The organism is Corynebacterium sp. HMSC076G08, from assembly GCF_001811515.1.
Classification (GTDB): domain Bacteria; phylum Actinomycetota; class Actinomycetes; order Mycobacteriales; family Mycobacteriaceae; genus Corynebacterium; species Corynebacterium hiratae.
The window spans coordinates 1-94,367 of the sequence record NZ_KV805016.1; the positions used below are offsets into that span (position 1 = coordinate 1).

The 94,367-nt window shown below is 61.2% G+C and carries 88 protein-coding genes, 6 tRNA genes and 1 pseudogene; 32 read left to right on the forward strand and 63 right to left on the reverse strand.

The window, feature by feature from the left end:
• Nucleotides 1–47 precede the first annotated feature (47 nt).
• Entirely contained in the window at nt 48–350 is a 303-nt protein-coding gene (locus HMPREF2806_RS02690; RefSeq protein WP_083306492.1) for a chromate transporter, read from the forward strand.
• On the opposite strand, the gene HMPREF2806_RS02695 is transcribed toward HMPREF2806_RS02690, so the two are convergent.
• From HMPREF2806_RS02695 to HMPREF2806_RS02715, 5 genes are all read right to left on the reverse strand, one after another.
• Nucleotides 347–1,003 carry a DUF8185 domain-containing protein gene (locus HMPREF2806_RS02695; protein WP_070516050.1) on the reverse strand — a complete coding sequence of 219 codons (657 nt, stop codon included), beginning with the start codon at nt 1,001–1,003 and terminating at the stop codon, nt 347–349. The genes HMPREF2806_RS02690 and HMPREF2806_RS02695 overlap by 4 nt on opposite strands.
• On the reverse strand, nt 993–1,466 hold the full coding sequence (locus HMPREF2806_RS02700; RefSeq protein WP_070516052.1) for an acyl-CoA thioesterase: 474 nt from the start codon (nt 1,464–1,466) through the stop codon (nt 993–995). The genes HMPREF2806_RS02695 and HMPREF2806_RS02700 overlap by 11 nt, the downstream gene beginning before the upstream one ends.
• Nucleotides 1,467–1,515: 49 nt before the next feature.
• The gene (ettA, locus tag HMPREF2806_RS02705; protein WP_070516054.1) at nt 1,516–3,186 is read right to left on the reverse strand and encodes an energy-dependent translational throttle protein EttA; all 1,671 of its coding nucleotides are present in this window, start codon (nt 3,184–3,186) and stop codon (nt 1,516–1,518) included.
• Between the two features lie 80 nt (nt 3,187–3,266).
• Nucleotides 3,267–3,857, reverse strand: coding sequence for a single-stranded DNA-binding protein (locus HMPREF2806_RS02710; RefSeq protein WP_049155822.1), 591 nt, complete (start codon nt 3,855–3,857; stop codon nt 3,267–3,269).
• 221 nt (nt 3,858–4,078) lie between these two features.
• On the reverse strand, nt 4,079–6,151 hold the full coding sequence (locus HMPREF2806_RS02715) for a bifunctional copper resistance protein CopD/cytochrome c oxidase assembly protein (protein ID WP_070516057.1): 2,073 nt from the start codon (nt 6,149–6,151) through the stop codon (nt 4,079–4,081).
• A gap of 76 nt (nt 6,152–6,227) precedes the next feature.
• Between HMPREF2806_RS02715 and HMPREF2806_RS02720 the strand changes: the two genes are divergently transcribed.
• The 3 genes from HMPREF2806_RS02720 to HMPREF2806_RS02730 all read left to right on the forward strand — a co-directional run bounded on the left by HMPREF2806_RS02720 (nt 6,228) and on the right by HMPREF2806_RS02730 (nt 7,982).
• On the forward strand, nt 6,228–7,160 hold the full coding sequence (locus HMPREF2806_RS02720) for a LysR family transcriptional regulator (protein WP_070516060.1): 933 nt from the start codon (nt 6,228–6,230) through the stop codon (nt 7,158–7,160).
• Between the two features lie 39 nt (nt 7,161–7,199).
• Nucleotides 7,200–7,273 (forward strand) — tRNA-Arg (locus HMPREF2806_RS02725).
• A 76-nt stretch (nt 7,274–7,349) separates the two neighbouring features.
• Nucleotides 7,350–7,982: a hypothetical protein gene (locus HMPREF2806_RS02730; RefSeq protein WP_046647332.1), complete on the forward strand. Its 633-nt coding sequence runs from the start codon at nt 7,350–7,352 to the stop codon at nt 7,980–7,982.
• On the opposite strand, the gene HMPREF2806_RS02735 is transcribed toward HMPREF2806_RS02730, so the two are convergent.
• On the reverse strand, nt 7,983–8,168 hold the full coding sequence (locus HMPREF2806_RS02735; protein WP_046647333.1) for a PspC domain-containing protein: 186 nt from the start codon (nt 8,166–8,168) through the stop codon (nt 7,983–7,985).
• A gap of 129 nt (nt 8,169–8,297) precedes the next feature.
• On the opposite strand from HMPREF2806_RS02735, the gene cmrA reads away from it, so the two are divergent.
• A complete protein-coding gene (cmrA, locus tag HMPREF2806_RS02740; protein WP_070516063.1) occupies nt 8,298–9,110 on the forward strand; it encodes a mycolate reductase in 813 nt (270 codons plus the stop codon).
• A gap of 46 nt (nt 9,111–9,156) precedes the next feature.
• Here the strand turns inward: cmrA and HMPREF2806_RS02745 are convergent, their stop codons facing one another.
• Nucleotides 9,157–10,701, reverse strand: a complete 1,545-nt coding sequence (locus HMPREF2806_RS02745; protein WP_070516066.1) for an alanine/glycine:cation symporter family protein — start codon at nt 10,699–10,701, stop codon at nt 9,157–9,159.
• Nucleotides 10,702–10,961: 260 nt separating this feature from the next.
• Here HMPREF2806_RS02745 and orn point away from each other — a divergent pair, with 260 nt between their 5' ends.
• The 4 genes from orn to HMPREF2806_RS02765 all read left to right on the forward strand — a co-directional run bounded on the left by orn (nt 10,962) and on the right by HMPREF2806_RS02765 (nt 13,365).
• Nucleotides 10,962–11,594 carry an oligoribonuclease gene (gene orn, locus HMPREF2806_RS02750; RefSeq protein ID WP_070516132.1) on the forward strand — a complete coding sequence of 211 codons (633 nt, stop codon included), beginning with the start codon at nt 10,962–10,964 and terminating at the stop codon, nt 11,592–11,594.
• Nucleotides 11,595–11,643: 49 nt separating this feature from the next.
• Nucleotides 11,644–11,716, forward strand: a tRNA-His gene (locus HMPREF2806_RS02755).
• A gap of 215 nt (nt 11,717–11,931) precedes the next feature.
• Nucleotides 11,932–12,792 (forward strand): siderophore-interacting protein, encoded by an 861-nt coding sequence (locus tag HMPREF2806_RS02760; RefSeq protein ID WP_070509715.1) that lies wholly within the window; start codon nt 11,932–11,934, stop codon nt 12,790–12,792.
• A 27-nt stretch (nt 12,793–12,819) separates the two neighbouring features.
• Nucleotides 12,820–13,365 (forward strand): DNA-3-methyladenine glycosylase, encoded by a 546-nt coding sequence (locus tag HMPREF2806_RS02765; RefSeq protein ID WP_070509717.1) that lies wholly within the window; start codon nt 12,820–12,822, stop codon nt 13,363–13,365.
• 46 nt (nt 13,366–13,411) lie between these two features.
• Here HMPREF2806_RS02765 and sucD read toward each other — a convergent pair whose 3' ends face one another.
• The 4 genes from sucD to HMPREF2806_RS02785 all read right to left on the reverse strand — a co-directional run bounded on the left by sucD (nt 13,412) and on the right by HMPREF2806_RS02785 (nt 17,604).
• Entirely contained in the window at nt 13,412–14,290 is an 879-nt protein-coding gene (gene sucD, locus HMPREF2806_RS02770) for a succinate--CoA ligase subunit alpha (protein ID WP_070516068.1), read from the reverse strand.
• 8 nt (nt 14,291–14,298) lie between these two features.
• On the reverse strand, nt 14,299–15,471 hold the full coding sequence (gene sucC / locus HMPREF2806_RS02775; protein ID WP_198525904.1) for an ADP-forming succinate--CoA ligase subunit beta: 1,173 nt from the start codon (nt 15,469–15,471) through the stop codon (nt 14,299–14,301).
• 203 nt (nt 15,472–15,674) lie between these two features.
• Nucleotides 15,675–16,319: a hypothetical protein gene (locus HMPREF2806_RS02780; protein WP_046647341.1), complete on the reverse strand. Its 645-nt coding sequence runs from the start codon at nt 16,317–16,319 to the stop codon at nt 15,675–15,677.
• A gap of 55 nt (nt 16,320–16,374) precedes the next feature.
• Complete coding sequence (locus tag HMPREF2806_RS02785) at nt 16,375–17,604, reverse strand: L,D-transpeptidase (RefSeq protein ID WP_049155797.1); 1,230 nt, start codon at nt 17,602–17,604, stop codon at nt 16,375–16,377.
• A gap of 286 nt (nt 17,605–17,890) precedes the next feature.
• Between HMPREF2806_RS02785 and HMPREF2806_RS02790 the strand changes: the two genes are divergently transcribed.
• Nucleotides 17,891–17,963, forward strand: a tRNA-Lys gene (locus HMPREF2806_RS02790).
• 51 nt (nt 17,964–18,014) lie between these two features.
• Here the strand turns inward: HMPREF2806_RS02790 and HMPREF2806_RS02795 are convergent.
• The 5 genes from HMPREF2806_RS02795 to HMPREF2806_RS02815 form a co-directional block, all read right to left on the reverse strand.
• Nucleotides 18,015–18,557 carry a 2'-5' RNA ligase gene (locus HMPREF2806_RS02795; protein ID WP_070509727.1) on the reverse strand — a complete coding sequence of 181 codons (543 nt, stop codon included), beginning with the start codon at nt 18,555–18,557 and terminating at the stop codon, nt 18,015–18,017.
• Nucleotides 18,558–18,568: 11 nt separating this feature from the next.
• The gene (locus tag HMPREF2806_RS02800; RefSeq protein ID WP_070516070.1) at nt 18,569–19,330 is read right to left on the reverse strand and encodes an ABC transporter ATP-binding protein; all 762 of its coding nucleotides are present in this window, start codon (nt 19,328–19,330) and stop codon (nt 18,569–18,571) included.
• A complete protein-coding gene (locus HMPREF2806_RS02805; RefSeq protein ID WP_232745235.1) occupies nt 19,321–20,436 on the reverse strand; it encodes a FecCD family ABC transporter permease in 1,116 nt (371 codons plus the stop codon). The genes HMPREF2806_RS02800 and HMPREF2806_RS02805 overlap by 10 nt, the downstream gene beginning before the upstream one ends.
• A gap of 2 nt (nt 20,437–20,438) precedes the next feature.
• A complete protein-coding gene (locus HMPREF2806_RS02810; protein WP_070509730.1) occupies nt 20,439–21,587 on the reverse strand; it encodes an ABC transporter substrate-binding protein in 1,149 nt (382 codons plus the stop codon).
• A gap of 268 nt (nt 21,588–21,855) precedes the next feature.
• Nucleotides 21,856–22,134, reverse strand: a complete 279-nt coding sequence (locus tag HMPREF2806_RS02815) for a DUF3618 domain-containing protein (protein WP_010191207.1) — start codon at nt 22,132–22,134, stop codon at nt 21,856–21,858.
• A gap of 197 nt (nt 22,135–22,331) precedes the next feature.
• Between HMPREF2806_RS02815 and bcp the strand changes: the two genes are divergently transcribed.
• Nucleotides 22,332–22,802: a thioredoxin-dependent thiol peroxidase gene (gene bcp, locus HMPREF2806_RS02820; RefSeq protein ID WP_046647348.1), complete on the forward strand. Its 471-nt coding sequence runs from the start codon at nt 22,332–22,334 to the stop codon at nt 22,800–22,802.
• 3 nt (nt 22,803–22,805) lie between these two features.
• On the forward strand, nt 22,806–23,444 hold the full coding sequence (locus HMPREF2806_RS02825; RefSeq protein WP_046647350.1) for a TetR family transcriptional regulator: 639 nt from the start codon (nt 22,806–22,808) through the stop codon (nt 23,442–23,444).
• Nucleotides 23,445–23,457: 13 nt separating this feature from the next.
• Here the strand turns inward: HMPREF2806_RS02825 and HMPREF2806_RS02830 are convergent, their stop codons facing one another.
• From HMPREF2806_RS02830 to HMPREF2806_RS13415, 6 genes are all read right to left on the reverse strand, one after another.
• Nucleotides 23,458–23,889, reverse strand: coding sequence for a holo-ACP synthase AcpS (locus HMPREF2806_RS02830; RefSeq protein WP_070516073.1), 432 nt, complete (start codon nt 23,887–23,889; stop codon nt 23,458–23,460).
• A gap of 31 nt (nt 23,890–23,920) precedes the next feature.
• A complete protein-coding gene (locus tag HMPREF2806_RS02835; RefSeq protein ID WP_070516075.1) occupies nt 23,921–24,673 on the reverse strand; it encodes an ATP-binding cassette domain-containing protein in 753 nt (250 codons plus the stop codon).
• 2 nt (nt 24,674–24,675) lie between these two features.
• The gene (locus HMPREF2806_RS02840; RefSeq protein WP_070516077.1) at nt 24,676–25,734 is read right to left on the reverse strand and encodes an ABC transporter permease; all 1,059 of its coding nucleotides are present in this window, start codon (nt 25,732–25,734) and stop codon (nt 24,676–24,678) included.
• Nucleotides 25,731–26,726: a substrate-binding domain-containing protein gene (locus HMPREF2806_RS02845; protein WP_070516080.1), complete on the reverse strand. Its 996-nt coding sequence runs from the start codon at nt 26,724–26,726 to the stop codon at nt 25,731–25,733. The genes HMPREF2806_RS02840 and HMPREF2806_RS02845 overlap by 4 nt, the downstream gene beginning before the upstream one ends.
• Before the next feature lie 97 nt (nt 26,727–26,823).
• Nucleotides 26,824–35,742, reverse strand: coding sequence for a type I polyketide synthase (locus HMPREF2806_RS02850; RefSeq protein ID WP_070516082.1), 8,919 nt, complete (start codon nt 35,740–35,742; stop codon nt 26,824–26,826).
• A 5-nt stretch (nt 35,743–35,747) separates the two neighbouring features.
• A complete protein-coding gene (locus HMPREF2806_RS13415) occupies nt 35,748–35,918 on the reverse strand; it encodes a hypothetical protein (protein WP_158013196.1) in 171 nt (56 codons plus the stop codon).
• Between the two features lie 37 nt (nt 35,919–35,955).
• Between HMPREF2806_RS13415 and HMPREF2806_RS02855 the strand changes: the two genes are divergently transcribed.
• From HMPREF2806_RS02855 to HMPREF2806_RS02875, 5 genes are all read left to right on the forward strand, one after another.
• On the forward strand, nt 35,956–36,738 hold the full coding sequence (locus HMPREF2806_RS02855; protein WP_070516084.1) for an HNH endonuclease family protein: 783 nt from the start codon (nt 35,956–35,958) through the stop codon (nt 36,736–36,738).
• A 371-nt stretch (nt 36,739–37,109) separates the two neighbouring features.
• Nucleotides 37,110–38,093, forward strand: coding sequence for an ABC transporter permease (locus HMPREF2806_RS02860; RefSeq protein ID WP_070516086.1), 984 nt, complete (start codon nt 37,110–37,112; stop codon nt 38,091–38,093).
• Nucleotides 38,094–39,179, forward strand: a complete 1,086-nt coding sequence (locus HMPREF2806_RS02865) for an ABC transporter permease (protein ID WP_070509741.1) — start codon at nt 38,094–38,096, stop codon at nt 39,177–39,179.
• Nucleotides 39,176–41,146: an ABC transporter ATP-binding protein gene (locus HMPREF2806_RS02870; RefSeq protein WP_070516088.1), complete on the forward strand. Its 1,971-nt coding sequence runs from the start codon at nt 39,176–39,178 to the stop codon at nt 41,144–41,146. Before HMPREF2806_RS02865 ends, HMPREF2806_RS02870 begins: the two co-directional genes overlap by 4 nt.
• Before the next feature lie 62 nt (nt 41,147–41,208).
• The gene (locus tag HMPREF2806_RS02875) at nt 41,209–42,918 is read left to right on the forward strand and encodes an ABC transporter family substrate-binding protein (RefSeq protein WP_070516090.1); all 1,710 of its coding nucleotides are present in this window, start codon (nt 41,209–41,211) and stop codon (nt 42,916–42,918) included.
• A 119-nt stretch (nt 42,919–43,037) separates the two neighbouring features.
• On the opposite strand, the gene HMPREF2806_RS02880 is transcribed toward HMPREF2806_RS02875, so the two are convergent.
• The 5 genes from HMPREF2806_RS02880 to pflB all read right to left on the reverse strand — a co-directional run bounded on the left by HMPREF2806_RS02880 (nt 43,038) and on the right by pflB (nt 48,862).
• Nucleotides 43,038–44,234 carry an SPFH domain-containing protein gene (locus HMPREF2806_RS02880; protein WP_070516092.1) on the reverse strand — a complete coding sequence of 399 codons (1,197 nt, stop codon included), beginning with the start codon at nt 44,232–44,234 and terminating at the stop codon, nt 43,038–43,040.
• A 104-nt stretch (nt 44,235–44,338) separates the two neighbouring features.
• Nucleotides 44,339–45,589: an alpha/beta fold hydrolase gene (locus HMPREF2806_RS02885; protein ID WP_070516094.1), complete on the reverse strand. Its 1,251-nt coding sequence runs from the start codon at nt 45,587–45,589 to the stop codon at nt 44,339–44,341.
• Between the two features lie 4 nt (nt 45,590–45,593).
• A complete protein-coding gene (pflA, locus tag HMPREF2806_RS02890) occupies nt 45,594–46,463 on the reverse strand; it encodes a pyruvate formate-lyase-activating protein (protein ID WP_070516097.1) in 870 nt (289 codons plus the stop codon).
• Nucleotides 46,464–46,715 carry an autonomous glycyl radical cofactor GrcA2 gene (grcA2, locus tag HMPREF2806_RS02895; RefSeq protein WP_070509749.1) on the reverse strand — a complete coding sequence of 84 codons (252 nt, stop codon included), beginning with the start codon at nt 46,713–46,715 and terminating at the stop codon, nt 46,464–46,466.
• A gap of 35 nt (nt 46,716–46,750) precedes the next feature.
• Nucleotides 46,751–48,862, reverse strand: coding sequence for a formate C-acetyltransferase (gene pflB, locus HMPREF2806_RS02900; protein ID WP_232745238.1), 2,112 nt, complete (start codon nt 48,860–48,862; stop codon nt 46,751–46,753).
• 354 nt (nt 48,863–49,216) lie between these two features.
• Between pflB and HMPREF2806_RS02905 the strand changes: the two genes are divergently transcribed.
• On the forward strand, nt 49,217–51,139 hold the full coding sequence (locus HMPREF2806_RS02905; protein WP_070509752.1) for a solute carrier family 23 protein: 1,923 nt from the start codon (nt 49,217–49,219) through the stop codon (nt 51,137–51,139).
• Nucleotides 51,140–51,218: 79 nt separating this feature from the next.
• On the opposite strand, the gene HMPREF2806_RS02910 is transcribed toward HMPREF2806_RS02905, so the two are convergent.
• Together HMPREF2806_RS02910 and HMPREF2806_RS02915 are read right to left on the reverse strand one after the other, a co-directional pair.
• Nucleotides 51,219–51,824, reverse strand: coding sequence for a hypothetical protein (locus HMPREF2806_RS02910; protein WP_046647363.1), 606 nt, complete (start codon nt 51,822–51,824; stop codon nt 51,219–51,221).
• An 83-nt stretch (nt 51,825–51,907) separates the two neighbouring features.
• The gene (locus HMPREF2806_RS02915; RefSeq protein ID WP_230308861.1) at nt 51,908–52,210 is read right to left on the reverse strand and encodes a hypothetical protein; all 303 of its coding nucleotides are present in this window, start codon (nt 52,208–52,210) and stop codon (nt 51,908–51,910) included.
• A gap of 143 nt (nt 52,211–52,353) precedes the next feature.
• On the opposite strand from HMPREF2806_RS02915, the gene HMPREF2806_RS02920 reads away from it, so the two are divergent.
• Nucleotides 52,354–53,124 carry a DeoR/GlpR family DNA-binding transcription regulator gene (locus HMPREF2806_RS02920; RefSeq protein WP_046647415.1) on the forward strand — a complete coding sequence of 257 codons (771 nt, stop codon included), beginning with the start codon at nt 52,354–52,356 and terminating at the stop codon, nt 53,122–53,124.
• Here HMPREF2806_RS02920 and HMPREF2806_RS02925 read toward each other — a convergent pair.
• A complete protein-coding gene (locus HMPREF2806_RS02925) occupies nt 53,121–53,477 on the reverse strand; it encodes a DUF3817 domain-containing protein (RefSeq protein ID WP_046647365.1) in 357 nt (118 codons plus the stop codon). The genes HMPREF2806_RS02920 and HMPREF2806_RS02925 overlap by 4 nt on opposite strands.
• Nucleotides 53,474–53,872 (reverse strand): SURF1 family protein, encoded by a 399-nt coding sequence (locus HMPREF2806_RS02930; protein WP_070509754.1) that lies wholly within the window; start codon nt 53,870–53,872, stop codon nt 53,474–53,476. The genes HMPREF2806_RS02925 and HMPREF2806_RS02930 overlap by 4 nt, the downstream gene beginning before the upstream one ends.
• 143 nt (nt 53,873–54,015) lie before the next feature.
• On the opposite strand from HMPREF2806_RS02930, the gene HMPREF2806_RS02935 reads away from it, so the two are divergent.
• A tRNA-Leu gene (locus tag HMPREF2806_RS02935) sits at nt 54,016–54,097 on the forward strand.
• Between the two features lie 366 nt (nt 54,098–54,463).
• Here the strand turns inward: HMPREF2806_RS02935 and rdgB are convergent.
• The 8 genes from rdgB to clpS all read right to left on the reverse strand — a co-directional run bounded on the left by rdgB (nt 54,464) and on the right by clpS (nt 60,010).
• Complete coding sequence (gene rdgB, locus HMPREF2806_RS02940) at nt 54,464–55,075, reverse strand: RdgB/HAM1 family non-canonical purine NTP pyrophosphatase (protein ID WP_070516103.1); 612 nt, start codon at nt 55,073–55,075, stop codon at nt 54,464–54,466.
• On the reverse strand, nt 55,069–55,797 hold the full coding sequence (rph, locus tag HMPREF2806_RS02945; protein ID WP_070516105.1) for a ribonuclease PH: 729 nt from the start codon (nt 55,795–55,797) through the stop codon (nt 55,069–55,071). Before rph ends, rdgB begins: the two co-directional genes overlap by 7 nt.
• Nucleotides 55,798–55,819: 22 nt before the next feature.
• Nucleotides 55,820–56,587, reverse strand: coding sequence for an MBL fold metallo-hydrolase (locus HMPREF2806_RS02950; RefSeq protein ID WP_070516107.1), 768 nt, complete (start codon nt 56,585–56,587; stop codon nt 55,820–55,822).
• A 67-nt stretch (nt 56,588–56,654) separates the two neighbouring features.
• Entirely contained in the window at nt 56,655–57,431 is a 777-nt protein-coding gene (murI, locus tag HMPREF2806_RS02955) for a glutamate racemase (RefSeq protein WP_070516109.1), read from the reverse strand.
• Nucleotides 57,431–58,153 carry a rhomboid family intramembrane serine protease gene (locus HMPREF2806_RS02960; RefSeq protein WP_198531311.1) on the reverse strand — a complete coding sequence of 241 codons (723 nt, stop codon included), beginning with the start codon at nt 58,151–58,153 and terminating at the stop codon, nt 57,431–57,433. Before HMPREF2806_RS02960 ends, murI begins: the two co-directional genes overlap by 1 nt.
• Nucleotides 58,154–58,166: 13 nt before the next feature.
• The gene (locus HMPREF2806_RS02965) at nt 58,167–59,111 is read right to left on the reverse strand and encodes a P1 family peptidase (RefSeq protein ID WP_070516112.1); all 945 of its coding nucleotides are present in this window, start codon (nt 59,109–59,111) and stop codon (nt 58,167–58,169) included.
• A gap of 22 nt (nt 59,112–59,133) precedes the next feature.
• Nucleotides 59,134–59,670, reverse strand: a complete 537-nt coding sequence (locus tag HMPREF2806_RS02970) for a DUF2017 domain-containing protein (RefSeq protein ID WP_070516114.1) — start codon at nt 59,668–59,670, stop codon at nt 59,134–59,136.
• Between the two features lie 4 nt (nt 59,671–59,674).
• The gene (clpS, locus tag HMPREF2806_RS02975; RefSeq protein WP_049155733.1) at nt 59,675–60,010 is read right to left on the reverse strand and encodes an ATP-dependent Clp protease adapter ClpS; all 336 of its coding nucleotides are present in this window, start codon (nt 60,008–60,010) and stop codon (nt 59,675–59,677) included.
• Between the two features lie 88 nt (nt 60,011–60,098).
• Between clpS and HMPREF2806_RS02980 the strand changes: the two genes are divergently transcribed.
• From HMPREF2806_RS02980 to HMPREF2806_RS02990, 3 genes are read left to right on the forward strand one after another with little or no spacing between them, the layout of a single operon-like run.
• Nucleotides 60,099–60,677 carry a spore germination YkwD domain-containing protein gene (locus HMPREF2806_RS02980; RefSeq protein ID WP_049155731.1) on the forward strand — a complete coding sequence of 193 codons (579 nt, stop codon included), beginning with the start codon at nt 60,099–60,101 and terminating at the stop codon, nt 60,675–60,677.
• A gap of 41 nt (nt 60,678–60,718) precedes the next feature.
• A complete protein-coding gene (locus HMPREF2806_RS02985; RefSeq protein ID WP_080975094.1) occupies nt 60,719–62,071 on the forward strand; it encodes a nicotinate phosphoribosyltransferase in 1,353 nt (450 codons plus the stop codon).
• A gap of 36 nt (nt 62,072–62,107) precedes the next feature.
• Entirely contained in the window at nt 62,108–64,069 is a 1,962-nt protein-coding gene (locus tag HMPREF2806_RS02990) for an ATP-dependent DNA helicase (RefSeq protein WP_070509767.1), read from the forward strand.
• On the opposite strand, the gene HMPREF2806_RS02995 is transcribed toward HMPREF2806_RS02990, so the two are convergent.
• The 4 genes from HMPREF2806_RS02995 to nrdF form a co-directional block, all read right to left on the reverse strand.
• Nucleotides 64,066–64,791 carry a peptidyl-tRNA hydrolase gene (locus HMPREF2806_RS02995; protein ID WP_070509768.1) on the reverse strand — a complete coding sequence of 242 codons (726 nt, stop codon included), beginning with the start codon at nt 64,789–64,791 and terminating at the stop codon, nt 64,066–64,068. The two genes, HMPREF2806_RS02990 and HMPREF2806_RS02995, sit on opposite strands and share 4 nt — an antisense overlap.
• Nucleotides 64,784–65,977, reverse strand: coding sequence for a phosphoserine phosphatase SerB (gene serB, locus HMPREF2806_RS03000; protein ID WP_070516116.1), 1,194 nt, complete (start codon nt 65,975–65,977; stop codon nt 64,784–64,786). Before serB ends, HMPREF2806_RS02995 begins: the two co-directional genes overlap by 8 nt.
• A gap of 103 nt (nt 65,978–66,080) precedes the next feature.
• Nucleotides 66,081–67,772: an aa3-type cytochrome oxidase subunit I gene (gene ctaD, locus HMPREF2806_RS03005; RefSeq protein ID WP_070509772.1), complete on the reverse strand. Its 1,692-nt coding sequence runs from the start codon at nt 67,770–67,772 to the stop codon at nt 66,081–66,083.
• A gap of 351 nt (nt 67,773–68,123) precedes the next feature.
• Nucleotides 68,124–69,113 (reverse strand): class 1b ribonucleoside-diphosphate reductase subunit beta, encoded by a 990-nt coding sequence (gene nrdF, locus HMPREF2806_RS03010; RefSeq protein ID WP_046647383.1) that lies wholly within the window; start codon nt 69,111–69,113, stop codon nt 68,124–68,126.
• Nucleotides 69,114–69,238: 125 nt separating this feature from the next.
• On the opposite strand from nrdF, the gene HMPREF2806_RS03015 reads away from it, so the two are divergent.
• On the forward strand, nt 69,239–69,928 hold the full coding sequence (locus tag HMPREF2806_RS03015) for a FadR/GntR family transcriptional regulator (RefSeq protein ID WP_070516118.1): 690 nt from the start codon (nt 69,239–69,241) through the stop codon (nt 69,926–69,928).
• Here the strand turns inward: HMPREF2806_RS03015 and nrdE are convergent.
• The 4 genes from nrdE to ykgO all read right to left on the reverse strand — a co-directional run bounded on the left by nrdE (nt 69,925) and on the right by ykgO (nt 73,381).
• Complete coding sequence (nrdE, locus tag HMPREF2806_RS03020) at nt 69,925–72,087, reverse strand: class 1b ribonucleoside-diphosphate reductase subunit alpha (RefSeq protein WP_070516134.1); 2,163 nt, start codon at nt 72,085–72,087, stop codon at nt 69,925–69,927. The two genes, HMPREF2806_RS03015 and nrdE, sit on opposite strands and share 4 nt — an antisense overlap.
• 63 nt (nt 72,088–72,150) lie before the next feature.
• On the reverse strand, nt 72,151–72,576 hold the full coding sequence (gene nrdI / locus HMPREF2806_RS03025; protein WP_070516120.1) for a class Ib ribonucleoside-diphosphate reductase assembly flavoprotein NrdI: 426 nt from the start codon (nt 72,574–72,576) through the stop codon (nt 72,151–72,153).
• 9 nt (nt 72,577–72,585) lie between these two features.
• Entirely contained in the window at nt 72,586–72,825 is a 240-nt protein-coding gene (gene nrdH / locus HMPREF2806_RS03030) for a glutaredoxin-like protein NrdH (RefSeq protein WP_046647387.1), read from the reverse strand.
• Between the two features lie 433 nt (nt 72,826–73,258).
• On the reverse strand, nt 73,259–73,381 hold the full coding sequence (gene ykgO / locus HMPREF2806_RS03035) for a type B 50S ribosomal protein L36 (RefSeq protein ID WP_003847162.1): 123 nt from the start codon (nt 73,379–73,381) through the stop codon (nt 73,259–73,261).
• 217 nt (nt 73,382–73,598) lie between these two features.
• Here ykgO and nadE point away from each other — a divergent pair, with 217 nt between their 5' ends.
• A complete protein-coding gene (nadE, locus tag HMPREF2806_RS03040) occupies nt 73,599–74,414 on the forward strand; it encodes an ammonia-dependent NAD(+) synthetase (protein ID WP_369799707.1) in 816 nt (271 codons plus the stop codon).
• Nucleotides 74,415–74,430: 16 nt separating this feature from the next.
• Here nadE and HMPREF2806_RS03045 read toward each other — a convergent pair whose 3' ends face one another.
• Nucleotides 74,431–75,156 (reverse strand): fructosamine kinase family protein, encoded by a 726-nt coding sequence (locus HMPREF2806_RS03045; protein WP_175973587.1) that lies wholly within the window; start codon nt 75,154–75,156, stop codon nt 74,431–74,433.
• 732 nt (nt 75,157–75,888) lie between these two features.
• Between HMPREF2806_RS03045 and HMPREF2806_RS14000 the strand changes: the two genes are divergently transcribed.
• Nucleotides 75,889–76,263 carry an Lrp/AsnC ligand binding domain-containing protein gene (locus tag HMPREF2806_RS14000; protein WP_198525906.1) on the forward strand — a complete coding sequence of 125 codons (375 nt, stop codon included), beginning with the start codon at nt 75,889–75,891 and terminating at the stop codon, nt 76,261–76,263.
• Here HMPREF2806_RS14000 and HMPREF2806_RS03060 read toward each other — a convergent pair.
• The 4 genes from HMPREF2806_RS03060 to HMPREF2806_RS03075 are packed head-to-tail and all read right to left on the reverse strand — an operon-like array spanning nt 76,252 to nt 80,158.
• Complete coding sequence (locus tag HMPREF2806_RS03060) at nt 76,252–77,055, reverse strand: ABC transporter ATP-binding protein (protein ID WP_046647391.1); 804 nt, start codon at nt 77,053–77,055, stop codon at nt 76,252–76,254. The two genes, HMPREF2806_RS14000 and HMPREF2806_RS03060, sit on opposite strands and share 12 nt — an antisense overlap.
• On the reverse strand, nt 77,052–78,131 hold the full coding sequence (locus HMPREF2806_RS03065) for a FecCD family ABC transporter permease (RefSeq protein WP_046647392.1): 1,080 nt from the start codon (nt 78,129–78,131) through the stop codon (nt 77,052–77,054). The genes HMPREF2806_RS03060 and HMPREF2806_RS03065 overlap by 4 nt, the downstream gene beginning before the upstream one ends.
• 5 nt (nt 78,132–78,136) lie before the next feature.
• The gene (locus HMPREF2806_RS03070) at nt 78,137–79,186 is read right to left on the reverse strand and encodes a FecCD family ABC transporter permease (RefSeq protein WP_083306493.1); all 1,050 of its coding nucleotides are present in this window, start codon (nt 79,184–79,186) and stop codon (nt 78,137–78,139) included.
• Nucleotides 79,187–79,192: 6 nt separating this feature from the next.
• A complete protein-coding gene (locus tag HMPREF2806_RS03075) occupies nt 79,193–80,158 on the reverse strand; it encodes an ABC transporter substrate-binding protein (RefSeq protein WP_049155214.1) in 966 nt (321 codons plus the stop codon).
• A 211-nt stretch (nt 80,159–80,369) separates the two neighbouring features.
• On the opposite strand from HMPREF2806_RS03075, the gene HMPREF2806_RS03080 reads away from it, so the two are divergent.
• A complete protein-coding gene (locus HMPREF2806_RS03080) occupies nt 80,370–80,654 on the forward strand; it encodes a cupin domain-containing protein (protein WP_046647394.1) in 285 nt (94 codons plus the stop codon).
• A gap of 82 nt (nt 80,655–80,736) precedes the next feature.
• Here the strand turns inward: HMPREF2806_RS03080 and HMPREF2806_RS03085 are convergent.
• The 7 genes and pseudogenes from HMPREF2806_RS03085 to pgm all read right to left on the reverse strand — a co-directional run bounded on the left by HMPREF2806_RS03085 (nt 80,737) and on the right by pgm (nt 85,358).
• Nucleotides 80,737–81,532, reverse strand: a pseudogene (locus tag HMPREF2806_RS03085) (methyltransferase domain-containing protein).
• A gap of 175 nt (nt 81,533–81,707) precedes the next feature.
• Nucleotides 81,708–81,780 (reverse strand) — tRNA-Ala (locus HMPREF2806_RS03090).
• A 22-nt stretch (nt 81,781–81,802) separates the two neighbouring features.
• Nucleotides 81,803–81,875: transfer RNA gene (locus tag HMPREF2806_RS03095), tRNA-Ala, on the reverse strand.
• A gap of 85 nt (nt 81,876–81,960) precedes the next feature.
• Nucleotides 81,961–82,713 (reverse strand): DsbA family protein, encoded by a 753-nt coding sequence (locus HMPREF2806_RS03100; protein ID WP_049157657.1) that lies wholly within the window; start codon nt 82,711–82,713, stop codon nt 81,961–81,963.
• A gap of 58 nt (nt 82,714–82,771) precedes the next feature.
• Nucleotides 82,772–83,239 carry a MauE/DoxX family redox-associated membrane protein gene (locus HMPREF2806_RS03105; protein ID WP_070516121.1) on the reverse strand — a complete coding sequence of 156 codons (468 nt, stop codon included), beginning with the start codon at nt 83,237–83,239 and terminating at the stop codon, nt 82,772–82,774.
• Nucleotides 83,240–83,256: 17 nt separating this feature from the next.
• Nucleotides 83,257–83,718 carry a MauE/DoxX family redox-associated membrane protein gene (locus HMPREF2806_RS03110; RefSeq protein WP_049157654.1) on the reverse strand — a complete coding sequence of 154 codons (462 nt, stop codon included), beginning with the start codon at nt 83,716–83,718 and terminating at the stop codon, nt 83,257–83,259.
• 23 nt (nt 83,719–83,741) lie between these two features.
• Nucleotides 83,742–85,358 carry a phosphoglucomutase (alpha-D-glucose-1,6-bisphosphate-dependent) gene (gene pgm / locus HMPREF2806_RS03115; protein ID WP_070516123.1) on the reverse strand — a complete coding sequence of 539 codons (1,617 nt, stop codon included), beginning with the start codon at nt 85,356–85,358 and terminating at the stop codon, nt 83,742–83,744.
• 83 nt (nt 85,359–85,441) lie between these two features.
• Here pgm and HMPREF2806_RS03120 point away from each other — a divergent pair, with 83 nt between their 5' ends.
• Together HMPREF2806_RS03120 and HMPREF2806_RS03125 are read left to right on the forward strand one after the other, a co-directional pair.
• The gene (locus HMPREF2806_RS03120; RefSeq protein WP_070516125.1) at nt 85,442–85,759 is read left to right on the forward strand and encodes a fluoride efflux transporter family protein; all 318 of its coding nucleotides are present in this window, start codon (nt 85,442–85,444) and stop codon (nt 85,757–85,759) included.
• Nucleotides 85,756–86,115, forward strand: coding sequence for a fluoride efflux transporter FluC (locus HMPREF2806_RS03125; protein ID WP_070510605.1), 360 nt, complete (start codon nt 85,756–85,758; stop codon nt 86,113–86,115). Before HMPREF2806_RS03120 ends, HMPREF2806_RS03125 begins: the two co-directional genes overlap by 4 nt.
• 37 nt (nt 86,116–86,152) lie before the next feature.
• On the opposite strand, the gene HMPREF2806_RS03130 is transcribed toward HMPREF2806_RS03125, so the two are convergent.
• Both HMPREF2806_RS03130 and HMPREF2806_RS03135 read right to left on the reverse strand, forming a co-directional pair.
• Entirely contained in the window at nt 86,153–88,699 is a 2,547-nt protein-coding gene (locus HMPREF2806_RS03130) for an ABC transporter permease (protein WP_070516127.1), read from the reverse strand.
• Between the two features lie 3 nt (nt 88,700–88,702).
• Nucleotides 88,703–89,443, reverse strand: a complete 741-nt coding sequence (locus HMPREF2806_RS03135) for an ABC transporter ATP-binding protein (protein ID WP_070510608.1) — start codon at nt 89,441–89,443, stop codon at nt 88,703–88,705.
• A gap of 93 nt (nt 89,444–89,536) precedes the next feature.
• Here HMPREF2806_RS03135 and HMPREF2806_RS03140 point away from each other — a divergent pair, with 93 nt between their 5' ends.
• The 3 genes from HMPREF2806_RS03140 to mgtE all read left to right on the forward strand — a co-directional run bounded on the left by HMPREF2806_RS03140 (nt 89,537) and on the right by mgtE (nt 93,436).
• Entirely contained in the window at nt 89,537–90,385 is an 849-nt protein-coding gene (locus HMPREF2806_RS03140; protein ID WP_070510610.1) for a phytoene/squalene synthase family protein, read from the forward strand.
• A 2-nt stretch (nt 90,386–90,387) separates the two neighbouring features.
• Entirely contained in the window at nt 90,388–91,902 is a 1,515-nt protein-coding gene (crtI, locus tag HMPREF2806_RS03145) for a phytoene desaturase family protein (protein ID WP_070510611.1), read from the forward strand.
• A 169-nt stretch (nt 91,903–92,071) separates the two neighbouring features.
• Complete coding sequence (gene mgtE, locus HMPREF2806_RS03150; RefSeq protein ID WP_046647407.1) at nt 92,072–93,436, forward strand: magnesium transporter; 1,365 nt, start codon at nt 92,072–92,074, stop codon at nt 93,434–93,436.
• Between the two features lie 56 nt (nt 93,437–93,492).
• Here mgtE and HMPREF2806_RS03155 read toward each other — a convergent pair whose 3' ends face one another.
• Nucleotides 93,493–93,822, reverse strand: a complete 330-nt coding sequence (locus tag HMPREF2806_RS03155; protein WP_049157640.1) for a hypothetical protein — start codon at nt 93,820–93,822, stop codon at nt 93,493–93,495.
• Nucleotides 93,823–93,836: 14 nt separating this feature from the next.
• Nucleotides 93,837–94,160 (reverse strand): CPBP family intramembrane glutamic endopeptidase, encoded by a 324-nt coding sequence (locus tag HMPREF2806_RS14005; RefSeq protein WP_070516130.1) that lies wholly within the window; start codon nt 94,158–94,160, stop codon nt 93,837–93,839.
• Between the last annotated feature and the right edge of the window lie 207 nt (nt 94,161–94,367).

Here is a 94,367-nt window from a genome sequence, read left to right on the forward strand (position 1 = left end):
ATAGGGTGTCCACTAAACGAGGGTAACCTCAGGTCTTTGACGGCGGGATCGGCCGAGCGCTCCTGGGGACCGTTCTTATTTTCGTGCCGGGTGCCTTGCTCACGCTCGCCGCTTTGCATCTGTGGACGCGCTGGAATCATCTTGGTTGGCTGCGCGGCGCGTTCACCGCCATCAATGCAGCCGTGGTCGGCCTGCTCATCGCGGCGCTGTGGGACCCCATTATCACCCACGGGGTTACGGGGTGGGCTTCGGTGCTTATCGCTGTCAGCGCAGGTGTAGCACTACTGTGCAAAGCCCCGCCGTGGACGGTCGCCGTGGGCGCCGCACTGGCGGGATTCGTGCTGCTTTAGAACAGGGACAAACGCGTCGAGTGGTAGACGCTGCCATAGGGCGCATCGAGACGCACCCAGCGCCCCTTGCCCGCCACGCGCAAGTGACGGGGGATCTTGAGTGATGCGGCAAACCCCGGAATGAGGCCGAGGCTGGTGCAGGCGAAGATCATCCGCATGGGAATCTCCACCTGTGCCTCCGAGTTCTCTACGGTGAGCACGGTCTGATTCAACAAGCTCTGTGGTGGGCCCATCGGTCCAGAGAACTGGCGGGCCAGCTGGCGGCCCTTATCGGCGAGCTCGCGAACGACGTCTACCGGCAAGGAATCGATTTCACGAAACCCCTGCGCCGGCGGTAACGCGCCTGGCCACGATGGATCGCGCGCAGGCCCCAGCGAAAGCTCCACACCGTCCTCCGCAAGGACAGGGTCGGGGGCGGTGTGGAGGGCGTCGGCAAGCGCTTGCGCGGACACCACTGCCCCGTCGCGGCCCACGGTGCCTCCGCACCGCCGTGCCACAACGACCTCGAAGGGCGTCGTGACAAAGACCTCGACCTGGTTGGCGTCATGCTGGCGCAGACGCACCGAGGCTGAGGCATCGAGCCCCGTCGCGCGGGCGAGGAGGGCACGCAGCCCTCCCCCACCGCTGCGCACTCGGAGAGTTTCACTCTCCATGATCGCGCTGCTCATCCAGCTCGACGACGGCGTGTTCCAGGATGATGTTGCGCTCCTCCTCAGTAACCTCGCGCGGCATCTGTGTACCCGGGTCGATGGCGACCTGCACGCAGTCGATGACACAGGCCACCTGGCCCTGGGCGTCCTTAATCTTTTGGCGGGTGGTGAAGGACGTGGTGCCAAGACGCACCACCGTGGTTTCCACCGTGACCGTGCCGTGCTGCCCATCCCACTTGATGGGGCGGACATAGTCCGCGTCGATATGGCGGACGAATGCCACCATGTTGACACCGCGGGCGTAGAAGTTGTGCATGGCAAAAGCCAAGCGCGCCTCCTGCGCCAGCTCGATGAAATTGGAGTTCATCATGTGGCCGTACATGTCGAAGTCCGACCAGCGCACACCTACGGTGAGCGCATGGACATTGTCCGTGGTCTTTTCCGACACAACCTTTTGAGCGGACATTCCAGGTTCCTTTCGGAGTTCTTCCTTTGGACGCTTGGGCTAGATGGCCCTAGCGGCTGAGTTTGCGGTGGGTAACGCGAGACGGGCGGGCAGCTTCCTCACCGAGGCGCTCAACCTTGTTCTTCTCGTAGTCACCGAAGTTGCCCTCGAACCAGAACCACTGACCTTCTGCCACGTTGCCCTCCCAGGCCAGGATGTGGGTACAGGTGCGATCGAGGAACCAGCGGTCGTGAGAAATAACCACGGCGCAGCCGGGGAACTTCTCCAGGGCGTTTTCCAGCGAGCCCAGGGTTTCCACGTCCAAGTCGTTGGTCGGCTCATCGAGGAGGATCAGGTTGCCGCCCTCTTTAAGGGTCAGGGCCAGGTTCAAGCGGTTGCGCTCACCGCCGGAGAGAACCTTGGAAGGCTTCTGCTGATCGGCACCCTTGAAACCGAAAGCGGAGAGGTAGGCGCGGGACGGCATTTCGTTCTGGCCGACGTGAATGTAATCCAGCCCGTCGGAGACTACCTCCCACACGGTGGCCTCGGGGTCGATGTTCTCGCGGCCCTGGTCAACATAGGACAGCTTGACGGTCTCGCCGACGTCCACGCTGCCGGAATCCGGCTGCTCCAGACCCACGATGGTCTTGAACAGCGTGGACTTACCCACACCGTTCGGGCCGATCACGCCGACAATGCCGTTGCGCGGCAGGGTGAAGGACAAGTCCTTGATGAGCACACGATCATCGAAGCCCTTGGTCAGGTTCTTGACCTCTACCACCTTGTTGCCCAGGCGCGGCGGGGTCGGAATCTGGATCTCCTCAAAGTCCAGCTTCTTGTACTTCTCGGCTTCCGCAGCCATCTCCTCGTAGCGCTGGAGACGGGCCTTGTTCTTGGCCTGGCGGGCCTTGGCACCGGAGCGAACCCATGCGAGCTCGTCCTTGAGGCGCTTCTGCAGCTTCTTGTCCTTGGCGCCGGCAATTTCCAGACGCTCAGCCTTCTTCTCCAGGTAGGTGGAGTAGTTGCCCTCGTAGGGGTAGAGCTTGCCGCGGTCAACCTCACAGATCCAGCCCGCGACGTGGTCGAGGAAGTAACGGTCGTGGGTCACGGCCAGGACCGCACCCGGGTAAGACTCGAGGTGCTTCTCCAGCCACTGGACAGACTCGGCGTCCAGGTGGTTCGTGGGCTCGTCGAGCAGCAGCAGGTCGGGCTCACTCAGCAGCAGCTTGGCCAGTGCGACGCGGCGGCGCTCACCACCGGAGAGGTTGGTTACCGGGGCATCGGACGGCGGGCAGCGCAGTGCTTCCATAGCCTGCTCGATCTTGGAATCGACCTCCCAGGCATCGGCAGCGTCGAGCTCCTCCTGCAGCTTGCCCATTTCCTCCATGAGCTCGTCGGAGTAATTGGTAGCCATCTCCTCCGCGATCTCCTCGAAGCGCTGCTTCTTCTGGAAGATTTCACCGAGGCCTTCTTCGACGTTTTCGCGGACCGTCTTCTCCTCATTGAGCGGCGGCTCCTGGAGGAGGATGCCGACCGTCTTGCCCGGATCCAGGAAAGCCTCACCGTTGGAAGGCTGATCAAGGCCGGCCATGATCTTCAGGATCGAGGACTTACCTGCACCGTTGGGGCCCACGACGCCAATCTTGGCGCCCGGGTAGAAAGCCATGGTGACGTTATCCAAAATAACCTTGTCACCGATGGCCTTACGCACGTTTTTCATCGTGTAGATGAATTCGCCCATGTTTCACCCTTTGCTTCTGTCAGGATTGGTAAATAACAGTACAAAGACTACATCACATGGGCGGCGGTGGTCCTCTGTCCTTAGACCATCGCGTCCTCAGGTTCCGGTTCGACGTGTGACTCGGCCGCAGACTGCGCTTGCTGACGGTCCGCCGCGGTGTCCTGCGGAGTATCTCCCGATTGCAGGGCAGCTGGCATTGCTTCATTCTCCGTGGCACTGGGTGGCGCCGTGTAATCTACGTCCGGCACCGGCGGATTCTCCCCCAGCCAGAGAGCTTCACTGCCCTCCTCGCCGTAGGAGGTACCAATTTTGGTGGAGGTAATGCAGAAGCGGTTGAGGTCGAGCCCCACGTGGGCAATCTTGATATAGGTCCTAGAACGCGTCGCTCCGCGCTGATCCTCCCACCGGTCCGTGACGATGGATCCCATAACAAAGACCGGCATGCCCTTAAACAGGGACTTCTTGACGTTGATGGCGCACTGGCCCCACACCTCGCCGTCGATATAGTTGAGGTCCAGCTCTCGCCACACCGTCTTGCCTTCTTCATCCTTTTCCGGAACGCTGCGGGAGGAGGCAAAGCGCAGGCGGGCTTTGTACATGGTGTCGCTAATCTTGGTCAGGTGCGGGTCGTGGGTCAAACGCCCAGTAAGTGAGATTGGGTATTGAGACATTGCGTGATTCCTTTGCCATGTGTGGTTGGTGATCTTCTTGAGTGTGAGGAAGCAATACGCCTCCCTTACCACGCATCATCGCCACTGATCACCGCACCCGCAATGGCGTCACCGCGAACCTGTGGATAACTTGTTGAGAGAATCAACAAAATATCCATTCACACAGTTCAAAGACCCTTTTCCATCACCCTGGACGCGCCAGCTCTCTAGTGCTGGCGCCCCTAGTGCTGGCGGAAGCTGGAATCGTCGCCTTCGTTCATCTGCTTGAGCATGGCGTTGTAGCTTGCCAAGTCGGCATCACCGTCAACGTCCGCCTTGGCATCGTGGCGGCGAGCAGTGGCGCGATCCTCTCGCAGCCAATCCAGGAATAGTGAACCAAACACGATCACCAGCGGGAACTGGCCAAAGCCCCACGAAATACCGCCGCCGGTGCGCTGATCCGTGACAAAGTCCGGGTTCCACGGCAGGTTCAAGGATTCATAGAAATCCAAGCCCAGAATAACCTGCATCTGCATGAGGTAGACACCGGCGAACAGGTGCAGAGGCATCGACACAAACAGGATCAGTAGGCGAACGCCAGTGGGCGCGCGCCATGGCAACGGATCCGGGCCAATAACCTCCCAGTAGTAGATGTAGCCGGAAATCAGGAAGACCCAGTTCATGATGACGTGCCCGGCATGTTCCGAAATGGCAACCTCGTAGAAGCTCGGAAAGAGGTAGAGCACGTAGAGAATGGCCAGAAACTGCAGGACATTGACCGCCGGATGCGTCAGGACGCGCAGCGTGGTGGATTTGGTGAGGGCGACAGCGGCGTCGTGAAGCGTGGGCTTGCCCGGCTCACCCGGTTCAAACGCCTCCATAACCAAGGTCACTGGGGCACCCAACACGAGGCAGAGCGGAATCGCCATGGACAAAATCATGTGCACGAGCATGTGCATGGAGTACAGCGCCGGCATGTACAGGCCAATACCGTTGCTCATGATGATGGTCATGCCCAAGGAGCCCACCAGGAACCAGGCCGTACGCCCCGCCGACCACGTCAGCCCACGCCGCTTCAGACGCCAGAGCGCGTACAGGTAGAAGCCGGCTAGCACGAGTCCGAGCGAGCCAAACATGAGGTCGAAGCGGAACATGGTCCACACGTTGGTGGCTGTCGGGGCGTCGAAAAGCTCGTAGCCCACCAGAATCTGCATGGCGTTGAGATTCGGATCCCGCGGCGGCGGGGGCGGTGTGCGACCCATCGAGATGGCCACGCCGACTGTGGCCGCCATGATGAGAACCTCCACCACAGACACTCGAACAAACAGGCGCGGTGCGCGTTTCAGCTGGGGAATGGTGACTCGGCGATGCACAAATCCTATGGCCGCGAGCACCACCGTGAGCACTGTCTTGCTCAACACCAGCAAGCCATAGCGAGTGGTGAATAAATCCCCTAACTCAACGCGGATGAGCGCATTGACCACACCGGTCGCCGCCAACCCCAAGATGGACAGCAGCGCAACCGTAGAATAACGGCGAACCGCCACGCCCATGTCAGGCCCTAGGCGGCGGCCATGCGCAATGAGGCCCATGAGCCCACCGACCCACAGCATGATGAAGAACAGGTGCAAAAGCAGTGAGTTCGTGCCGTAGTCATGGTCGCCGCCGGAGGCCGAGTGCCCCTCCATCCCGAGGGGCACCGTGAGCAACAGGGACAGGAAGAACGTAGCGACCTGTCCCGCCCACGTGCGCGCAACAAACCCCGCTACGGCGACGAGCGCTGCGATCCCCGCGGTAAGGAGCCAGACCTGCGACGCCGCAATCTGGCCCACCGCCATGCCCATCAGCTCCGGGTTAAGAACCTGGCGCAACGGAGTACCAGTGAGATCCGACATGACGAGGGGAACCTCGAGCAAGGACACCACCGCGGCCCCCACAGCGGCCCAGGCACCAGTCCGCGCAGCGATGTGCCCGTCGACGGTGAGGCGCGCCTTGATCAAACGCTCGTTGTCCTTATCTGGCACGGCCGGGTAAATCAAGAATGCGCTGGACATGAATGAGCCGATGGACAGGGCCATCAGCATCCAGGCGACGGCACGGAAGAAGGGCAAACCAAAGGTCGTGACGCGCCCCGGGTCCGGGATACCGAGGGCAGCGAGCGAATCTGCAAGGAAGAACAGGGAAATGATCCCGCCCACGAGACCAGCGAAGACGACGAAAGAAAGATTCAACAAACGGGAGGGCCGCGCTCCCGACGCCGAGTGCGCCAGCCCCGGCGAGTACTGTGAGCTGGTGTTTTCCTTCTCAGTGTGCATGGTGGGCAGTCTACCGCCACACATGTTCTCTTACCTAAAAGGTAGACAACTCTTAGCTTTCGGGTAGTCTGCACTTATGGACTCACGCCAGCTTCACCACTTTCGAACCGTCGTGGACCACGGTTCGTTTACGCAGGCCGCGGAATCGCTGCAGCTCACGCAACCTTCCCTGAGCCTTACCGTGCGCAAACTCGAAAAAGATCTCAACGTGAAGCTGCTCTCCCGCGGGCGCGGCGGAGTCCAAACCACGGAGGCCGGAGATTACCTCTATGGTGTCGCGACCTCGATCGATTCCCTCCTCAACACCGCTGCCGTGCGCCTAGCCGAGATTGCGTCGGGCAGCGCCGGGTCAGTCACGCTGTGTTCCGCGCCCGAGTTCAATTGGCTGTATATGCCGGCGGTTCTGCGCCGCATGCGGCAACGCGCGCCAGAGGTAAGTGTTTCCTTAAAGGACTTAGAACCTACCACCACGCTCAAGCAGGTCCTGGATGGCTCCGTGGAGATCGGCATCATCCTCACCACCAACCCACAGCGCTTCCGCCAGGACTACGGCACACAGCTCACCATTGACTGCGCCGCCGAGATGGACCTGCGCGTCGCACTCCCCCAGCGTCTGGCGGACCTACCCGACCCAGTCCAGCTCTCCGATCTTGCCGCCGAAACGTGGCTCCTGCCGCCGCGCTGTCCGGAGCTCAGCAGCCTGCCCGAAGTGTTGGACCAGGTATGGGCCGCGGCCCCGCTCAGCAAACCTATGGGCGTCCAGGAAATTTCCACGCTGCAAACAGGCTTGCCGCTCGTTGCCGGCGACTATGGCATCAGCCTCATGCCGCACACCGCGCAGGCCTTGGGCCAGAGCGGCGTTCATTTCCGTCGCGTTGCGGAAACGCTGCCTACTATGCAGGCGCTTCTCATCCACCGTACGGACCGCGCCTTGAGTCCGGCAGCGCGCACGTTGGTCTCCGCCCTCCTCAGCACCAGCACCGAATCAACGCCAGCAGTAGCCCGATAGTCTGACTTCGCTCTCCGGTGCGTTATGATGGCTCGGTACGCCTCCATAGCTCAGTGGATTAGAGCAGTGGGTTTCTACCCCATGTGTCGCGGGTTCGAATCCTGCTGGGGGCACGCAGTTTAGAGCCACTTTTTGAGGTTTTCCATAACGTCAAAAAGTGGCCTTTAGGAACTTTTTGGGCACACTCCTATGGACATTACTCTCGCCACTTTTGACTACGCCCCAGAATCCGCGCTGCGCGGATTGCGCTTCAGTAACGCTTGGGTGCCGTCGCCAAGCTATGCGGAATCGCGCCGCGGGGTGCTCACGGGACAGTACCCGCAGCGCGGCGCCACCACCCGCATCACGGAGATTTTCGCGGCCTCCGGCTTCGAGGTCCGAGAAGACGCCCTCCCCGCGTCCGCACCTGTCTTTCGCCTCCTCGAGCAGCCGGATCCCCAGCTGCTGGGTGACCTAGAGGGCGTCGTGGCGGTCTGCTCCCTACAGGGCGAGAAGTCCGCGATGTCCCTCCTATGGCCCGGCGTAGCAGAGTCCGGGGAGTGCGCAGAGCTCGTCTCCCCTCTCGACCTGGCGCCCACGCTCGCGGCAATCGCGGGGCTGGATGTGCGGCCCAACGCCCCGCTGTCCTTCGACGGGCTCAATTTGGTTCCGGTGCTCCGCTACGGCGCCTCCGGGCACGCAGCGCTCTTCTTCGACAACGGCGTGCGTATGCAGGACGCCGTGCTTGTCGACGCCTCCGCCACCCCGCCCAGCGCCTTGCCGCGTCTGCAGGAGGAGTGGGAAACGTGGAAGAGGTTTATGGCTTTCGGCCCGCTGCAGTAGCTACTCCACTGGAATAACAACCCAGAGGATGAGGTAGAGCAGAATTCCCGAGAAGCCCAGCAGAGTCGCAACAACGAAGAGAATGCGCACCAGGGTCGGATCGAGGTTGTAGGTCTGCGCGATGCCGCCGCAGACGCCGCCGAGCATCGTGTCAGTAGTGGAACGAGTTAAACGTTGGTTGGTCATGATGTCTCCTTTCGCTTTCTATTATCCAGAGTTGGGGCCGAGGAGACATCAGTATTTACCCTGATTTAAACCCTGAGTGCTCTACGCTGGGTGGAGACTTCCCACCCCTGAGAGAAAGGACGCTGTTTCATGGCTCACTCCCCTGGGCTGCCCGCCCCTACCCGCTCGTCGTATGCGCTGCTAACTGGTGCCAGCCAGGGCATTGGCGCTGCGATGGCCAAAGATTTGGCCGCTCGCGGCTACAACGTCATTCTCGTTGCCCGCCGCGAAGAAGTCCTCGAATCCATCGCTGTAGACCTACGCTCCCGTCACGAGGTTGATGCCATTGCGCTGGCTGCGGATCTCTCCGAGGCGGCGGACGTTGACCGCGTTATCGAGTTCATGGCGGGCAAGGAAATCTCCATCATCGTCAACTCGGCGGGCATCGCCAGCTTTGGCAAGTTCATGGATCAGGACTGGGATTATGAGACCAGGCAGTTTGATCTCAACGGCAAGGCCGTTCACCGTCTGACCCGTGCCGCGCTGGAGCAGATGCTGCCGCGGCGCAGCGGCGCTATCTGCAATGTGGGCTCGGCTGCGGGTAACGTCTCCATTCCGAACAACGCCACCTATGTTTTCACTAAGGCAGGTGTCAATGCCTTTACTGAGGCCCTGCACTATGAGCTCAAGGGCTCGGGCGTAACCTGCACCCTGCTGGCCCCTGGCCCAGTGCGCGATGCCGTTATCCCCGAGGAGGAGCAGTCCATCGTGGATAAGGTCGTCCCAGACTTCTTGTGGACCACCTACGAGTCCTGCTCCGAAGAAACCCTCGAGGCCATGGCCCGCAACCAGCGGCGCGTAGTCCCCGGCCCGCTCTCCAAGGTGATGAACGCGTTGGGCAAGATTGTGCCGACCCCGATTGTTGCGCCGATCATCGGCAGCTTCTATTCCAAGATGGCCTAAAACACGCCAAAGCCCGCGCTCCGTTTCAAGGAGCGCGGGCTTTGCTTTACTTACCTTGGAGCGGGGAGTCCTGCGCGATGGCCTTCTGCGCGGCCTCCTGGCGGGCGAGCTTGCGCTCTACCCAGAAATCGGCGTTCTGGATGCCCAGCGCCTCTGGGTCGAACTGCGGATCCTTGCCAGCAGCCTTCTGTGCGCTGTAGTCCTTGAGGCACTTGAGAGCCGGGACCTGTAGGAAGAGGATGGCAATGATGTTGAGCCAGGCCGTTGCGCCAACACCGATATCACCCAGCGCCCAGGCAGCGCCTGGAGTTGTCGTAGCACCGATAACCACGGACACCACGAGGAGAATGCGCAGGAGCCAAACCAGTGCGCGACGGGCGGTCTTGTTGCTAATCCACCGGTTGAAGTAGGTCAGGTTGACCTCTGCCATGTAGTAGTAGGCCAAGACGGTGGTGAAGGCAAAGAACGCGATGGCGATGGCAATGAAGCTCGGTCCGAAACCTGCCAACAGGGTGTCTAGGCCGTGCTGGACAAAGCCCGGACCCACCTCAACACCATCCGGGATAGAACCGGCATAACGCACGGGACCGTCCTCAGATTCGCCCTCGAAGACCTTGTACATGTCCGTGGAGATGATGATGAAGGCGGTTGCGGAGCATACGAAGAGGGTATCGATGTACACCGCGAAAGCCTGGACGAAACCCTGCTTCGCTGGGTGGGACACTTCCGCGGCCGCAGCAGACTGCGGACCGGTACCCTGGCCTGCCTCGTTAGAGTAGATGCCTCGCTTCACGCCCCACATGATGGCCGAACCCAACAGGCCAGAGAAGGCCTGCTCGGCGCCGAAAGCAGACTTAAAGATCATGCCGAAGACCTCAGGGATCTGGTTAAAGTTCATGATCAGAATGATGATGGCAAAGAGAATGTAGGCAGCCGCCATGAACGGAACCACGAGGGACGCGAAGTTAGCGATGCGCTTGACGCCACCGATAATGATGATGGCCAGAATTCCGCCCAGAACCAGCGCAGACCAACCAACTTCGATGCCCCACGCATTCTTCACGGCGGCGGCCACACCGTTAGCCTGAATTCCCGGCAGGAAGTAGCTGGTAGCCAGGATCATCGCAATGGCGAAGACGATGCCGTAGACCACCATGAACGGGCCAGCCTTGGTGTGCTTGTAGGCCTTCTCGATGTAGTAGGCCGGGCCGCCGCGGTACTCACCAGTGTCCTGGTCCTTCTCCTTGTAGACCTGCGCCAAGGTACATTCCACGAACGACGTTGCGGAACCCAGCAGCGCCACCGCCCACATCCAGAACACAGCGCCTGGGCCGCCGAACGCAATAGCCGTAGCAACGCCGGAGATGTTGCCCACGCCGACACGGCCGGCCAAGGAAATCATGAGCGACTGGAAGGACGAGACACCCGAATCGGAGCTCTCACCATCCTTCAGCTGCTTAATCATGTCCGGAATGCAGCGTACCTGCAGGAACTTGGTCGCCAAAGTGAAATAGATTCCCGCGCCGAGACACAGGAAGACCAGTGCTGGTGACCAGATTAGAGCATTGAGGGTATCGAGAAAGGTTGACATCGGTAGGTTACCGTCCTTCGCTATATGTGAGTGCCATCACGTTAAAGGCTGTCCTAATAATGTCCCATCGACTGAGGCTTTCGTGAGCGAAATCATAAAAAAGTTGAGAATGCCCCCTCTCGCAACCCGGGCAATCGCCACAAAACCCCAGTTCACATCGTTCAAGAAGCTTTTTACCGCCCGAGTCTTCGCTCTACCCCCACTTACCCCCACCCCAGCACCTACCGAACCGCTACCAAGGAGAAACTATGGTGGAACCCATGAGTGATATCCCCGCTAAGAATGACCGCCTTGTCTGGATCGATCTGGAAATGACCGGACTGGAACCACAGCGCCACGTCATCGTGGAAGTTGCCGCCGTGATAACCGACGCCGAGCTGAACATCCTTGACGAAGGCATCGACCTCGTCGTGCACGCCACGGAGGAGCAGCTCGCGGAGATGGACGACTTCGTCACCACAATGCACGCAAACTCCGGGCTGGACAAGGAAATTCGGGAATCCACGCTCACGATCGAAGAAGCAGAGGAAGCAGTACTGAAACTCGTCGAGAAGCACTGCGATCCGAACCACCCTGCACCCTTGGCGGGAAATTCCATCGCTACGGACCGCGCCTTCATCCGCGCCTACATGCCACGCCTGGATACCGCGCTGCACTACCGAATGATTGATGTTTCCACCATTAAAGAGCTCGCCCGCCGCTGGCACCCGCGGGCTTATTACAACCAGCCGGATAAGGGAATGGCGCACCGGGCACTGCAGGACATTATCGAGTCCATCCGCGAGCTCGATTTTTACCGCCGCAGCGTTTTCCGCACCGACGACGGCCCCTCCTCCACGGAAGCCGAGGAACTGAAGGCCGCTACAACCACCGATTACCAGGCGTTTTTGTAAAACCGACGACGTGGGTTAACCTGTATCTCGTTGCTTTCGGGCAACGATGGTGGCTGTAGTTCAGCTGGTAGAGCACCAGGTTGTGATCCTGGGTGTCGCGGGTTCGAGCCCCGTCAGCCACCCCGAACTAACCCCGCATTGTGCTTGAGCAGGATGCGGGGTTAACTTTTTGCGCTAATCCTCGGGCCCAGAGCCACTCCCTACGCCGCGCACGGCGGCCTGCACCGCGAAGCCCGCAACCAACCCTAACCTTAGTTATTTTAGCCTTACCTAATTGCATAGTGTGTAGGCTTATATCCGCACAGCAACTCAAGTATTCCGAAGGACAGTGATAACAATGGCTGCCCAAACTAAAGAAGTAGCGCCGAAGCGCAAGCCCCGCAAGGCACATGAAGCAACCGTGACTGGTCGTCACCAGGTCTCTCCGGACTTGGTTCGGTTGAGCATGAACTCCCCGGCTTTTGTGGGCAAAGAGCTGGAGTTTACGGATCACTACATCAAGCTGTTGTTCGTACCACAAAGCGCTGACTACTCTTGGCCGTTTGATGTCCAGCAGATTCGTGAAGAGCAGCCGCGTGATAAACAACCGATTCTCCGCACCTATACCCTGATCAACCTGAACCCGGAAACCGGGGACTTCGACGTTGACTTTGTCACCCACGGTGATTCTGGCCTGGCTGGCCCGTGGGCACGGGTCGCCGAAGTCGGAGAGAAGATCGGTTTCCTCGGCCCAGGTGGTGCGTGGGGACCCACCGAAGAATATGAGCACTTTGTGTTCGCTGGCGATGAATCCGCGGCACCGGCCATCGGTGCCGGCTTGAAGCGCCTCCCCGAAGGCGCGACTGCAACTGCATACATCGAGATCGCGGCCGAAGACCGCACGTTTGAACTCCCTACCCGCGAGGGCGTGGAGGTCGTCTGGGTAGTCCGCAATGGTGCTACCCCTGGTACTAAGCTATCCCGCGTGGTGCGCGAAGCTGGTATCCCCACGGGGAAGAAAACCAGCTGGTTCATCCACGGTGTCGCCGAAATGATCAAAGAGCTGCGTCGCTTCCTTTTCGTGGAATCTGGAATTCCCAAGGAAGACGTTTCTATCTCTGGCTACTGGCGCATCGGCATGACTGAGGACCAGTGGCAGGCCTCCAAGCGCGAATTCAACGCAGAGATTGAAGCCGAAGAAGACAAGGCCAAAGCCTAAACCTCGCTCGCACGTTAGACTGCGGCAATGATCGATTTCACCGCCTCCGCAGACATTGTCGCTCCCCAACTGCTGGGAATGGTGCTGACGCACAACGGCGTCTCCATTCGCATCACAGAGGTGGAGGCCTACCTCGGCTCAGGCGATGAGGCTTCGCACACCTTTAACGGACGTACTCCACGCAACGCCGCCATGTTCGGTCCACCCGGCCGCCTCTACGTCTATGTGTCCTATGGCATCCACCGAAACGGCAATATCGTTTGTGCACCCGAAGGTACCGGCGAGGGCTGCCTGCTGCGGGCCGGCGAAGTAATCGACGGCTTAGACCTCGCCTACCAACGCCGGGGCGACACCGATTTTTATAACCTCGCCCGCGGCCCTGGCAATGTGGGCAAGGCCCTTGGCTTCAGCATCGAGGACAACGGCACGCCCGTACTCCTCAGCGAGCGCGAAGAGGAGCCAGAGTGGGTCCGCGGCCCACGCATTGGAATCTCCAAGAACCAAGACGCAGCCTTGCGCTTTTGGATCCCCTTTGACAAGACGGTGTCGCGACGCCGCGGTCTCCCCCGCTAATTCTTATGTGAGGGGCATGGGGCGAACCGCCCCATGCCTCACCCAACTACGCCAAGGCTGCTCGCACCAACTCTGCTGCTTGGGACGGGGTCTTTCCTACCTTTACACCGGCGGCCTCCAGTGCTGCCTTCTTTCCTTCTGCCGTACCGGAACCGCCCGAGACGATGGCACCGGCGTGGCCCATCGTCTTACCCTCTGGTGCGGTAAATCCAGCAATGTAGGCAATGACCGGCTTCGTCACATGGTCCTTGATATAAGCCGCAGCGTGCTCTTCTGCGTCGCCGCCAATCTCACCGATCATGATGATTGCCTCGGTGTCCGGGTCATTCTGGAATGCCTCGATCGCAGAAATATGCGTCGTGCCGATAATCGGGTCACCACCGATTCCCACGCACGTGCTGAAGCCAATGTCTGAGAGTTCGTACATCATCTGGTACGTCAACGTGCCCGACTTCGACACCAAGCCAATCTTTCCTGGGTTTGGAGCGGTCTCCGCCGGGATAATGCCCGCATTAGATTCACCCGGCGTGTACAGCCCCGGGCAATTGGGGCCGATGATGCGCGTCTTGGACTCTCGTCCCAGCGCATAGAGCTCCGCCGTGTCCTTCACTGGGATTCCCTCGGTGATGATCACGACGAGCTCAATGCCAGCCCGGATCGCCTCCTCCGCCGCATCCTTGGTGAACTTTGCTGGCACGAAGATGACGGTGACGTTGGCGTCTGTCGCCTGCATAGCCTCGCGCACGCTGCCAAACACAGGGATCTCGCGCCCCTCAATATCCACGCGTTCGCCGGCCTTGCGCGGGTTGACGCCACCTACGATGTTGGAGCCGGACGCCAGCATGCGGCGCGTGTGCTTCATGCCTTCCGAGCCCGTCATGCCCTGCACAATGATCCGCGAGTCTTTGTTGAGAAAAATCGACATATCTACTCCTAGTTCGCCAGCTCAGCAGCCCTGCGGGCAGCAGCATCCATGGTTTCAACCTGCTCCAGTTTGGGCAGGCGTGCGTCATTAAGAATCGAGCGTCCCAGCTCGGCATTATTGCCGTCGAGGCGCACCACGAGCGGCTTGGGCTCAATGCCTTCAGAATCCAAAATCTTGTACGCCTGCACGATGCCCTTGGCAACCTCGTCGCACGCGGTAATGCCACCGAAGACGTTGACGAAGACAGATTTCACTTGCGGGTCACTGAGAATCACCTCAAGCCCGTTAGCCATCACTTCCGCATTGGCGCCACCGCCGATATCCAAAAAGTTCGCGGGCTTTGGCTGCGATGCAAGGTCTTCGCCGGCGTAGGCCACAACGTCGAGCGTTGACATCACCAAGCCAGCGCCGTTGCCGATAACACCCACCGAACCATCGAGCTTGACATAGTTCAACCCCATCTTCTGCGCCTTGAGCTCCAGCGGGTCGGTCGCACCGTGGTCTTGGAGGTCCCGGTGCTCGGGGTGGCGGAACTGCGCGTTATCATCCAGCGTGACCTTGCCATCGAGCGCAATAATTTCTCCGCTTGACGTCTTGACTAGCGGATTAACTTCCACCAACGTGGCGTCTTCCTCGGTATAGACCGTGTAAAGCTTCTTGAACACGGGCACGAGCTTGGCGACGTCCCCCTCATCAAACCCCGCCTCATATGCCATGTCCCTAGCGAGGGTGTCCGTCATGCCGTCGAGCGGGGAGAAGCTGCGCTTAATCAGGGCATCTGGGCGCTCCTCGGCCAGCTTTTCAATCTCCACGCCACCTTCCTTGGAGAGCATGGCCAGGTAACGGCGCTTGGTGCGGTCGAGGAGGATCGAGAAGTAGTATTCCTCAGCGATGTCTGCGCCTTCTGCCACCATCACCTTGCGCACGGTGTGGCCCTTGATTTTCAGGCCCAGGATCTCGTTGGCCTTCTCCGCGGCTTCCGCGGGGCTGTGCGCTAGCTTGACTCCCCCGGCTTTGCCGCGCCCACCGGTTTTGATTTGTGCCTTGACCACAACCACCGGCGTGCCCAGCTTCGTGGCTGCTTCCTCAGCCTGCACGGCCGAGGTCGCAACAATGCCCTTCAGGGTGGGAACCCCATGAGCTTCAAAGAGGTCTCGAGCTTGGTACTCGTAGAGATCCACTTCTGCCTCCATCTTTGCAGTGAATAACTAGTTCTCCACAAGATTCACCAAAACAGAGACGTGATGCAAACCACTTAACATTCGCGCCTGCGCAGTGCTTCACAAAGTGCGCGGGCATGACGCAACGCCGCCCGTTGCAAGGCCACAGTATGCCAATAGCGAATTAACTGACTTCACTTTCGGGGGCACCCTAGACGGTAACCCTAGGCAACGCTGTCAATAATCGCGGCCAATTCCTTCGATGCGCTCTTCATGTCTTCCACGTCCTTCGCATCACCCATCGAGTGCCGGAACATGTAGTTAACCACTTCCGCATTACCCACGGTGGTCACGCAAAAGAACTGCCGCAGGTCCGCCTCCGGGTGCTTCGCGCAGGCAAAGTAGCGGCCACCCTCAGTGAAGTCGAGGTCCTCAAAAGGTTTGACCTCTTCGCCGTTCTCTCGCTCCTGACGCTGATAGTCCTCGGCAATGAACGAGCGCACGTCTCGCGCGGCCTGCTCATTGTCCTGTGGACAGGGGTCAGTTTCTTTCTCATCTAGATAGCTGGAACCGACCATAAACTGCAGCCCATCCGCCTGATAGAAGCGCCCCCAGCCATCAGGCTCACCCGCGTCATATGTGGGGTCGTGCGCCAGGCCAGCGAATTCCTCCGGCATCGCCTCCAACAGCGCCGGGACATCGAATTCAGTCGCGCACGTACCTTCCTCAGCTGGAGCGGCAGCGCTAACGCTTGATACAAACGGGCTTGCACTTTCGCTTTCCTCATGCGTGCTACCGCCTTCCGAGGAGCACGCCACCAACGCCAACGGCGCTAGTAGCACTATCGCAGCTCGCTTATACCAGTTCATCCGGGGCCCTTTCCTTGGCAGTTTTTCCGCAAGACTACCCCGGCAATCAACCGGGCTACTGGTTAGCGGTAGCGTTCCCCGCAGACCACGTCTCCCAGTCCATGTTCCAATCCCCCAGGCCGTCGAGCGGGCTCAACACGCCACCGCCGGTGTTGGAAACCCTCACGATATCGCCGCGCTTGACCGTGTTTTGGAACCACTGAGCAGCCTCAGTAGTCACGTTGATGCAGCCGTGGGACTGGTTGTAACTGCCCATCGCACCCACAGCCCAGGGCGCCGCGTGGACATAGATTCCGGAGTAAGACATCTGGGTCGCCCACTGAACGTCGGTCTTATAACCGCCGGCGTCGAGAGCCAGGCCAAAGGTAGTCGAGTCCATAGTGAGGGACGGGTACTGGTCACCGATGATGTAGGCGCCATTCGGGGTGTCCCACTGGCCATCCCTGCCCATCGACACCGGAATGCGGCGCAGCACCTCGCCATTCTTGAACACCGACATCATCTTCGTGTTGTTATCGACCAGCGTGATGACGCGGTCACCGATAGTGAAGTTGGTGGAGGCATCCTCGCCGCCGTAAACACCGCCGCCGAGGTTGCGACCGTACAGGTCGACGTCGACAGTCACTTTCGTGCCCGGCTCCCAGTAGTTCTGCGGGCGCCAGCGCACCTCCTGGTTATTTACCCAGTAGAACGCCCCCTCAACGGCAGGCTCGGTCTTGACCGTGATGGCCTTCTCGGCCGCCTTGCGGTCGGTGACGTAGTTGCCGAAACGCACGCCGATAACCTGGCCCACTCCTACTTCGGAGTCCGGCAGCGGGCTCAACGCCACCTCAGACACCGCCGCGGCCTGCGGGGTAGTGAAGGTGATGGTCTTGTGGGTGCCATCCTTGTCTGTGGCATCGATGGTGTAGGTGCGGTTGTAGCCCAAAACTTCGGCACTCTTCCACGTGGTCGAATCACTCGACAGCTCGTCCTCCACCACTTTGCCAGCCTCGTTGGTCATCGTCACCGACTTCAGGCCCGCAGGAGAAGTGACCTCGACCGGTTCGGAAGGATCGACATCACTAGCACCGTCTTTGACAGAGAACTGTAGTTGCTTCGCCTTAGCGGCTGCCGACGCCGACGCATCCGCCGCCGCACTCACTTGGGCGTCTGCCTCAGAGTGGCTATCGGCCGGGCTGGAGTTCTCGACCCCGCCAATGGTGCAGGCGGTCAGAAGGGAGGCAGTCGCAATGAGACTCGAGAGAAGCACTGCGGGACGTGCAGAAGGGAATAGAGAGTGCACACAAACCCCTAGCTCATAAAAGGACGAACAAGGACAAGAGTGCACTAAGCCTAACTGCCTGCACGGCCTTCTCACTAGTTAGCGCCACCGCCCTTAACCGTTTCGTTACCGGCCTTCCCCACTCCCGCACTCCGCGCTTTCAAAGAAGTGACAAGTAGCCGCTACCTAAGGAGCCCAAAAACCTTCATTCACCTGGCGATTTTACCTTTTCAGGAAGAGGGTGTTAAAGTTACATCTCGTTGCACGGCAGGCACTGAGGAAATCAGAGCCAGCTAGGTAAACACCAGCGCCATTAGCTCAATTGGCAGAGCAACTGACTCTTAATCAGTGGGTTCGGGGTTCGATTCCCTGATGGCGCACAATATCACCCCCGCCCGGGTTATCCGGAGCGGGGGTTTCCTGTTTCTTAATCACTCCGCGGATTCGCGCTCGCGACCGACGGCCACAGACCCACCAAAGATGTCGAGGCGCTGTGTCTTAGGCCGCCACCACGCGGCATAGTCAGCCCTAAACTCTTTATGCTCCGGCCCGGCGATTTCATCGAGTGCGCGCATATAGTCGGGCACGAGCGCTCTAGGCAGGCGCAACCCCATCGTCAGGTGCGGGGTCCACCGCGGCCCGCGGCCTTCCGGGTTTGCGGCGCTAACCTGGCGCGCAGCGATCTCCAGGTCATCCGTGGTTTCCAAAAGCCACGCCACGGTCTGCTTACTTTTCCTGCCGAACACCACCGTCCCGACGCGATGAAACAGCGCCGGCAGTAGCGGCGGCAACAGAGTGCGGGCCTTGTCGACGACTGCGGTCTCGAGCGCCGGCGCAAACGTTACCGTAATGTGCGGGCGCTGGTGCTGCACCGGAAAGCCACGCTGAGCCAGGGCAGCATAGACTTCCCGGATCGTGTCTTCATCCTCCGGGGTGAGGTACAACAGGAGGTTCTCGGGCGAATTTCGGCTCACACGGCCCGAGTCTAACTAACCTCCCGCAGCGCCACGACGGCTTGCCCGCGGTGGTCCAGCACATCCGTCTCTACGCCGTATACCTCGCGCAAGAGCTCCTCCGTGAGCACCTCCCCCGGCGCGCCATGGGCGCGGGCCTTGCCGCCATGGAGCACGACGAGCTGGTCGCACATCCGGGCCGCCAGGTTGATGTCATGAATCGCCACCAACGCGAGGCTTCCTTCCTCCCGAGCTTTTGCCCGCACGCGGCCCAAGACGAAGAGCTGCCGGTTGAGATCGAGGGCGGAGGTGGGTTCGTCGAGAAGCATGAGCCCAGGGGTCCCCACGAGCATCTGCGCCACGGCGACGAGCTGGCGCTGGCCTCCAGAGAGCTCATTGAGGTAGCGCTGCGCAATCTCATCGAGCCCCATGGAGTGCAGGACCTCGGCTGTGCGGGTGATTGGGTCCTCGCATGCTTCGCGCCGCGCCGCAATCAGCACCGCCTCAAACGCCCGCAGCGCCGCGGTGTGCGGCAGGCCCTGCGGCACGTAGCCAATGAGCTGGCGGCGCCGCTGCCCGCGCGGGGCTTGGCCGTCGACACGAAAATCAACCGTGCCACCCCGCGCGCGGTGCACGCCGGCGAGCGCCTTAATGGTGGTGGTCTTGCCAGACGCGTTCGGCCCCAGCAAGCCCACCACCTGCCCGCCGCGCAGCGTGGGGAGACTCAGCCCGTCTACCACCGTGCGCGAACCATAGCCGGCGGTCAGATCAGCGATGGTGAGTTCTACGTCCACAATGCCCTCCTCCGGGTCATGACGATGGCGATGAAGAACGGCACGCCCAATAGTGAGGTCACGATGCCAATGGGGATGGCCAGCCCGGGCTTAATGACGAGGCTCAGCGCATGGGCGGCACACATCACCGCCGCGCCCGCGGCCATGGATGCCGGCACGAAGTAGCGTTGGTCCTCCCCCACCAGCATGCGCGCGATGTGAGGGCCTACTAGGCCAATAAAGCCGATGATGCCAGCGAAGGCCACGGTGGTGGCCGCGACGAGTGAGACCACGACGAGCACGATCACGCGCAGACGGGAGGTGTTGACACCGAGGGCGGTGGCGCGGGCATCGCCAAGCCGCAGCGCCGTCAGCCGCCACGACAGCGCGCCCAGGATGGGCAGCGCCACTGCAAGCACGCCGGCTAGCACGGCGTTGGCCTGCCAGCTGGCGCGGGTGAGCGAGCCCATGGACCAGAAAACGATCTGCTGGAGAGCCTCGCTGGAAGAACGGTATTGAATGAGCGCCAGCATAGCCTGAAAGAAGAAGACGAGGCCGATGCCGAGCAGCACCATCGTCTCGGACTTCGCGCCGCGGATAACGGCGGCAACGACGATGATGGCCGTGGCGAGCGCCGCCGACAGCCACGCGATGAGCGCGAGGTTGAACTGCGGCTGGGCCAAAAGCTGCCAACGCAACACGATGGCACTGGCTCCGCCGAAGGCAGCCGCCGCGGAAATACCGAGAGTAAAGGGTTCCGCCAGCGGATTATCCAGGATGGTTTGCATCTGTGCGCCAGCCAGTGACAGGCTGGCGCCGATAAGCAGCGCCATGACAGCCATAGGCAGGCGCAGGCTCCACAGGACTGTACGCGTTTGCTTGTCGACACCTCCCGGATCCACCATCCCCCGCAGCACCTGACCCGGGGTGAGGTCGATGGCGCCGACGATAACGCTGACGACGAAGGCGGCGAGAGCCACGACGATTAGCCCGGCGACGATGGCGATGCGGCGGCGTGTTACACGGGAGTGCTCGCATGCCAGGGCCTCCACGGGAAGAACTGCGGTTTCTGCGCGCGTGGTCCGTTCAGGGCTTGCCGAGCGCCCGGTTGATGTGAGAATGCTCATGACTAATTGGTGCTGAAGAAGGTTCCGTCGCCGGGAACGGGCGAGTATTTCTCTTGGGCTTCGGCCCATTCTTGCTGAACGTCGACGTCTGCGTAGTCCTCTGGGTGGAGCCACGCGGCGATCTGAAGGAGCGCCAGGTAGTTGAAGGGCGAGTTGTAGAACTGGTGCCACAGGCCGTGGAGGTTGTGCTCCTTGACGGCGGAGAGGTCCTCAAAACCAGGTTGAACGCCGGCCAGCGAAGCGGCGCTGTCATGGGCGTCCTTTTCGCTGATGCCATAGCCGGCGGCAGCGAAGCCGGTGTGGCCCTTTGCGTTATCGACCTTGGCGGACCAGTCGCCGCCGGTGGCGATGATCATGTCGGGATTGGCGTCGATGACCTTCTCCGGGGTCAGCGCGCCGGACTCACCCTCGATGATGCCGTCTGCCACGTTCTTTCCACCGGCGACGTTGACCAGCTCAGAAATGTTGGAGTCATTCCACGAGCCGCAGCAATCGGAGACACCCGCTGCGCGCCACACGAAGGTGGAGGGCTTGTCCTGCGCTTTCGTGGCGCGCTCGGTTACCAGATCCACGTTCTTTTGCCAGTCCGCGATGAACTCCTCCGCGCGGTCCTCGTGGCCGAAGATATCGGCGAAGATTTCCATGGTGGGAATGGTGTTCTCCAAGGGCTTGGCGCGGAAGTCCGTGACAGCATAGGTCAGGCCGGCCTGATCCAGCTTGTCGGTGAGCCCAGCGGTCTGGGAGGCCTCGTACTGATCCTTGGAGAGCACGATGAGGTCCGGGTCGAGGCTGATGAGCTCCTCCACAGTGACATCGCCCTTGGTGAAGCCGCCGATTTCCGGCAGCTCGTTGACTTTGGGCGTGGTCTTTTCCAACTCGCGGTAGTAGTCGGGCACATTCTGCTTCAGGTCCGATCCGATGGCCACGACCTTGTCCAGCGGGTCTTCCTTGTTGAGGATGCCGGTGGCAAAGACGCTGCGGCCTTCTCCCAGGATGACGCGTTCCGGCGCGTGGTCCAGCTCCACCTGGCGGCCGGCAAGGTCTGTGAAACTCACAGCGGCAGTCCCCTGCGCTCCCGTGGCCTGCTCGCTGCCGGCATCGGCATTGTCGGAGGCACAGCCCGCCAGCGCGCTGGCCAGCGCCGCCACCATGGCGCACGCCCCTACTACTCGCCCGGCGCGCGGACGGGATGCCTGGCCTGCAGGCGTCGATACGTGAAGCACGATTTCTCCTTCAAACTTTGGTCTTATGGTCTGTTCGGAGGTTCATACTACACAGACAGGTAAGGCTACCCAAAGCCCGCATAGGGTAGGCAATGCTTCCAGTAACGCATACGGAGCACAAAAATGCCCCACCCCGGGGTATTTCCCAAGGCAGGGCCTCTAGGTATGCAGTCGCGCCCAACGGCGCTAACCGGCTCTAGCGACGCTCAGCGAGCAGGCGCTGCAGCTCCTTGATATCGGACTTGCGGCGCTTGGAGCGGAAAACGGAGAAAGCGATAAGGCCTACGACGGCTGCACCAACGCCGGCGAGCGCCATCTGCACATTGCGCTCCTGCAACTTCTGGGTTGCCGCGCCCTTAGCGTCCTCGACGAAGTTCTGCGGCTTGCTGCGATCAGCCAGCTCATCCAAGGTGCTAGCCAGCTGACGGCGGGTGCGCTCGATGTCGCGCTGGATATCATCAATGTTGCGTGCCACGTGAATCTCCTGAATTTGGCTTCGTTCGGTGTTGTTGCGGTTAGTGTCTTTCTAACCGTTGAGGTTCTAACGTGGACATTCTACATTGACCACCAGCTCCCCTGCAGAGTTGGCCAAGTTTTGTCTCAGCTGTGCTGCGGCGAGCGAACTGAGATTCACCAAAGAGTCCTAAGGGAGAGCACGGTAGGCTATACACCATGACTGAAGCACAACGACTGTCCGTGGGTGACAAAGCCCCCGCTTTTTCCCTCAGCGATGATGCCGGCAACACCGTAAGCCTGAGCGACTATGCCGGCCAGCGCGTCGTGGTTTACTTCTACCCGCGCGCCAACACCCCTGGCTGCACGAAGGAAGCCTGCGACTTCCGCGATAGCCTAGAGCAGCTCAATGGCATGAACATCGCCGTGGTGGGCATCTCCCCCGACAAGCCCGAGGCCCTGGCTAAGTTCCGTGAGGACCACGAGCTGAACTTCCCGCTGCTCTCTGACCCCGATAAGGAGGTCATGACTGCGTACGGCGCTTTCGGTGAGAAGAAGAACTACGGCAAGATCGTCCAGGGTGTTATCCGCTCCACGTTCCTCGTCGAGGAAGACGGCACCATTGGCCAAGCCATGTACAACGTCAAGGCCACCGGCCACGTCGCCCGCGTGCTCAAGGGGCTCAACTAAACCGTGGAATCTAGCTCGAAGTCTCCGGAGATACTGGTCCCGAGGCGTCGCCCAGCGCAGGCGCGTAGCCGGGCCAAGTATGACCGGATTTTGTCCTGCGCGCGTCAGACGCTCGTGGACCATGGCTTCGAGTCTTTTACTTTCGATGAGGTCTCGCGCCGCGCAGAAGTGCCGATTGGCACGCTGTATCAATACTTCGCCAACAAGTACGTGCTGATCTGCGAGCTTGACCGCCAGGACACCGCCGAAATGCTGGCGGAGGTAGAGCGATTCTCCCAGCGCGTGCCGGCCCTGCAGTGGCCGGACTTTCTCGAGGAGTTCATTGATCGCATGGCGCGGGTCTGGCGCGAGGACCGTTCGCGCCGCGCGGTGTGGCATGCCGTGCAGTCCACGCCGGCCACCCGCGCCACGGCCGCTGATACGGAGCTGTCTCTGCTCAAACCTATCGCCGAGATCATCGAACCACTTGCCCAAGGCATGAACGAGTCCGCCCGAGTGGAAATTGCGGCCTTCCTCGTCCACACCGTGGTCTCGCTGCTCAATTACAGCACCATGCGCTCGGAGGAGAGCTTCGATGGCGTGGTGGAAGAAATTAAGCGCATGCTCATCGCCTACCTCTTCGCCATCGCGACCAGCGCCTAGGTCATGGCGTGGGTTATGGCGTGTGCCGCGAAAGGTGCACGACAGCGGTGGCGTAGTCACCATCGTGGCTGATCGACAACGCCGTAGAAAAATCCCCCAGGGATTCCCGCGTGAGACGGGCAATCTCGCCCCGCAGCTCGAGTGCCACGCGGCCCCACGCATCGGGGCGGACCTCAATCTCGGCCCAGTCCACGGCCTCCTCCGCCAGGACCGGCGGATGCCCGTAGAGCGCTTGCGACCACGCCTTGATGAAGGCCTCCTTCGCTGCCCAGCGCCCCGCGAAGTGCTGCGCGCGGGCGGCACCGCTCAGTCCACGGGCCTGCGCCACGCGCAGCTCGGAAGCGCTAAAGACCCGCGCAAAGCGCGTTCCGGGAAGCTCCAGCTGCTGGGCAAAAGAAGGGATGTGCACTAGGTCGGTGCCCACGCTCACGCCGCTCACTGTCATACGGGCCAGCTTAGCTGCCCCACAGCGCGTTCTAACGCGCTAACTCTTGCTTGAGCTCCTCCAGCTCGTCGCCGCCGGCCATCCACTGGGTCAGCTCCGGCAGCGTGACCTCTTCCTTGGAGGCATCCAGCGACATCTGCCCCACCGTGAGCACGATGAAGTGATCACCCACGAGGTAAGCGTGCTGCGGGTTGTGCGTAATGAACACCACGCCCATTCCGCGTTCGCGGGCGGCGTCGATAAAGCGCAGCACCATGCCCGATTGCTTCACGCCGAGCGCGGCGGTCGGCTCGTCCAAGATGATGTAGCGCGCGCCGAAGTAAATGGCGCGAGCAATGGCGACCACCTGGCGCTGGCCGCCGGAGAGAGCTGAGAGTTCCACGGAGACGTCGCCAAGCTCAATGCCCATCTCGGCCAGCTGGTCATGCGTAATCCGCTTCATTTCTTCTTCACGCAAGCTCCCCAGCGCCCCGGTGAGCTCCTGACCCAAGAAAAAGTTGCGCCACACCGACAGCGAAGGCACCAGCGCCAAATCCTGGTACACGGTAGCTATACCAGCATCGAGGGAATCGCGCGGGCTGGTGAAATTCACCTCTTCCCCATCGACGGTGATGGTGCCGCCGGTGGGCTGGTTGAGGCCGGCGAGGATCTTGATCAGCGTGGATTTGCCCGCGCCATTATCACCCAGAACGCAGGTCACTGCGCCTTCCTTGACGCGGAGGTTGATACCGCGCAGGGCGTGGAAGTTGCCGAAGGTTTGGGAAATATCGTGCAGCTCAATCATGGTTATCGCTTCCTCGTAAAGTTGGCCACCGAGGTGTTCGTGAGCACAGCAAAGAGCAGCATCGCGCCGAGGAAGAACTTGAACCAGTCGGGGTTCCAGCCGGCGTACACGATGCCCTGGTTGGTCATGCCGAAGATGAGCGCGCCGATGGCGGTGCCCACCGCGGTACCGCGCCCACCGGTCATGGAGCAGCCTCCAATGACCGCAGCGATGATGTAGAGGAACTCGTTACCAATGCCTTGGCCGGCCTGGATGGAGTCGAAGGCAAAAAGGGTATGCATGCCCACGAACCACGCTGCAAATCCGACGAGCATGAACAGCGCCACCTTGACGCGGCGCACGGGAACGCCGACGGCGCGGGCGGCTTCATCGTCGCCACCAACGGCGAAGATCCAATTTCCCCAGCGCGTCTTGTAGAGCACCCACGAGGCAATAGCGACGAAGAGGATCCACCAGATGACGGTAGCGCGGATGCTCAAGCTGCCGATGTGGATAGTGCCGGCAAAAATGACGCGAGCAGAGCCGAAGCCCTCCATGTCCGAGATAATCGGGGTTGCTACCTGGCCGGTGACCAGCTTGGTAATCGCCAGGTTGAGACCCTGCAGCATGAGGAAAGCCGCCAGCGTAATAAGGAAGGAGTCGATCTTGGTGCGCACCACAAGGAAGCCGTTGAGCGCGCCGATGGCCAGGGCGGTCAACAAGGAAAGGCCCACGCCCACCCACGAGTTGAGGTGGAAGTTGTAGTTGAGCATGGTGGCCACGAGCGCCGCGGAGGTCACCGCTACGCCGGAGGACAAATCAAACTCATTACCAATCATGAGCAGGCCCACCGCTAGGGCCACAATGCCCAGCGTGGAGCTGGCGTAGAGCACCGTGGAGAAGGCCTCCACCGAGCGGAAGGCGGGGGCCACGATCATGAAGAGGACGAAGATGACCACCGCGCCGAGCAAGCTGGCCAGCTCCGGGCGGCGGATGAGCCGCGCGAAGCCGCTGCGGCGGGTCAGGCGGGTATCGGAGGGGCTAGATAGCGCCTCGTCTGATGCAGTAGCGCTGTCGCTCATCGCAGACCTGCCTTAGCGGATTCGGAGATGATGTCCACGTTCGTGGAATCCACGAAGGAGGGGCCGGTGTACACCGGGCGGCCGCCGCCCATCGTGGAACCGTTGCGGTGTGCCAACCACAGCGAGTCCACGGCGAGGTAGCCCTGCATATAGGGCTGCTGATCGACGGCCCACTCGATGCGGTTGTCCGCGATGGCGTCGACAAGCTCGGCGTTGGTGTCGAAAGTGGAGACCTTGGCCTGGGAGGAGGCGTCAGCAACCGCGTCGGCGGAGCGCATCGCCACGGAGGCCTGCAGCGCCATGACCCAGTCAATGGACGGGTCCTGGCTCAGCTTCGCGTTGATGGTGGACTGCGCAGCAGTGAGATCCTTGCCGTTGACGTACAGGATCTCCACCTTGCCGTTGTCCAGCCCGTCCTTCACGCCGGCGCAGCGCGACTCCTGAGAAGAGTTGCCTTGCTCGTGGATGACGCACAGAACGTGCTTGGCGCCATCGTCCTTGAGGCGCTCACCGGCCTTGGTACCGGCCACCTTTTCCTCTTGGCCGAAGAAGGCGCTCATGCCGTACTTCTGATAATCATCCATGCCGGCGTTAAGCCCCACGGTGGGGATGCCGGCATCCGCGGCCTTCTTGGCTACCGGCCCGATCGCCGCAGAGTTGGGCATGGTTACGGCAATGCCGTCCACACCGGAGTCAATGGCGGATTGCACCAAGTTAGCCTGGTTGGGCGCTTCCGGGTCGGAGGAGTAGCGCAGCTCGATGTTGTCCTTGCGGGCGGCGTCCTCCGCACCCTTGCGCACGAGATCCCAGTACGTATCACCCGGCGCGCCATGGGAAATCATGGCGACGACAAGGCGCTCGGTGTCGACGCCACCGGCCAGCTCGCCGTCCGCTTCAGGGCGGGGCGCGCCACCGGTGGCGGAGCAGGCGGCAAGCAGAGTGGCGGCGACGACCGAAATAAGGCCTAGTAGAGGCTTCTTAGCTTTATTCACCCTTGCATGGTGCCCCAGATTGGGGGACTTCTCCAACCCATCTGACCTGCTTCTTTATCGTTCCAGAGGGTCCACGCTGGGGATACGTCAACGGAAGCTACCCCCGTTGCGTTGTGTCTCCTCCCTCCGGATCAAGCATGCCGTTGCGAAGCCGCGTGGATTCGCTCAGCAGCACCGCGGCCTCTCGTTCGGTCACCTCGGTGGCTGGGCCCGAACCCAGGTTGCGGTTCACCGGCCGCTCGTACAGCGCTGCTCCACCGCGCATGGCTTCTTCCAAGCGCCGCAGACCACGCCGCTCGCGTTCGGTAGCGGCTGCCCGCCAGGCTTCGGCCACGCCCTCACCCTGCTCCCGGGCCAATGCAGCAAAGAAAGCACCCGGGTGGACCAGCGCGATGAGGGCGGAAACATGCCCGAAGCCCAGGGAGGTCACCAGGCCTGCCTTGGGTGGGGTGCGGCGCAGGTCCAACGGTTGGCGCAGCCACACCAGATGCGCGTGGCGGCGCAGCACCGGGTCAACGCAATCAAGCGAACGGTTCGGCGGGAGAATTCCGCTGCGCAGCACCTGGGACAGACCGACGAGTTGAAAGGCGGCGGCACCGCCCTTGGCGTGCCCGGTCAGGCTCTTCTGCGAAATCACATACAGCGGGTTGCCGGGGCTGCGGCCGAGTGCGGCGGCGATGCGCTCGTGCAGATCCGATTCGTTGGGGTCGTTGGCGTTGGTGGACGTATCGTGCTTCGACACCACCGCAATATCGTCCGCGCCCACGCCGAGGGTCTTCAGCGAGTGGGCCAGGCGGGAGTCCTGCCCACCCCGCGCCGCGGAGAGTGCACCCATGCCCGGCGCGGGGATGGAGGTGTGCGCGCCGTCGGCGAAGGACTCGGCAAAGCCCACCACGCCGAGGACCGGCAGCCCCATCTGTGCCGCAAAGGTTCCCCGCGCAAGCAGGATGGTTCCACCGCCTTCGGATTCCACGAAGCCGGCGCGGCGGCGGTCGTTAGCGCGGGAGAAGAAGCGGTGCTCAATCCCCTTCGCCGCCATCTCGGCACTATCGGCCGTGGCCGCCATGTCACCAAAGCCGGTAATCCCCTCGATGGACAGGGCGTCAACGCCTCCGGCCACCACGAAATCGGCCTTGTGCAGGCGCAGCTTGTCGACGCCCTCCTCCACCGACACCGCCGCCGTGGCACAGGCGGCCACGGGGTGCACCATCTGGCCATAGCCGCCGACATAGGACTGCATCACGTGCGCGGCAATGACGTTGGGCAGCGCTTCCTGCAGGATGTCATTGGGGCGCGGCTGGCCCAACAGCTTATCGACGTACAGCGAGCGCAACGCCTCCTGGCCCGCCATGCCGGTTCCCTGGGTGGAGCTCACACGCGCCGGGTGGACGTGGGCCAAGAGCTCGGCCGGGCTAAAGCCTGCGGAGAGGAAGGCATCCACGGTGCACACCAAGTTCCACAGGGCGAGGCGGTCGAGGTTATCCACCATGTCCGCGGGGATGCCGTAGACCTGTGGGTCGAAGCCCTGCGGTATCTGGCCGCCGACAAAGCGGGTCATGGCCACGCGCCGCGGAACCCGCACCGCGGAGCCGGCGGGCCGGGTGACCTGCCATTCGACCTCACCTGTCGCGCCATCGACGCGGCGCAGCGTGGCTCCCTCGCAGCTATCGACGAAACTGCGCGCTGTCGCCTCATCCCCCACGGTGAAGCTCAGCGGCTTCTCCAAGTAGATGGTGGTCAGCTCGGGCGCGAGGTTATCCACCATAGGCAGGTGCGGGCCGAAGTCATCGTGGAAGCGGCGCACGCCAATCCCGGCGAGGACCTCGTCGTGGAAGCGCGCGTAGACGTCTTCCTCCGCTATCTCCTCCCCTTCGACTGTCAGCCAGCCGGCCGTGCGCTCATCCCACCTGATGAGCCCGCGGCTCCACGCCAGCTCCAGCACGCCAGCCGCAGAGAGCTCTCCACCGACCTCCACCTCAAAGCGCGTGCGCGAGGAGCCCAGCGGACCGAGCTCGCCGGCACCGACGATGACCACCATGTCCTCGAGGGACTGCGTCACCCCGCTGAAGTCGGGGCTGGTCCACTCTGCAGGCCTCAGCACATTCGGCAGGGCCTTCGCCGTTCGCGGAGCCTTCTCTTCGCCCGATCTAGCAGCTGCGCTCGATGCATCTGCATCCTCTGACTGTGAATCCCGGGCAAGCGCGGCTAGGTCAAGCTCAGCCTCGGCCAGCCCGCCAGTGAGGTCCACGCTCAGCGGCGCCTGTGCTGCTTCGGCGCGGATGTCGGAAGAGGCGGTGGCGTCGAGAAGCAGCACCGCCATCTCCTTCGCTGAGAAGGTCCGCACGCCGCGGGCCTCTACCTGCTCCACCAGCGGATCGTTGCCGCCCATCAGGCCGGTGCCGCGCACCCAGCCGATGTGGGCGTGCACCAGCGAGGTCCGCGCGCCCCACGTGGACTGCTCTGCGGACCAGCGGTTAACCAAGGCATCGAGGGCCGCCTTGGCCTCGCCGTAGGCTCCATCGCTGCCGAAGCGCCCACGGTTCGGCGAGCCCGGCAGCACCACGTGCAGCCGGCGGCCCACGTGTGTATCCGCGCCTACGCCAGACAGCGACGCGATGAGCTTTTCTACCGACCACAGCAGCAGGCGCATCTGGGACTCCGCCCCTGCCCCGGCATCCGCAAGAGTTCCGGCCACACGCGGCGCGGCGAAGGGGAAGAGCAAATCCGGCACATAGGCAGGCTTCAGTTGCACAGACTCACCACCCACGGTGGCGGTGCGCTCCGCCGCAATCCATTCCACGAGTGCATCCACGTCCGCGAAGGAATTGAGGTTTGCTGGAACCACCCACAGGGCCGCCGCACCGACGGCCCGGTTGCGGTAGAGCTCCTTATAGAACTCGAGGCGCTCGTGGCCTAGCCGGGAAGTCGTCGCAATCACGGTTGCGCCCTCCGCGAGCAGCTCACCGATGAGCTCGGCGGCAATCGAACCCGGCGAGCCACCCGTCACCACGGCCACCTGCCCGGCGAAGAGCAATCCATTCGCCGGGGTGCGGGCATCGCGGGCTAGGTCCTCATAGCCGAAGTGCTCAGCCAGGAGCGCAACCTCCTCGCCGGCGCCCAACACGTCCAGCTCGGGCTCTGCTTCACCGGCGGCCGCCGCGCGGGCGATGTCCTCGCGGGCGCTGGCCCAGCGGTCGTCGAGAAGCACTGCCTTGCGCGCATCAAAAGCGGGGGCGACGCGCTGCTGCCAGTCCGGGCCGAGCTCCGCTGCAACGAGCTGCTCCAGCTCCGTGTGCACGGTGTCCTCAACCTGCTCAGTCGGGGCCTCCTCGCGCCCCAAGGCGGCGAGTGCCGCGCGGGCGGAGTCCTTCAGTGCCGTTTCAAGGCGCTCGGTATAGGCGCGCACCGCCTCTGGGTCTACGGTCTCGTGTGGTGTTGCTGCTGCGGCCTTCTGCAGCGAGACTCCTTCGCGCTCACCGGCGGCGCGCACGGCGGCGTCGATCAGCGCGTCGAGCTCAGCCACCGAGGTCACGCCGGTCATGGGTAAGCTAGCCAAGTTCCCGCCGCGCAGCGACGAGCCCTCACGCGTGCCCAGGACCATCTGCACGGTCGCGCGATCGGCCCAGCCCGGGCCCAATCCCCAGGTACTGCTCACGCGTTCGGCCACGTAGCTCGGCTTCTTGCCCGCCGGCCCCGTGAGCCGGGTGAGCGCCTGCGCGACATGCTCCGCGAGGACCTCCCCAAACGTTGCGTAGCCCGGCGCGCGCTGCGCCACGGTCTCCGCCAGCTGGGGAATGGGTTCATCCGCCGCGTTCTCGATGGCGCTGATGCCGAACTCCACGCCGAGGTCAACGAGCAACTGGTTGCGGCGCGAGGACACGCCCTCCACGAGGGTTTCAATGGAATCGGTCGCGACCATTTGATCGGGGCGGACCTTCGTCCACAGAGCAATGAGCATCTCAAGGGCCTGGTCCACGCTGAGCGGGCGCTCCGTCACCATTGCCGGCGTATCCTCGCGCGGCGCCTGCACCGTTTCTTGCTGGTGTGCGCTCTCAGTTGGCTGCCTCGACTCAGGCTCATCCGCCTGTGCTTCGACGGCGTTTGCAGAATCCTGCGCTGCTGACTCGGGCGCTCGCTCGGCGTCGTCGGCAAAGACTCGTCCGCGGTCGCGCTCATAGTTCAGCACCTCAATGCCTGCACTGCCCGCGTACTGGGGAAGCCGCAGGGTTTGGCCCAACATGTTGGACAGCGTGGGCGCGGTGCCAACGCCAACCTCGATGAAACGCTCCACTTCGAGCTTCCCAAGGAGCAGATCCTGGGTCTCTATCCAGCGCACCGGGGAGGCAAACTGCCAGGCCAAAAGCTCGATGAGCAGGGTTCGGCCAAGACGCGCCGGGCTCGCCATGGCACCATCGAAGTCCGCGAGGATCTCCGCGATAGGCTCCGAGTCCACCACTTCTGCGATGGCCTCCACGAACTCGCGGCTGAGCGCGAAGGGCCGCGCCACGAGGTTAGGAATATAGCGCCCCACCAGAACGTCGAGGTCGATCGACTGAGGGATGAGTGCGTCGAGGTGCGCGCGGAAATCTGCCACGCCACCTACCAGGCGCGAGGAATGGAAGGGCACGTCGATACCCGGGATGGGGATGACGGCGCGCTGCCCGGGGGCGCGGTGCTCGGCGTCGCTCGCCAGCGCATCCAGGCCCGTCTTCGTGCCGGCGACCGCGTATTGGCGCCCGGCGATGTTGTGGTTGACCACCTCGAGGAACTCACCTGTCTCCGCCGCGACGCGGGCGACGTGGGCAAAGGCCTCGCCCGCGTTCATCCCCATCTTGTGCGGGCGCAGCGCCGCCAGACCGTAGAGCGACTGGCCCGCGGAATCGCGCTCGACCAGATGGTGCATGGTCAGCCCGCGGACATAAACGATGTCCAGGACCGCCTCCAAGGACAGGACCTCGGCATAGGCGGCCAGGGCGTTGTACTCGCCCACCGAGTGTCCAGCGAAGAAGGCACAACTTTCAAGAACCTCGGATTCTTTAAGCGCTGCAATCTGTGCGCAGCCCAGTGTGGCCATGGCCACCTGCGTGAACTGCGTCAGATACAGCACGCCATCCGGGTGCGTGAAGGTCTCACCAGCCACCACCACGGTGTCGGGGTTGTGGCGGACGATCTCCAGGATGGAGAAGCCCAAGCTTTGCCGCGTGTGCTCATCCGCACGCTCCCACACGGCGCGCGCCGCTGCGGATTCTGCATAGTCCTTCATCCCCATCCCCGGGGATTGGATGCCCTGGCCGGGGAAGGCGTAAAAGGTGGTGGGGTTGCTCATCGTGGCCCGCGCGTCCAGCACGGGAACACCGTGGCTGGTGGCGGTCACGCTGCGGACCTCGCCGTAGCCGCTGCGCTTGTCGACACCCACCCGTTCCACCTCGAACTCCACCTCACTGCCGGGAAGCACGGGTGCAAGCCAGGTAACGGACCACTCGAGGACGCGAGCCCCGTCGAAAGCCACGGCTGCTTGCGCCAGCGCCGAGGTCCACATGCCGTGGACGATCGGGCCTTGACGATGCCCCGCCAGTGCCGCAGCGTTCGATGACAGGTGGATGGGGTTCCTATCCCCCGTTACAACGGCGAAGGGCCGCAGTGATTGCGGTGCCACCGCGGTGGTGCGGTGGCGGAAGGAACGCGGAGTCTCCCGGAAGGAGGACTTTACGCTGTCTTCTTGACCGCTTTCTTGTGCACCATTAGTTGTGGCGCGCGCGAGCTCGAGCGCAGCGCCACCGCGCCGCCCGGTAATCAGGAAGCGCTCGTGCATCTGCGCGAATGCATGTTCTTCGCCGTGCACGGCGACGTTGACAGCAACGCTCACCTCAATGAGGCGCCCCGAGGGCGTATCGCGAACGTCTTTCAGTGCTGCGGTGTAGTTCAGTGCCAAGGGCTCGCAGCCCAGGGCGACGCTGCTGCGAAGCAGCTCCCAGGTGTCTGACTTGAGGCTCAGCGAATGCTCAAGGTGGACGAGGCCAAGGAAGCCCTCCACCACCGGTTCCCCCGACTCAGTGTGGGCACTGGCCAGGACGGCGAAGAGTGCCGGCCAGGCGGGGCCGACGAGAACATCGGGCGAGACATCAGGGCTCATTTCCCCGCTCGTCACCGCACCATACTGGGCAATGTCGGTGGCGCTGAGGTGAGCGCTGATTGTTGCGATCCCGGAATCAACCTCAGGTAGGTCACCGCCGAGGGCCTGGCGCAGCAGATCCCGCATGGCGGATTCAGCATCCTCGACCTTAACGAGTGGTGAGGCACCCGGAACGCGCGGCGGAGTGATGCGAACGCGCAGCTCAGCTCCGGAGTGAAAAGGAACGGTCAACCACATGGTGCCGTCGACCGCAGTGTCCAGCTCGGCCCCATCAAGTCCAAGACGCAGGGGGTTGGGCTGCTCGCGCCCCGCCCAATTTAGGCCCGGGGCTCGGCGGATGAGCTCTTCATTACTTAAGACAGGCTCCTCGCTGGAGTCGTCGAGAAGCGCAAGCGCCGCCTGCTCGAAGCGGCCTAGTATCTGTGCCACCGGTTCGTTGGCCTGCTCGATTCCCTCAACAGCCGCCGTGCCGGGGATGATGCAGACCTCATCGGCCTCGTAGTGCTCATCGTGCGCCTGCCACAAGGTGTCGCGGCGCCAGCGGCGGCGTACCTCGGAATCGATAACCGGCACAAAGTTTGCGGGTTTGCCCGGACCGTCCACGAGTTGAATGAACCACGCGGCGTCGGTCGGGTGCAGCGCGGCGTCACCGTAGAGTTCGGTCAGCTGATTAATTGCCTCAGCCGGGTTCTCGCGGTCAACCTCAACGCGCAACTCGATCTCGCCGTGATCGGTCGGGTGAAGGCGGGCTTCGGCGCGAGCCACCATGCTCGTAAATCGCCTCAACCAGGATTCATCAACCCAGCCGTCCTGGTAGGACAGCTCAAGGTAGCGCTGCAGCCACTCGGAATAGGACCTCTCATCGAGGTCGCCGAAGTAAGGCTTGCACGTGCGCCCGATGGCCTCAATGATCTCGGCGCGGCGTGCTTCTACGGCCGCGGCGTCACCGGCCACCTCATCCAGAAGGCGCCCGGCGCGGGCGAAAGAGTTGTCCAGCTCATGGATGTCCGCCCCTAGGTCCGAGCGGCCCGATATAACGTCCCCACTGTGCGCAGCGACGAGCGCCTGCTTTACCGACTCGGATGCGGTGGATTCCTTCGCCGCCATGACAGCGGTGCCCACCATGATGGCATCGACTGGCGCCGCGGGCAGACCGAAGCGCTGCGCCCACGTACCCAGCAGGTACTCTGCACCGCGCGCTGGGGTACCAATTCCCCCACCAACAGCGAGGAGAATATTGTCGCGCTCACGGATCCGCGCGTAAGTAGCAACGAGGACGTCATCGAGACCTTCTAAGGAGTGGTGGCCACCGGCCGCGCTGCCTTCCAGCTGCATGATGAGGGTGGTCTCAGTGAGAGCATCGGCGATACAGAGTACCTCCTCCACCTGCGCCGAAGTTCCCGGTTTGAAGGCGACCCAAGGGATGTTCGCGGCGTGGAGCTTCTCCACCAGCTCTTTGGCCTCCTCCACAGGCGGAATGCCAGCGGAAATCACCACGCCGTTGATGGGTGCTCCTCCTTCGCGTGCTCGCAGAATCGAGTTCGGCCCCTCGATCTGGCGACGCCACTGGGAAGCCGCAAGGTACAGTGCGTTGAACTGGACGTTCACCCCGGGCTGCAGCAACCTACCCAGGGTGTGCAGGTTCTCCTGCAGGATGTCATCGGTGTGCTGTCCTCCGCCGGCCAGCTCCGCCCAGTGCCCGGCATTGGCGGCTGCGGCGACGATGCCTGGTTCCACAGTGGTGGGGGTCATCCCGGGGAGCATGACTGGTGAGTAGCCGGTGGCTCGCGTAAAGGCAGTCACTAGGCGCCCGTTTGCAATGCGCGGGGCCCACTCGGACCACGCGCGGGGCAGAGCCGGTGCGCGACCCGGTTCCGCGAGCTGAGCCAGTCCTTCCGCCGTCCCCACGGCAAGCGTGCCCACGCCGCGTCCAGCAACAATGTCCCGCGTCAACGGCTCCACCCCGCGGGAAGGCCCCACTTCTAATATCCAGCGAGCCCCGGCTTCGAGCGCCGAGTCAACGCGCTCGGGCCAGTCCACGTAATCCGTGAGCACGGCCCGCGCGAGCTGCGCGGTGATTTCTAGGTCCAAGCCGATTCGCTCCGCCCAGCTTTCCACCTGCTCCACCGCAAACTGCATGGTGGGATGGTGGAACGCTGCTGAAACCTCAAGGTCGGTGACAGCGATGGCGGCTGACTCCCCTTCCCGCCCTTCCTTGAGGTCCGAGCTCTCCTGCAGCGTGGCCTTCACTCGGGCGAGCTCAGCCGGTGTTCCAACGATGACGAAGCGCCCACGGCCGTTGTCGAGCCCGATGTGTGCTCCGACTTCGCGCAGTTGCTGTCTCGTCGCGCCCGTCACCGCCGCCATGGGCGCGCCCTGCGGGGTGCGTATGAGCCCAGCGCTGCGCGCGGTAGTCGTCATGGCTGCACCGATGAGGCGTGCCAGCGCCAGGGCCTCCGCTGGTCTCATGCGCTTCTCCACCACCGCTGCGGCGAGTACGCCTTGGGAGTGACCAATGCTGGTGACGGCGTCGTCGAGTTCTACTCCGTGCGCGCGCAAGCATTCGAGTACGGCCAGCTGCGCGGTGAGGATGCCGGGGGTGGAGAGTGAGGCGTCGTCCAGCCCATGTGCCCTCCCTTGCTCCTCGTCCGCCCACACCAGTGGCGCAAACCCGCGCGGCGCGGTGGGTACAAGCTCGTCCTCCAGCGGGGCAAGGAGTTCCTCGGCTTCGGCGAGGTACTCCGCTATGAGTGGCCGGACGCCGGCAGCGAGGGCACTGCGCAGCGTCGGCAGCCAGGCATAGCCTTGTCCGGAGAAGGAGAGTGCGAAGGGCTCGGCGTCTAGGCGCGCGGACAAAGGCACAGAGACGTGGAAATCAGACACCTGCGCTACTCCCCCAAAGTGCGCACAACAAGCTGCACGGCCTCATCGAGGGAAGGATGCGATGTCGGCTTCGGCATACCGCAAAAGACCTGGCAGGCGTGATCCGGGATGACCTCCGCCGAGCGCGTAAGGCCGCGCTCGGCGAGGTAGTCGTCAAAGAACATATCGATACTCATACCGTGTGCCGATTCTACCCACTAGGATCAATGCGTCATGGCCTCTCGTACCCCGTTCTTCATCGCCGCGCTGCTCAACGCTGCGGTGGCTGTGCTCGTGGTGGTCGGCCTGCTCCTTCCCTCCCCGGCTGCTCCCCCAGCGGCGGGGCCGAGTGCTTCCACAACAACAGCGGCGCCCGCGCAAGAAGCCCCCACAGAAGAACACTCCGACGAAGCCACGCCCCCGCCAGACATTGCGCCAGGCATAGCCGAAGCGCTCGCCGCCCTAGATTCTCTGAAGGTCAAGGGCCGCGCCCCCATGACCGGTTATGAGCGCGAGGAATTCGGCCAGGCCTGGTCCGATGATGTCACGGTGGTGTTTGGCCACAACGGCTGCGATACCCGCAACGATATCCTCCGCAGGGACTTGGATCCGGAGAGCCTCGTGCTCAAGGAAGGAACCCACGACTGCGTGGCGCTCGCCGGCACCTTGCATGATCCTTATTCGGGCCAGGACATTGAGTTTCAGCGCGGGGCGCAGACCTCGAGTGCAGTGCAGATCGATCACGTTGTGGCGCTGGCCGACGCCTGGCAGAAAGGCGCCCAGCAATGGTCACCCGAGAAGCGCCGCAACTTTGCCAATGATCCCCGCAATCTCCTTGCCGTCGATGGTCCTCTCAACCAGCAGAAAGGCGCCGGCGATGCCGCCACGTGGCTGCCGCCCAACAAAGGTTTTCGCTGTGAGTATGCGCGTCGCATCGTCGAGGTAAAAGCGGTCTATGAAATCTGGGTCACGGAGGCTGAAAAAGATGCGCTGAGCCGGCTCCTGCATGCTTGCTGAGCGTTCCTTACCCCTTATCTATTCAGCGCAATCCCCCTGCACACTACCCCCAAACTATGCGCATATTATTCACTGCCACCCAGGCAATCAGGCACGATTTGTGAGCCCAAAGAAGCTTTCAGTCCCTGCACCGACACTCCCCTGCTTGCAAATTTCTATAGGCCAATTAATATGTAATTAATACAAAGTTTTCACACGCGGGGAGTACCCCCCATGAAACAAAAACAATCATTATTCCTCTCCTGTCTCACATTTCTTTTAATATGTGACACAGCACCTAGCCTGAGGTCTAGGTCACATGAGTGCCGTTAACTCTTATCGGCCGCCATACTCACCGAATCTGCCGAGACAAACCCTGCGAAGGAATAGTGATGTTCAAGTACATCATCAAGAAGACCGCCAGCTGGCTGGTAGTCATCTTCCTCGCGACTAATATCGCGTATCTCCTGGCCGCAACCTTCCTTGATCCCCGATCAAATTATGTCGGCCGCAACCCACCGCTCGAGCCGGAAGAAATCGGCCGCATCCTCACTCCGCTCGGGCTCAATCCTGAGACCCCGCTTATTGAGCGCTGGTGGGGCTGGCTTTCCAACATTCTCTTCCACTGGGACTGGGGTACCTCCCCTCTCGGCGACCCGGTCAGCGCGCAAATCGCTCACCGCGCTCTCGTCTCGGCACAGCTACTGCTCGTCGCCACGATCCTCTCCGTCATCATCGGCGTCGGCCTTGGTGTCTACACCGCTTCCCGCCAATACAAAGCGGCTGACCGCTTCTGGCAGGGCGTTTCCATCATCACGATGAACACCCACGTGGTCGTCGCCTCCATTCTGGTTGTTGCCGGTGGCCTGTGGATCAACCGCGTCACCGGCCACCGCGTGGTTTATGTGACGGGCGCGTCCAGCCTCGGCGTCGAAGGCTTCTTCCCCAAGCTGCTGGATATGGCGCAGCACCTCATCTTGCCGTCCATCTCGCTCATCATCATCAGCTACGCCGGCTACCACATGATGCAGCGCACCCTGTTGCTGGATAACTTGAATGCCGACTACGTGCGCACCGCCCGGGCCAAGGGCCTCACGCGCTCCCAGGCCATCCGCAAGCACGCCCTGCGCACCTCCATCATTCCGGTGGCAACCTCCGTGGCCTTCTCCGTTCCCGGAATCTTTACCGGCGCCATCATGACGGAAACCATTTTCGCGTGGAAGGGAATGGGCCAGTACTTCATCGAAACCATCAGCCGCAACGACGTCAACGGCACCACCGCCGTCGCCGCCTTCGGTGCCGTCATGATTGCCTTCTCCGCAATCCTGGCTGACCTCGTCGTCGTAGCCCTCGATCCGCGAGTAAGGGTGAGCTAAATGTCTCCAGAAAAGAAATCCACGTCGCCGCGCTCGGCAGCACGTCAGCCGCAACGCCACCGCCGCAACGATCTCGCTATCGACACCGCCGCGGACAACCTTGGCGTGCGCCCGCATACCGCCACTGCTGACTTTTCACCGCAGACCGAACCCAGCGCACAGTCCGCACTTGGTTCCGGCGTCGATGTCGATGACGCACAGCGCAAGCAGTTCTCCAGCAACGAGTTCCGCGGCACCTCAAAGCTCAAGCTGTACGTTCGCCGCTTCTTCCGCAACAAGTTCGCGGCCGTCGGCCTCGTCATCTTCGTGTTGCTCACCCTGCTGGCCATCTTTGGCAGCCTGCTGACCCCCTGGGGTTTCGATGAGCCGGACTTCTTCAACCTGTCCACCGGACCTTCCTCCGAGCACTGGTTCGGCACGACCGATTCCGGTAACGACCTCTTCGCGCAAACCGTCCACGGCCTGGGCCGCTCGCTCATCATTGCGCTTATCGTGTCGATAGCATCCACGGTGTTGTCCGCTTTCATCGGCGCGGCCGCGGCCATGTACGGAGGCGCGGTGGAAAAGGTCATCCTGGCCGTCATCCACTTCCTGCTGGCAATCCCGACCTTCCTGCTCATCGCTCTGGTGGTCTCCGATTCCGGCGGTGACTGGAAGCTGCTCATCGTGGTGCTCATCGTCTTCGGCTGGATGTACCCGGCGCGTGTCATCTGGGCCATGGCGCTCAGCGTGCGCGAGAACGACTACGTCCGCGCCGCGGACTACATGGGTGTTTCGCGCCTGCGCACCATCTTCCGCCACGTAGTGCCCAACATCGGTTCGCTGCTCATCATCCAAGCGGCCCTGGGCGTGGTGTCCACCATCATGTCGGAGACCGCGCTGTCCTTCTTGGGCTTGGGCGTGAAGCTTCCCGACGTCTCCCTGGGCACCCTCCTGGCCGGCGGCGCCAACGCCGTCGAGGCTTCACCCTGGCTCTTCTACTTCCCTGCAGGCATCCTCACGCTGCTGACCGTCTCCATGGCGTTCATCGCCGACGGTCTGCGCGACGCCATTGACCCCAACTCGAACTCTGGAGGCCGAGCATGACCCCGCAGAATACTGCGCATAACGCCAACGCCGTCCCGGCCAGCCGCGCTACCGATCCCGCCGCGTCCGCCGACCCGGTTCTGTCCGTACGCAATCTGTCCGTCACCTTCCCCTCGGAGGCCGGCTCCGTCCACGCCGTACGTGGCGTTGACTTCGACCTTATGCCGGGCCGCACCCTGGCCATTGTGGGCGAGTCCGGCTCCGGTAAGTCCGTCACCTCAATGGCGGTTATGGGTCTGCTGCCGGATTACGCCAAGGTGGAAGGCTCCGTGGTCTATGCCGGCACCGAGCTCATCGGCAAGTCCGACAAGGAGATGTCGAAGATCCGCGGCAAGGACATCGCCATGATCTTCCAGGACCCGCTCTCCTCCCTGACCCCGGTGTTCTCCATCGGCGACCAGCTCATCGAAGCCATCCAGACCCACCGCGATGTCTCCACGAAGGAGGCGGAGAAGGAGGCCATTCGCCTGCTCGAACTCGTCGGCATTCCGGAGGCGGACAAGCGCGTGAAGTCCTTCCCGCACGAGTTCTCCGGTGGTATGCGTCAGCGCGTGGTCATCGCCATCGCCATGGCGAATAACCCGCGCGTCATCATCGCCGACGAGCCCACCACGGCCCTCGACGTCACCATCCAGGCTCAGATCCTGGAGGTCCTCAAGGTGGCGCAGCGCGAAACCGGCGCCGCGGTCATCATGATTACCCACGACATGGGTGTCGTGGCCGGCACAGCCGACGACGTCCTCGTCATGTACGCCGGTCGCCCGGTGGAGCTGGGCGATGTCGACACCATCTTCAACAACCCCAAGATGCCCTACACCGTGGGTCTTCTCGGGTCGACGCCGCGCGTCGACAAGGCCACCGATGAGCCGCTGACCCCCATAGCGGGTACCCCGCCGCGGCTGATTGAGGTCGCCGCCGAGTGCCCCTTCGCCGACCGTTGCCCAGTGGTGATGGACGAGTGCCGCACCATGGAGCCGGAGCTGCGTGAGCTTGGCGACGGCCCCGGCCACTACGCCTCCTGCCTACGCTCCGATGAAATTGAGGACGGCACGATTGGCGGCGAGCGCATGTACCCACTACCGAAGCTTTCCGCCGATACCTTGGGCGATACGCCCTACGACCAGCGCCCCGTCACCTTGGAGGTCAAGAACCTGGTCAAGGACTTCCCGCTCATCAAGGGAGCGATTCTCAAGCGCCGCGTCGGCACCGTCCATGCGGTCAAGAACGTCAGCTTCGACGTGCACCAGGGCGAGTGCTTCGCCATCGTGGGTGAGTCCGGTTCCGGCAAGACCACCACCCTGCTGGAGATCATGGACCTCAACCCTCCAGAGGGCTCCACCATCGTGGTCAACGGCACCAACACCTCCGGCTTGAGTGCGTCGGCACGCCGCAAGCTGCGCAAGGACATCCAGATCGTCTTCCAGGATCCAATGAGCTCGCTCAACCCGCGCATGACCATCCGTGAGATCATCGCTGAGCCGCTGGAATCGCTGGGGTACGAGGGGGACGTCGGCCAGCGCGTGGGTGAGCTGATGAAACTCGTCGGCCTCGAATCCCACCAGGTGGACCGCTTCCCCGGACACTTCTCTGGCGGACAGCGCCAGCGCATCGGCTTGGCCCGCGCGCTCGCCACCAACCCCTCCATCGTGGTGCTCGATGAGCCCGTCTCCGCCCTCGACGTGTCCATCCAGGCTGGCATCATCAACCTGCTGCACGATCTGAAGAACCGCCTCGGGATCTCCCTGGTCTTCGTCGCCCACGACCTGTCCGTTGTGCGCCACCTCTCCGACAAGGTCGCGGTGATGTACAAGGGCGATTTCGTGGAATACGGCCCCACCGACGAGGTCTTCGACAACCCCCAACACGCTTATACCCGCGCGCTGCTCTCCGCCATCCCGGTGCCGGACCCAGCCGTGGAACGTGACCGGGTGCGCGAGATTTACCAGCCCGCCGAAACCCCGGCTTAGCAAGACTTATAACTGAATACTCACCCCTTTGTCTCCATGTTTCCTCTCGAAAGGACACAAAAATGAACATGAAGCTCCGCAGGACCGCCCTCGCAGTGGTCACCGCCTCTGCCCTCATTCTCACCGGCTGCGCCTCCGACGGCGGCTCCGGCAGCTCCGATGGCTCCAAGGACTCCAGCAACTCCGCAGCCGGCGAGAAGCTGGACGTCAAGCTGGACGGATCCTACAACGCCAAGGACCGCTCCGAGCTCAAGCAGGGCGGCGAGCTGCGCCTGGCCATCACCGAGATCTCCCAGCAGCAGAACCCCTTCCAGGCCGACGGTACCCGCTACACCAGCGACGTCTGGAAGTTCTACAACCCGCAGATCGGTCTTTTCGACGGATCCGGCGAGTTCCACGTCAACAATGACTACATCACGGACGTCAAGGACGAGGAGAAGGACGGCAAGACCGTCGTCACCTACACCATCCACGAGAAGGCCCAGTACAACGACGGCACCCCGATTGACTGGAAGGCCTTCGAGAACACCTGGAAGTTCAACAACGGTGAGGACGAGGAGGCTAACGTCTCCTCCACCGATGGCTACGAGCTCATCGAGTCCGTCGAGCCAGGTGAGAACGACAAGCAGGCCGTCATCACCTTCAAGCAGGCATACCCCTGGTGGCAGGGTCTGTTCAACATCCTGCTCCCGCCGCAAATTGACTCCGCCAAGAAGTTCAACGAAGCCTACCTCGGTGAGGTCCACCCAGAGTGGGGCGCGGGCCCGTTCAAGGTTGAAAACGTTGACTTCCAGAGCGGCAGCGCTACCTTCGTCCCGAACGAGAAGTGGTGGGGCGATAAGCCTTTCCTGGACAAGGTGACCTACCGTCAGATGGAGGATCAGGCCTCCATCAACGCGTTCAAGGCCGGCGAGATTGACGCCACCGGCGTGGGCAACAAGGAGCGCCTGGCTGCAGTCAAGGACATGCAGGGCATTGAGATCCGCACCGCCATGGCCCCGTCCAACTCGCTCATCGTTCTCAACTCCAAGAACGAGATTCTTTCCGATGCCAAGGTCCGCGAGGCCATCATGACCGGTATCGACCGCTCCACGCTGTCCGGCATCCGCTTCAACGGCCTCAACGGCTACACCGAGGAGTTGCCGGGATCCTTCAACCTGTACCAGACCCAGGAGGGCTACGAGGACAACTTCGGGTCTGTGGTGAAGTTCGATGCCGAGAAGGCTAAGTCCCTGCTCGACGAGGCCGGCTGGAAGGAAGGCGGCGACGGCATCCGCGAGAAGGACGGCAAGAAGCTGTCCATGCGCTACACGCTGTTGGGTGATTCTTCCATCAGCAAGGCCCTGGCCACCGCCACCCAGAAGATGATGAAGGACATCGGCGTGGACCTGAAGGTGGAGGAGCGCCCGTCCGCGGACTTCTCCAAGATCACCTCCTCCTATGACTTTGATGTCTTCCCCATGGGCTTCTCCTCCGGCGATCCGTTCGGTGTGGCCTACTTCGGCCAGATTTACCGCTCCGGCTCCCAGCTCAACCGCTCCGGCACGGGTACCCCGGAGATGGACAAGAAGATCGACGAGCTATCCCAGATCGCCGATCCAAACGAGCAGATCAAGGAAGCCAACAAGCTGGAGAAGGAAGCACTGGGTCAGTTCGGCATCATGCCGATTTACAACGGCCCGGCCATGGTGGCTACCAGCCCGGACATCGCGAACTTCGGTGCCAACTCCTTCGCCGTCATCGAGGTGGAGAACATCGGCTACGTCAAGTAGGTAACGCGCTCGGCGCCGCACCATATGATGCGCGGAGCCTTGCTCTCACTTCCGCCGAAAGAAAAGAGAGGGCCTTCCCAGACTGCGGGAAGGCCCTCTATTCATGTGCTTAGCTGTCTTTAGTTGCCCTTGTTGAGCTGGTTGCGCAACTGGTCAAAGTAATCGCGCGCGCTCTGCGGCTGATTATTGCCCTGGGGCGGGGCCGGGAAACCCGAGAACTGACCAAAGCCCTGGCCCTGCTGTGCGTTCTGCACCTTTTCCTGAGCCTGTTGCTGTGCGCGCTGCGCCTGCTCCATCAGCTCAGCATCGCGGCGGGCACGCTCATCGCGCTCGCGGCGCTCCTGCTCCTCACGGCGGCGGCGCTCAGCGGCGGCGTCCTCGCGGCTGTGCTTTGCTTCGCCGGCCGGCACCTTCGGCTTCGGGGCTTCATTAATAGCGTTGGTGGACAGCAGCGTATCGCGCATACCGCCGAAGAGATCCTGCATGCCGCCCGGGTTAGACGGCATGTAGAGCACGTTGGTGTGGGCGCGGTCGGCTACGTCCACCATGGCGTCGAGGTACTGGGAGACCAGCATGAGGGTCTCGGGGTTCTCCTGCACGCCGGCAGCACGCAGCAGCTCATACTGCTGGGCAATACCTTCGACGATTTCCTTACGCTGGTCAGCCACACCGCGACCCTGCAGCTTCTTAGCCTCGGCCGCACCCTCGGCCTCCTTGACCACGCGGATCTTCTCGGCCTCCGCCTGAGCAACGGCCGCCTCGCGCTCACGCTGCGCCGCGTTAATGGAGTTCATGGACTCGCGCACGCGAGCATCTGGGCGAATATCGGTGACCAGGGTATTGACGAAGTTCCAGCCGTAGGCGGCCATGTTATCGCGCAGGGACATCGCCACGTTGCGGGCGATGGTGTCCTTGGAAGAGAAGGAATCATCCAGGTTCATGTTTGCCACGGAGGAACGGACGTTGTCCTGCACGTAGGCCACGATCTGCTGCTCGTGGTTGGACAGGGTATAGAAGGCCTGGCGCTCGCTGCCCTGGACTACCTCGTACTGCACGGCAACGGGGATCTGGACGAAGACGTTGTCCTTGGTCTTGGTTTCCACCATGACATCGAGCTGACGGATCTGCAGGCTGATCTTGGCGCGCACGCGGTCGACGTAGGGCAGCTTGAAGTGCAAGCCTGCGTGAGCCACGGTCACGAACTTACCCATCCGCTCAATGATGGCGGCTTCCTTCGTCCGGACGATGAAGAAACCGTCGAAGGCGGTGGCAATAATAAGTAGGAGAATCACGCCAATGACGATGAGACCGGCCATAGGCTTATCCTTTCTGCTCGATTTAGATTTTCCTAACCAGTGTGCCACACGGTGACCACCACCACATCTCGAGGGAGATCACTCCCCGAGGTCACTCGGAGCCTTTAATGCTCGTCAGCTACCCGGAAGAGCTCACCCAAAATCCCCGCGCCGTCCTCACTAATCCCATTGTGTTGGAAGCGGTTAGTCACCACTGGGCGCAAGTCGCGGTAGGTCTCCGCTGTGGCTAGGGAATCCTCGAAGGGCACGAAGATATCGTCGAGGTAGATGGCGGCGGAGGCGGTAACGGGGGCGTCGGCAAGCTTGGCGGCGTCATACGGAGAGCTTGCCCACTCGTGGGCGGCGAGCTCCTCGGCGGCCTGCTTGAAGGGGCGCAGCGCCGGGTCCTCATCGAACTGCCAAGGGAAAATGTGCTCACCGGTCAGATAGGTGCCGCCTTCGGCGAACTCGGGGAATTCCTCGCGTATGCGGTGCGCCGCCCAGCCGGTGACGGCTTGGCCGCCGACGCCACCGTAGATGGATTCATGAATCGCCGCGTACAGCGGGCCGGCCTGGAAGCTCACGCGGCTACCGACGTCGTTGAGGAAGTCCGAACGCAAGCGCTTCTCGCCGTGCACGGTGCGGAAAGGTTCCTCCAGCAGGTAACCCAGAGAATCGAATCCGGTACCGCGGCCCAGTTCGATGCCGATGGTGCGGAAGCGGCGCGAAGACAGACGCTCCCCCGTCGGCAGCAGCTCCTCCGAGTTGTCTAGGTGGTGGAGGATTTCCTCGATGCGCGCTTGTGCCCACGGGAACTGGGCATAGAACCGCTCGTGGCGGACCTTGAGCTTGGCAAAGGTGGTGCGGTAGAGATCATCCGCGCCTTTGGTCAGGGTGGGCAGTCCACCAGTGAGGAAGGCACGCCCAATGGAATCAGGGAACATCGAGACATAGGCGGTGATGATGAAGCCGCCGAAGGATTGGCCGAAGAGATCCCAGGATTCCTCGCCGAGGTGCTCGCGCAGGCGCTCGGCATCGCGCACGATATTTTCTTGCCGCAGCTGCGCCAGACGCGCAGCGCTGCGATCCTCAGCCGGGCTGAGCTCGTCAATGCGATGGCTGCGCCCGGTGCCGCGCTGGTCCATGAGGATCCAGCGGTAGCGCTCCAAGCCCTTCCCGATGAGTCCGGAAGCACCCGTCGGCCGCGGCGCCGGGAAGCCCGGCCCGCCCTGGTTATAGAGCAGCGCCGGATAATTCTCACCGCCGGGCGGGATGATTTCCCGGGCGTAGAGCTCGAACTCCCCCGCGGCGGGATTGTCATAGTCCCAGGGGACGGTGATGGTGTGTTCCTTGATGGTGTGGCCGAAGCGTTTCATGCTTCTAGTAGACCACGAAACCTTCCTTGCGGAACACCTCGCGGATAGCTTCGACGTCTTCCGGCTTCGGCGGCTTCGTATCCTCCAAGGTGTAGGGGTAGCCCAGCTCGTGCCACTTATCCGCGCCCATGTTGTGGAAGGGCAGCACCTCGATGCGCTCAATGTTGCTCTTCCAGCGGGAGACAATGCGCGCAACGTTGGCGACGTTCTCTGGGGAGTCGGTAAGCCCCGGCACCACCACGAAGCGAATCCACACCGGTTTGCCGATGGCATTGAGGCGATCCCCAAAGTCGATCGTCGGCTGCAATTCACGCCGGGTGACCTTTTTATAGGTCTCCTCGTCACCGGACTTGACGTCCAGCAGCACCAAATCGATATTGTCCAGGTCTTCATCACGCAGGCGCGCGCCGAGGTAGCCCGAGGTATCGATCGTGGTGTGGATGCCTGCATCGTGGACTTCCTTGAGCAGGCGCCGCGCGAAGGCGATCTGGAAGAGTGGCTCACCACCAGAGATGGTCAGCCCACCCCCGGAAGCCTTGAAGACGGGCTTATAACGCTTGACGCGCTTAACCACGTCTTCGATGCGCTCCAAGGTGCCGACCTTCATCTCCATGGTGTCTGGATTGTGGCAGTACTGGCAGCGCAACGGGCAACCCGACATGAACATGGTCATGCGGGTTCCAGGCCCATCCACGGCCGTCACCAGCTCCCAGGAGTGCACGAGCGCGACATCACCAGAGCGGCGAGCCTGCATCAACTCTGGGCGGGTGTAACCGTCGAGGTCGTTGTCCGTTCCTAAACCGGCGGCGGCGCCGCGCACCTTCTCCCCTTCTTCTGGGGTAAGGCGCACGACGCCGGTAATGCCATCTGCCATTTAGGAGCCCTGGTGGAAGGTACGGGAGATGACGTCCAGCTGCTGCTCGCGGGTGAGCTTCACAAAGTTCACCGCGTAGCCGGAAACGCGGACCGTGAGGTTCGGGTACTTCTCCGGGTGCTCAACGGCGTCCTCCAGGGTGGACTTGTCCAGGACGTTAATGTTGGCGTGGTAAAGGCCCGAGTTCATGTTGTTGGCGGTGCGGTTGGCCTTCATGGAAGCGAGGCGCTCGTCGAAAGTTTTGGTTGCCATGATGTGTTCTCCTTAGGAAGTGGTGTGGACGTGGTCTATTCGGAATCCATGATGAAGCCGGCGTCGAGGACGCCCACCAGGTTGGTGATGCGCTCCTCCGGGGTGCGGCCCAATCCGGACGGGGTGATGGTGTTGGTCAGCGAGATGCCGTCGAGTGCATCCTTGTAGTCCAGCTTGCCTACCGACAGCATGGAGGCAACCATGCCGTGGCTATCCGCGCCGTTCTCCGGGTTTGCGCCCGGCGCGAACGGGGTACCTGCCTGGTGGCCGGACGGGAAGGAACCAGTTGCCTTGCCGTAGACAACGTTGGAGGTAATGGTCAGCACCGACTGGGTGGGGATGGCGTTGCGGTACATCGGGATGGCCTTAATCTTCTCCATCACGGTGTGAACGATGGTGGCGGCGATGTCATCGGCGCGGTCGTCATCGTTGCCGTAGAAGGGGAAGTCACCTTCCGTCTTGTAGTCCACGATGAGGCCGGTTTCATCGCGCACCGGGTAGACCTTGGCGTACTTGATGGCGGAAAGCGAATCAGCCACGATGGACAGGCCGGCGATACCGCAGCCCATGGAGCGCACGATATCGGAATCATGCAGCGCCATCTCGATGGCCTCGTAGGCGTACTTGTCGTGGCAGTAGTGGATGATGTTGAGGGCCTCAACGTAGGTGCCCACAACCCAATCCAGCATCTCCTCGTACTTCTGCCAGACCTCGTCGAAGTCGAGCGGTCCATCGCCCTGGATTGCTTCGTAGCCGTCCACGACCTGCTTGCCGCTGACCTCGTCGCGGCCGCCGTTGATGGCGTAGAGCAGGGCCTTGGCGGCGTTCACGCGGGCGCCGAAGAACTGCATTTGCTTGCCGACGGCCATCGGGGACACGCAGCACGCAATTGCGGCGTCGTCGCCCCACTGCTCACGAATCTGCTTATCGGACTCGTACTGGATCGAGGAGGTCTCAATCGAGATGTGGGCGCAGAATTCCTTGTAGCCCGCCGGCAGCTGCGGATCCCAGAAGATGGTGATGTTCGGCTCCGGCGACGGGCCCAGGTTGATCAGCGTCTGCAGCAGACGGAAAGAAGTCTTGGTCACCATGTGGCGGCCATCGTCGCCAAAGCCGGCATCGGACCAGGTTGCCCAGTACGGGTCACCGGAGAAGATCTGGTCATAGTCCTCGGTGCGCAGGAAGCGGACGATGCGCAGCTTGAGCACCAGCTGGTCGATGATCTCCTGGGCGTCTTCCTCGGTGATGATGCCCGCGTTCAGGTCACGCTCGAAGTAGCAATCGAAGAATGCGGAGAGGCGGCCGATGGACATGGCGGCGCCGTCCTGGGACTTGATGGAGGCAAGGTATCCAAAGTAGGTCCACTGCACTGCCTCGTGGGCGGTCTTCGCGGGCTTCGAGATATCGAAGCCATAGGACTCAGCCATGACCTTGAGCTTCTTCAGAGCCTTGATCTGCTCGGCGTGCTCCTCGCGGTAGCGTGCCCAGTGCTCGGAGAAGCCGAGGTCCCCCACCGCATGCTTGGATGCTTCCTTCTCAGCAATGAGGAAGTCCACGCCGTAGAGGGCCACGCGGCGGTAGTCGCCGATGATGCGGCCGCGGCCATAGGCATCCGGCAGGCCGGTGATGATGTGGGAGGAACGCGCTGCGCGGATGCGCGGGGTGTAGATATCGAAGACTGCATCGTTGTGGGTCTTGCGGTAGCGCGTGAAGATCTTCTCGATCTCCGGGTCGGTTTCCTTACCGGCTTCCTTGATGGCCTGCTTGACCATGCGCCAACCACCATTGGGCATCATGGCGCGCTTGAGCGGCGTATCCGTCTGCAGGCCAACGATGACGTCATCGTCCTCGGAGATGTACCCAGCCGGGAAGGCGTCGATATCGCTTGGGGTGTGGGTGTCTACGTCGAAGATGCGCTTTTGGCGCTCGACGGACAGGTAATTCTTCTCCAAATGATCCCACACGCGCTGCGTCTTCTCGGTGGGCCCAGCGAGGAAGGAGGAGTCCCCGTCATAAGGGGTGTAGTTGCGCTGGATAAAATCACGAACGTCAATGTTTTCAGTCCACGGGCCGGGCTCAAAGCCCTTCCATGCCTCGAACTGCACAGACTGTTCCGTTGCGGTGGTCACTATTTTGACTCCCTTCATAGTTCGCACGACGCGTAACACTTAGTCGCAGAAGGGCTGTGGGTGACTTCGGCTCACGGGCAATTCGGTCAACGCGTATCGTCACCGAACCCCTCTCTGTAGCCAATAGTAGGGGTACGGACGCATAACCTCATATCGGCAAATGCGGGCCCCATGCCACCGAACGGGCTGGTTTTAGCACCACACTGGTCAGCTCTCTCATAGGTAACGACCGTACGGTTAGATGCGGGGGTAAATCACCCCCTGACGTGGCCTTTCCCACACCTTCCAGGCAAGTTCTTGGTGCCTGTCCGCGCCGCGCTCTATTGTTATGCGCAGTATCCTCGTCTCGCCCTTCAGCAAGGAGCTCTTTGCGTGTCTGACACCGCCGCTACCGCTAGCCCTGCCACCACCCCAACCCATCCCGTTGATGTTGTCCCGCCAGCGCCCAAGCTGGCAGCGCTCGGACTTCAGCACGTTCTCGCTTTCTACGCGGGCGCGGTCATCGTGCCGCTGCTCATCGCTGGTTCCTTGGGCCTCGATGAGGCCACCACGATTCACCTCATCAACGCTGACCTGTTGACCTGTGGTCTGGCGACGTTGATCCAAGCGGTGGGCGTCGGCAAGCACATCGGCGTCCGGCTGCCCATCATCCAGGGCGTAACCACCACGGCGGTCAGCCCCATCATAGCCATCGGCATGAGCGCTGGTGACCAGCCACTGCCCACGATCTATGGTGCGATTATTGCTGCCGGTATCTTTACCTTCTTCGCCGCGCCGGTCTTTGGACGCGTGCTCAAGTACTTCCCGCCGATTGTCACCGGCACCGTGCTTCTGGTCATGGGTACGTCGCTGCTGGCGGTCTCAGCAAATGACTTTGTCAATTACGCTGACGGGGTCCCGGCCGCGCGCGATCTGCTCTATGGTTTCGGCACGCTGGCCATCATCATTGTTGTGCAGCGTTTCTTCCGCGGCTTCCTGGGCACGCTGTCTGTGTTGCTTGGTTTGGTCATCGGTACTGGCGTGGCCTTCGTGCTGGGCGATACGTCCTTTGACGGCGTGCGTGAGGCTGATGCCATCGGCATGACGACGCCCTTCTACTTCGGTATGCCGAAGTTCGACATCATGGCGATTCTCTCCCTCATCATCGTCATGATCATCACCATGGTGGAAACCACCGGCGATGTCTTCGCTACCGGTGAGATTGTGAAGAAGCGCATCAAACGCGATGACGTTGTGCGCGCCATTCGCGCCGACGGTCTCTCCACCACCCTTGGTGGCGTGATGAACTCCTTCCCCTATACCTGCTTTGCGCAGAACGTCGGCCTCGTCCGCCTCACCGGTGTGAAGTCCCGCTGGGTCGCGGTGTCAGCAGCGGGCTTCATGATCATCCTGGGGCTGCTACCCAAGGCTGCAGCCATCGTGGCAGCTATCCCCTCCCCGGTGCTCGGCGGCGCCTCCCTCGCTCTGTTCGCCAACGTCGCCTGGGCCGGCCTGCAGACCATCGCGAAGGAAGACATCACCGACGGCCGCAACGCCGCCATCGTTACCACCGCGTTGGGGCTGGCCATGCTCGTCACCTTCAAGCCGGACGTAGCGACCGCCTTCCCGGAGTGGGCGCAGATCTTCGTCTCCTCCGGAATGTCCATCGGCGCTATCACCGCAATCCTGCTCAACTTGCTCTTCTTCCACCTCGGCTCGCAGTCCGGCGATGATGTCAGCCGCCTCGACGGCGCCGGTGTCTCGCTCAAGGAGCTCAACGAGATGGACCGCGATAGCTTCGTCAGCGCTCTGCGCCCGCTCTTCAACAACGAAACCTGGCCGCTCGAAGCCGCCTGGGAACTGCGCCCCTTCCAGGACGTCAGCCAGTTGCGCGAGGCAATCCAGGTCACGGTGCTCACCGCTCCGAGCGACCAGCGCCGCGCACTGATCCACGACTACCCGGCGATGGATGAGCTGCTGCTGGCCGATTCCGACACGGCCGCCACCATCTCCGCCGACCGCGGTTCCCTGGCCCTGGATGACCTCGACGATATTCAAACGCAGCAGCTTATCGACGTCTCACAGGCCTATCGCGAGCGCTTCGACATGCCGTTCGTGGCATACCTGGACACCAATGACTCGGCCGATCGCGTCATCGATGCGGGCGTGCGCCGCTTGTCCAACTCGGATGAGCTGGAGCAGCGCGTGGTCTTGAGCGAAATCATCGAGATTGCCAATGACCGCTTCGATATCCTCCTTGCGGACGCTAACCCGGTGCGAGCTTACTGGGACCGCAAGTTCACGGAGGTGGAATGAACATAGTTCATTCCACGTACGGGGGACACTCGACGTAGAAAAAGGATCATTCCACGCAAAAGGTCACTCGACGTGAGGACTAGCTGAACTCCATGGTGACCTGGGCCTCGGGGTCAACGCCACGGATGATGCCCTCATAGAAATTGCGAGCTTGATCCTGCAGGAGCTCGCGGTTGTCGTCGATGTCCTCGCGCTTCTTATCGGCGCTGAGGACATCCGACACTGTAGATGCGGCGTCGATCGGCTGGGTGGTCCAGCTGAGCACGCCGTTGTTTTCCACAGCGGTCTTAAACTCTTCATCGGAATGCCCAATGAAGATGAAGTCCGGGATGTGGACAGTGTAGGCATGCTCGCCGGTCTCAGTGACGCGAACGTCCTTGCCTTCGATACCGAGCTTGGCTTTATAGGAATACTGCACAAATTGTGTTCGGCTAGTCCACGGAACCTTCACGCCTAAGACCTGACCCACGGAAGATTTCTCCGCCAGCCCCTGGATACCCAGGCTGAGCAAGACCACCTGCTCTTCGCGCTGGACAGCCTTAACGACCTGCGTGTTGGTTGACTGCACCGGCGCGGTATAAACCTCGTGCGGCTGGCGCACGGCGTAGACACCAAGCGCAGCGCAGGCCAGCGACAACAGCACCACGAGGGCGATGAGGGTGGTGCTTAGTTTGCGAGGAGACATAAAGCCCGTCCTTTGTGTGATTCAGAAAAAGATGCCTTCCAGACTAGCCCTTCGATCTGAACCCAGCCCCACACACAATGCTTTTACCTTGCTCTGATGAGGGCCTGCTGATCCACGAAGGCGCCAAAGGCCATCAACAAGGTGTCAAGCTCCGTGCGCAAGTGGCGGTGCATAACCACCGCCCCAGAACGCCGAAGCCGTTCTTCGGCAACCCCGTTGACGTCGCCTAGCACCAGCACCACGTGGCCGGGGAGGACGCCATCGAATTCTGTGGCGTCGAGAACCACACCATCGCACGCGCGTGCTTCCTCTTCCGTACTGATCCACCGAACACGCACTCCGTGTGGTGCGTAGCGTGCCACATCCGCAGCCAAACGCTCGCTCATTAAAAGCCCGAGAGTTACTGTCATACGCATTTCAATCACCTGTCCTGAAGCCTTGTGACAAGGGCTTTTACCTTGCCTAGCCACAGAATAAAGATTGAAACGTTCACTGTATATGGTCGTTTCAGTTCTATATGATCAGGGCCATGGACAAGGAAGAACGTCAGCGCAGAATCATCTGGGCGGTTGACTCGGGGAGCAAAACGGTCAACCAACTACAAGAACTCACTGGGGCCTCCGCGATTACCATCCGCCGAGATCTCACCGAGCTGGAAGAAGCTGGGGCACTCACGCGCTTTCATGGCGGCGCTCGCCCCGCTGTGCGACGGGGTGCCCGCTATCCCCTAGAGGTTCGCCGGAAAGAGGACCCCGCTGGCAAACGCGCTATTGCCGCAGAGGCGGCACGACTAGTCGAGCCCGGCTCCTGTGTTCTCATCGACTCGGGTACAACCCCCACAGCGGTCGCCCGCAACCTCGCCGGAATGGACATCACGGCCCTGGCGATGTCTCTGTACGCGGGCGCAGCATTAGCCAAGACGCCGGGCAGCGACGTCCTAATTCCAGGCGGAACCGTCAATAGCGACGATCTTGCGGTGTACGGGGCAGAAGCGGTTGACACAGTCATGTCCATGCGCTTCGACTTAGCAATCGTGGGTGTCTGCGCGTGCACTCCGTCGGTGGGCCTTATGTCCCCGAACCTTACCGAGGCCACCATCAAACGGGCCTACTTTAAAGCGGCCCGACGTGTCATCGTTGTCACCACACCAGAGAAGTTCACCCGCATGTCGGCCCACCGAGTGGCCACCTTTGACCAGGTCGACACGGTCATCACAACAACTGACCTATCCCCGGACATAGCCCAGGACGTGGTCGATTTTGGCGCCAACCTCACGATGGTGCCGGTAGAAGACTCTTAAAGCTGGAACTGCTCAACAACTTCAGTGCGGCGCTTGTGCTCCATCCAGAAGGAAAGGAACGGAACAACACCGGCGAGCGCCGTGGTAAAGAGCTTGCCTACCGGCCACATTGCACGCGGACCGAGGACCAGGATGGATACGAGGTAGACCATGTAGGCCACGCCGTGCGCTTGGGCGATGAGCGTAGCCCACGATGGCATCTCCATGCCCACGCCGTATTGCAGGATCATGCGCGCGACAAGAATGAGAAGGAAAATACCGGTAATCGTGGCGGCAATGGAAAAGAACTTCAGCGGGCCACGGATACGCGCCTGGCGGTCAGGATGGACAGCGTTGTTCACTGGGTTGCTCATAAATTCTCCTCTTCGGTGCCGCGACGGCGGCGCTGCTTGTTCATAGCGTTGAAGGTTTCCACATCAATCTGCGGACGGGGCGGTAGGAAATCTTCGTCGATTTTAGTCTCGGTGTGCTCCTTGGCCGCGCGCACGTCCTCTGCCTCATATTGGGCTGGCTCTTCTCCCCGCTGGAGGGCTTCGTTCTCGGCATCGATTCGCTCATTCTCGTAGCGCATGGCGGTGCGGTAAGCGTAAACAACAAATACCGCGAACAGCGGCCATTGGAAGGCGTATCCCAAGTTCTGGAAGGTTCCCGAACCGGAGCGGAACCGCGTCCATTGCCAGTAAGCAAGGAACAAAAAGAGCACGACGAAGAGCACGATGAGGACGATGTGCCACCATCGAACCTTCATCCGCTTTTTCGGTGCTGGGTTGGTGCTCACTCTGAACAGCCTACCCACCACGCCCGGAAAAGTGGATTTCCGTCTATAGCCTGCCGCCCTGTAGGCTAGTGACCGTTGCGCAGAGCAAAGAGCGCTCCGCAGCAACGAAACCAGCGCCCGTGGCGGAATTGGCAGACGCGCTAGATTTAGGTTCTAGTGTCTTATGACGTGTGAGTTCAAGTCTCACCGGGCGCACATAGTCTGACCCCGCACGGTTTCCGTGTGGGGTCTTGTCGCCACAGCGCTCGGCGAGCCCACATGGTTCTCTTCAGGCGGTTCCCCTCATCGGGTTCTTTTGGGGGGCAAAGAAACCACCTAAAGCACTGCAGAAGGTTCGTTTGGGGGCAGGCGAACCATATGAGTAGAACCATGTGCGGAGGGACCAAAGCCACAGGACCATCTGCGAGGCAGCTTCTGCATTTCCCCAGGTGGTCTTCGCAGAATGTACGCAGGCGGTCCTTTCGAGTTTGGTCCCCCATCAACCAGCCCAGCTAGCGGACGCCGAGGCTTGCGGTGATGGCTCGGCGGATGCTGGGGCTCGTGGTGATGGCGGGCGGAGGCTTAGGCTTGGCCGGCAAGCGCCGCTAAGGGTTCGCGCAGTTGTGCAAGCGCGCGGCCGCGGTGCGAGACAGCGTTCTTCTCCTCCGGGGACATCTCCGCGGCGGAGCGGGATTCACCTTCGGGTTGGAAGAGCGGATCGTAGCCAAAGCCATTCTCGCCCTGCGGGGCGGTGAGCAAGGAGCCTGGCCAGCGGCCCTCCACCACGTGTTCCTGCCCATCCGGGGTCACCAGTGCGCAGACCGACACGAAGGCGGCCGCGCGGCGCTCGGCGGGCACGTGTGACATCTGCCCCAGCAGCAGGCGGTTATTGGCTTCATCGTCGCCGTGGCCGCCCGACCACCGGGCAGAGAGCACGCCCGGCATGCCGTTGAGTTCTTCCACCGCGAGGCCAGAATCATCCGCGATCGTTGCCAACCCGGTGTGCTGCACCCCGGCGCGCGCCTTAATCAACGCGTTGTCAGCAAAGGTGCGGCCATCCTCCACAGGCTCCGGGTAGGCCTCCACTGCGGACAGCGGGAGCAGCTCGATGCCTGCGATGCCGGCATCAGCGAGAATCTTCTCCAGCTCCTTGAGCTTCTTGGCATTATTCGAAGCGACGAGGAGCTTTACCATCCGAGGGCCGCCTTTTGAGCGTCGATAAGCTGGGTGCAGCCGGCTTGGGCCACGTCCAACATGTCATTGAGCTCCGCGCGGCCGAACAGGCCGTGCTCACCGGTACCCTGAATCTCGACGAAGTCTCCGCCCTCCTGCATCACCACGTTGAGATCAACCTCCGCGCGAGAGTCCTCCTCATAGGGCAGGTCGAGGCACACGTGACCATCGATGATGCCAACGGAGACAGCAGCGATCGGATCCAGCAGCGGCTCGCCCGGGACGACGCCCTCCTCCTTGAGGTAGGCAATCGCATCAGCCAGCGCCACATACGCGCCGGTAATCGACGCCGTGCGGGTACCGCCGTCGGCCTGCAGCACGTCGCAATCCAGCTGGATGGTATTCTCCCCCAGCTCGGACAGGTCCACGGCGGCGCGCAGGCTGCGGCCCACCAGGCGGGAGATCTCGTGGGTACGTCCCTTGACCTTGCCCTTCATCGACTCGCGCGGCATGCGGTCGTGGGTGGCCGCAGGCAACATGGCGTACTCGGCGGTCAACCAGCCCTCGCCGGAGTCCTTCTTGAAGCGCGGCACCCCGAATTCCACGGAAGCCGTGCACATGACTCGGGTATTGCCGAACTCCACCAGCACCGACCCAGCCGGGTTGGTGGTGAAATTGCGGGTAATGCGAACGCTACGGAGTTGGTCGAGCGCGCGACCATCAGCACGAGTGAAATCAGTCATGCCCACTACCCTACCGCGCGTGCTAAAAGTCAAGCTCCATCCCGGCGGCGCCGACGACGATCTCTCCGTCGAACTCGCGGGCAGCGGCGGCATATGTTGCGGCGACATCGCCCCACGGCTGTAGGTGAATGAGCACCAGTTTCTTTACCCCTGCTTCGCGCGCCAGACGCCCGGCTTCTGCCCCCGACATGTGCATGTCCGGGGCCTTGTCTTCCGAGGTCTCGCCCCATGCGGCCTCACAGAGGAAAACATCCACGCCCTGGGCAGCCTCAACGAGCGCGGGCGTATAGGCCGAATCCGCGGAATAGCACAGGGTGGCGCTGGTCTTGGTGTGCTCCACCCGCAAGGCATATGTCTCTACTGGGTGAACTGTGCGGAAGGGGGTGATATAGACATCGTCGACAAGCTGGCGTTCCCGATCCACCCACGGGCTGAACGCAAACGTATCGCTCATATCATCCACCCCGTCCGGAGTATCCGAGGACAGCCGGCCCAGGTGGGTCTCAGTCGTCGACGGCCCGAGGCAGAAATTGCGGGAGGCCGCGGGTGCTGTGGGGTGGAAGCGGCGCCACACCATCAAAGACGGAAAATCCAGGCAGTGATCGGCATGGAGATGAGTTAACGCCACGTGTGCATCGCACGGATCCTGGAGTTCCTGCAGGCGTGCAAGCGTACCCGGGCCCAAATCCATGATGATGGACGGAGCAGAGGGGAAAGACAAGAGATAGCCAGAGGCCGGATTACCCACAGTGGGCACCGAGCCGGAACAGCCTAGGATGGTCAGCTTCATGCGTTCAATAGTTCCACGAAACAATGGGGGATGCGGGATTTGGGTCGATTGTACATCCTCACCCGCTCTAAATCTTGGGCCCCAGGAAGCGCGCGGCTAAACGCTCGAAGGTGGCGTGGTCGCCAGTGGACTCGAAACTACGTGTGGGTACCTGCCCTACTGGGGCCAGCATGTCCGTGTTGGTGAGGATGCGCAGGACATCCTTCGCAGTCTCCTCCGCCGAGGACACCAAGGTGACGTTATCCCCAATAGCAAGCTGGATGACGCCCGTGAGCAGCGGGTAGTGTGTGCAGCCAAGAACGAGCGTGTCGACGCCCGCCGACTGCAGCGGCGCGAGGTAGCCCTCGGCCACACCAAGAATCTGACGCCCGGCGGTAATGCCGCGCTCAATGAAACTCACGAAGTCCGGGCACGCCACGGCCGTGCACTCAACATTCGGGTTGACGGCGAACAAATCCTGGTAGGCCCCGGAGTTAATGGTTCCCTTCGTACCAATCACGCCGATCTTGCCGTTGCGGGAGGTGGCGATGGCGCGGCGCACGGCCGGGCGGATGACCTCCACGACCGGAATGGCATAGCGCTCGCGGGCATCGTGTAGGAAAGCGGCCGTGGCGGTGTTGCAGGCGATCACCAGCATCTTGCAGCCGCGCTCCACCAACTCGTCGGCGATGGCGGTGGACAGCTCCCTCACCTCGGCGATGGGCCGCGGGCCATAGGGGGTATGGGCGGTATCGCCGATGTAGATGATGGATTCGTCGGCAAGTTGCTCGATGATCGTGCGAGCGACGGTCAGGCCGCCCACACCCGAATCAAAAATCCCGATCGGAGAGGTTGCGTCAGGCATTAACGCATCGCTCCCCGAGGCGTGGGCTTGACCTTCTTAATCGGGTCATCTGAGGTGATCACCATTCCCGCGACGATGCCACCAATGGCGCCGAAGAGGTGGCCCTGCCAGCTGACTCCTTCATAGATAGGCAACACGCCCCAGATAAGACCGGAATAGGCAAAGCCCAGCCCCACGCCGACGAGAAATTGGCCCAGGGAACGGTTGAAGATTCCCCGGACGATAAGGTAAGCCAACCAGCCGTACACCATGCCCGAGGCACCGATATGCGAGGTCCCCGGCCCGCCCAGCAGCCACGTGCCCACGCCGGCGATGAGCACCACGATGATGGTGACCTCCCACCATGCCTTGCGGCCCGACAAGCCAATCAGGAAACAAAAGATCGCACCAGGCAACGAGTTTCCGATGAGGTGCTCAAAGTTCGCGTGGAGTAGCGGAGCGGTGAAAATCCCCCAGATGCCATTAAAATCCAGTGGGCGTATGCCGTATTGACCCAGCTCGCTGCCAAAAAACAGGAAGTTGATGATGTGGATAACCCACTCAACGACTAGGAAGCCCACCGTTAAAGACGCTGCCGTCTTCAGGCGTCCAGCCCGAGTGTAATTCTTCGAATCCCCCGTGTTGAGAACAGTCTGCTGCCCCGCCCCGGGGGCTGCCGGGCGGGGCCGGAAGGGGTTGGGCCCATGCGAATGCTGCTGGCCAAAAGGTCCACTCGTCGTCATAATGACTCCAACTTTAGCAAGCGCGCAGCGAGGAATACGCCTCCAAACCCAGCCCCGGGGTGGCGCTCACCACAGCCTCGACGATGGCTGCCTCCACTGCGTCGGCAGCGGCGGCGCTTAACGACGCCAACTCCGCAGCGCCGATCCCCTGCTCCGCAGGTTGTGTTCCGGAGGCGGCGGCAAAAAGCGTATCTCCATCCAGTGGAGAATGCGCCGGGCGAACCGCCCGGGCAATGCCGTCGTGGCCCGCTAAAGCAAGACGTTTTACTTGGGCCTTGGTTAACGGGGCGTCGGTCAACACCGCGCCAATGGTGGTGTTTAGTTGAGAAGCCTCTGCGAAAGATTCAGCCAGGCTGCGGGCCGCGGCAAACCGCTTAGCGTCCACGGCCGGCGCGTCCGGTGCGCCAAACAAACGCCCAGTCTCAGCATCAATCACCTGCCCCACCGGGTTGGCTACAACAACCGCGGCGACGGTGAACGGGGAGACATCGATAAGCACGGTCCCCACCCCACCTCTGATCTTGCCTGCGCAGGCGCCGGTGCCTGCGCCCACGCTGCCGCTCGTAGCGTCGTGCCCTGCCAACGCGGCGCGTAGAGCCGCCTGACCATCTGCCGCCGTGGGGCGCTGTGGGCCAGCGAGCAGATCAAAAATGACCGCGCCTGGCACGATGGGTACGCGGGGGCCGGGGCTCTCCTCCCCAAAGACGGGGAAACCAATTCCCGCTTCCTCAAGCCCGCGCATGACACCATCCGCTGCTGCCAGCCCAAAGGCCGAACCGCCTGCAAGGACAAGAGCATGAACGCGCTCAACCGTGTTGTGCGGCTCCAGCAGATCCGTCTCGCGGGTGCCGGGGCCTCCGCCGCGCACATCGACGCCAGCCACGGCACCTTGTTCACCGCAGTAAACGACGGTGACGCCGGTGTCCTCACGCGTGACGTGACCGACAGAAAAGCCCATGTCGGGGAGAGTCTGCACGGTGCTAATCCATGATGACGTCGAGCAGCGAATCCTGGCAGAACGCCAGCCATTCCACGAGCGTATCGCGGTCCGCTCCAGGGGTATCCTCCGGCACGTCCCCGGCGGCGATGAAGAGGCGCAGGTCATTGAGCCCTGCGAGGAAGGCATGTGCTTCTTCCTCGCTGATAGCCACCTCTACCCCGCCGGTGGGCCCCAGCGCGGTGTTAATCACTTGGAGGTTTTCCAGCTTGGCGCGCGCGATGTCATTTTCGTGCAGCGAACGCAGCAGTGAATTATCGCCGTCGAACTCTTCATCCCCTGCCTTCTTGAAGTCGGGGAAAAGGCGGGCCAGCGATGGATCCTCCGGTGCTTCGGTGTGGCCGGTGGGCATGTCGAGCATGTCCGCCAGCTCATCCTTGGGGGCCGATTGTGCGCGGGCAATGATGGCCTCGGAGACGGTTGCGGTGAGATCACCTAAAACTTCGCGCTCCATGGGCTCGAAAACAGTCGTGTATTTCGCGCCACGCATGAAGGACTTTTTCTTTTTCCAAGCCTGCATACTCTTATCCTGCCTGCTGCATCGTGGCCCACAGGCCGGCGACTTGCAGTTTCTTCACATCGGCTTCGACTTTGTCACGCTCACCTGAGGAGACTGCCGCCTTACCTTCGGTATGGACTTGCATCATCAGCTCGTTGGCGCGCTTTTTGTCATAACCTAAAACGGTCTGGAACACGTAGGAGACGTAGCTCATCAGGTTGACTGGATCATCCCAGACAATGCACATCCACGGCAGGTTTTCGCTCGTGGCGACGTCGACGTCAATCGCCTCATCCAGCTCCGGGGTGGCCATGGGTGAACTCATCACCACGCCCGCGGACGTTTCGTTGTGCGCTTTCATGCCCTCTACACTAGCTAAAATTCTCCGCGTCGCGAGCAGTTATACTGTCAGCGACCCTTAACCTGATTATCGTTTCCAGGTGGCATCAATGAATTCTTTCTCCCTTCCCCCAGCCGTTGTTGACATTCTCACGGGACGCCAACCGGCGAAGGAGGATGTCGTCCTCCTCCTGCAACGAGTGCTGACCGTGCTCGTTCTCGGCGGCACGCTCGTGGCTGCCGTATTGAGCCTGACCAACCCGTCGAACGACGGCAGCTCGACGGATGCGGAACCCCCAATGTCGGAGGCGTGCGACTACGAGCTTCCCGACGTTTCCGTCCAACGTCAGCTCAACACCATCCAAGAGGAGCTGATAGGTGCGCTCAACACCTGGCGTAAGGAAGACGGCCAAGCCCCACTGGTGCCCTGGATCGACCGCCAAACCGCAGCCCGCGAAAAGGCAGAGTGCAACGCGGTGACCAAGACGCAGGAGCCATCGGAAGAAAATGTGCAGATGGTTCAGCACCACCTGCCCGTGGACAAGGCCAGCGCATATGAATTCGTCGAGGCCTTCCGGGCCTCCCCCGACCACGTGGCCGCCCTGCGGGATCGCCGGATGACCACCGCGGCCGTTGGCGTGGCTTATAACGACGGCGAGGTGTACGTCGTCATTCAGCTTGAGGAATAGAACAGCTGATTTTTTAGGACGCCCTGAGTAGCATCTTCGATGTGACTACTACCTCAGATAACGTCCGGGATGCCGGAAACGACCCTGCAGATCGTTCCACGGCCCTTCTTACCGATAAGTACGAGCTGACCATGCTGCAAGCGGCGCTGCGCGATGGCTCTGCGCACCGCCAGGTAGCCTGCGAAGTTTTTGCCCGCCGCCTTCCCAACGAACGGCGCTACGGCGTTGTTGCCGGCACCGAGCGCGTTCTCCGCGCTGTCCGGGACTTCCGTTTCACCGCCCAGCAACTGGCGGAGATGGACTTCCTGGATGCTCCAACACAGGAGTACCTGGCCAATTACCGTTTCTCCGGGCAGATCGATGGCTACCGGGAAGGCGAGCTGTACTTCCCCAACTCGCCACTGCTGACCGTGCGCGGCACCTTCGGTGAGTGTCTCATCCTGGAAACCGTGATCCTCTCCATCATGAATTCCGATTCCGCAGTGGCCTCCGCGGCCTCCCGTATGGTGGTTGCCGCGGACGGCCGTCCCATCATTGAGATGGGCTCGCGCCGCACGCACGAATACGCTGCGGTGACTGCTGCCCGCGCCGCCTATCTGGCAGGCTTCCAGGCCACCTCCAACTTGGAGGCCGGCTACCGCTATGACATTCCGGTCTCCGGCACCGCGGCGCACGCGTGGACGCTGGCACACGTCAACGAGGACGGCACCCCGAACGAGGAGGCCGCCTTCCGCGGGCAGATCGAAACTCTCGGCGTGGATACAACCCTGTTGGTGGATACCTATGACATCACCAAGGGCGTGGAAACCGCCGTCAAGGTGGCCGGACCCGAGCTGGGCGGCGTGCGGATCGATTCCGGCGATTTGGCCGCGGTCACCCGCCGTGTGCGCAAGCAGCTCGATGATTTGGGCAACCACAACACCAAGATCGTGGTCTCCTCCGACCTGGATGAGTTCGCCATCGCCGGTCTGCGCGGCGATCCCGTCGACGTCTACGGCGTGGGCACCTCGGTGGTCACCGGCTCGGGCGCCCCGACTGCTGGGATGGTCTACAAGGTCGTCGAGGTCGATGGCCATCCAGTGGCCAAGCGTTCCTCCTCGAAGAAGTCGCAGGGCGGGTCAAAGCGCGCCCTGCGCACCTACCGCTCCTCCGGGGTGGCCGTCGAGGAGCTCGTGCTCCCCTTCTCCTCCGAGAACCCAGAGACCGGGACGCTGCGCACCCGCGAGATGACGGTGCCGCTGATGCGCGACGGCGAGATCCTCGACAACCTGCCTACCCTCGAGGAATCCCGCGAGTACCTGGCCCAGGCCATCACCACCCTGCCGTGGGAGGGCCTCGCACTCACCCGCGATGAGCCCGCGGTTCCCACCCGCTTTATCGGCTTCGACGCTTAGGAAGTACGCGCGGGAAGACCGACTACACTGGCACCAATGCAGGACACAACGGTTGACCTCCTTGACGCCGCAGTCTCCGCCCTCGGTGGCTCGCGGCGCCCCGGCCAGGTGCGCATGGCGACGGCCGTGACCACTGCGTTGGAGAAAGAGCGCCACCTCGCCGTGCAGGCAGGAACAGGCACAGGTAAGTCCTTGGCCTACCTTGTGCCTGCCTTCCGCCACGCACAGGAAACCGGTCACACCGTCATCGTCTCCACCGCCACGCTGGCGCTCCAACGCCAGCTGGTGGAGCGGGACCTTCCACGTCTGGCCGAGGCCCTCGAGCCGCACCTAGAAAAGAAGCCGACCTTCGCCATCATGAAGGGCCGCTCCAACTACGTCTGCCTCAACAAAGTCTCCCGCGCCGCTGAGCTTGAGGACGAGGACGCCTTGCTCGACGAAGACGCTGTTTCCCACCTCGGCCGCCACGTCCAGCGCGTCTACGAGTGGGCGGAAGACACCGAGACTGGTGACCGCGAGGACTTGGAACCGGGCGTGCCAGACTTAGCGTGGCGGCAGGTATCCGTCACCTCGAACGAGTGCCTCGGTGCCACGCGCTGCCCGCACGGCGAAGACTGCTTCGCGGAGCTCGCACGGCGCCGCGCGGCCGACGTCGATATCGTCGTCACCAACCACGCCCTGCTCGCCATCGACGCGGTGGCGGATATCAATATCCTGCCCGAACACGACGTCGTTATCATCGACGAGGCCCACGAGCTGGACGGCCGCATCACCTCGGTCTCCACCGCCGAGATCACCGGGCGCGCGCTCAAGATGGCGGCCAGCCGCGCCAAGTCCCTCGGTGCCAACGGCAAAGACCAACGGCTGAGCGAGCAAGCCAACGAGCTGAGCCAACTGCTCGCAGGGTTCGCACCGGGCCGCTGGACCGACCTTCCAGAGGAGGCCAAGCAGCAACTCATGGGCCTCGCGGATACCCTGGCCGATTGCCGCGAGACCATTGCCCGCACCCCCGAGGGCGAACAGGCCCAAGATCCGGAAAAATTCGCCGAGCGCCAGAACCTGGCCAACCACCTCGCCGGCCTCGTCGAGGCCATCGCCCGCATCCTCGACGTCTTCGCCACCGGTGACCCCGCAGCACACGCCGACGTGGTGTGGCTGGAGCGCGATGAGCGCACGCTGAACGACACCCTGGCCGTCGCCCCGCTCTCTATCGCCGGCATGTTGCACGAAAAGCTTTTCGGCGAACAGACCGTCGTGCTGACCTCCGCCACGCTGGCCCTAGGCGGGCGCTTCGATGCCATGGCTGCGCAGTGGGGCCTGCCGAAAGGCACGTGGGACAGCCTCGACGTGGGCTATCCCTTTGACCCCGCGCGCAGCGGCATCCTCTATACCGCAGCACACCTGCCGCAGCCGGGCCGCGATGGGCTGAGTCCCCAAACCCTCCAAGAGATCCGCGAGCTCATCATGGCCGCCGGCGGACGCACGCTCGGGCTCTTCTCCTCGCGGCGGGCCGCGCAGCAGGCAGCCGAAGAACTCAAGCCCACCATCCCCTTCGACATCTACCTCCAGGGCGAGGATTCCATCGGTGCGCTCGTGGACAAGTTTACGAAGAACGAAAACTCCTGCCTCTTCGGCACGCTCACGCTCTGGCAGGGCGTCGACGTGCCGGGACCCTCCTGTTCCCTGGTCCTCATCGATCGCATCCCCTTCCCCCGCCCGGATAACCCACTCATGCAAGCCCGAACCGAGGCTGCAAAGGCGGCAGGGCGCAATGGATTCATGGAGGTTTCCGCGACACACGCGGCGCTGCTCATGGCCCAAGGCGCGGGCCGCCTGCTGCGCTCCACTGCGGACCGCGGAGTCGTCGCCGTGCTCGATAGCCGCCTAGAGACCAAGCGTTATGGCTCTTACCTGCGGGCCTCCATGCCGCAGATGTGGCCGACGAGCGACCCGCAGGTCGTGCGCGGGGCGCTCAAGCGCCTGGTCGAGGCCCGCTAGGGGCGAGGCAGCGCGCAGACCGTGGCTGAGTCCGGGGCGACCTCGGTGAAACCTGCGTCATGCACCACCACCGCATCGGGGCGCGCGCACGCCGCGGCAAAATCCGCTGGGGCAATCTCGCGCACGGACAGCGCGAAATCCTGCGCCGCCCAACCTTCTACTTCCTCAACGCTCATCGCCGCGGCCAGCAACATCGAGCCGTGTCCCACCTGCGCGGCGGCCTTTCCGGCGCTCATGGTGAGGGAGGCGTCGATGTAGATCACGGGGGCGTCGGCAAGCGCGGGGCCCGGGGCATCCTGGGGGAGATCGGTATGGCCGATCTGCAGCTTGGCGACGAGCGGATGCACGTCCTGTACCGCCGAAGGAACGAACACTCGCGCGCGGTCAGCAACCGTGACCCCAGGCAGAGCCTGGACATCGCGCCAGGCCTTGTTGCGGGCGCGGCGCGCCACCTTGCGGATGCGGTGCCCATACCACTGCCCCAAGGCCTCGGCGAAGGCCCCATCTTGCCCGGCCCGATCGTCGAGGCAGAGCTTGACGACGCCCCTCGCCGCCGCTTCCAGCACCTCCGTGCGCGCCGGCGGGTCCTGCTTGGGCAGGTTGAGCGCTATCTGCATCGCCTGGATGGTCTCGGGCTTATCGGGATCCTCGGGATCATCGCGCCAGTTGCGCTCACTGCACGCATCCACGAGGCGCCGATGGGCCTCGCGGAGGTTATTCACTAGCGACTTCCTCCATGGGGATGCCGAGAATCTGCAGGATTTCGTCCATGTAGGGGTGGTTAACAGAGGCATCTGCCACCTCGCGCAGGGCGGGCTTGGCGTTGAAGGCAATGCCCAGGCCGGCAGCGGAAATCATGTCGATATCGTTGGCACCATCGCCCACAGCAACGGTCTGCCGCATGCTCAGGCCCGAATCCGCAGCGAACTCTCGCAGGAACATCTCCTTGGCCTTGCGGTCCACCACGTCCCCGATGACCCGGCCGGTGAGCTTGCCGTCCTCGATTTCCAGGGTGTTGGCGCGCACGTAGTCAAGGTCGAGCTCTTTAGCTAGATCCTCGAGGACCTGAATGAAGCCGCCAGACACCACCGCAACCCGGTAACCCATGCGCTTGAGCGTGCGGATGGTGGTGCGCACGCCTGGGGTCAGACGAATATCGTTGGCGGTTTCCTTAATGACCGATTCCGGCAACCCGGCCAGGGTGGCGACGCGCTCGCGAAGAGACTCTTCGAAGTCCAGCTCACCGCGCATTGCGCGCTCCGTGACGGCGGCAACCTCTGCCTCCTTGCCAGCGTGAGCGGCCAGCATCTCGATGACCTCGCCGGTAATGAGAGTGGAGTCGCAGTCAAAGCAAATGAGGCGCTTCGAGCGGCGTTGCAGGCCGGAGCGTTCGATGGCGATGTCCACGCCCTGCTCCGTGGCCAAGCGGGCCAACATGGCGCGAACAGGGTCAGAAGAGCCATCGATCGTGATGTAGAGCTCCAGGCCGTTGAGCGGATAGGTGGACAGGCCGCGGATGCGGTCGATGTTGACATCGAGATTGGCCAGCTCTTTGGCGATGGCCGACATGTGGCTTGCGTTGACTTGACGGCCCAGCACCACGACGACGTGTGTCGAGCGCGGGCGGGAGGTGGCTTCCTCCTCCCGGGGCTCCACGGTGATGGACTGCGCATAGATGCTCAACGTGTTGCGCAGCCCCTGCTCCATGGCCTCCAGACGCGAGGCGCTGACACGGATGTACGCGGAGAGGGAGATGCGGCCGGAGAAGATGGCCTGTTCGGCGTCGACAAGCTCGACGTTATGGGAGCTAAGAACGCGGAAGAAGGCGGCAGACACGCCTGGTTTATCGGGACCTGAGGCGGTGACAACGGCGAAAACTTGTTCACTTTGATTATCCACGGGCCTCATTATCGCACACCGCGATCCTGGAATCTTCACCAACGGCAAACGCCGCCACCCCATCGCTGTGATGGGGTGGCGGCGTTTTCAGGAGTACTCAGCTAGTGAGTGCTTAGTGCCCGACGTGTGCTTCCTCGCGCATGCGCTTGACCATGTGCGGGTAGTGCAGCTCGAAGGCCGGGCGCTCAGAACGGATGCGCGGCAGGGACACGAAGTTGTGGCGCGGCGGCGGGCAGGAGGTAGCCCACTCGAGGGAGTTGCCGTAGCCCCACGGATCGTCCACAGTGACGATCTCGCCGTAGCGCCAGGACTTGAAGACGTTCCATACCAGCGGAATAACCGAGGCGCCGAGAACGAAGGAGAAGATGGTGGAAATCTGGTTGAAGACCGTGAAGCCATCAGACTCCAGGTAGTCGGCGTAACGACGCGGCATACCCATGTTGCCCACCCAGTGCTGAACCAGGAAGGTGCCGTGGAAGCCGATGAAGGTCAGCCAGAAGTGGATCTTGCCCAGACGCTCATCCAACATGCGGCCGGTCATCTTCGGGAACCAGAAGTACAGACCACCGAAGGCGGAGAAGACCACGGTACCGAACAGGGTGTAGTGGAAGTGAGCGATAAGGAAGTAGGACTCTGCGAGGTGGAAGTCCAGCGCCGGGGAGGCCAGCATAATACCGGTCATACCACCGAAGAGGAAGGTGGTCAGGAAGCCCATGGCGAAGATCATCGGGGTATCCCAGGTGATGTGGCCCTTCCACATGGTGCCGACCCAGTTGAAGAACTTCACGCCGGTCGGAACCGCAATCAGGAAGGTCATAAAGGAGAAGAACGGCAGCAGGATGGCGCCAGTCACGAACATGTGGTGTGCCCACACAGCCATGGACAGAGCACCAATGGCCAGCAGAGCGAAGACGAGGCCGATGTAGCCGAAGACCGGCTTACGGGAGAAGACCGGGACAATCTCAGAGATAATGCCGAAGAACGGCAGTGCGAGGACGTAGACCTCTGGGTGGCCGAAGAACCAGAAGAGGTGCTGCCACAGGATGGCGCCGCCGTTGGCAGAGTCATAGATGTGGCCGCCCAGCTTGCGGTCATACAGAACACCCAGAGCCGCAGCAGTCAGCAGCGGGAAGATCATCAGCACGATGATGGAAGCGGTAAAGATAGCCCAGGTGAAAACCGGCAGACGGAACATGGTCATGCCCGGCGCACGCAGGGTGAGAATCGTGGTGATCATGTTGATGGCGGAAGCAATGGTACCGACACCGGTAGCACCCACACCAACGATCCACATGTCCGCGCCGATGCCCGGGGTGTGGACGGAATCAGCCAGCGGCATGTACATGGTCCAGCCGAAGTCAGCAGCGCCGCCCGGGGTCAAGAAGCCCGCGAGCATAACAATGCCGCCGGTCAGGGTAATCCAGAAGCCGAAGGCGTTCAGACGCGGGAAGGCCACATCCGGTGCGCCAATCTGCAGGGGCATAACGTAGTTACCGAATGCCCACACCACTGGTGTAGCAAACAGCAGCAGCATGACAGTGCCGTGCATGGTGAACAGCTGGTTGAACTGCTCGTTGGACAGGAACTGCAGTCCTGGGGTGAAAAGCTCAGCGCGAAGCAGCAGAGCCATGAATCCACCGAGGAAGAAGAAGCTGAAGGACATGATCATGTACATGATGCCCAGCTGCTTGTGGTCGGTGGTGGTTAGCATCATCCAAGCCTTGGAACCGGTCTTTGCGTTACCAGTCGGCTCTGGACGTGTAGGCGCGACGTAATCGTCGAGCCGTGGCGCCACAGCGGTCATAAAATCCTCCTGAAGAACAAGTGCTTAACCACATCGGCATCACGCGTTTTCTCGCGCCACACGCTCAGTGGTCAAACACCTAGGTTTACTCGCATTATATTAGGCCACCTCAGGGCCGAATTTCCAGCGCTCTGTTATTTTCCGCCAACCTTGCTAACCCCGTTTGGAGCAGATAACGCCATGTACGTGGCCAACTGCCCACACCACGCCCTAGCATACGGTGATCTAGAACACAGTAACGCGGGGGTGTCGTCCCCCAAAACCCGAAAACGCACCCCCTGAAAGAATCAACCTTTCGGATGATCCCTGCCAGAAGGTGCGGTACGGCGACAGGTAAATGCGAGGAACTAGCTAGAAGTCCCAGTCATCATCGGTCGTTTCCTCCGCCTTACCAATGACATAGGAGGAGCCGGAGCCGGAGAAGAAGTCGTGGTTCTCGTCCGCGTTCGGGGACAGCGAGGACAGGATGGCCGGAGACACGCGGGTCTCATCAGCCGGGAACAGCCCCTCGAAGCCGAGGTTATTCAGTGCCTTGTTGGCGTTGTAGCGCAGGAAGCGCTTCACATCCTCGGTCCAGCCCAGCTCGTCATACAGATCCTCTGTGTAGTCGATCTCGTTCTCATAGAGGTCGTAGAGCAGGTCGAAGGCGTAGCCCTTCATCTCTTCCTGCTCCGGCCCCGACAGCTTCTTGTACCCCTGCTGGAACTTGTAGCCGATGTAATAGCCGTGGACGGCCTCATCACGGATGATCAGGCGAATGATATCAGCGGTGTTCGTCAGCTTCGCGCGCGAAGAGAAGTGCATTGGCAGGAAGAAACCAGAGTAGAAGAGGAAGGACTCCAACAGCGTGGAGGCGACCTTCTTCTTCAGCGGATTGTCACCCTGGTAATAGGACATAACAATCTTGGCCTTGCGCTGCAGGTTCTCATTTTCCTCAGACCAGCGGAAAGCATCGTTGATCATCGGGGTCGACGCTAGCGTCATGAAGATATTGGAGTAGGACTTCGCGTGCACCGACTCCATGAAGGCGATGTTGGTGTAGACGGCCTCTTCGTGGGGTGTGACGGCGTCGGGAAGCAGCGATACCGCACCCACGGTGCCCTGGATAGTGTCAAGCAATGTCAGGCCAGCGAAGACGCGCATGGTGGTCTCCTGTTCCTTCTCCGTGAGCGTCTTCCAGCTCTGGATGTCGTTGGACACCGGGACCTTCTCGGGGAGCCAGAAGTTGCCGGTTAGACGATCCCACACCTCAAGATCCTTCTCATCTGGAATGGTGTTCCAGTTGATTGCCTTCACCGGAGCCTCGTGGCTGGCGATGTAATCGTCGTACTCGTGAGACACGCACGTCACCTCGTCTTACTAGTAATTTGTGAGTCTGGTGCCATCGTACCCGGTAAAACTAGGGGCCAAAATTCCTGCGTGTTTTATACTTGAGCCCTACTCCCACGACCCCGAGTTTCGATGGAATGACTGAACCCTCCACTCCCCTACTCAGCACCGTTTTGGACGCGCTGGGCACTGATATCGTCAGTGGCGCCCTCCCCGCCGGTGAACGTTTTACGCTCAACGACCTCTGCGAACGCTTCGGCATTTCCCGAACCGTGGCGCGCGAAGCCATGCGCGCACTGGAGCAACTGGGAATGGTCTCGTCCTCGCGCCGCGTCGGCATTACGGTGCTCCCCATCAGCGAATGGGCGGTCTACGATCCCGCCATCATTTCGTGGCGCCTGGGCTCGGAGAAAGCGCGCGATAGCCAGCGCACCTCCCTTAATGATCTGCGCCTTGCCATCGAGCCTGTCGCTGCGGGCTTAGCCGCACAGCACGCTTCCCCTGAAGATAAGGAAGAGATTCTGGGGCTGGCCCAGCGCCTCCAGGTCACGCCCACGCGGCGCGTCGGCGAGCACCTCGCCACAGATCTGCGCTTCCACGCCATGGTCCTCCACGCCTCAGGCAATGAGATGTTCTCAGCGCTGAGCCCCTACCTGCTGTCCATGGTGCGTGGGCGTTCGCTCTATGGTTCCCGCAAGCGAAACCCGACGGCCGGTACCGCCCAGCTTCACCTCGATTTGGCAGAAGCCATCAACCGAGGCGACTCACCTGAGGCAGAAAAAATCGCACGCGCCATCTTGCTTGAGGCGCGTGCGAATAAGGGTTAGAGCATGCAGGAAACGCAGCCCTCAATCTCAGTTCCCTCCAGAGCCATCTGGCGCAGGCGGATGTAGTAGAGGGTCTTAATGCCCTTGCGCCAAGCGTAAATCTGGGCGCGGTTGATATCGCGGGTAGTAGCGGTGTCCTTGAAGAACAGCGTCAGCGACAGACCTTGGTCAACATACTTCGTGGCCTCGGCATAGGTATCGATGATCTTCTCGTAGCCGATCTCGTAGGAGTCCTTGAAGTACTCCAGGTTGTCGTTGTCCATGTGCGGCGCCGGGTAGTAGACGCGGCCGATCTTGCCTTCCTTACGGATCTCAATCTTCGACGCAATCGGGTGAATCGAGGAGGTCGAGTTATTGATGTAGGAGATCGAGCCGGTCGGCGGCACCGCCTGCAGGTTGCGGTTGTAAATGCCATGCTTGGCGACGTCCGCCTTCAGCTCCGCCCACTCCTCTACCGACGGGGTGTGGATGGACGACTTAGCGAAGAGTTCCTTGACCTTCTCCGTGCGGGGAGCAAAGTCGGCCGGATCGTAGCGGTCGAAGAATTCGCCGCTCGCGTATTCAGATTCCGGGAACTCCGTGAAGTACTCGCCGCGTTCACGCGCCAGCTTGTTAGATGCGCGCAGCGCGGCATACATGATGGCCGCAAAGTAGGCGTTGGTGAAATCGAGGCCTTCCTCCGAGCCGTACTCGATGTGCTCGCGACCGAGATAGCCGTGCAGGTTCATCTGCCCCAGGCCAATGGCGTGGGAATCATCGTTGCCCTTGCGCACGGAAGGCACGGAGTTGATGGAGGTCTTGTCGGCCACGGCGGTCAAACCGCGGATGGCCGTTTCCACCGTGAGGGCGAAATCCGGGGAATCCATGGTCGCGGCAATGTTGAGGGAGCCAAGGTTGCAGGAAATGTCACTGCCCAAGGTCTTGTAGGTGAGGTCCTCATTGAGCTCCGACGGAGAGTTCACCTGCAGAATCTCCGAGCAGAGGTTCGACATGTTGATGCGCCCGGTCTTGACCGGGTTGGCACGGTTCACGGTGTCCTCGAACATGATATACGGGTATCCGGACTCGAACTGCAGCTCCGCGACGGTCTGGAAGAAGTGGCGAGCGTTGATCTTCTTCTTGCGAATACGCGGATCCTCGACCATCTCTTCGTAGTGCTCGGTGACGGAAATATCGCCGAAGGCCTTACCGTAGACCCGCTCAACATCGTACGGGCTGAACAGATACATGTCGTCGTTGTTCTTGGCCAGCTCGAACGTAATATCCGGGATCACGATGCCGAGCGAGAGAGTCTTGATACGGATCTTCTCATCCGCGTTCTCGCGCTTGGTGTCGAGGAAGTTCATGATGTCCGGGTGATGCGCGTTGAGGTAGACCGCACCAGCACCCTGACGAGCACCCAGCTGGTTGGCGTAGGAGAAGGAGTCCTCGAGCAGCTTCATTACGGGGATGACGCCGGAAGACTGGTTCTCGATGTGCTTGATGGGTGCGCCCGACTCGCGGATATTAGACAGCAACAGAGCGACGCCGCCGCCGCGCTTGGACAGCTGCAGAGCAGAGTTAATGGAGCGACCAATCGACTCCATGTTGTCCTCAATACGCAGCAGGAAGCAGGAAACCAGCTCGCCGCGCTGCGCCTTGCCGGCGTTGAGGAACGTCGGGGTGGCCGGCTGGAAGCGGCCGGTCATGATCTCATCGACGAGGCGCTCCGCCAGCTTCGTGGCGCCGTCAGCCAGGAACAAGGCAGTCATGGATACACGGTCCTCGAAGCGCTCGAGGTAGCGGCGGCCGTCGAAAGTCTTCAGCGTGTAGGAGGTGTAGTACTTGTAGGCACCCAGGAAGGTCTTAAAGCGGAACTTAAAAGCGTAGGCGCGCTTAAACAGGGACTTGATGAACTCAAAGTCATACTGCTCGATCAGTTCCGGCTCGTAGTACTTGTTTTCTACCAGGTAGCGCATCTTTTCTTCCAAGTCATGGAAGTAGACGGTGTTCTGGTTGACGTGCTGGAGGAAGAACTGGTTCGCGGCCTCGCGGTCCTTGTCGAACTGAATCTTGCCGTTTTCGTCATACAGGTTCAGCAGGGCGTTGAGCGCATGGTAGTCCAGCTGCTCTTCCGGCTTCACAGGTTCAGCGACGGTCTTACCCAGTTGCGTGGTCACGACTTTCACGGGCCTTTCTTTGCTATGGCGAAATGGAGAGATGGGTTGGTAGGAATTAAAGCCTTAGGCGGCTAAACCTAAAGCGGCCGCGTTGGCCAAGAGGCCTTCACGGCAAATTGTGACATCTTCCTCGGTTCCGAGAAGTTCGAAGCGGTACACATAAGGAACCTTACACTTGGCTGCGATGACCTCGCCGGCCTTGCCAAAGTCACTGCCGAAGTTGCTGTTACCTCCAGCGACGACAGCACGAATGAAACCGCGGTTGTGTTCGTCATTCAGGAAACGAATGACTTGCTTGGGGACAGGCCGCGTGTTCCGCCCGCTCATCGATGCCCCTCCCCCATACGTCGGACAAATCAAGACGTAGGGTTCATTCACGGTGAGGGGCTCATCACTGAGGCGCAGCGGGATGCGGACGCTGGGAAGGCCGAGCTTCTCGACGAAGCGGTGGGTGTTTTCCGTAGCGGAAGAGAAATACACGACCAACATGGTTTTGTCCTAGGCGCTCGCCGCCATCGCAGAGAGTGCCTTGATGCGGTCAGGACGGAAGCCGGACCAGTGCTCACCGTGCGCCTCAACGACCGGCGCTTGGACGTACCCCAGAGCCATCACGTAGTCGCGGGCATCATCATCAAGGGAGATATCCACCGTCTCGTATTTGAGGCCAGCACGGTCGAGGGCCTTCTTGGTGGCGTTGCACTGGACACAAGCTGGCTTGGTGTAGAGGGTGATGCTCATGTGACGTTCCTTTAGCTTCCTTCGGCACTACACGCGGAGTGACTGTTGAATTCGATACGAGCAGAGCGTTTAGCGGCTCTGCATGCGAGCTCTGAGCGGTGATGTAGGGCCGCCGCCCGAGCAACATCAACGACACTATACTTTGTGCCCGCACCCCGCAACTAACACAATATGTAGTAGTTACATGGCTGGTATTCCCAGGATGTAACTCGGCCCGACCCCACATGTTGACACCCCGCCACAACCCCCGCCGTCACGGCGGTAACTACACGGGTGATATTCCCTGCACGTTTACCAAACGTTCACTCAGTTTGTGACAAAGTCCACAAAAGGGAGCAGATCACCCGCGACACCCTCCCCCGGCCGTGAAGGGAGGCATAAAAAATCCGCCGCCCCCACAACGCGGGGACGGCGGACCAAGGACACTTGTTTCTTAGCCCTGGCGAGCCTTGAAGCGCGGATCCTTCTTGTTGATCACGAAGACCTTACCGTGGCGGCGAATAACCTGGGCGCCCGGCTTCTTCTTCAGCGACCGAAGCGACTTGCGAACCTTCATCGGGCGCTCCTTTCGTTATGCGCAATCTTGATGCGATTGATTAGTTCAAAGCACAGCTGGGCAAACACCCAGCAATGACACGAGGAAAAATATTACCCCACGAGCGCCTCATTACCAAAACACTCACGTCATCGAGAAGTAGCCACGCCAACTTTTCCTCGAACCAACCTCGCAGACCCTCGGACCACCGCCGCGCGTGATGGCTACCATGGTCGCTATGACACAAGCATCCAGGGAGCTTCAGGAAGAGATCATCGCTGCGCTAGGGGCGAAACCCTCCATTGATCCGGCAGAGGAGGTTGAACGCCGCGTCGACTTCCTCGCCACGTATCTACGCAACACCGGCGCTCAGGGCTTTGTCCTCGGCATTTCCGGTGGTCAGGATTCTACCCTTGCCGGTCGCTTGGCCCAGCTGGCCGTCGAGCGTGTCGATGGCGCTCACTTTTGGGCCGTACGTCTTCCCCATGGCACGCAAGCGGACGAGGACGATGCGCAAGTAGCGCTCGATTTCATCCAGCCCGATTACCGGCTCACCATCAACATCGCGGACGCCACAGCGGCTCTCGACGGCGCCGTTGCTTCCGCACTCAACACGGAGCATTTGGACGATTTCAACCGTGGAAATCTAAAGGCACGTCTGCGCATGTCCGCCCAATATGCGGTGGCTGGTGAGGTCGGCGCACTCGTTATCGGAAGCGACCATGCCGCCGAAAACGTCACGGCTTTCTTTACCAAGTGGGGTGACGGCGCCGCTGACGTCATCCCGCTCGCCGGACTCAACAAGCGTCAGGGCGCTCAGCTTCTCGAGCACCTGGGGGCGCCCGAGTCCACGTGGAAGAAGGTTCCCACCGCCGACTTGGAGGATGACCGCCCACAGTTATCTGATGAGGAAGCACTCGGCGTGACCTATGCCCATATCGACGACTACCTCGAGGGCAAGGCCGTGCCTGACGACGCCCGCGAGCGCATCGAAAGCCTCTGGCGCCGCGGCGCCCATAAGCGCGCCATGCCGCCAGGACCCACTAGTGCCTAACGCCTCACAAGGAAGACTATCCGCCCAACGCTTCGAGCGTGGCACGTGCGGCCCGCTCGAGCGGTACATAATACGCGGGACCATGCGTCATCGAATGAACCGCCAGCGGGTGTAGTTGATGCACCGGCACCCACTGGTGATACTCCTCCCCCACCCCATAACCACGCAGTATCTCGCCATAGTACGGCGTGCCAAATAGCTCCAGCATGGCCAAATCCGTCCACGGGTGTCCGCCGTGTGCGGCTGGGTCGATCATCACGGCCGACGAGGCAGTAAACAATACGTTTCCTGCCCACAGGTCGCCATGAATTCGCGCCGGTTTCACGTCCCACTCAACGGCTTTTATAGCCTCGCATGCTTGTCGAACTATCCCCTGTAGCTCTTGAGGCAGTCCTCCTATAAAAGGCGACACCCGCTGCTCGGCGTAGAACTCGCCCCAGGATTCGCATGGTTCGCAGCGTTGTTCCACGCGTCCAATGAAATTCGCGCCCTCCCAGCCCGCCGGCGGCGCGCCGAAAGCGGGCGCTCCTGCTTCATGGACCGTACGGAGCGCAGCACCAAAAGCGCGGGCAGCGAGGGCACTCGGTCGCGACTGCTCAACCCGCCGAGTGCTAATAGATGTGGGGGTGACTTCGGCGACGTCCACGACGACGTCGCCATGCGCCTGCGCCAGCCATCTCAACCCAGCAGCCTCGGCACCAGCTTGATCAGGACGGGACACGGTCTTGGTGAAAACATCCATGTTCCCAGCATAGGAAAAGGCCGGCTCCATAACAGAGACGGCCACTGGTGGAGCTAACGGGATTCCATCGGTTTCTAAATATTACCCCTTGCCTAGCTGGCATTATGCCTATTTAACCTGCATTTATTTTAGGTAATTTCTAACATCATTATATGACACAAAACGGCGCTAGAGTTCCCCGAAGGTTCCCCAATATGCAGAACGAAAACGAAAAGAAAAAGGCCCGAAGTATAAGCCCCATCGTTCGTGGGGGCGAATTGAGCAACGCGGAAAAAATAGGTGGCGTGCCAGTTTCAAACACCAAGGCATTTTGCACAGAGCACCGATCACCTTTAAAGAAAAGAAGGACGCCGAAAGTTGGTTGAACCGCAATAAGGCAGACATCGATAAGGCAGAGGCATCGGGGATTAAATGGATCTCCCCCGCTGAAAAAGAGAAGCTAGAGCTGACAAACAGCACAACCGTGGAACAGCTAATAGACCTTTGGCTAAACGAGAGCGACAGCATTACAAAAGAGAGCACTAGGCAATTCCATCGCCGCCGGATGACAGCCTTCTCCTTGAACTCAACGGAATACCTTCTAGGCATAGTTCAATCCTTCCTTAGCTGAGGAACTAAACCCAGGACGCTTCACACACTCGATTAAGCTGCCCTTGATCAAATAGGCGTTTCACCAGGTCTTCAAGCGTGGACTTCCGCTTGGATTGAATCGTCAATGAACTCGCGGATGCCGTGCACCTGTCCCCTTCCACTTGTATCCGACGAGTCCATGCACTGGAGAACGCTGGAATTATTCGGGGTTACGTTGCCCTGTTTGTTCCCACAAAGGTCGGCAAAGGATTTACCGCCTATGCCAGAGTTTGGCTCACCAGCCAGGACCTTGAGACTGTTGAGCGATTCATTCAAGAGAGTCAGCCACTTCCAGAAGCCGTGGAATGCCACCTCATGGCTGGTGAATGCGATGTCATGCTGCGAATAGTGGCGGCCGATCTCACCGCTTATCGTCAATTTCAGATCGACCATCTCACCCGCATCGATTGCGTCCACAACGCGAAAACTGAGGTGCACATGGAACAGGTAAAATTAACGTCAGAATTATCTGTTTGAATTTGATACTTGGTGGCTCCACGTTGGGATCATCAACGGTGCTCCAGACTCTGGGTCAGCGATGATCTTAGAATCCACACCAAATACGGTGCGCACGAGCTCTTCAGTAATAACGGTTGCAGGATCGCCGGTGGCTACAACTTCGCCGTCTTTCATGGCGATGATGTGATCGGCGTAGCGCGCTGCCTGGTTCAAGTCATGCAATACGGCGACCAGTGTGTAGTCCCGTTTCCGGTTGAGCATGCGGCAAAGTTCCAGCAACTCAATCTGGTAGCTGACGTCTAAGAATGTGGTAGGTTCATCGAGAAGCAAGATTGGCGTCTGCTGCGCCAACGCCACCGCCATCCAGACGCGTTGGCGTTGACCGCCCGAGAGTTCATCGACAAGCCTGCCTGAAAGCTCCCTAATTCCGGTTGCCTCCATGGCCTCTTTCACCGCCTGCTCATCCTCGGGCGACCAAGGCTTGAACAAACTCTGGTGCGGGTAGCGTCCTCGTGAGACCAGATCGATGACGCGAATGCCGTCCGGGGCAACCGGGCCTTGCGGCAGAAGACCCACTTCACGCGCTACTTCTTTGGTGGGCTTTTTGTGCAAAGACTGCCCGTCTAAAAGAATCTTCCCCTCTTGCGGCGCAATCAAACGGGTCAAGCTCTTGAGCAAAGTGGACTTGCCGCAGGCATTGGGGCCAACGATGACCGTGAACTGGCCATCTGGAATCTGAAGATCCACGCCTGGGCAGATAACTTTGTCGCCGTATCCAAGCTGGGCGTTTTCTACTAGAAGTCGTGTCATTTGCGTCGGCCTTCTCTCATGAGCAACCACAGGAAGTACACGCCACCGATGGATACGGTGACAATACCTACTGGGAGCGGGGATTCAGGGTCAATTCTTTGGGCAACCGTATCGGCGAGTATTAACAGGAAAGACCCCACGGCTGCGGTGGGGGCCAGCGCCAGGCCATCAACGTGTACCAGGCGACGGGCAATCTGGGGCGAGGCCAGCGCGATGAAGGAAATCGGCCCGGCGGTGGCAGTTGCCAGCGCCGTTAATCCGATGCCGGCAACAACTGCCAATAGTTGCACCCTGCGGACGTTTTGCCCCAGCGCAACCGCGAAAGGAATACCAATCTGCATCAAACGCATCGGGCGCGCCAGCAGTGCTGCCATCAGGATGAACACGGCAGAACCACAAAATGCCAGCAGCAGCGAATTCCAGGAGGTGCCGGAGAGATTTCCCGCGCCCCACAAACTCGCCATGATGGCATCTTCCACCGTGGCAGTGAGCAAAATCCACACGTTGACCGAGGCCAGCATGGCGCTGACAGCAATGCCAACGATGATAAGACGCACGCCACCAGCGAATCCGCGCTTGGAGGCAAGGAAGAACACCACCATCGCGGTAGCGATACCTCCAGTGAGAGCCCCCAACAACGTAGCGGTGGTGCCACCGCCGAGAATCAACATGACGATGAGCGCGCCAGTGTAGGAACCGGTCTGAAAACCAATCACATCCGGTGAGCCCAATGGATTCGCGGTGAGGTTTTGAAAGATAGCTCCACTCATGGCCAGTGTTGCGCCCAGCAGGATTGCCAGAAGCGTGCGCGGTGCGCGCCATTCCACCACAATCATGTTGGTGTAGGAATCACCGTTGCCGGTCAACGCCTGGAACGCTTCACCAACGGTGATGGATGCAGAACCATCAACCAAGGAGTACACCGCAATCAGCGCAGTCGCCAATAAGAGTCCACCTGTGACGACAGCTGTGCGCACCCCGATAAGCATCACCGGGCGTTCTTTGGGACCGATGCGGAAAATCTTTCGCCCGAATTCAAGCTCTTGCTTCGTATCCGGATTCGTTGTGTGAACCATCGCGCTTAAACCTCCGGAATGCGGTACTTACGCACCATGTAAATCAACAGCGGTGCGCCAACGAATGCAGTTACTACTCCCACGGGCACTTCCCCAGCAGTAATCACGCGACCTATAACATCACTCACGCCCAAAACCGCTGGGGCCAAGACGATTGAATAGGCCATAATCCACCCTTGATGTGGGCCCACGATCATGCGGGATAGATGTGGTGCCAACAGCCCAATAAATCCGATGGGCCCCGCCGCCGCAGTAGCGCCACCGGCTAGCAGTGCAATTGCTACCAATACCACCAGCCTGGTTCTTTGCGGGTGCGCGCCCATAGCAACCGATGCCGCTTCACCCAGTGAAAGCACATCCAATGCGCGAGTGCTGGCCAGCGCAATAAGCAAGCCTACCAAGATAAATGGGGTGATGGACAAGGTGGCATCGAGAGGCTGCGATGCTGTGGTGCCCGCTGACCAGCCACGCATGCGTTCCAAAACTTCTGAATTGGTCAGCAACACCGCGGATGCAAAACCGCCCAGCACCGCCCCCAATGCCACACCGGACAAGGTCATGCGCACCGGACTGCCACGCAATGGACCACTGTTGCCAATGGCGAAGACCACCGCCGAGGTCACAATCGCACCAGCAAAAGACCACCACATGTACTGGGAGATATCTGTAACCCCAAAAAATGCCAGGCCAACAACCACCATGAGAGAAGCACCCGCATTAACGCCCAAAATCCCCGGGTCCGTCATTGGGTTTCTGGTCACAGCCTGCATCAAACCACCCGCGACCCCCAACGCACTACCGGCAACCAACACCAGGAAAGTACGTGGAACGCGAGACTGCCAGACCACCTGCGATACCGGATCCGCCGGATCCGGGTTAATCAGATAATGAAAAACATCCGACGGTGGAATGCTGCGTGAGCCCACCATCATGCTCAACACCAGCGCACCGGCACATAAGACCGCAATGATAATGAAACCAATGAGCCGGTTGGCCGGAGCAACTGGCCTTTCCACAGCCTTCGGGGCTGTGGAGGTGGTGGAACTTGCTGGCATAAAAGACTAGCTCACCTTGTCGTAGGTCTCTACCTTGTCTGCAAGATCCTGCAGCCAATCGGCATAGTTACGGCTGGTCAACGCACCCTTGGAAGACCACGTGGATACCTGGTCTGCCTGGACAGCTGGAAGGTTGTCCCACAGCTCCGCAGTAAATGGCGCCTCTGGGTCATAGTTTTCTACCAAGATGACATCAGCAGGGTAGGTCGAAGCATCTTCCCACGCCACTCGACCCCACGGGTTTCCTTCCGCTGGTGTGTCTGGGCCTGCGATGTTTGCGCCAAGTTCTTCCAGCATGTCCGCCTGCGGGAAGCCCACGCCGGTATAGAGCATTTCCTTGGTTGGGCTGGTCAGCAGGAAGTTGTAATCCTTGCCGTCTACTGCTGCGGTGAACGCTTCCTTGGCCGCTGCGAAGTCTCCATCTGCCGCCACGATGTTGTCAGCTTCTACGTCTGCGCCGAAGAACTCTGCAATCTCGCGGGTATCCGCAATCCTTTGATCAATAGAGCCTTCCGATGGCAGCGGCACGAAAGGCGCAACGCGCTGCAACTGAGCGTTGACGTCTTCATCGAACCAAGACCAACCCTTCGCGTTACCGTTGCCGATGATGGCATCCGGGCGCAGTTCAGCCAGCTTTTCCAGATCGATCTCAGCATCTTGGCCGATGGTCTCAATACCTTCGATGTCAGCATCACCCATCAACGCTGGGTTGTCACACTCAAAACCAAACAACGCATCCGGCTCAATGCCGTACTCGTGCAGAGAGCTATAGGCGTAGCAGTCCATAACGATGGTTTCTGGCTGGTTTTCGAAGTCGATGTTTAGCCCCTCAATACTGGGGTGGGACAGAGTCAGCTGCTCACCGTCGCCAGCCGCTGCATCTTCCCCCGAGGCTTCTTCCCCCGAGGTGGAGCACGCCGCAAGAACGAGGGCTGCAGCAGCACTTAAAGCCATCAATGCCGTCTTTTTCACTTGTTATTTCCTTTGCTGGGAATAGGGATCAATTAACCATGGCAAATATACACCACTTGAGTAGGGTTGCCTAACTTTCAATAGGTAGGACTATTCATTGTAAGGATTGATATACCAAAGATATAGACTCGACACTAGACGGTCAACCATTTACACCTGGCATCGCTTAGCGCAGTTCAATCCCCTTTAACATTTGGAAGAGATTTCGAAAATGGCTGAGACACCAAGCGTCAGCGTTAATCTAAAAGCGCTGGCTGAAGAACTGCTAAATAAGGCGGCTGGGACAGAAAGCGGGCGTGCAACCCACGTGTTCCGCGCAGTGCCTGGTGGTTCCCTTTTACAGGTCTTGCTTGTCCTGAAAGACGGCAAGGAATTGTCTAAGCACGAGAACCCTGGCGAGGCACTCTTGCACGTATTGAGCGGAAAAGTTCGGCTTACCGCAGACGACGATTCACTAGAGTTGAGCGCCGATGAGCATGCTGTGGTGCCTCAGTAGCGTCATGGACTGCTCTCCTTGGAAGACTCAGCAATCCTGCCGACCGTAGTGCGCAATCGCGCCTAGATAGCGTTCCAGCTTCCTAACGCTCTGGCTTCGTTGCCACGATTGCCACGGCGTTGAGGTGCTCGCTGTGCGTGTTGAAGGTTTTTCGCATCTGCAGCACCCGCTTGCGGGCATCGGAGTTATTCCGAAGGTTCTTCACAAAGCACAGCGTGCCTAAGAATCCTTCATCGGAAAGAATTCGACGCGGCTGCAGCAAAGCCATCGGCGCGGTCTCAACCTTGGCGGCTTTAAAAAGCCATTAGCCTCAAACACTGCCGTCCATTCGCCCAAGGTCAGCGGACACGCGTTCACCCTAATTGCGCGCGCAAGGCTTTGGCGGATTTCATCCTTCACCCCATCTGCTAGTTCTTCAGGAACTAGCCCCAGTTCGTGAATGGCGTACCGCCCACCCGGACGTAGGATGCGCGCAGCCTCTGCAACGATTGCATTCTTAGCCTTCTCACCCTGCATGGTGAGCATCGCTTCCCAATCACAAGGTCAGCCGACTCATCGGCCAGTCCAGTTTCAGCGGCGTCGGCCTCAATTAGCTTTGCACGCAGGCCAAAGACGCGGCGCACTGCAGCCACAGCATCCGGATCACTATCCGCACCTGTATAACTCGAAGGCGTGAGCTCAAGAATCCTACCCGGCGTGCGCCCAAGACTAGGCGCTGGTTCAACTACATCAACGTTCGGAATTCCGGATAGTTCGAGCAATTCATCTGTTAGTCTGCGCCCGCCGAGGCAAAGGACTCACTTTCCCAATTTGGCCAAAAGCCAGTGGCCTTGCATGGATTCATCCGCACGTGATGTGCCGATCATTTGTTCACTCATGAGGACCTGATTGCCCTCCCCAATGAATCAGTCCGGTTTTACCAGTTCGTCGACCACGTCCCCGGCACTCAACCTTGGATTTCACCTGGCTTTAAACACAGTCATAACCAGACGTCAACAAAGAATTCCCCAGACAAAAATAAAACCCTCTGACCAGTGGAAAGAGGGTATAAAGTGGAGCTAACGGGATTCGAACCCGTGACCCCCACACTGCCAGTGTGGTGCGCTACCAACTGCGCCATAGCCCCAAAGCTGTATTGAATTATGAAGTGGAGCTAACGGGATTCGAACCCGTGACCCCCACACTGCCAGTGTGGTGCGCTACCAACTGCGCCATAGCCCCTCATACGAGGTGCAACCTTCACGATTGCAACTCGTATCAATATATCCGCTCCCCATTCACTCACCAAATCGCGAGTTGGGACGCCTTATTTAGTGACGATGTCAACCCATTCCATGATGGACGTGTTCTGGTCTTCCGGAATGTCCTTGCCATCCTTGATGATTCGCGGCGAGGAAACCTGGCCGGTTTCGCTCTCCAGCTTTTCGTAGTTCGAGGTCACCAGTGGGTTTCCTTCACCAACCGGGGCTTCTTCAATGGCCTTTACCGTGGCATCATCTGCGCCCAGTTCCTTCGCGGCAGCAGCGAAGTCTTCCATCTCCCACTTGTTGTACACCTTGGACTGGTTCTCCATGAGGTACTTACGCAAGTTCCAGTAGAGCTTGGCATCACCGGTCTTTGCTACCTGCTCCATCGCAGCTGCCGCCTTGGAGGAGTGGCCCGTGTTGGACTTGATGCTCTCCAAGCCGTTTGGGCTGCCGTCAAGGAAGTTGAGGGTGCGCACGTGCACGACGAGCTCGCCCGCATCAATCGCATCCTTCATCTGCTCGTCGGTTTCCTTCGCCAGGTCACCACAGTGCGGGCAGGAGTAGTCCTCGTACAGGTCTACTTCGGTTGCGTCCTTTGCGGCATCCGCAGACTTGAGGGTTACCGCATTGTCCGCGAGGGAAATCTCCAGGGAGACATCCTCGGCGGCGTAGTCCCCCAGCGCATCGGTCTGTGCGCCTCGTCCTTGATAGACGATGTAGCCGATGACCACGGCAATAATAACCAGCAGAACAGCGAGGCCCCAGACGAATCCACTATTGCCTTTGGAGTTGGGGTCTTTGACTGTACTCATGAAACAACCTTGCCTTTATGACTTAAGTTCGAACAGATGAAAAGCCTACACACCGCTGTTAAGGGTGCAATGCAAACTTGGTGAAAGGACGCTTGATCGTCCACACCATTAAGACAGAATAGAAGACATCTCGCAGAAGTGTCATCATGTAATTCATCACTTGCGCGTCTTCATCAGGGCTCACGGAGAAGCAGCCGCAATCAATTCCGAGTCCCCGCGCCCACGCCTGCGCGATGCCGATCATGAACAGCACCAGAACTATCTGCCCAACCCACGCCGATGGTCGCAAAAACAGCCCCAGCAAAAGCAGCAGGCCGCCACAGATCTCCAGCGGGCCAATCAGGTAGGACAAGTAGTGCGACCACTCAGGGGTAAAGATTTCATATGCCTTGATGCTTTGCGACACCGCGAGCTGATCCGTCAGCTTCGACGCCCCCGCCTTGATCCACACATAGGCCATATAGAATCGCGCGAATGCACTAATGATGTCGAGCACGAGTGGTGCGCTGATTTTGGTTTTGGTCACGGAGTTAGCCTAACAATCTACGGGTGCAGGGCATAGCGGCGGTAGGGGCGGCGGATGGTCCAGACGGTGAGGGCGAGGAAGAAAGCGTCGCGAAGCAGCGTCAGTGCGTAGTTCATGCCCTGACTTACGTCGGCGGGGTCGTAGCCAAAACACCCGCAATCGATGACGAGCCCCCGCGTCCACGCCTGCGCGATGCCCACCATGAACAGGACCAAGACCACTGCAGCGACTGCCGACGCCTCCCTCAAGAACAGCCCCAACAACAGCAGCACCCCACCCATGAGTTCCAGGGGCCCGATGAGGTAGGCCAAGTATCCGGACCACTCCGGGGTAAAGATGCCATAGGCCTCAATGGCCTGGGTCATCTCCATCCGGGCATCCAGTTTCTGTATGCCGGCGATAATCCACACGGCGGCCATTCCCCAGCGCGCGAGCGCGCTGATGAGGTCAGGCACCGATATGGATTGTGGAGATGTCATAAACCACTAGCCTAGCCGCAGAACTAACCTCCGAGAACCTGTGACACCAGCGCCTGCGCTTCTTCTTGCACCTGCTTGAGGTGTTCTTCGCCACGGAAGCTCTCGGCGTAAATCTTGTACTTATCCTCCGTGCCGGACGGGCGCGCGGCAAACCACGCATTCTCCGTCGTCACCTTGAGGCCGCCGATCACCGCGCCGTTGCCCGGCGCCTCAGTGAGCTTGGCGACGATCTCCTCGCCCGCCAGCTCCGTCGCCGTCACCTGCTCCGGAGAGAGCTTCTTCAGGATGGCCTTCTGTTCGCGGGTAGCCGGGGCATCGGTGCGCGCATAGGCCGGCGCACCATAGTCCTCCGCCAGCTCCGCGTAGCGCTGCGACGGAGTCTTACCCGTCACTGCCAGGATCTCCGCGGCCAACAAGTCCAAGATGATGCCATCCTTGTCGGTGGACCACACGCTCCCGTCGAAGCGCAGGAAGGAAGCACCGGCGGATTCTTCGCCGCCGAAGCCGAGGGAGCCGTCGACAAGCCCCGGCACAAACCACTTGAAGCCCACCGGCACCTCCACGAGCTCACGCCCCAGGCTAGCCACGACGCGGTCGATCATGGAAGAGGACACCAAGGTCTTGCCCACACTCGCATTTCCCCACTGGGGACGGTGGCTAAACAGGTACTCGATGGCCACCGCGAGGTAGTGGTTCGGGTTCATCAGCCCAGCATCCGGCGTAACAATGCCGTGGCGGTCAGCGTCAGCATCATTACCGGTAGCCAGGTCATACTTGGACCGGTTATCCACCAACGAAGCCATGGCATCCGGGGAGGAACAGTCCATGCGGATCTTGCCGTCGGTATCCAACGTCATAAAGCGGAAAGTGCCGTCTACCTCTGGGTTCACCACCGTCATGTTGAGTTCGTAATGCTCGGCGATGGCCGCCCAGTAGTCCACCGAGGCGCCGCCCATCGGGTCCGCTCCGATGCGCACGCCGGCGTCCTTGATGGCCGCCATGTCCACGACGTTGGCCAAATCGGACACATAGGAGTCGAGGTAATTGTGCTTCACGCAGCGTTCATCCAGCACGCCGTTGACCGGCGCGCGCTTCACACCCTCGAGCCCGGCGCGCAGGTAGTCGTTAGCCTTTGCTGCAATCCAGTCGGTGGCATCGGTATCCGCCGGACCGCCTGTCGGCGGGTTGTATTTGAATCCACCATCGCGCGGCGGGTTGTGAGACGGGGTGATAACAATGCCATCGGTGCCTGGGTTGGTCAGGATGGCGTGGGAAACAGCTGGCGTTGGGGTGTAGCGGCCGCGGTCATCTACACGGACCTCCAGTTCGTTGGCTAGGAGGACCTCGAGGGCGGAGACCATGGCGGGTTCGGACAGGGCGTGGGTATCACGACCGATGAAGATGGCGCCCGTGGTGCCCTGCTCGGCGCGGTAGTCCACGATGGCCTGGGTGATGGCCAGGATGTGGGCCTCGTTGAAGGCGGTGTCCAAGGCGGAGCCGCGGTGCCCAGAGGTGCCGAAGGAAACCTGCTGGTCAGGGTTATCGGCGTCGGGGGTGCGGGTGTAGTACGCGGTGACCAACTCCGCGATATCGATGAGATCCGAAGGCTGGGCTAGTTGGCCGGCGCGCTCGTGTGCCATGGTGGTTTCCTCCTTGGGGATGTGGATGTACCTTAAGCTTGCCTGCTTCACGACGTTTTCGCATCCCAACTAGGATGGTGCCTATGCCACAGATCCTTCTTGTGGGCTGCGGGACCGCGCTCGGGGCGCTGGCCCGCTTTGGCCTTTCTTCGCTTCTCGGGGGCGGCGCGCTGCCGCTGTTGCTCATCAACGTTGTTGGCAGTGCTGTGATGGGCTATGCCAAGCCGCCCGCGTTCTGGGGCACGGGTTTCTTGGGTGGGTTCACCAGCTTTGCCGCGTTTGCGTATCTCACTTCAGGTTTCGGGCCGGCGCAGGCGGGGGCATATGTCCTGGCAACGGTCCTGGGATGCACCGTGGCGTACCTGGTCGGTGACCGTCTCCAGGCTCGGAGGCGCGCATGATGCTCTCCATCTTGGCTGTGCTCGCCGGCGGTTTTGTGGGCGGTTGCGGGCGCTACCTGTTAACCCGCATCCTGCCCTCCCCCACGTGTACCTTCGCCGCGAACCTCATCGGCTCTGCGGTGGCCGGCGTGGCCTATGGCTACGCCACGCACGCGCACACCGCCGAGTTCTTCCTCCCCTTGCTCGCGGCCGGCGTGGCGGGCGGGCTATCGACATGGTCCACGTTGGCCAAAGAGCTCGGTGACATGATTAAGGCCAAGCGCTGGTGGCGCTTGGCGCGGTATCTCTTCTGGACGGTGGGCCTGGGCATCGTCCTGGCGTGGCGCGGGGCGTGGGTCGGCTCGCTTTTGGCCTAGCCTTCTCACCGCACTCCGCGTCTAAGCGCGCGAAGTGTTAGTCGGCGATGGCGTCCAACGGCGGGGTCTTTGCCGCGCGGTGGGCCGGCCACAGGGCGGCCAGCACACCGACGATGCCGGAGCCGACGAGCATGACGACGAGCATCATCCACGGCACCGTCGTGGAGTCGAGGCCTTCGTCCGCAAGCACGGAAATGAAGGACCACCCCATCCCCAGCCCCATGAGGATGCCCATGAGAGCGCCGAAGAGCGCAATCTGTACCGACTCCACGGTGATCATCGTGCGAATCTGGCGGCGCTGGGTGCCCACCGCGCGCAGCATACCAATCTCCTGGCGTCGTTCAATCACGCCCAAGGTGAGGGTATTGACAATGCCCAGGATCGCGATGACCACAGCCAACGCCAGCAGCGCGTAGAGGATTGTGAGCATCTGGTCAATCATGCCGGCGGCCTCGCCTGCGAATTCCTCGCCGGTGCGCACCTGCACCACGACGAGGTCCTTGACGGACTCCTCCAGGTTGGCGCGCAGCTTTTCCTTGTCATAGCCTTCCTCCGCGTTCACGTAGACCAACATGACGTTGAGGCTAGCCGGGTCGACGACCTCCGTTGCCGCGGAGGCGGAGACAGCTAAGCGCGGGAGCATCTGGAAGGGCTCATACGTGCCGAGGAGCTTCACCTGCGTGGTACGAGACGGATCCGGGCCCGCCAGCTCATAACTCTGGCCGACCTCCCAGCCCTGCTCTGCAGCTAGATCGGCTTCGGCGATGAAGCCCGGCTCCTCGCCCGTCTTCAGCGATCCTTCCACCAGGGTGAGGTTAAGGACGTCATCGGCGTTGCCGTCAACCACCTGGCTGATCGCCATCTCCGGGCTGTAGTTCATGGAGGCCTGACCATCGACCTGCAACGGCGCGGTACTCATCGCCACGACCTGCCCGGCGCCCTCGGTATCGCGGGCGCGCTGCGCCGTCTCATTCGGCGTTGGGAAGTTGCCCGATGTCGGACCCGACAGCAGAAAGTCCGCGCGGGCGTCCTGCTCCACGGCATCCGCGACCGAGGTTTTCATCGTCGCGCCAAGCATTCCGATCGAGGTCACCAGCGCCACGCCCAGCATGAGGGCGAAGGCGGTGGCGGCCGTACGGCGCGGGTTCCGCGCCGAGTTCGTCGACGCCAACTTGCCCACCGCACCAAACGGTGCACCAATCACGCGGCCAATCGCCGGAACGATGGGCAGGGAGATGGCCGGTCCAGCCAGGAAGAAGCCGAGGATGAGGTTGAGCGCGCCAAGACCCACGAGGGAGGCACGGATGCCCGTGGAGGCGTCGATAAGCACGCCGAGGACCGCGAAGATAATGCCCGCGACAAGCAACAGTCCACCCAGCACGCTGCGCACGAGGAGCGAAGAACCGGCAGCAGACTCGGTGGTGCGCATGGCTTCCACCGGCTTTACCGCACCCGCGCGGCGCGCCGGCGCCCACGCGGACACGATGGTGACCACCGCGCCCAAGAGCAGCGGCACGACTACTGCACTGACGCTCAGGCCCAGACCGCCGCCCATGGGCATGTCTTTAGCTTCAAAGACTGCCTTGATGATCGCGACGAGACCCATACCTGCCACCACGCCGACGGCTGAGCCGACGAGCCCCACGATGAAGGCCTCCGTCACCACCGAGCGCGTAATCTGGCCGCGGGATGCGCCGAGCGCGCGCAGCAGCGCGAACTCCTTGGTGCGCTGGGCCACGATCATGGAGAAGGTATTCGCGATGATAAACGTGCCCACCAGCAGCGCGATGAGGCCAAAGGCGATGAGGAAGTAGTTGACGAATTTCAGAGCAGAGGAAATCTGATCCGACAGCTCATCGGCCAGCTTCTGGCCGGATTCCGCCTCGACCTCGAAGGTGTTGTTGAGGTGCTCCACGAGCGCATCGGCATCGACGCCGTCGGCCGCAGCGACCTTCAGCTGGGAAGAGTCTCCATAGCGCTCAACGAAGGCCTCGTGCTCCATGAGCAAAGTCAGACTGGGGCCCTGGTCCACCACAGGCTTGACGACGCCCACGACCTTCACCTCATCGCGCTGGTCCGGGTGCACGACGAGGAGGGTATCGCCGACGTGAATGCCGAACTTCTCGGCTGCGGAATCGTTGATGAGGACTTCGCCGGTCCCGTGGGGCTCGGAGCCGTCGACAAGCGTGGCGGGCTCACCGACGGATTGATCCTCCGGGTAGTAGGGCTGCACGCTGGACGTGCCCCCGCCGGTCTGGAACGCCTCGGCGTCTTCGTTGGCCACCACGACCGTCTGGCTGCTTTGCATGTTTACCGCGCGAACGTCGGGGTCGGCGGCGATGTCATCGCGCATCTTCTGATCCAGCTTCGGGCCGTTTTCCTTCTGGCTCACGGCCGCATCCACGCCGGTAAATGCTGTCGAGACAGCGGAGTCGAACGTATTCGACAGCGAGTTGGTGAACATGAAGGAGCCCGAGATGAACGCGGTACCCAGCACCACCGCCAGCAGGGTCAGGGCAAGGCGCAGCTTATGCGCGAGAATATTGCGCACGGAGACCGTGCGCATGGTGTTCTTTGTGGCCATGCTCTAGCCCTCGATTTCTGCCATCACGGCGTGGATGGACTCCATGGTCGGATTCATGAGCTCATTAACCAGGCGGCCATCGGCGAGGAAGACCACGCGGTCAGCGTACGAAGCGGCCTTGGCGTCGTGCGTAACGATAACCACGGTCTGCCCATCCTTGTCCACGGCGGTACGCAAAATGTCGAGCACCTCGGCGGAGGAGTTCGAATCCAGGTTGCCGGTGGGCTCATCACCGAAGATGATCTCAGGACGGGAAACCAGGGCGCGCGCACACGCCACGCGCTGCTGCTGGCCGCCGGAGAGCTCGGCCGGGCGGTGGTTCAAGCGGTGGGACAGGCCAAGGCGCGTGGTGACCTCATCAAACCACGCCTTATCGACCTTGTTGCCAGCGATATCGGAAGGCAGCGTGATGTTCTCTGCCGCGGTCAACGTGGGCACCAGGTTGAAGGACTGGAAGATGAAACCCAGGCGGTCGCGGCGCAGGGCGGTAATGTCTTTATCGCTGAGCTGCGACATATCGGTGTCACCGATGAAAGCCGAGCCGGACGTCGCCGAATCGAGGCCCGCCATAGTGTGCATGAGGGTGGATTTGCCGGAGCCCGACGGGCCCATGATGGCGGTAAAGGTATTGCGCGCGAACTCAACGTCGACGTGGTCCAACGCGGTGACTGCGGTATCTCCCTGACCGTATTGTTTGAACAGGTCAACGGCGCGTGCCGCGGCAGTCGTCGTTGGGGTGGTCATGGACGTGTTCTCCTTATAGATGGGGAAAGTAACGTCACTACCCTATCTTGCCCTGGGTAAGTTATGTGACGCGTGTGGTCTAAAATATGCTCCATGCGCGCATCCCTTTCCGCTCTAGAGCATTACGACCGTTGTGCCGAAGCAGCCGCGGCTCAGGTCATGCGCCACTACTCCACCAGTTTTTCCCTGGCCACGCGGCTTCTCTCACCCAGGGTGCGCGTGGATATCCGTAACTTATACGCCATGGTGCGCACGGCCGATGAGATCGTCGACGCGGGGCTTGCTCCCCAGGACGCCGCCGTGCTTCTCGACGCCTACGAGGCCACCGTCCGCGCCGCCCCCTCCCAGCGTTTTCACGCCGACCCCGTGGTGCACGCGTATGCGCTCTCCGCGCGGCGCTGCGGGTTCCAGGACGAGCACATCGCAGAGTTCTTTGCTTCCATGCGCTGCGATCTGACCCAGAGCACGCACACACACGACTCCTTCGAGAACTACGTGTCCGGCTCCGCGGAAGTCATTGGGCTCTTGTGTTTGGATGCTTTCTACGCCGGTCAGGCGCGACCGGCCGGCATCGAGGAAGGCGCGCGGCGCTTGGGCGCGGCGTTTCAGAAGATCAACTTCTTGCGCGATCTGCGCGAGGACTCCGCAGACCTCGGCCGCTCATATTTTCCAGCGCTGCCCGATCCCACCGGCTTGGACGAAGGGAAAAAGGCTGCCATCATCGCTGATATTCGCGAGGACCTGTCTGTAGCGCAGGGTGCCATCGAGTTGCTGCCGCGCGGCTCCCGCATGGGCGTGGCGGCGGCTACCGCCCTCTTTACTGAGCTCACCGACCAGCTCGAGGCAACCCCCGCCGTCGAGATCCTCACGACAAGGGTGTCGGTATCACCAGCGCGTAAGGCCTTCCTCGTGAGCCGGGCAGCTGCATCGGCGGTGAAATAAACATGGGCAAGCGGGTTGTCGTCATCGGCGCTGGCATCGCGGGGCTTGCCACCGCGGCGTTGATGCTGCGGGAGGGCTGGGACGTGGTCGTCGTCGAGAAGCAGCGTAGCGTCGGCGGGCGGGCGGGAGTCCTAGAAGTCGACGGCTTCCGTTTCGATACGGGGCCTTCGTGGTATCTCATGCCGGAGGCTTTTGATGAATTTTTCCGGGCCTGTGGGACGAGCACCGAGCGTGAGCTGGACCTCGTCCCCCTCTCGCCTGCGTATCGCGTGTACAACGAGGACGGCGCGTTCCTAGATGTGGAGAGCGGCGTGGAGGAGGTCGCGCACCTATTCGAGTCTATTGAGCCGGGCGCGGGTGAGCGCGTACGGGCGTATTTGGCGCGCTCCTCCGACGTCTACGCGGTGGCGCTGAGCAGCTTTTTGTACACCACGTTTTCGCGCCCTACTGAGCTGCTGACACGGGAGGTGCTCACGCGGCTGGGCACGCTCGCGATGCTGCTGACGCGTTCGCTGGACAGGCTGGTAGCGGCGCAGTTTCAGGACTATCGCCTGCGTCAGGTCCTGACCTATCCGGCGGTGTTTTTGTCGACCGAGCCTCAGGCCGCGCCGGCCCTGTATTCCTTGATGAGCCACACCGACCTGGTCGAAGGTGTGCGCTACCCGCAGGGTGGCTTCGCCGCGGTGGTCGCGGCGATTGCGCGCCAAGCGGAGGGTGCAACCTTCCTCATGGGTACCGCGGTGACGGCAATTGAGTGCACGGACGGGCGCACAACTGGCGTGCGGCTGGATGACGGCCGCTTCATTTCTGCAGAGGCCGTGGTGTCGGCGGCGGACCTGCGCCACACCGAAACCGCGTTACTGCCAGAGTCAGCGCGGACCTACCCGGAAAGCTACTTCGCACGGCGCGATCCGGGTTTGGGTACGGTTCTGGTGTTCCTCGGCGTCCGCGGCGAGCTGCCGCAGCTTGAGCACCACACTCTGTTGTTTAGCAAGGACTGGGAGCCCGATTTCCGCGCCGTCTACCACGGCCCGGAGGCCTCGCGCCCGCTCGGTGCTTCGGAGTCGATCTACGTGTCGAAGACATCCGCGACGGATCCTGACGTGGCGCCGGAGGGCTGCGAGAACCTCTTTGTGCTCGTCCCTGTGCCGGCGGAAGAAGCGTTTGGCCACGGAAGTGCCTACAACGACACAGAATCTGCCCGCGTCGCCGCGATTGCTGACGCCGCTATCCACCAGCTAGGCACATGGCTTGGCATTCCGGACTTTGCCGAGCGCATCGTCATGCGCCGAACGGTGGGGCCCTCTGATTTTGCGCAGCGCTATAACGCGTGGGCAGGTGGAGCGGTGGGACCTGCACATACGCTGCAGCAGTCCGCGTTCTTCCGTGGGCGCAACGTCTCGCGAAAACTGAAGAACCTGTTCTACGCGGGCGGAACGACCGTGCCGGGCGTGGGAGTGCCAATGTGCCTTATTTCTGCGCACAACGTCCTCACGCGGATGCGTGAACAGCGCTAAACGTTGGGCCCGAGTGCACTCTCAATTCGCGCTGAATTCCCCCAGTGCTGACCCCCGTGACAGAACTTGGTTCTCAGTCCCCACTCCACGGCATGGAATTCACGAAAAGGCCGTGCAGCGCTGCATAGCGTAGTCTGAGGAGGTTGACGTCGAGTGGAAAGGCGAAGCGATGGCAGAAACTACTGAGCAGGCCAGCGAGACCGTAGAGTCATGGCTGAAGCAAGAAGACGCTATCGATCCTAAAAAGGCCCCTCGTCTCCAGGAGCTCTTAGCCCGCGTTCCCCGTCAAGACCTCATCGCGATTGTGGAGCGGCAAAATGCTCTCCGCGCTGCGCTAGCCCTCCGCCTGCTGCCGCGGGAAAAGTCCATCGCAGTCTTCGACGCACTCGATGCAAAGCACCAAGCGGACATCATTGATGAGCTGGGCAACGCCGATGTCTACGAGTTTTTCGACGAGTTGGACCCCGAAGACCGAGTGGCGCTCTTGGATGAGCTGCCCGCGGAGATTGCGGATCGCCTCCTCCGTTCACTGACCCAGACTCAACGCGACGTGACCGGAGTGATCCTTGGATACACGAAGGGCTCCGTCGGGCGTCGTATGTCGCCAGAGGTGCCCGACATTCACCCGGAAATGAGCATGGAAGATGCCCTGTACACGCTCCGGGATACGGCCGATGAACTGGAGACCATCTATACCGTTCCGGTGACGCGCAAGGACCGGCGTCTGGTGGGCGTCGTCAGCCTGCGCGAACTCTTCACGGCTGAGCGCGGTGTACTCATTGAGGACATCATGAACGAGCCGGTATATGCATACGCGACTGCCGACGCCGAGGAGACCGTGCGGTGGTTCTTGCCCCTCGATATGCTAGCTCTGCCAATTGTGGATGATTCACACCGCCTCGTCGGTCTTCTTACGTGGGACGATGCCACGGACATCATGGAAGAAGCGGACAGCGAGGACTCTGCTCGTTCCGGTGGTACGGAAGCGCTCCAGCAGCCTTACTTGTCGACGCCGTTGCTCAAGCTCGTTCGCTCCCGCATTCTCTGGCTGCTCGTGCTCGCTGTGTCAGCTCTGCTGACCGTGCGGGTTCTCGATTCCTTCGAGGACACCTTAGCCAAGGCGGTTGTACTGTCGCTGTTCATCCCTCTCCTCACCGGCACGGGCGGTAATACTGGAAACCAGGCAGCGACTACTGTGACCCGCGCGCTCGCGCTTGGCGACGTCCGAACGCGCGACCTCCTTTCTGTAATGTGGCGCGAGCTGCGCGTCGGAATGCTGCTCGGCGCCGTACTGGGACTGGCTGGTCTCGTCTTGGCGACGGTGATCTACGGCCTCGATATCGGTATCGTGATCGGCTCCACCCTGTTTCTTATCTGCTCAATGTCAGCGACAGTTGGCGGCCTCATGCCGATTGTGGCAAAGACGGTTGGCGCGGATCCCGCTGTCTTTTCTAACCCGTTCATTTCCACGTTTTGTGACGCGACGGGCTTGATTATCTACTTCTTCATCGCAAAGTCCGTGTTGGGCATCTAGCCCGATAGAAACTGCCGCGCTCCGTCGCGCAGCCCGCCGATATTCTTGTGCCCGCACTAGAGCCGCACTATCTTCGGCGCGCGGCTGAAAAGCTGTGCATACACCTGCATGACGCTTGCGCCACTTGCTACACGGTTACCCCTCTCCTCTACCGGGCTGAACACCATCGATTTCTGCATCCAACTGTCCACCACAAAAAGTGTCGCTGCGACCTCTATTGCCGCCTTCACGAACAAACCCGAACCATAGGAGCACAAGGTGCGCTTTGCTTTCTGCAAGCGTCCTGAAGTCATCAGCGAAGCAGTTCCCGCCTGACGTACGAAGAAAATGCCTGCGGCACGCGGCTTTGTGCTCAGTGTCAACCAATAGTCGCGTTGGGCAGCCACACGCAATCCTTCACCTAACCCGCCAACAATCCGATACCTATGTTGAGGGCGGCATGTAAGACTGAGCACTCAATGACGCTACCGGAGCGAAATCTCACCGCCCCAAGTATCCACCCACCGAGGAATTGAACCGGAAGTACGGGCCACAGATGAGCATCAAAGCTCAACAACACCACATGGGGCAAAAGGAAAAGGGCCGCCTGAAAAGTGTTTCCGGCCCACAATCCCCAACGCCGAAGAAGTAAACCCCCGAGAAATCCTCGGAAGAAAAACTCTTCGCCTGCAGCCCTTAGAATCGCGGCAACGCTTACCCCTTGAACAAGAACGACACCCGGCATGCCGAGACTATCCGTAGATACAAGACGGATACCAAGATAACCTATTCCAAGCAGCACAGGGAACAAGATGACACTTAAAGCTGCTGCCTGCAGGTTTCCCCAGCGCCAACCCACATTTGCCCGAGCTCGAGACACCCCGATTGACCCGCGTCGGACAAGGGGACCTGACCCCCGTTAGGTAGACACCTGATATCCAGCCCGGTTGGG

Excerpts from the sequence above, each read along its gene's own strand:
- HMPREF2806_RS03120 (WP_070516125.1), top strand. The coding sequence starts at position 85,442 with ATGCCACAGATCCTTCTTGTGGGCTGCGGGACCGCGCTCGGGGCGCTG.
- HMPREF2806_RS03135 (WP_070510608.1), bottom strand. The coding sequence starts at position 89,443 with ATGACCACCCCAACGACGACTGCCGCGGCACGCGCCGTTGACCTGTTC.
- HMPREF2806_RS02980 (WP_049155731.1), top strand. The coding sequence starts at position 60,099 with ATGAATTCTTTCTCCCTTCCCCCAGCCGTTGTTGACATTCTCACGGGA.
- HMPREF2806_RS02805 (WP_232745235.1), bottom strand. The coding sequence starts at position 20,436 with ATGAGCATTCTCACATCAACCGGGCGCTCGGCAAGCCCTGAACGGACC.
- HMPREF2806_RS02855 (WP_070516084.1), top strand. The coding sequence starts at position 35,956 with ATGGCCTCTCGTACCCCGTTCTTCATCGCCGCGCTGCTCAACGCTGCG.
- HMPREF2806_RS02780 (WP_046647341.1), bottom strand. The coding sequence starts at position 16,319 with ATGAACTGGTATAAGCGAGCTGCGATAGTGCTACTAGCGCCGTTGGCG.
- HMPREF2806_RS03070 (WP_083306493.1), bottom strand. The coding sequence starts at position 79,186 with ATGCCAGCAAGTTCCACCACCTCCACAGCCCCGAAGGCTGTGGAAAGG.
- HMPREF2806_RS02960 (WP_198531311.1), bottom strand. The coding sequence starts at position 58,153 with ATGACGACGAGTGGACCTTTTGGCCAGCAGCATTCGCATGGGCCCAAC.
- HMPREF2806_RS02865 (WP_070509741.1), top strand. The coding sequence starts at position 38,094 with ATGTCTCCAGAAAAGAAATCCACGTCGCCGCGCTCGGCAGCACGTCAG.
- HMPREF2806_RS02915 (WP_230308861.1), bottom strand. The coding sequence starts at position 52,210 with ATGAGCGAGCGTTTGGCTGCGGATGTGGCACGCTACGCACCACACGGA.
- orn (WP_070516132.1), top strand. The coding sequence starts at position 10,962 with ATGAGTGATATCCCCGCTAAGAATGACCGCCTTGTCTGGATCGATCTG.
- HMPREF2806_RS02910 (WP_046647363.1), bottom strand. The coding sequence starts at position 51,824 with ATGTCTCCTCGCAAACTAAGCACCACCCTCATCGCCCTCGTGGTGCTG.
- HMPREF2806_RS02760 (WP_070509715.1), top strand. The coding sequence starts at position 11,932 with ATGGCTGCCCAAACTAAAGAAGTAGCGCCGAAGCGCAAGCCCCGCAAG.
- pflA (WP_070516097.1), bottom strand. The coding sequence starts at position 46,463 with ATGGCAGATGGCATTACCGGCGTCGTGCGCCTTACCCCAGAAGAAGGG.
- HMPREF2806_RS02840 (WP_070516077.1), bottom strand. The coding sequence starts at position 25,734 with ATGAGCGACAGCGCTACTGCATCAGACGAGGCGCTATCTAGCCCCTCC.
- ettA (WP_070516054.1), bottom strand. The coding sequence starts at position 3,186 with ATGGGCGAATTCATCTACACGATGAAAAACGTGCGTAAGGCCATCGGT.
- HMPREF2806_RS02735 (WP_046647333.1), bottom strand. The coding sequence starts at position 8,168 with ATGACCAACCAACGTTTAACTCGTTCCACTACTGACACGATGCTCGGC.
- HMPREF2806_RS03140 (WP_070510610.1), top strand. The coding sequence starts at position 89,537 with ATGCGCGCATCCCTTTCCGCTCTAGAGCATTACGACCGTTGTGCCGAA.
- HMPREF2806_RS03110 (WP_049157654.1), bottom strand. The coding sequence starts at position 83,718 with ATGACATCTCCACAATCCATATCGGTGCCTGACCTCATCAGCGCGCTC.
- ykgO (WP_003847162.1), bottom strand. The coding sequence starts at position 73,381 with ATGAAGGTTCGCAAGTCGCTTCGGTCGCTGAAGAAGAAGCCGGGCGCC.
- HMPREF2806_RS13415 (WP_158013196.1), bottom strand. The coding sequence starts at position 35,918 with ATGAGTATCGATATGTTCTTTGACGACTACCTCGCCGAGCGCGGCCTT.
- HMPREF2806_RS02870 (WP_070516088.1), top strand. The coding sequence starts at position 39,176 with ATGACCCCGCAGAATACTGCGCATAACGCCAACGCCGTCCCGGCCAGC.
- HMPREF2806_RS02745 (WP_070516066.1), bottom strand. The coding sequence starts at position 10,701 with ATGTCAACCTTTCTCGATACCCTCAATGCTCTAATCTGGTCACCAGCA.
- HMPREF2806_RS02830 (WP_070516073.1), bottom strand. The coding sequence starts at position 23,889 with ATGACAGTGAGCGGCGTGAGCGTGGGCACCGACCTAGTGCACATCCCT.
- cmrA (WP_070516063.1), top strand. The coding sequence starts at position 8,298 with ATGGCTCACTCCCCTGGGCTGCCCGCCCCTACCCGCTCGTCGTATGCG.
- HMPREF2806_RS03065 (WP_046647392.1), bottom strand. The coding sequence starts at position 78,131 with ATGGTTCACACAACGAATCCGGATACGAAGCAAGAGCTTGAATTCGGG.
- rph (WP_070516105.1), bottom strand. The coding sequence starts at position 55,797 with ATGACTGATTTCACTCGTGCTGATGGTCGCGCGCTCGACCAACTCCGT.
- HMPREF2806_RS02715 (WP_070516057.1), bottom strand. The coding sequence starts at position 6,151 with ATGCACACTGAGAAGGAAAACACCAGCTCACAGTACTCGCCGGGGCTG.
- HMPREF2806_RS03130 (WP_070516127.1), bottom strand. The coding sequence starts at position 88,699 with ATGGCCACAAAGAACACCATGCGCACGGTCTCCGTGCGCAATATTCTC.
- nrdH (WP_046647387.1), bottom strand. The coding sequence starts at position 72,825 with ATGAGCATCACCCTCTACACCAAGCCAGCTTGTGTCCAGTGCAACGCC.
- nrdI (WP_070516120.1), bottom strand. The coding sequence starts at position 72,576 with ATGTTGGTCGTGTATTTCTCTTCCGCTACGGAAAACACCCACCGCTTC.
- HMPREF2806_RS02950 (WP_070516107.1), bottom strand. The coding sequence starts at position 56,587 with ATGAAGCTGACCATCCTAGGCTGTTCCGGCTCGGTGCCCACTGTGGGT.
- rdgB (WP_070516103.1), bottom strand. The coding sequence starts at position 55,075 with ATGGTAAAGCTCCTCGTCGCTTCGAATAATGCCAAGAAGCTCAAGGAG.
- HMPREF2806_RS03015 (WP_070516118.1), top strand. The coding sequence starts at position 69,239 with ATGACTGAACCCTCCACTCCCCTACTCAGCACCGTTTTGGACGCGCTG.
- HMPREF2806_RS14005 (WP_070516130.1), bottom strand. The coding sequence starts at position 94,160 with ATGCCGGGTGTCGTTCTTGTTCAAGGGGTAAGCGTTGCCGCGATTCTA.
- pflB (WP_232745238.1), bottom strand. The coding sequence starts at position 48,862 with ATGAAGGGAGTCAAAATAGTGACCACCGCAACGGAACAGTCTGTGCAG.
- HMPREF2806_RS02875 (WP_070516090.1), top strand. The coding sequence starts at position 41,209 with ATGAACATGAAGCTCCGCAGGACCGCCCTCGCAGTGGTCACCGCCTCT.
- ctaD (WP_070509772.1), bottom strand. The coding sequence starts at position 67,772 with ATGACCGCTGTGGCGCCACGGCTCGACGATTACGTCGCGCCTACACGT.
- HMPREF2806_RS02835 (WP_070516075.1), bottom strand. The coding sequence starts at position 24,673 with ATGATTGAGCTGCACGATATTTCCCAAACCTTCGGCAACTTCCACGCC.
- grcA2 (WP_070509749.1), bottom strand. The coding sequence starts at position 46,715 with ATGGCAACCAAAACTTTCGACGAGCGCCTCGCTTCCATGAAGGCCAAC.
- HMPREF2806_RS03125 (WP_070510605.1), top strand. The coding sequence starts at position 85,756 with ATGATGCTCTCCATCTTGGCTGTGCTCGCCGGCGGTTTTGTGGGCGGT.
- nadE (WP_369799707.1), top strand. The coding sequence starts at position 73,599 with ATGACACAAGCATCCAGGGAGCTTCAGGAAGAGATCATCGCTGCGCTA.
- HMPREF2806_RS02720 (WP_070516060.1), top strand. The coding sequence starts at position 6,228 with ATGGACTCACGCCAGCTTCACCACTTTCGAACCGTCGTGGACCACGGT.
- sucD (WP_070516068.1), bottom strand. The coding sequence starts at position 14,290 with ATGTCGATTTTTCTCAACAAAGACTCGCGGATCATTGTGCAGGGCATG.
- crtI (WP_070510611.1), top strand. The coding sequence starts at position 90,388 with ATGGGCAAGCGGGTTGTCGTCATCGGCGCTGGCATCGCGGGGCTTGCC.
- HMPREF2806_RS02710 (WP_049155822.1), bottom strand. The coding sequence starts at position 3,857 with ATGTCTCAATACCCAATCTCACTTACTGGGCGTTTGACCCACGACCCG.
- HMPREF2806_RS02730 (WP_046647332.1), top strand. The coding sequence starts at position 7,350 with ATGGACATTACTCTCGCCACTTTTGACTACGCCCCAGAATCCGCGCTG.
- pgm (WP_070516123.1), bottom strand. The coding sequence starts at position 85,358 with ATGGCACACGAGCGCGCCGGCCAACTAGCCCAGCCTTCGGATCTCATC.
- HMPREF2806_RS02695 (WP_070516050.1), bottom strand. The coding sequence starts at position 1,003 with ATGGAGAGTGAAACTCTCCGAGTGCGCAGCGGTGGGGGAGGGCTGCGT.
- bcp (WP_046647348.1), top strand. The coding sequence starts at position 22,332 with ATGACTGAAGCACAACGACTGTCCGTGGGTGACAAAGCCCCCGCTTTT.
- HMPREF2806_RS02860 (WP_070516086.1), top strand. The coding sequence starts at position 37,110 with ATGTTCAAGTACATCATCAAGAAGACCGCCAGCTGGCTGGTAGTCATC.
- HMPREF2806_RS02920 (WP_046647415.1), top strand. The coding sequence starts at position 52,354 with ATGGACAAGGAAGAACGTCAGCGCAGAATCATCTGGGCGGTTGACTCG.
- HMPREF2806_RS03080 (WP_046647394.1), top strand. The coding sequence starts at position 80,370 with ATGGCTGAGACACCAAGCGTCAGCGTTAATCTAAAAGCGCTGGCTGAA.
- HMPREF2806_RS02970 (WP_070516114.1), bottom strand. The coding sequence starts at position 59,670 with ATGCAGGCTTGGAAAAAGAAAAAGTCCTTCATGCGTGGCGCGAAATAC.
- murI (WP_070516109.1), bottom strand. The coding sequence starts at position 57,431 with ATGCCTGACGCAACCTCTCCGATCGGGATTTTTGATTCGGGTGTGGGC.
- HMPREF2806_RS02930 (WP_070509754.1), bottom strand. The coding sequence starts at position 53,872 with ATGAAGGTTCGATGGTGGCACATCGTCCTCATCGTGCTCTTCGTCGTG.
- HMPREF2806_RS02700 (WP_070516052.1), bottom strand. The coding sequence starts at position 1,466 with ATGTCCGCTCAAAAGGTTGTGTCGGAAAAGACCACGGACAATGTCCAT.
- HMPREF2806_RS02810 (WP_070509730.1), bottom strand. The coding sequence starts at position 21,587 with ATGGTGGCGGCGCTGGCCAGCGCGCTGGCGGGCTGTGCCTCCGACAAT.
- HMPREF2806_RS02990 (WP_070509767.1), top strand. The coding sequence starts at position 62,108 with ATGCAGGACACAACGGTTGACCTCCTTGACGCCGCAGTCTCCGCCCTC.
- clpS (WP_049155733.1), bottom strand. The coding sequence starts at position 60,010 with ATGAAAGCGCACAACGAAACGTCCGCGGGCGTGGTGATGAGTTCACCC.
- serB (WP_070516116.1), bottom strand. The coding sequence starts at position 65,977 with ATGAGGCCCGTGGATAATCAAAGTGAACAAGTTTTCGCCGTTGTCACC.
- HMPREF2806_RS02925 (WP_046647365.1), bottom strand. The coding sequence starts at position 53,477 with ATGAGCAACCCAGTGAACAACGCTGTCCATCCTGACCGCCAGGCGCGT.
- HMPREF2806_RS02765 (WP_070509717.1), top strand. The coding sequence starts at position 12,820 with ATGATCGATTTCACCGCCTCCGCAGACATTGTCGCTCCCCAACTGCTG.
- HMPREF2806_RS03045 (WP_175973587.1), bottom strand. The coding sequence starts at position 75,156 with ATGGATGTTTTCACCAAGACCGTGTCCCGTCCTGATCAAGCTGGTGCC.
- HMPREF2806_RS02880 (WP_070516092.1), bottom strand. The coding sequence starts at position 44,234 with ATGGCCGGTCTCATCGTCATTGGCGTGATTCTCCTACTTATTATTGCC.
- HMPREF2806_RS02885 (WP_070516094.1), bottom strand. The coding sequence starts at position 45,589 with ATGAAACGCTTCGGCCACACCATCAAGGAACACACCATCACCGTCCCC.
- mgtE (WP_046647407.1), top strand. The coding sequence starts at position 92,072 with ATGGCAGAAACTACTGAGCAGGCCAGCGAGACCGTAGAGTCATGGCTG.
- HMPREF2806_RS03060 (WP_046647391.1), bottom strand. The coding sequence starts at position 77,055 with ATGACACGACTTCTAGTAGAAAACGCCCAGCTTGGATACGGCGACAAA.
- HMPREF2806_RS02965 (WP_070516112.1), bottom strand. The coding sequence starts at position 59,111 with ATGGGCTTTTCTGTCGGTCACGTCACGCGTGAGGACACCGGCGTCACC.
- HMPREF2806_RS03100 (WP_049157657.1), bottom strand. The coding sequence starts at position 82,713 with ATGAGTACAGTCAAAGACCCCAACTCCAAAGGCAATAGTGGATTCGTC.